The organism is Flavobacterium sp. HSC-32F16, assembly GCF_024171645.1.
Lineage (GTDB): Bacteria > Bacteroidota > Bacteroidia > Flavobacteriales > Flavobacteriaceae > Flavobacterium.
Genome location: NZ_JALKAC010000005.1, coordinates 173015 through 288357 on the forward strand (window position 1 = coordinate 173015; position 115343 = coordinate 288357).

At 33.4% G+C, this 115343-nt stretch carries 109 protein-coding genes (1 of these 109 cut by a window edge); 51 read left to right on the forward strand and 58 right to left on the reverse strand.

Going from position 1 to position 115343, the window contains the following annotated elements; translation table 11 throughout:
* From L1276_RS15870 to L1276_RS15905, 8 genes are all read left to right on the forward strand, one after another.
* A protein-coding gene (locus L1276_RS15870; protein ID WP_253789409.1) for a SusC/RagA family TonB-linked outer membrane protein crosses the window boundary here: on the forward strand, positions 1-1772 show its 3' portion. Its footprint begins 1384 nt before the window's first position; the window shows 1772 of its 3156 coding nt (coding positions 1385-3156); its start codon lies off the left edge, out of view; the stop codon is at positions 1770-1772.
* A gap of 34 nt (positions 1773-1806) precedes the next feature.
* Entirely contained in the window at positions 1807-3336 is a 1530-nt protein-coding gene (locus tag L1276_RS15875) for a SusD/RagB family nutrient-binding outer membrane lipoprotein (protein WP_253789411.1), read from the forward strand.
* Positions 3337-3540: 204 nt separating this feature from the next.
* Positions 3541-4860 carry a GntP family permease gene (locus L1276_RS15880; RefSeq protein ID WP_253789413.1) on the forward strand — a complete coding sequence of 440 codons (1320 nt, stop codon included), beginning with the start codon at positions 3541-3543 and terminating at the stop codon, positions 4858-4860.
* Positions 4861-4864: 4 nt separating this feature from the next.
* The gene (locus L1276_RS15885) at positions 4865-5332 is read left to right on the forward strand and encodes a RidA family protein (protein WP_253789415.1); all 468 of its coding nucleotides are present in this window, start codon (positions 4865-4867) and stop codon (positions 5330-5332) included.
* A gap of 291 nt (positions 5333-5623) precedes the next feature.
* Complete coding sequence (locus L1276_RS15890) at positions 5624-6655, forward strand: sugar kinase (protein WP_253789417.1); 1032 nt, start codon at positions 5624-5626, stop codon at positions 6653-6655.
* 9 nt (positions 6656-6664) lie between these two features.
* Positions 6665-7312 (forward strand): aldolase, encoded by a 648-nt coding sequence (locus L1276_RS15895; protein WP_053473323.1) that lies wholly within the window; start codon positions 6665-6667, stop codon positions 7310-7312.
* A 3-nt stretch (positions 7313-7315) separates the two neighbouring features.
* Complete coding sequence (locus L1276_RS15900) at positions 7316-8431, forward strand: D-TA family PLP-dependent enzyme (protein ID WP_253789419.1); 1116 nt, start codon at positions 7316-7318, stop codon at positions 8429-8431.
* A 17-nt stretch (positions 8432-8448) separates the two neighbouring features.
* Complete coding sequence (locus tag L1276_RS15905; RefSeq protein WP_253789421.1) at positions 8449-9519, forward strand: dipeptidase; 1071 nt, start codon at positions 8449-8451, stop codon at positions 9517-9519.
* On the opposite strand, the gene L1276_RS15910 is transcribed toward L1276_RS15905, so the two are convergent.
* Complete coding sequence (locus tag L1276_RS15910) at positions 9516-10292, reverse strand: DeoR/GlpR family DNA-binding transcription regulator (protein ID WP_253789423.1); 777 nt, start codon at positions 10290-10292, stop codon at positions 9516-9518. The genes L1276_RS15905 and L1276_RS15910 overlap by 4 nt on opposite strands.
* A 187-nt stretch (positions 10293-10479) precedes the next feature.
* Between L1276_RS15910 and L1276_RS15915 the strand changes: the two genes are divergently transcribed.
* A complete protein-coding gene (locus L1276_RS15915) occupies positions 10480-12783 on the forward strand; it encodes a family 20 glycosylhydrolase (RefSeq protein WP_253789425.1) in 2304 nt (767 codons plus the stop codon).
* Positions 12784-12848: 65 nt separating this feature from the next.
* Here the strand turns inward: L1276_RS15915 and L1276_RS15920 are convergent, their stop codons facing one another.
* Genes L1276_RS15920 through L1276_RS15935 form a run of 4 tightly spaced genes read right to left on the reverse strand, consistent with a single transcriptional unit; the run spans position 12849 to position 16715 of the window.
* Positions 12849-13595, reverse strand: a complete 747-nt coding sequence (locus L1276_RS15920) for a succinate dehydrogenase/fumarate reductase iron-sulfur subunit (protein ID WP_253789427.1) — start codon at positions 13593-13595, stop codon at positions 12849-12851.
* Between the two features lie 46 nt (positions 13596-13641).
* Complete coding sequence (locus L1276_RS15925) at positions 13642-14016, reverse strand: four helix bundle protein (RefSeq protein WP_035653142.1); 375 nt, start codon at positions 14014-14016, stop codon at positions 13642-13644.
* Between the two features lie 21 nt (positions 14017-14037).
* Positions 14038-16038 carry a fumarate reductase/succinate dehydrogenase flavoprotein subunit gene (locus L1276_RS15930; RefSeq protein ID WP_253789429.1) on the reverse strand — a complete coding sequence of 667 codons (2001 nt, stop codon included), beginning with the start codon at positions 16036-16038 and terminating at the stop codon, positions 14038-14040.
* 11 nt (positions 16039-16049) lie between these two features.
* The gene (locus tag L1276_RS15935) at positions 16050-16715 is read right to left on the reverse strand and encodes a succinate dehydrogenase cytochrome b subunit (protein WP_253789431.1); all 666 of its coding nucleotides are present in this window, start codon (positions 16713-16715) and stop codon (positions 16050-16052) included.
* A gap of 357 nt (positions 16716-17072) precedes the next feature.
* Between L1276_RS15935 and L1276_RS15940 the strand changes: the two genes are divergently transcribed.
* Complete coding sequence (locus L1276_RS15940) at positions 17073-18434, forward strand: hydroxymethylglutaryl-CoA synthase family protein (RefSeq protein WP_253789433.1); 1362 nt, start codon at positions 17073-17075, stop codon at positions 18432-18434.
* Between the two features lie 514 nt (positions 18435-18948).
* Here the strand turns inward: L1276_RS15940 and L1276_RS15950 are convergent.
* The 4 genes from L1276_RS15950 to L1276_RS15965 all read right to left on the reverse strand — a co-directional run bounded on the left by L1276_RS15950 (position 18949) and on the right by L1276_RS15965 (position 21006).
* Positions 18949-19320, reverse strand: a complete 372-nt coding sequence (locus tag L1276_RS15950; RefSeq protein ID WP_253789436.1) for a hypothetical protein — start codon at positions 19318-19320, stop codon at positions 18949-18951.
* Positions 19321-19356: 36 nt separating this feature from the next.
* Positions 19357-19896 carry a hypothetical protein gene (locus tag L1276_RS15955; RefSeq protein WP_253789438.1) on the reverse strand — a complete coding sequence of 180 codons (540 nt, stop codon included), beginning with the start codon at positions 19894-19896 and terminating at the stop codon, positions 19357-19359.
* A 43-nt stretch (positions 19897-19939) separates the two neighbouring features.
* Positions 19940-20395 (reverse strand): GNAT family N-acetyltransferase, encoded by a 456-nt coding sequence (locus tag L1276_RS15960; RefSeq protein WP_253789439.1) that lies wholly within the window; start codon positions 20393-20395, stop codon positions 19940-19942.
* A gap of 233 nt (positions 20396-20628) precedes the next feature.
* Positions 20629-21006 (reverse strand): nuclear transport factor 2 family protein, encoded by a 378-nt coding sequence (locus tag L1276_RS15965; RefSeq protein WP_253789441.1) that lies wholly within the window; start codon positions 21004-21006, stop codon positions 20629-20631.
* A 181-nt stretch (positions 21007-21187) separates the two neighbouring features.
* Here L1276_RS15965 and L1276_RS15970 point away from each other — a divergent pair, with 181 nt between their 5' ends.
* Positions 21188-21592 carry a helix-turn-helix domain-containing protein gene (locus L1276_RS15970; RefSeq protein ID WP_253789443.1) on the forward strand — a complete coding sequence of 135 codons (405 nt, stop codon included), beginning with the start codon at positions 21188-21190 and terminating at the stop codon, positions 21590-21592.
* A gap of 60 nt (positions 21593-21652) precedes the next feature.
* On the opposite strand, the gene L1276_RS15975 is transcribed toward L1276_RS15970, so the two are convergent.
* From L1276_RS15975 to L1276_RS16000, 6 genes are all read right to left on the reverse strand, one after another.
* On the reverse strand, positions 21653-22084 hold the full coding sequence (locus L1276_RS15975) for a hypothetical protein (protein WP_253789445.1): 432 nt from the start codon (positions 22082-22084) through the stop codon (positions 21653-21655).
* Between the two features lie 28 nt (positions 22085-22112).
* Entirely contained in the window at positions 22113-22265 is a 153-nt protein-coding gene (locus L1276_RS15980) for a hypothetical protein (protein WP_253789447.1), read from the reverse strand.
* A gap of 19 nt (positions 22266-22284) precedes the next feature.
* Positions 22285-22632, reverse strand: a complete 348-nt coding sequence (locus tag L1276_RS15985) for a hypothetical protein (protein ID WP_253789449.1) — start codon at positions 22630-22632, stop codon at positions 22285-22287.
* A gap of 287 nt (positions 22633-22919) precedes the next feature.
* Complete coding sequence (locus L1276_RS15990; RefSeq protein WP_253789451.1) at positions 22920-23375, reverse strand: GNAT family N-acetyltransferase; 456 nt, start codon at positions 23373-23375, stop codon at positions 22920-22922.
* A gap of 7 nt (positions 23376-23382) precedes the next feature.
* The gene (locus tag L1276_RS15995; RefSeq protein ID WP_253789453.1) at positions 23383-24087 is read right to left on the reverse strand and encodes a hypothetical protein; all 705 of its coding nucleotides are present in this window, start codon (positions 24085-24087) and stop codon (positions 23383-23385) included.
* Positions 24088-24167: 80 nt separating this feature from the next.
* On the reverse strand, positions 24168-25538 hold the full coding sequence (locus L1276_RS16000; protein ID WP_253789456.1) for a polymer-forming cytoskeletal protein: 1371 nt from the start codon (positions 25536-25538) through the stop codon (positions 24168-24170).
* Positions 25539-25686: 148 nt separating this feature from the next.
* Here L1276_RS16000 and L1276_RS16005 point away from each other — a divergent pair, with 148 nt between their 5' ends.
* Complete coding sequence (locus L1276_RS16005) at positions 25687-26091, forward strand: helix-turn-helix domain-containing protein (protein ID WP_253789458.1); 405 nt, start codon at positions 25687-25689, stop codon at positions 26089-26091.
* A 102-nt stretch (positions 26092-26193) separates the two neighbouring features.
* Here L1276_RS16005 and L1276_RS16010 read toward each other — a convergent pair whose 3' ends face one another.
* Positions 26194-26925: a hypothetical protein gene (locus tag L1276_RS16010; RefSeq protein ID WP_253789459.1), complete on the reverse strand. Its 732-nt coding sequence runs from the start codon at positions 26923-26925 to the stop codon at positions 26194-26196.
* Positions 26926-27478: 553 nt separating this feature from the next.
* Between L1276_RS16010 and L1276_RS16015 the strand changes: the two genes are divergently transcribed.
* Complete coding sequence (locus L1276_RS16015; RefSeq protein ID WP_253789462.1) at positions 27479-28771, forward strand: aminopeptidase P family protein; 1293 nt, start codon at positions 27479-27481, stop codon at positions 28769-28771.
* A 63-nt stretch (positions 28772-28834) separates the two neighbouring features.
* On the opposite strand, the gene L1276_RS16020 is transcribed toward L1276_RS16015, so the two are convergent.
* Entirely contained in the window at positions 28835-29353 is a 519-nt protein-coding gene (locus L1276_RS16020; protein WP_253789465.1) for a ferritin, read from the reverse strand.
* 89 nt (positions 29354-29442) lie between these two features.
* A complete protein-coding gene (locus L1276_RS16025; protein WP_253789467.1) occupies positions 29443-29799 on the reverse strand; it encodes a hypothetical protein in 357 nt (118 codons plus the stop codon).
* A 339-nt stretch (positions 29800-30138) separates the two neighbouring features.
* Between L1276_RS16025 and L1276_RS16030 the strand changes: the two genes are divergently transcribed.
* Positions 30139-30915 carry an alpha/beta fold hydrolase gene (locus L1276_RS16030; RefSeq protein ID WP_253789469.1) on the forward strand — a complete coding sequence of 259 codons (777 nt, stop codon included), beginning with the start codon at positions 30139-30141 and terminating at the stop codon, positions 30913-30915.
* A gap of 78 nt (positions 30916-30993) precedes the next feature.
* Here the strand turns inward: L1276_RS16030 and L1276_RS16035 are convergent, their stop codons facing one another.
* Both L1276_RS16035 and L1276_RS16040 read right to left on the reverse strand, forming a co-directional pair.
* Complete coding sequence (locus L1276_RS16035) at positions 30994-31368, reverse strand: hypothetical protein (RefSeq protein ID WP_253789471.1); 375 nt, start codon at positions 31366-31368, stop codon at positions 30994-30996.
* A 23-nt stretch (positions 31369-31391) separates the two neighbouring features.
* Positions 31392-31712 (reverse strand): roadblock/LC7 domain-containing protein, encoded by a 321-nt coding sequence (locus L1276_RS16040; protein WP_253789473.1) that lies wholly within the window; start codon positions 31710-31712, stop codon positions 31392-31394.
* Positions 31713-31992: 280 nt separating this feature from the next.
* On the opposite strand from L1276_RS16040, the gene L1276_RS16045 reads away from it, so the two are divergent.
* Positions 31993-32136, forward strand: coding sequence for a hypothetical protein (locus tag L1276_RS16045; RefSeq protein ID WP_253789475.1), 144 nt, complete (start codon positions 31993-31995; stop codon positions 32134-32136).
* A gap of 406 nt (positions 32137-32542) precedes the next feature.
* On the opposite strand, the gene L1276_RS16050 is transcribed toward L1276_RS16045, so the two are convergent.
* The 6 genes from L1276_RS16050 to L1276_RS16075 form a co-directional block, all read right to left on the reverse strand.
* Positions 32543-35305 (reverse strand): PD-(D/E)XK nuclease family protein, encoded by a 2763-nt coding sequence (locus L1276_RS16050; RefSeq protein ID WP_253789477.1) that lies wholly within the window; start codon positions 35303-35305, stop codon positions 32543-32545.
* Between the two features lie 64 nt (positions 35306-35369).
* On the reverse strand, positions 35370-36833 hold the full coding sequence (locus L1276_RS16055) for an OmpA family protein (protein WP_253789479.1): 1464 nt from the start codon (positions 36831-36833) through the stop codon (positions 35370-35372).
* 113 nt (positions 36834-36946) lie between these two features.
* Positions 36947-38140, reverse strand: coding sequence for a glycine C-acetyltransferase (kbl, locus tag L1276_RS16060; protein ID WP_253789481.1), 1194 nt, complete (start codon positions 38138-38140; stop codon positions 36947-36949).
* A gap of 84 nt (positions 38141-38224) precedes the next feature.
* Positions 38225-41383, reverse strand: coding sequence for an exodeoxyribonuclease V subunit beta (locus L1276_RS16065; protein WP_253789483.1), 3159 nt, complete (start codon positions 41381-41383; stop codon positions 38225-38227).
* Positions 41384-41520: 137 nt separating this feature from the next.
* A complete protein-coding gene (locus L1276_RS16070; protein WP_253789485.1) occupies positions 41521-42117 on the reverse strand; it encodes a lipoprotein signal peptidase in 597 nt (198 codons plus the stop codon).
* A gap of 120 nt (positions 42118-42237) precedes the next feature.
* Complete coding sequence (locus L1276_RS16075) at positions 42238-42444, reverse strand: hypothetical protein (RefSeq protein WP_253789488.1); 207 nt, start codon at positions 42442-42444, stop codon at positions 42238-42240.
* Between the two features lie 180 nt (positions 42445-42624).
* On the opposite strand from L1276_RS16075, the gene L1276_RS16080 reads away from it, so the two are divergent.
* Together L1276_RS16080 and L1276_RS16085 are read left to right on the forward strand one after the other, a co-directional pair.
* On the forward strand, positions 42625-42981 hold the full coding sequence (locus L1276_RS16080; protein ID WP_253789490.1) for a roadblock/LC7 domain-containing protein: 357 nt from the start codon (positions 42625-42627) through the stop codon (positions 42979-42981).
* A 35-nt stretch (positions 42982-43016) separates the two neighbouring features.
* The gene (locus L1276_RS16085; protein WP_253789492.1) at positions 43017-43397 is read left to right on the forward strand and encodes a hypothetical protein; all 381 of its coding nucleotides are present in this window, start codon (positions 43017-43019) and stop codon (positions 43395-43397) included.
* Positions 43398-43634: 237 nt separating this feature from the next.
* On the opposite strand, the gene L1276_RS16090 is transcribed toward L1276_RS16085, so the two are convergent.
* From L1276_RS16090 to gdhA, 7 genes are all read right to left on the reverse strand, one after another.
* A complete protein-coding gene (locus L1276_RS16090; protein WP_110307084.1) occupies positions 43635-44015 on the reverse strand; it encodes a TraR/DksA C4-type zinc finger protein in 381 nt (126 codons plus the stop codon).
* Between the two features lie 7 nt (positions 44016-44022).
* The gene (gene ileS, locus L1276_RS16095; protein ID WP_253789494.1) at positions 44023-47424 is read right to left on the reverse strand and encodes an isoleucine--tRNA ligase; all 3402 of its coding nucleotides are present in this window, start codon (positions 47422-47424) and stop codon (positions 44023-44025) included.
* 201 nt (positions 47425-47625) lie between these two features.
* Entirely contained in the window at positions 47626-49545 is a 1920-nt protein-coding gene (locus tag L1276_RS16100) for an Atg14 domain-containing protein (RefSeq protein ID WP_253789496.1), read from the reverse strand.
* Between the two features lie 56 nt (positions 49546-49601).
* Positions 49602-51494 carry a PQQ-binding-like beta-propeller repeat protein gene (locus tag L1276_RS16105; RefSeq protein WP_253789498.1) on the reverse strand — a complete coding sequence of 631 codons (1893 nt, stop codon included), beginning with the start codon at positions 51492-51494 and terminating at the stop codon, positions 49602-49604.
* Positions 51495-51615: 121 nt separating this feature from the next.
* Positions 51616-52329: a DNA repair protein RecO gene (gene recO, locus L1276_RS16110; RefSeq protein WP_253789500.1), complete on the reverse strand. Its 714-nt coding sequence runs from the start codon at positions 52327-52329 to the stop codon at positions 51616-51618.
* 90 nt (positions 52330-52419) lie between these two features.
* Positions 52420-54702, reverse strand: a complete 2283-nt coding sequence (locus L1276_RS16115) for an ABC transporter substrate-binding protein (RefSeq protein WP_253789502.1) — start codon at positions 54700-54702, stop codon at positions 52420-52422.
* A gap of 129 nt (positions 54703-54831) precedes the next feature.
* Positions 54832-56175, reverse strand: coding sequence for an NADP-specific glutamate dehydrogenase (gdhA, locus tag L1276_RS16120; protein WP_253789504.1), 1344 nt, complete (start codon positions 56173-56175; stop codon positions 54832-54834).
* 323 nt (positions 56176-56498) lie between these two features.
* Between gdhA and L1276_RS16125 the strand changes: the two genes are divergently transcribed.
* Positions 56499-57293: a glutamate dehydrogenase gene (locus tag L1276_RS16125; protein ID WP_253789506.1), complete on the forward strand. Its 795-nt coding sequence runs from the start codon at positions 56499-56501 to the stop codon at positions 57291-57293.
* An 82-nt stretch (positions 57294-57375) separates the two neighbouring features.
* Here the strand turns inward: L1276_RS16125 and L1276_RS16130 are convergent, their stop codons facing one another.
* A complete protein-coding gene (locus tag L1276_RS16130) occupies positions 57376-58518 on the reverse strand; it encodes a cystathionine gamma-synthase (RefSeq protein WP_253789508.1) in 1143 nt (380 codons plus the stop codon).
* 104 nt (positions 58519-58622) lie between these two features.
* On the opposite strand from L1276_RS16130, the gene L1276_RS16135 reads away from it, so the two are divergent.
* Positions 58623-59366, forward strand: a complete 744-nt coding sequence (locus L1276_RS16135) for a DUF3298 and DUF4163 domain-containing protein (RefSeq protein WP_253789510.1) — start codon at positions 58623-58625, stop codon at positions 59364-59366.
* A gap of 82 nt (positions 59367-59448) precedes the next feature.
* Here the strand turns inward: L1276_RS16135 and L1276_RS16140 are convergent, their stop codons facing one another.
* The 3 genes from L1276_RS16140 to L1276_RS16150 form a co-directional block, all read right to left on the reverse strand.
* Positions 59449-60588 (reverse strand): ATP-binding protein, encoded by a 1140-nt coding sequence (locus L1276_RS16140; RefSeq protein WP_253789512.1) that lies wholly within the window; start codon positions 60586-60588, stop codon positions 59449-59451.
* Between the two features lie 120 nt (positions 60589-60708).
* Entirely contained in the window at positions 60709-61464 is a 756-nt protein-coding gene (locus L1276_RS16145) for an SDR family NAD(P)-dependent oxidoreductase (RefSeq protein WP_253789514.1), read from the reverse strand.
* A gap of 130 nt (positions 61465-61594) precedes the next feature.
* Positions 61595-62467 carry an aldo/keto reductase family oxidoreductase gene (locus tag L1276_RS16150; protein WP_253789516.1) on the reverse strand — a complete coding sequence of 291 codons (873 nt, stop codon included), beginning with the start codon at positions 62465-62467 and terminating at the stop codon, positions 61595-61597.
* 212 nt (positions 62468-62679) lie between these two features.
* Between L1276_RS16150 and L1276_RS16155 the strand changes: the two genes are divergently transcribed.
* The 9 genes from L1276_RS16155 (at position 62680) to L1276_RS16195 (ending at position 72305) form a co-directional block, all read left to right on the forward strand.
* Entirely contained in the window at positions 62680-63684 is a 1005-nt protein-coding gene (locus L1276_RS16155; protein WP_017497457.1) for a MoxR family ATPase, read from the forward strand.
* Between the two features lie 78 nt (positions 63685-63762).
* Entirely contained in the window at positions 63763-64626 is an 864-nt protein-coding gene (locus L1276_RS16160) for a DUF58 domain-containing protein (RefSeq protein WP_253789518.1), read from the forward strand.
* A gap of 189 nt (positions 64627-64815) precedes the next feature.
* Positions 64816-64905: a hypothetical protein gene (locus tag L1276_RS16165; protein WP_253789701.1), complete on the forward strand. Its 90-nt coding sequence runs from the start codon at positions 64816-64818 to the stop codon at positions 64903-64905.
* Between the two features lie 163 nt (positions 64906-65068).
* Entirely contained in the window at positions 65069-66703 is a 1635-nt protein-coding gene (locus tag L1276_RS16170; protein WP_253789520.1) for a BatD family protein, read from the forward strand.
* A complete protein-coding gene (locus L1276_RS16175; protein ID WP_253789523.1) occupies positions 66703-67707 on the forward strand; it encodes a VWA domain-containing protein in 1005 nt (334 codons plus the stop codon). Before L1276_RS16170 ends, L1276_RS16175 begins: the two co-directional genes overlap by 1 nt.
* Before the next feature lie 51 nt (positions 67708-67758).
* The gene (locus L1276_RS16180; protein ID WP_253789524.1) at positions 67759-68793 is read left to right on the forward strand and encodes a VWA domain-containing protein; all 1035 of its coding nucleotides are present in this window, start codon (positions 67759-67761) and stop codon (positions 68791-68793) included.
* A 41-nt stretch (positions 68794-68834) separates the two neighbouring features.
* Positions 68835-69602, forward strand: coding sequence for a tetratricopeptide repeat protein (locus tag L1276_RS16185; RefSeq protein WP_253789525.1), 768 nt, complete (start codon positions 68835-68837; stop codon positions 69600-69602).
* Positions 69603-69733: 131 nt separating this feature from the next.
* The gene (locus tag L1276_RS16190) at positions 69734-71485 is read left to right on the forward strand and encodes a BatD family protein (protein ID WP_253789526.1); all 1752 of its coding nucleotides are present in this window, start codon (positions 69734-69736) and stop codon (positions 71483-71485) included.
* A 73-nt stretch (positions 71486-71558) separates the two neighbouring features.
* On the forward strand, positions 71559-72305 hold the full coding sequence (locus L1276_RS16195) for a tetratricopeptide repeat protein (RefSeq protein WP_253789527.1): 747 nt from the start codon (positions 71559-71561) through the stop codon (positions 72303-72305).
* Between the two features lie 166 nt (positions 72306-72471).
* Here L1276_RS16195 and L1276_RS16200 read toward each other — a convergent pair whose 3' ends face one another.
* Both L1276_RS16200 and L1276_RS16205 read right to left on the reverse strand, forming a co-directional pair.
* On the reverse strand, positions 72472-73044 hold the full coding sequence (locus tag L1276_RS16200) for a 5-formyltetrahydrofolate cyclo-ligase (protein WP_253789528.1): 573 nt from the start codon (positions 73042-73044) through the stop codon (positions 72472-72474).
* Positions 73031-74011, reverse strand: a complete 981-nt coding sequence (locus L1276_RS16205; protein WP_253789529.1) for a succinylglutamate desuccinylase/aspartoacylase family protein — start codon at positions 74009-74011, stop codon at positions 73031-73033. The genes L1276_RS16200 and L1276_RS16205 overlap by 14 nt, the downstream gene beginning before the upstream one ends.
* Positions 74012-74148: 137 nt before the next feature.
* Here L1276_RS16205 and uvrC point away from each other — a divergent pair, with 137 nt between their 5' ends.
* The 15 genes from uvrC (at position 74149) to L1276_RS16280 (ending at position 92333) form a co-directional block, all read left to right on the forward strand.
* Positions 74149-75948, forward strand: a complete 1800-nt coding sequence (gene uvrC, locus L1276_RS16210; protein WP_253789530.1) for an excinuclease ABC subunit UvrC — start codon at positions 74149-74151, stop codon at positions 75946-75948.
* Positions 75949-75954: 6 nt separating this feature from the next.
* Positions 75955-76491, forward strand: a complete 537-nt coding sequence (locus tag L1276_RS16215; RefSeq protein ID WP_253789532.1) for a hypothetical protein — start codon at positions 75955-75957, stop codon at positions 76489-76491.
* Positions 76492-76553: 62 nt separating this feature from the next.
* Positions 76554-78848, forward strand: a complete 2295-nt coding sequence (locus L1276_RS16220) for a patatin-like phospholipase family protein (protein ID WP_253789534.1) — start codon at positions 76554-76556, stop codon at positions 78846-78848.
* A 257-nt stretch (positions 78849-79105) separates the two neighbouring features.
* Positions 79106-80263, forward strand: a complete 1158-nt coding sequence (locus L1276_RS16225; protein WP_253789537.1) for a homogentisate 1,2-dioxygenase — start codon at positions 79106-79108, stop codon at positions 80261-80263.
* A 155-nt stretch (positions 80264-80418) separates the two neighbouring features.
* Positions 80419-80778 (forward strand): four helix bundle protein, encoded by a 360-nt coding sequence (locus L1276_RS16230; protein ID WP_253789538.1) that lies wholly within the window; start codon positions 80419-80421, stop codon positions 80776-80778.
* A gap of 93 nt (positions 80779-80871) precedes the next feature.
* Complete coding sequence (gene hppD / locus L1276_RS16235; RefSeq protein ID WP_253789540.1) at positions 80872-82032, forward strand: 4-hydroxyphenylpyruvate dioxygenase; 1161 nt, start codon at positions 80872-80874, stop codon at positions 82030-82032.
* Between the two features lie 297 nt (positions 82033-82329).
* Positions 82330-83103, forward strand: coding sequence for a DUF3108 domain-containing protein (locus L1276_RS16240; RefSeq protein ID WP_253789542.1), 774 nt, complete (start codon positions 82330-82332; stop codon positions 83101-83103).
* Complete coding sequence (locus L1276_RS16245; protein WP_253789544.1) at positions 83100-84041, forward strand: tryptophan 2,3-dioxygenase family protein; 942 nt, start codon at positions 83100-83102, stop codon at positions 84039-84041. The genes L1276_RS16240 and L1276_RS16245 overlap by 4 nt, the downstream gene beginning before the upstream one ends.
* 23 nt (positions 84042-84064) lie before the next feature.
* Positions 84065-85285 carry a peptidoglycan DD-metalloendopeptidase family protein gene (locus L1276_RS16250; RefSeq protein WP_253789546.1) on the forward strand — a complete coding sequence of 407 codons (1221 nt, stop codon included), beginning with the start codon at positions 84065-84067 and terminating at the stop codon, positions 85283-85285.
* A gap of 31 nt (positions 85286-85316) precedes the next feature.
* On the forward strand, positions 85317-85937 hold the full coding sequence (locus L1276_RS16255) for a hypothetical protein (RefSeq protein WP_253789547.1): 621 nt from the start codon (positions 85317-85319) through the stop codon (positions 85935-85937).
* Positions 85938-85975: 38 nt separating this feature from the next.
* The gene (locus L1276_RS16260) at positions 85976-86308 is read left to right on the forward strand and encodes a hypothetical protein (protein ID WP_253789549.1); all 333 of its coding nucleotides are present in this window, start codon (positions 85976-85978) and stop codon (positions 86306-86308) included.
* Between the two features lie 118 nt (positions 86309-86426).
* Positions 86427-88070, forward strand: a complete 1644-nt coding sequence (pgi, locus tag L1276_RS16265) for a glucose-6-phosphate isomerase (protein WP_253789551.1) — start codon at positions 86427-86429, stop codon at positions 88068-88070.
* Between the two features lie 324 nt (positions 88071-88394).
* Positions 88395-91223 (forward strand): TonB-dependent receptor domain-containing protein, encoded by a 2829-nt coding sequence (locus L1276_RS16270; RefSeq protein ID WP_253789553.1) that lies wholly within the window; start codon positions 88395-88397, stop codon positions 91221-91223.
* A 106-nt stretch (positions 91224-91329) separates the two neighbouring features.
* On the forward strand, positions 91330-91752 hold the full coding sequence (locus L1276_RS16275) for a hypothetical protein (RefSeq protein ID WP_253789555.1): 423 nt from the start codon (positions 91330-91332) through the stop codon (positions 91750-91752).
* 92 nt (positions 91753-91844) lie between these two features.
* On the forward strand, positions 91845-92333 hold the full coding sequence (locus tag L1276_RS16280; protein WP_256527403.1) for a septal ring lytic transglycosylase RlpA family protein: 489 nt from the start codon (positions 91845-91847) through the stop codon (positions 92331-92333).
* A gap of 38 nt (positions 92334-92371) precedes the next feature.
* On the opposite strand, the gene L1276_RS16285 is transcribed toward L1276_RS16280, so the two are convergent.
* Positions 92372-92827 (reverse strand): DinB family protein, encoded by a 456-nt coding sequence (locus L1276_RS16285; RefSeq protein ID WP_253789557.1) that lies wholly within the window; start codon positions 92825-92827, stop codon positions 92372-92374.
* A gap of 79 nt (positions 92828-92906) precedes the next feature.
* Between L1276_RS16285 and L1276_RS16290 the strand changes: the two genes are divergently transcribed.
* From L1276_RS16290 to nadD, 5 genes are all read left to right on the forward strand, one after another.
* Positions 92907-93254, forward strand: a complete 348-nt coding sequence (locus L1276_RS16290; protein ID WP_253789559.1) for an arsenate reductase family protein — start codon at positions 92907-92909, stop codon at positions 93252-93254.
* Between the two features lie 104 nt (positions 93255-93358).
* On the forward strand, positions 93359-94219 hold the full coding sequence (locus tag L1276_RS16295) for a YicC/YloC family endoribonuclease (RefSeq protein ID WP_253789561.1): 861 nt from the start codon (positions 93359-93361) through the stop codon (positions 94217-94219).
* Between the two features lie 77 nt (positions 94220-94296).
* Positions 94297-94869: a guanylate kinase gene (gene gmk, locus L1276_RS16300; protein ID WP_253789563.1), complete on the forward strand. Its 573-nt coding sequence runs from the start codon at positions 94297-94299 to the stop codon at positions 94867-94869.
* A 58-nt stretch (positions 94870-94927) separates the two neighbouring features.
* Positions 94928-95293, forward strand: a complete 366-nt coding sequence (locus L1276_RS16305) for a four helix bundle protein (RefSeq protein WP_253789565.1) — start codon at positions 94928-94930, stop codon at positions 95291-95293.
* 26 nt (positions 95294-95319) lie between these two features.
* Positions 95320-95901 carry a nicotinate (nicotinamide) nucleotide adenylyltransferase gene (nadD, locus tag L1276_RS16310; RefSeq protein WP_253789567.1) on the forward strand — a complete coding sequence of 194 codons (582 nt, stop codon included), beginning with the start codon at positions 95320-95322 and terminating at the stop codon, positions 95899-95901.
* Positions 95902-95978: 77 nt separating this feature from the next.
* Here the strand turns inward: nadD and L1276_RS16315 are convergent, their stop codons facing one another.
* The 17 genes from L1276_RS16315 to L1276_RS16395 form a co-directional block, all read right to left on the reverse strand.
* On the reverse strand, positions 95979-97448 hold the full coding sequence (locus tag L1276_RS16315) for a nicotinate phosphoribosyltransferase (protein ID WP_253789569.1): 1470 nt from the start codon (positions 97446-97448) through the stop codon (positions 95979-95981).
* A gap of 13 nt (positions 97449-97461) precedes the next feature.
* Positions 97462-97770 carry a hypothetical protein gene (locus L1276_RS16320; protein WP_253789571.1) on the reverse strand — a complete coding sequence of 103 codons (309 nt, stop codon included), beginning with the start codon at positions 97768-97770 and terminating at the stop codon, positions 97462-97464.
* 12 nt (positions 97771-97782) lie between these two features.
* Positions 97783-98727, reverse strand: coding sequence for an ADP-ribosylglycohydrolase family protein (locus tag L1276_RS16325; RefSeq protein ID WP_253789573.1), 945 nt, complete (start codon positions 98725-98727; stop codon positions 97783-97785).
* Positions 98728-98742: 15 nt separating this feature from the next.
* Complete coding sequence (locus L1276_RS16330) at positions 98743-99195, reverse strand: nucleoside 2-deoxyribosyltransferase domain-containing protein (protein WP_253789575.1); 453 nt, start codon at positions 99193-99195, stop codon at positions 98743-98745.
* A 4-nt stretch (positions 99196-99199) separates the two neighbouring features.
* On the reverse strand, positions 99200-99931 hold the full coding sequence (locus L1276_RS16335; RefSeq protein WP_253789576.1) for a metallophosphoesterase family protein: 732 nt from the start codon (positions 99929-99931) through the stop codon (positions 99200-99202).
* 3 nt (positions 99932-99934) lie between these two features.
* Complete coding sequence (locus L1276_RS16340) at positions 99935-100774, reverse strand: ADP-ribosylglycohydrolase family protein (RefSeq protein ID WP_253789578.1); 840 nt, start codon at positions 100772-100774, stop codon at positions 99935-99937.
* 20 nt (positions 100775-100794) lie between these two features.
* Positions 100795-101343 (reverse strand): RNA 2'-phosphotransferase, encoded by a 549-nt coding sequence (locus L1276_RS16345; protein ID WP_253789580.1) that lies wholly within the window; start codon positions 101341-101343, stop codon positions 100795-100797.
* Positions 101344-101389: 46 nt separating this feature from the next.
* Positions 101390-101896 (reverse strand): O-acetyl-ADP-ribose deacetylase, encoded by a 507-nt coding sequence (locus L1276_RS16350; protein ID WP_253789582.1) that lies wholly within the window; start codon positions 101894-101896, stop codon positions 101390-101392.
* A gap of 9 nt (positions 101897-101905) precedes the next feature.
* Positions 101906-102433 (reverse strand): NADAR family protein, encoded by a 528-nt coding sequence (locus tag L1276_RS16355; RefSeq protein WP_253789584.1) that lies wholly within the window; start codon positions 102431-102433, stop codon positions 101906-101908.
* A gap of 9 nt (positions 102434-102442) precedes the next feature.
* The gene (locus L1276_RS16360) at positions 102443-103525 is read right to left on the reverse strand and encodes an adenylosuccinate synthetase (RefSeq protein ID WP_253789586.1); all 1083 of its coding nucleotides are present in this window, start codon (positions 103523-103525) and stop codon (positions 102443-102445) included.
* A gap of 184 nt (positions 103526-103709) precedes the next feature.
* Complete coding sequence (locus tag L1276_RS16365) at positions 103710-104579, reverse strand: hypothetical protein (protein ID WP_253789588.1); 870 nt, start codon at positions 104577-104579, stop codon at positions 103710-103712.
* Between the two features lie 2 nt (positions 104580-104581).
* On the reverse strand, positions 104582-104917 hold the full coding sequence (locus tag L1276_RS16370) for a hypothetical protein (protein WP_012022842.1): 336 nt from the start codon (positions 104915-104917) through the stop codon (positions 104582-104584).
* Positions 104918-105070: 153 nt separating this feature from the next.
* A complete protein-coding gene (locus L1276_RS16375) occupies positions 105071-105889 on the reverse strand; it encodes a TIGR02452 family protein (protein ID WP_253789590.1) in 819 nt (272 codons plus the stop codon).
* Positions 105886-106713: a ribose-phosphate diphosphokinase gene (gene prs, locus L1276_RS16380; protein WP_253789592.1), complete on the reverse strand. Its 828-nt coding sequence runs from the start codon at positions 106711-106713 to the stop codon at positions 105886-105888. The genes L1276_RS16375 and prs overlap by 4 nt, the downstream gene beginning before the upstream one ends.
* Positions 106714-106787: 74 nt before the next feature.
* A complete protein-coding gene (locus tag L1276_RS16385) occupies positions 106788-107480 on the reverse strand; it encodes an NUDIX domain-containing protein (protein ID WP_253789594.1) in 693 nt (230 codons plus the stop codon).
* A 113-nt stretch (positions 107481-107593) separates the two neighbouring features.
* A complete protein-coding gene (locus tag L1276_RS16390; RefSeq protein ID WP_253789596.1) occupies positions 107594-107965 on the reverse strand; it encodes a PKD domain-containing protein in 372 nt (123 codons plus the stop codon).
* A gap of 98 nt (positions 107966-108063) precedes the next feature.
* Positions 108064-108969: a LysR family transcriptional regulator gene (locus L1276_RS16395; RefSeq protein ID WP_253789598.1), complete on the reverse strand. Its 906-nt coding sequence runs from the start codon at positions 108967-108969 to the stop codon at positions 108064-108066.
* A gap of 85 nt (positions 108970-109054) precedes the next feature.
* Here L1276_RS16395 and L1276_RS16400 point away from each other — a divergent pair, with 85 nt between their 5' ends.
* Both L1276_RS16400 and L1276_RS16405 read left to right on the forward strand, forming a co-directional pair.
* Positions 109055-109816, forward strand: a complete 762-nt coding sequence (locus tag L1276_RS16400; RefSeq protein ID WP_253789600.1) for a type 1 glutamine amidotransferase domain-containing protein — start codon at positions 109055-109057, stop codon at positions 109814-109816.
* A gap of 187 nt (positions 109817-110003) precedes the next feature.
* Complete coding sequence (locus L1276_RS16405; protein ID WP_253789601.1) at positions 110004-111161, forward strand: iron-containing alcohol dehydrogenase; 1158 nt, start codon at positions 110004-110006, stop codon at positions 111159-111161.
* A gap of 258 nt (positions 111162-111419) precedes the next feature.
* On the opposite strand, the gene L1276_RS16410 is transcribed toward L1276_RS16405, so the two are convergent.
* Complete coding sequence (locus tag L1276_RS16410) at positions 111420-113843, reverse strand: toxin-antitoxin system YwqK family antitoxin (protein ID WP_253789603.1); 2424 nt, start codon at positions 113841-113843, stop codon at positions 111420-111422.
* A gap of 253 nt (positions 113844-114096) precedes the next feature.
* Between L1276_RS16410 and L1276_RS16415 the strand changes: the two genes are divergently transcribed.
* The gene (locus L1276_RS16415; RefSeq protein WP_253789605.1) at positions 114097-115092 is read left to right on the forward strand and encodes an NAD(P)H-dependent glycerol-3-phosphate dehydrogenase; all 996 of its coding nucleotides are present in this window, start codon (positions 114097-114099) and stop codon (positions 115090-115092) included.
* Positions 115093-115343: the final 251 nt, after the last annotated feature.

Sequence of the window (115343 nt, forward strand, 5' to 3'; positions counted from 1 at the left end):
GGAATCCGGTTGCTGTAGCTACAAATCCTTATTTTGTAGTAAATAAAATTAGAAACAAAGACACTAAAAACCGTTTTATCGGAATGTTGAATGTGAAGTTAAACTTTACTCCTGAGTTATTCCTTCAGGGACGAATTGGCCAGGATTATACTGATTATGATTTCTTCGGATACATCCCAAAAACAACTTTAAACAATCCGGTTGGATACGCACAAGGTTCAAAAGTAAAATTATCGAATTTAAACTCAGAGGCAATTCTTAATTATACGAAGAAAAACATTTATGGCAATTTTTCTTTAAATGCTTTACTTGGGGTTAACTCGCGTACCACTTTAAGAGACGAAACAAGAGTTGAAGGGTCAAATTTTGTATTGGATGATTTTTATGCTTTAAGCAATTTGTCTACGCTTGCCTACACCTATCCCTACGGAAAAACAAAAACAAACTCAGTTTACGGCGCCGTAGATTTAGATTATAAAAATGTTGTTTTCTTAAACTTTACAGGTCGTCAGGATTGGTTTTCTACACTTTCAAAAGAAAATAATACTGTCTTTTATCCTTCTGTGGGAACTAGTATTATTGTATCCGATATTGTAAAAATGCCGGAATTTGTTTCATTTGCCAAACTAAGAACTTCATGGGCGCAGGTTGGAGGCGCAACTCCGGATCCGTATGCATTAAACCAATCGTACACAATGGTTCAGGGCGGACACAACGGACAACAATTGCAAGGTCCAACAAGTACCAGAGTTCCTAATTCAACTTTAAGTCCGCTTACTTCAACCACTTTTGAAGTTGGAACTGATTTAGGATTTTTTAATAATCGTTTAAATGTTGATTTTGCTTATTACAATCGTGCAACAACAAACGATATTGTCGAAACTACAATCTCAAACGCTTCCGGAGCTAATACCGCTTTATTGAATCTTGGAAAAATGAGAAACAAAGGAGTTGAGTTTTTAGTAAGCGGCAAAATCATTAATACAGAAAATTTTTCATGGGATGCCAGTTTCAATGGTTCATATAATGAAAACACAGTTGAAGCACTTACAGATCAGTTGAATTCTATTACGATGGCAACTTCTGTAAATGGATATGTTACGATTACAAGTGATGTTGGACGTCCGTACAGTATCATTAAAGGATATAAACCTCGTAAAGACGCCAACGGAAATACGGTTTATAACGTAAGCGGCGGTTCGGCAACTATAGCTCAAGGTCCGCTGGAAGAATTAGGTCAGGGAGTTCATCCTTGGGGAGCAGGAATCAGCAATGAGTTTAAGTACAAAAACATCTCATTCAGCTTTTTAATCGACGGTAAATTTGGAGGAAGTTTATACTCCGGAACTGATTTATACGGAACTCGTATGGGATTAACTAAACTGACCCTTGAAGGTCGTGAAAGCGGTTTACCAATTAAAGGGGTTGACACTAACGGAAATCCGGTGGATATGGTCATTGCACCAGAAAACTTAAGAACGTATTATGACGGTTTAAGAAATATCTCTTCGACTTTTGTTTATGATGCCAGTTTCATCAAACTAAGACAAATTATTTTAGGTTATCAATTACCAATTGAGAAAATAAAAGGATTATCAAAACTTCAGGGAGCTTCAATTTCATTTGTGGCCAGAAACTTATTTATTCTCTATAAGAAAACACCAAACGTAGATCCGGAATCTGTATTTAGTGCAGGAAATGCTCAGGGTGTAGAACAATTTGGAGTGCCAAAAACCAGAAGTTTCGGTTTAAGTTTAAATGTCAAATTTTAAACTCGCTTTATTTCTAATTTCTAAATTAAAAGACATGAAAAAGTTAACCATATTATATATCGCAGGAATACTTTTAGGAAGTATGGCCTCTTGTACCAATGATTTTGAAGAAACCAACACCAATCCCAACTCTGTTGATAAACCAAATCCGAATTTTGTTTTCAGCAAAGCACAACTCGATGGTTTAAATAACAATTATTTCTTTACCAATATTCTCGAATGCGGCGGTTTACTGCAGCATTATGCAACTTACAAAGAAGCTTCGGGAGTGGGAGATAAATATTTAAGTAATGAAGTTTATTTTTCGGCCTATTTCAATCAGGCCTATCCAACCGGGATAAACGAAACACAAATTGTAATCGATGCTTTAAAAAACAGTCCGGCCGACAGCAACCGATTTAATATTGCCAGAATCTGGAAAGCATATTTGTATCATAAACTAACCGATTTATATGGAGACATTCCATATTCTGAAGCATCGAAAGCCAACAGCGCACAAGTTTTCCTTCCAAAATATGATTCTCAGGAATTTATCTACAAAGATTTATTGAAGGAATTAGACGAAGCTGCTGTCGCATTGGATCCGGCAAAACCAAGTTTCGGCAAATCTGATTTTATTTATGACGGCGATGTCGCAAAATGGAAAAAATTCTCGTATTCTTTAATGCTTCGTTTGGGTTTAAGATTATCGAAAGTTGATCCGGCGTTATCTCAAACTTGGGTAACCAAAGCCATTGCCGGAGGTGTGATTCTTAACACAGCTGATAATGCGATCATGAAATATACTGACGGACCAAATGATTTCAATAGAAATCCCGTTGGTTTTGATGCCAGAAGACAAGATTTTACAGCAGGATCTTTTGGACAGAAAAATGTTGAAGGCGGTAAATTGGCTAAAACATTTATCGATTTATTACAATCCACTGCCGATCCTAGAATCAGCGTTTATGCCGGAGTTTGGCAGGGAAGTTCTCAAAATACAAGTCTTGCTGTTCAAAAAGGTTTTCCTAACGGAATCAAAACAGCTCCAAGTCCTGCAGAACAAGCAGCATATTCTGAACCAAACCAAAGCACCGTTTTTAAATATGATGCACCGCTGGTTTTAATCAGCAATGCTGAAACTCATTTATATCTAGCTGAAGCTGCGGCAAGAGGCTGGTATACTAATGAAACAGATAAAGATTTATATGAAAAAGGCGTAAAAGCCTCTTTCTTAAACATGGGAATTTATGGTGCGGCTTATACTATTCCGGATGCAGCGCCCTACTTAACCGCAAATCCGTACAATGCTGCAGGATCATTTGATGCAAAAATGAACCAGATTCATACACAGATTTACATAGCCTTATTTGTAGACGAACAAGAAATTTATGCCAACTGGAGAAGAACCGGATATCCTGTTTTAACGCCTGTAAATTTCCCCGGAAATGTTACAAACGGCACAATACCAAGACGTTTAAAATACTCAACCAGCGAATATTCAGTGAATTCAACTAACTTAGCTGAAGCGGTTAAACGTCAGGGTGAAGATGCTTTTACAACGAGAATCTGGTGGGATAAATAAAAACAATAACCGTTGACGTAATTAAACACATTTAAAAATAGTTTTTGAAAGTGTTAAGAAAGTCGTTTCAATTGCATTAATAAACATAGTTACTATGTATTAAAAGCTGGCTTTTTTTAAACTCCTAATTCAACTAAAAAAATCTATGCTTCTATGTGCTTAATAAAAAATTACTCTCAACGTAGTTAATAATACAAAAGATAAATGAGCATTTTAATTCTTACGGCATGCATTGCATTTTTAATCATTCAAATAGCTTGGCTTAAAATCAATCCATTTATTGCCTTTATCATAACAGCTTTATTATCAGGCCTGTTTTTAGGCCTGCCAATAAATACTTTATCACAAACAGTTCAAAAAGGACTGGGCGAAATGTTAGGATCTATTACTTTGATTATTGTTTTCGGAACCTGTATTGGTAAACTTACCGTTTCATCAGGCGCCGCCAATGTAATTGCCAAAACTGTTATGGGATGGACGGGCAGAAAATACGTTCGGCTTGGCTTAATGATTACCGGATTTATTGTTGGGATACCTCTATTTTATAGTGTTGGATTTGTTTTGTTAGTACCTCTAATCTTTTCAGTAGCCCACCAATTTAAACTGTCAAAAGTATATCTGGGAATCCCAATGCTGGCTTCGCTTTCAGTAGCACACGGTTTTTTGCCCCCACATCCGTCACCAATGGCTTTGAGCAGTATTTTAAATGCTGATATTGGACTCGTTTTAGTTTACGGAATTATAATTGCAATCCCGACTATTTTTATTGCGGGTTTATTGTTCTCGAATTTGCTTAAAAACATAAAAACCGAATCGGATCATGAAATTTTGAATGTCCAAGAAGTCGTAAACCACGGTAAACTTCCAAGTTTTTCACTTAGTTTATTTTCGGCTTTATTTCCGGTTTTTGGATTAACACTTACATCAATATTGCCCATTTTTATAAAAAATGAAACGGTAGAAAATATTTGCAAAACGCTAGGAGAACCAAGTATGATTATGCTTATTTCTTTACTTATCTGCACGTACACTTTAGGAATTAGAATGAACCGAAGCATCACATCTGTAATGGAAGATTACGCCGCTGCTATAAAAGATGTCGCTTTGATCGTTTTAATTGTGGGCGGTGCCGGAGGTTTGAAAGAAGTGATGATTGTAAGTGGTGTAAACGAAACTATTGTTGCGGCCTTAACACAAATAAACATTCATCCGTATTTATTGGCTTGGATGATGGCAGCGATTATTCGCGTTTGTGTGGGCTCTGCAACCGCAGCCGGATTAATGACTGCAAGTGTTTTATTACCTTTGTTACAAACTACTGGTCTAGATCCCAACCTGTTAGTCTTATCTGTTGGAGCCGGAAGCTTAATGTGCTCACACGTAAACGATCCAAGTTTTTGGATGTTCAAAGAATATTTTAATATCAGCCTTAAAGACACGTTCAAATCATGGACGGTTATGGAATCATTAGTATCTGTTTTAGGAATTGTTTTCGTATTTATTTTAAACTCAATTATACATTAATATCATGAATTTATTACCACAAGAAAAATTTGAAACCCTAGGCTTATCGTTACCGCCAGCGCCTCAACCTCTTGGTATATATAAACCTTATTTAGTCGACGGAAAATACTTGTATCTTTCTGGTCACGGCCCTGTTCGCGACGATAAATCCTTAATCATTGGACGAATTGGCGATGACATGGATATCGAAGAAGGAAAACGGGCTGCAAGACAAGTCGGCTTAACCATGCTTTCGACAATTGTAACCAATTTTGGAAGTCTTAACAAAGTAAAAAGAGTGATAAAAGTTTTAGGAATGGTGAATTGCAACGGCGATTTCCTAAGACATCCATATGTTATAAACGGCTGCAGTGAATTGTTTGCTGAAGTTTGGGGACAGGAAAACGGAATTGGAGTAAGAAGTGCCGTAGGAATGGGGTCTTTACCGGACAATATTCCTGTGGAAGTTGAAGCTGTTTTCGAATTATTCTAAAAAATAGGCCACAGACGATAAAGATTAAAGAGCAATCTGAATTGGTTAAGAAAATACTTTGATTCTAAGTCTGTGGTTATGTAAAAAAATTATTAGGCCACAGATTACACAGATTAAAGGGATTATTTTTTTGGATAATGCTTAAATCTTTTTGCCACGAATTACACGAATTTGCACTAATTTTTATATGCTTGAAGTAAAAAAATTAATTCGTGAAAATTCGTGTAATTCGTGGCAAAAAAATCCTTTTAATCTGTATAATCTGTGGCTTTAAAAAAAATAAAATAAAACATGAATACAATTACCTCACAAACAACAATAGCAGCATTTGGAGAATTATTACTTCGGATGAATGTTGCCAATGGAAACCGGTTTACACAGGCAGATGAAATAAAAATTCATGTAGGCGGTGCCGAAGCCAATGTTTGTGTTTTACTTTCCCAACTCGGAATTCAAACCGATTATATTACACGATTGCCTCAAAATGATTTGGCACAATTGGCTTTAAACGAACTTCAGAAATACAAAGTAAATACCTCAAAATGTGTTTATGGCGGAGAACGTTTGGGCTTATATTTTGTTGAATCCGGAAATCAAATCAGACAATCTCAGGTGATTTACGACCGAAGCAATTCTTCTTTTGCAACCATTCAAAAAGATCAGATTAATTGGGATTTGGCTTTAGCTGATGTTACCCATTTTCATTGGTCGGGAATAAGTCCGGGAGTTTCACATGAAGCTGGCTTAGCTTGTAAAGAAGCTATTTTGACAGCGCATAAAAAAGGCATACCCATTTCTTCTGATTTTAATTACAGATCAAAATTATGGCAGTACGGAAAACATCCATCGGAAATTATGCCTGATTTATTACAATACAGCACAATTACGGTTGCAGATTTAGATGCCATTGAAATTTATTTCGGAATAAAAACCGACAGCAAAGAATCTGATGAAAATCGTTTTCAAAAAACATTCGAATTATTAAAAGCAAAAATGCCTTTTCTAAAAACACTCGCCATGAGTTTTAGAAAATCAGACGGACCGGCACATTTATACAAAGGTTTATTGCTCCATGAAGGTAATTTTTACCAAACACCAGAACACAAAATACATGTTGTAACAGATCAAATTGGTTCCGGAGATGCTTTTAACGCCGGATTACTATACGGATTATCTAACAAATTATCCGGGCAGGAATGTATTGAATGGGCAACAGCCTGCGGCGTAATCAAACAAAGCATTCACGGAGATTTCGCGATAAGCAATCTCAACGAAATAAGTCATTTTATTAAAAACGGCTCAAGTAATAGAATTAATAGATAAATAAAGAATATGTACAGCATTTTAAAAACGCAAGGTGTACTTCCGTTAGTAACCCAAATCAACATTGAAACAGCCCAAATAGTATTGCAATCAGCGGCTGATGCTGGCATAAAAATTATCGAGTTTGCTGCTCGCGCGAATGATGCAAAAGAAGTTTTTACCCAAATGACAGCCTTTAAAAAAGCAAATAATCTGGATGTTAAAATAGCCGTTGGTTCTATTTTGTCTGTTGATGAAGCAGCAATATACCATCAATTAGGAGCAGACTGCATCGTTTGTCCGCATACTGATCCGGAAATTGGAGCGTATTGCCTTAAGAATAATATTTACTGGATTCCCGGGGCTGCTACTTTAAATGAAATATTACACGCCAATAAATTAGGTGCCGAAGTTGTAAAACTTTTTCCGGCTGATAAAATCGGTGGTCCCGGATATGTAAAAGCGATACGAGCGCCTTTCCCAAGTTTAAAAATAATGCCAACCGGAGGCGTAACGCTTGAAGAAAGCAATTTAAAATCGTGGTTTAAATCTGGAGTTGTCTGCGTGGGAATTGGTTCAAATTTATTTTCGAAAGAAATGCTTTTGAATTTAAATTACGAACAGGCATTGCAGGCCTTTCAAAATTTAATTGAAGTTGTAGAAAAAACAAGAAACTAAATTATGCAGGAAAATTGGTGGAAAATTAAATCTGATATCAACATTGATACACCATTTTTAGCCGTTTACGAAGATCGTATCCGGTTTAATCTTGAACGCCTTATTGGTTCAGTAAATGGTGACACACAAAAATTAAGGCCTCATATTAAAACCCATAAAATTAGCGAAATTCTGGAGTTGTTTAAAATTTACAACATCAAAAAAATAAAATGCGCCACAATTGCCGAAGCTGAACTAGGAGCAATACATGAAATTCCGGATGTTCTTCTCGCCTATCAGCCCATTGGAATTAAAAAAGAAAGATGGATTTCGCTGATTCAAAAATATCCGAATACCCGTTTTTCGACAATTACAGACAATCTGGATTCGGCGAAAGCCTTAAATGAAATCGCTAAAGAAAACAATTTAACACTGAACATTTATCTGGATTTAAATACCGGAATGAACAGAACCGGATTTTCGATTTCAGAAGACTGGTCGGCTTTAATCGATAAAATTATTAAATTAAAAAACCTTCATTTTGAGGGTATCCATATTTACGACGGTCATTTAAAAGGCAGTGTCGAAGAACGAACGAACACCGCTTCAAGTTCATTTTCTGAAATAAAAGAAAAAACAGAAGCAATCGAACAAAAATTGGGTTATGAATTAAAAATTGTTGCCGGCGGTTCTAATACTTTTCCCTTTTATGCCACACAGGAAAATGTAGAATGCAGTCCGGGAACATTTGTTTTTTGGGATTCCAATTATCAGATTCATCTGCCCGAACAAAAATTCAAACCTGCTTTGGTTATCGTTGGAACCATAATTTCAAAACCAACAAATGCAACACTTTGTATAGATATTGGCTACAAAGCGGTTGCTTCAGAAAATCCAATTGATAAACGATTAGTGATTTTAAACGATGAAAACCTAATCCCTACAGCACATTCTGAAGAACATTTGATTTTGGAAAACCGAGGAAAAAACGAGTATAAAATTGGTGACACTATTTACGCACTTCCTTATCACGTTTGCCCTACCTGCGCGCTTTATGATACGGTTCAGGTTGTAAATAAAGGACATCAAATTTGTGATCAATGGAAGGTTGCCGCCCGAAGCAGAGAAATTAATATATAAAATTTAAGTCAAAATATATGTTTATAATAGACGCCCATTTAGACCTGAGTATGAATGCGATGGAATGGAACCGTGATTTAAGAAATGATGTTCCTACTCTGCGCAGTTTAGAAAAAGGAATGACCGATAAACCAGATCGTGAACGTGCGACAGTTTCGTTTCCTGATTTGCGACGCGGTAATATCGGAATTGTTGTGGCAACGCAAATTGCAAGATTTGTAAAACCCGGCAGTATTATTCCGGGTTGGAATTCTCCTGAACAAGCCTGGGCACAAACGCAAGGGCAATTGACCTGGTACAAAGCCATGGAAGAAGCGGGAGAAATAACGCCCATTACAGATAAAAAATCGCTCCAGAAACAAATTGATTTATGGAACGACGGAACTCCAAACGATAAAAAACCAATTGGTTATATTTTAAGTTTAGAAGGCGCTGATTCTATAATTGATATTTCTTATTTAGAAAAAGTATACAATTACGGTTTACGTGCGATTGGTCCTGCGCATTACGGCCCCGGACGTTATGCAAACGGAACGGACGCAACGGGAAAAATGAATCAAAACGGTCTTGATTTATTAAAAGAAATGGAACGTTTGAATATTATTCTGGATGCAACGCATTTGTGCGACGATGCTTTTTGGCAGGCTTTAGATCATTATAACGGGCCAGTTTGGGCAAGTCATAACAATTGCAGAAGTCTGGTTGATCACAATCGTCAATACAGCGATGAAATGATAAAAGCTTTAATTTCTAGAGGAGCTGTTATTGGAGGTGCTTTAGATGCGTGGATGCTGGTTCCAAATTGGCAGAGAGGTGTTTCGATGCCTTTGGAAATGAATTGTGATCTGGAAACCGTTTTTAAACACATGGATCATATTTGTCAATTGGCCGGAAACGCAAATCACATTGGTGTAGGTTCAGATTTGGACGGTGCTTTTGGAACAGAACAATCTCCATATGATTTAAATACGATAGCCGATTTACAAAAATTGGTTCTGATTTTTAAAAACAACGGCTATTCTGATGAAGATTTAAATAAAATCTTTCACCAAAACTGGATCAACTTTTTAATGAAGAATTGGGATTAAATAAAAACTAAACTTGGAACTGCCTTCTTATACGATTGTAATTTTTCGTCGCTTGGATCAACTTCCGTCACAACATAATCTACCTCAGATAAGTTGGCAATTTTCATTTTTAGAACCGTATCCAGTTTTTCAGAAATCGTAAGAATAGCTGTTTTTTCTGAAGCCTGAATCATTGCTTTTTTAACCTGAACCGTTTCCCAGTCAGAATCAGAGAAACCGCCTTCAATATCTAAAGCATTGGTTCCTAATATTAATAAATCGACTTTAATATTAGCCAATTGATTATAAACATCGCCGCTCACACACATTTGGCTGTAGGACGAAATACTGCCGCCAATCATGATAACTTTAACGTTGGGTTTATCCAAAAGTTCAACAGCAGATAAAACGGTAACCGTAAAAATAGTCAAACTTAAATCATTAGGAATTAGCCGAATGAATTCTCTAATTGTAGTGCCGCCTCCAATTAGTAAAACCATGCCGTCATGAAGAAGACCTAAAGTTTTTTGCGCGATAATTTGTTTGGATTCGCCCGCATAAGTCTGATTAGAGGAAGAATGGTGATACGCCTTAGTCATAGCACCGCCTTTAACTTTAATCAACAAAGATTCTGACTCAAGTTCATTTATATCACGTCTTACAGTATCTTCAGAAACAAATAATTTACTCGAAAGGGTTTCAAAACTTACACGGGTATGCAAGTTAATCTCTTTTAAAATAAGATTTTTACGTTCTTCTTTAGTGTAATTAACCACTTCATTATCATTATTCATGCGAATTCTTTTTTTTTGAACAAATGTAAACAATAAATGCAATATTCTTGCGAAACAAATTATAACACAACGTAATTATAAAGTTAATTACACTATTTTAAAGACATTTAAACACAAATGTCTTTTGCAAAAAAAATGCAAACTAACTTACAAACCTTAAATTTGTTTAACAAACAAAAAAGTAACCATGCAAAAAAGTATATTTCTCTTTTTGATTTTCTGTTGTTCTTTTGGAAATGCACAAAGCACTTCTGGCAATACTTCTATAATTCCGGCTCCAAATTTTTATAAAACGAACGGAGACAGCATTCGCATAAGCGGAAAAATCAAAATTGTATTCGATAAAAATGAATACAGCACAAAAGAATTGAGAACAGCGCAGATTTTTGAATCGGCTATAAACTCAAATACATCAAATAAAAAAAGCAATATTGAAGTTTTGTTTATTGCCGAAAAACCATCTGAAACTTCAAAAAAAGAAGGGTATAAAATTAATATTTCTTCCAAAAAAATAACCGTAACCGGAAGTGAAGAAGGATTATTTTATGCGGTTCAGAGTTTATTACAGCTTTTGCCGAATCAACCCAAAAATCAGGAAGTAAAATTACCTTGCGTTTCCATCGAAGACCAGCCCAGATACGACTACCGCGGGCTTCACCTTGATGTCTGCCGTCATTTTTTCTCGATTGATGTTATAAAAGATTTTATTGCACAAATGTCTTATTATAAATTAAATAATTTCCATTGGCATTTAACCGATGATCAGGGCTGGAGAATTGAGATAAAAAAATATCCAAAATTAACCGAAGTTGGTTCTAAAAGAGCACAGACTTTAGTGGGCAATAAATTTGAAAGATTTCCCTATTTTTTTGACGGAAATCCGTACGGTGGTTTTTATACTCAGGAAGAAATTAAAGACGTTGTGAAATTTGCCGAAGATCATTATGTGAATATTATTCCCGAAATAGAAATGCCGGGTCACGCAACGGCGGCGGTAACGGCTTACCCAAATTTATCTTGTTTCCCGGATCGAAATTATAAAGTGGTAGAATATTGGGGCGTTTTTGAAGATATTTTTTGTGCCGGAAAAGAAGAAACTTTTACTTTTTTAGAAGATGTTCTAACCGAAGTTATGGCTTTATTTCCGAGTAAATACATTCATATCGGCGGAGACGAATGCCCAAAAACAAGATGGAAAGAATGTCCGAACTGTCAAAAGAGAATTGCGTCCTTAGGTTTAAAAAATGAACATGAATTACAAAGTTACCTCACAACCCGAATCGAGAAATTCTTAAACGCAAACGGAAGACAAATTTTAGGCTGGGACGAAATGCTCGAAGGCGGACTCGCACCAAACGCAGCCGTAATGTCATGGCGAGGTGAATCTGGCGGCATCAGCGCTGCGAAACAAAAGCATTTTGTGATTATGAATCCAGAACAAGTGCTTTATCTGGATTACAATCAAGGTTATTCTCCTCAGGAACCTTTAACGATTGGACGATTAACAACGGTTGAAAAAATCTACAACTACAACCCAACTCCTGTAGACAGCTTAACTGTAGAGCAGCAAAAATATATTATGGGCGTGCAGTCTAATCTTTGGTCAGAATATTTAACAACTCCAGCCAAATTAAATTATATGATTTATCCGCGTGTTTTTGCTTTGGCAGAAATTGCCTGGACTGAACCTAAAAACAAAAATTACAATGGTTTTATTTTGAATCAAATTCCGCATCATCTGGAAAAACTGGAAGCACAAAAAAGAATGTATAAAGTTCCAATTCCTTTTGGTTCTGAAGAAACGGCTTTAATTGCATCAAAATATATTCTGGATTTAAAACCAACAATTAAAAACGGACAGATTTTTTACACTATCGATGGCTACAATCCGGATGAAACGGCAGAACTTTATACTAAACCCGTAACGATAAATATACCAAAAGGAGAATTCCGAATTATAAAAACACTTCAAATCAGCCCGAGCGGCAGAAAAAGCTCAATTAGCAAAATATTGGTTAGAAATCCAGATTTGAAACCAGCTTTATCGGTAAAGCCAACCAAGAAAGGATTAAAATTCGATTATTTTACCGGAACATTGTTTCAGCAGGTTCAGGATTTAGATTTAGGAAAACCTGTGAATTCAGGCATTTTTGAAGGCAGAATAAGTGCTGAAAAATGGAAAACAAAATTAGAGCGTTATATAGGCTTAAAATTTAACGGATATATCTTTATACCCGAAACAGCAAATTATACAATTTCAACCCTTTCTGATGACGGATCGAAGCTTTTTATAGACAATGAATTAGTTGTAAATAATGATGGCATTCATTGGCTTAATGAAGCTTACGGAGTGGTTAAACTCGAAAAAGGATTTCACAAAATCAATATCAGTTATTTTGATCAAATTGGAGGAACTGCTTTAACTTGTTTTATGCAGCAGGAAGGAAAAGAGAAACAGGAAATAAGCGAGTCGCAATTGTATTATGAATAAAAACAAAAAACGCTTCCGTCGTAACGGAAGCGTTTTTCTATATAAACTAAAATTGTACGTTTTAATTATCCTTTTAAACTCGCTGCTAAATACTCACGGTTCATACGTGCGATATTTTCAAGCGAAATTCCTTTAGGACATTCGATTTCACAAGCTCCGGTATTTGTACAGTTACCAAAACCTTCCAAATCCATTTGGTGAACCATGTTTAATACACGGTCAACCGCTTCAATTTTACCTTGCGGTAATAATGCATATTGTGAAACTTTTGCAGAAACGAACAACATTGCCGATGAGTTTTTACAAGTTGCAACACAAGCCCCGCAGCCAATACAAGCTGCAGCATCAAATGATTTATCTGCATCGTGTTTGTTAATTGGAATAGTATTCGCATCAATTGTATTTCCTGAAGTATTTACAGAAATAAATCCTCCCGCGTGCTGGATTCTGTCAAAAGAACTTCTGTCAACAACTAAATCTTTAATTACCGGGAAAGCTTTTGCTCTAAATGGCTCAATAAAAATTGTATCACCATCTTTAAACATACGCATGTGTAACTGACAAGTTGTAACTCCTCTGTCTGGTCCGTGTGCTTCACCGTTGATGAATAAAGAACACATTCCGCAGATTCCTTCACGACAATCGTGGTCAAATGCTACAGGCTCTTCTCCTTTATTGATTAATTGTTCGTTAAGAACATCAAGCATTTCAAGGAAAGACATATCTGGTTCAATTCCATCAATAGGATATTCTACAATCCCTCCTTTATCTTGAGCGTTTTTTTGACGCCATATTTTTAATGTAAGTTTCATAATTTTGTTATGGGTTATAAGTTAAGAGTTAAACGTCATAGGGTTACTACTCCATTTTAGTCCTAGCTAAATAATTTATATATCCATTTAATATTGCTTTGGTTCTTTCGAACCTTTCTCTAAATTTTTGCAACAAATCTTCTTCAATATAATTCTCATCTAAAGCAGTAATTACCTGATTTAAAGATTCGGTTAATGAACCTCGGGCAATTCTGCAGAATTGAATATTTTCTTGATAATGATATCTTCCAAACCCTTCGGCAATATTATCACTAACAGATCTAGAAGATCGTTTAAGCTGACTAGTTAAGGCATATTTTTCGTCAATTGGAAATTTCGAAAGAATATTTTGAGAAACAAAGATTCTTAATTCACGTGCTGCTTTCCAGCACTCTAAATCTTCGAACGACTTTAAACTCACAACCCTTAACTCTTAACTTTTTTATTTATAACTTCTTTGAACTAATTTAATGTTTTCGTAATTAAGAGGTTCTTTGTGTAATACGGCATCACTTGGTTTTCCTTTGTATTCCCAAGCTGCAACGTATGCAAAGTTATCATCATCACGAAGTGCTTCTCCTTCTTCTGTTTGGTATTCCTCACGGAAGTGACCACCACAAGATTCATTACGGTGTAAAGCATCTTTCGCGAACAATTCTCCTAATTCTAAGAAATCGGCAACACGAGTTGCTTTTTCTAATTCCTGATTAAATTCGTAAGCGCTTCCAGGAACTTTTACATCTTTATAAAACTCTTCACGTAAAGCAGCAATTTCTTCGATAGCTTCAGTTAAACCTTTAGCATTACGAGCCATACCTACTTTATCCCACATAATTTTTCCTAATTTTTTGTGGAAATAATCTACAGAATGTTTACCGTTATTATTGATGAATTTATTAATTTGATCAACAACCGCTTTTTCAGCTTCAACGAATTCTGGTAAGTCTGTAGAAATTTCTCCCATCTTAATATCCGGAGCTAAATAATCTCCAATAGTATAAGGAAGTACGAAATATCCATCAGCTAAACCTTGCATTAAAGCAGAAGCTCCAAGTCTGTTTGCTCCGTGATCAGAGAAGTTAGATTCTCCAATTGAGAAACATCCAGGAATTGTAGTCATTAAGTTATAATCAACCCAAGTTCCACCCATTGTATAGTGAACCGCAGGGTAAATCATCATTGGTGTAGTATAAGGATCTTCATCGACGATTTTGTAATACATCTGGAATAAGTTTCCGTATTTACTTTTCACGATTGCCGCTCCTAATTTAGTTACTAAAGCAGCATCTTTATCATCTAAACCTTTTACGTAAGCATCTTCAGTTCCGTAACGTTTAATTGCTGCTGCGAAATCCAAGTAAACTGCTTCACCTGTTTTGTTAACTCCAAAACCAGCATCACATCTTTCTTTTGCCGCACGAGATGCAACGTCACGAGGAACTAAGTTACCAAAAGCTGGATATCTTCTTTCTAAGAAATAATCTCTATCTGCTTCAGATAAATCTGTTGCTTTTTTCTTTCCTTCACGAATTGCCTGAGCATCTTCTAATTTTGCAGGAACCCAAATACGACCATCATTACGTAAAGATTCAGACATCAAAGTCAGTTTTGACTGGTGATCTCCTGAAACCGGAATACATGTTGGGTGAATTTGTGTATAACAAGGATTTGCGAAAAACGCTCCTTTTTTATGAATTTTCCAAGCTGCTGTTGCGTTACTTCCCATAGCATTTGTTGAAAGGAAAAACACGTTTCCGTATCCTCCAGAACCAACTACTACCGCGTGAGCAGAATGTCTTTCTATTTCTCCGGTAATTAAGTTACGAGCGATAATACCTCTCGCTTTTCCGTTCACGATTACAATGTCAAGCATTTCGTGACGGTTGTACATTTTAATTTTTCCACGGCCAATTTGACGGTTCATTGCAGAATATGCTCCTAACAATAATTGTTGTCCTGTTTGCCCTTGTGCATAAAATGTACGAGAAACCAAAGTTCCTCCAAAAGAACGGTTATCTAAAAGTCCGCCATATTCACGAGCCAATGGCACCCCTTGAGCCACACATTGGTCAATAATATTTGCAGAAACTTCAGCCAAACGGTGAACGTTTGCTTCACGTGCACGGTAATCTCCTCCTTTTACAGTATCGTAGAACAATCTGTAAACTGAGTCACCGTCACCTTTATAATTTTTCGCAGCGTTGATTCCCCCTTGTGCCGCAATAGAGTGCGCACGACGTGGAGAATCCTGGAAACAAAATGCTTTTACGTTATATCCTAACTCAGCCAAAGTAGCCGCAGCCGAACCTCCAGCTAAACCTGTACCAACGACAATAATATCTAAATTACGTTTGTTAGCAGGGTTTACTAAATTAATATGATCTTTATAATTTGTCCATTTATCCGCTATAGGACCATTTGGAATTTTTGAATCTAATGCCATTATAATTGATATTAATTATTGAAATGATGAAATAATGCGATAATTACGAAAGCAGCCGGAACCACAACTGCGAAACCGTAACCAACTTTAGCTAAAAATCTAGAATATTTGTTGTGCATCCCTACTGATTGAAGGGAAGATGCAAACCCGTGCCATAAGTGAAATCCTAAAAGGATAAAAGACACACAGTACAATCCTGTACGCACCGGACTATGAAATTTGTGAACTAACTCTCCATAATACCTAGTAGCATTTGGTGTTTCACCTGCTATATATTTATAGCTTACTTCAGGAAACCAGAAATCATAAAAATGCAATCCTAAGAATGCCAAAATAACTAATCCAGAAATAATCATATTTCTAGAACTCCAAGAAGCATTTGCAGCTCCGTTGTATTTTGCATACGCAATTGGTCTTGCTGCGCTGTTTTGAGCTGTAAGTACAAATCCCATTACGAAATGGAAAATTACCCCGAATGCCAAAACTGGCTGCATTACATATTGTATCAGCGGATTGTATCCCATAAAGTGAGAAGCTTCGTTGAAAACGTTTTCACTCAAAATAGAAATAAAATTTAAGGAAACATGCAGCGCTAAAAACGTGATTAAGAATATTCCCGAAAGAGCCATAGCTACTTTCTTTAAGATGGAAGCATTCAATAGTGCAGATTGTGCCATAAGTGTTTAAGTAGTTTGTTTTAAAAAATTAGACAAAAATAACTCAATTACAAAAGAACTACAACCATTTCGCTCTTATTTATAATGATTTTAAAATAGATTAGATATAAGTAGTTTTACGTATAAGTTTGTTTTTAATAATAAATAATTTAGTATAAAAAAATTTAAAAAACTGCTTTAGAGCCATTTCACGCTAATTTCAATACTTACGAGATTACTAAAAATTTATCATATTGTTATTTTATTCAAACTTTTGATTTGATTTCATCAAAAGTGTTACTGCATATAAATTTTGTCTAAGTAAAAAATTGTCATTCCGCAACATAGTTTTACCTTTAGCCGCTCAAAAAAACAAGAATGAAAACAGGAATTGATGCTATTTCTTTCGACGTAGCAAACATACATTTACCCATAAAAACTTTGGCAATTGCCAGAAATATTGAACCAGAAAAATTAGAAAAAGGTCTTGGATTACTAAAAATGACTTTTCCAGACGTTCATCAGGACGCTGTTGTTTTTGGAGCAAACGCTTTAACCAAGCTTATCATCAATAATAAAATTAACTTAAAAGAAATCAGCCGAATTTATGTTGGTACCGAAAGCGGCATCGATAGTTCTAAACCAATTGCTTCTTATTTGATTAGTTTAATGGAGCAGAAATTTGGCGAAGATTCATTGGCAGAATGCGATGTTGTCGATTTTACTTTTGCTTGTATTGGCGGTGTAGATGCAATGCAGAACTGTTTGGATTTTGTAAAACTGAACCCAGCTAAAAAAGCAATTGTTGTTACCACAGATTTTGCAAAATACGATTTAAATTCTGGCGGAGAATATACACAAGGTGCTGGAGCGGTTGCCATGTTAATTTCAGCAGATCCAAAAATCATTGCTCTTGATAACAATTGGGCAACAAGTACAAAAGGTGTTTTCGATTTCTTTAAACCCTATAGAACTATCTCAAAAGAGGAAATTACAAAAAACACCAACAACGATTCTTGGTTTGATAATTTAGAAGTTGAAATCGAAATCCACAAAGACCAGCCGGTTTTTGACGGACAATATTCGAACCAATGTTATATGGACCGTACGCGAAATGCTTACTTTTCATTTAAAAAATTAAAAAACACGACTGAAACTTTATACAACACTTGGCACAGCATCGTAATGCATTTGCCGTATTCTTTTCAAGGAAGAAGAATGTTGTCTGAAATCTACGCTTTAGACAGTGCCGAAAAAATTATTTCCGATGATATTGCACCTGCAGATTATCAAACAAAAATTAAAGAAGTAGCAAAATCTGAAGATTACAGAAGTTTTGTTACCGAGAAATTACAACCTGCTGAATTGGCTTCTTCATTAATTGGAAATCTTTATACAGGTTCTATTTTCATGGGATTGTTATCGACTTTGGCTCATTTTTATGATACAAACGAAGCGATTTCAGGAACTAAATTCGGTTTCTTAGCGTACGGAAGCGGATCGAAATCTAAAGTTTTTGAAGGAACAATTCAACCAGAATGGAAATCGGCTTTAGCAGATGTAAAACTTTTTGAAAATTTAGCTGAAAGCGTTGAAATTGATTTCAATACTTACGAAAGTCTTCATAAAAAAGAACAAAAACAAAGTATAAGAACTCCAAAAAACGAATGGGTTCTTGACCGAATTGAAAAAGAGATTCCTGTTTTGATTGGTGCGAGATATTATAAATGGATTGAATAATAAAATTTCAATAAAGAAATTCCAATAAAAAACCGAAGCAAACGCTTCGGTTTTTTGTTTTTTTATACAGTTTGTCATTTCGACTGAAAGGAGAAATCACACTAGAAACTCTACAAAGATTGGCGATTTTCCATGTCGAATTACTTGTGTGATTTCTCCTTTCAGTCGAAATGACAAGATTATGTGTAAACCTTTGTCAAAGTTTTAAACTTTGACAAAGGTCACAATACAAAGAAATAATTATCAAATTGACTAATTTTCCAATTAAAACCTTAATCCTTTTTATGCTGTTCTGTATAATTCTGATTCCCCTTAATTCGGGTATCTTCCGTATGCATTCCGTTTGCCATACCTAACATAAAAGCAGTTATTATAATTATAAATTTTCTTTTTATCCAATGAAGAAGTGGTCGCTTAGATTGCTCCAAACGAGAATTTTTATTTTGTTTATACATTGTGAAAATGATAAATGATTAGACATTATTATTTCATCTGTGCTTAGAAATAAATTTTCTTAAGCGTTGTATAAACTTTTATAGAAGTGTTTTGAAATGATTATTTCATTTATAAAAACAGATTGATTTATAAATGAAGTTAGATTTTGATAAAGCAGATTTTGAATTTTCAGCAGTTTCTTGATTTGAAAAGTAAAAACATTTTCGGTTTTAAGAAAATTTAGAACAATTGAAAATCTTATTTCATTCCAAGAAACAACTTGACCAAATTTATATAGACGAGAACTTTTAAGATCTATTTCTTTTCTTAAAACTACAAATGAAGATTGATAATATTCTGCCGATTTAGATTGAGAATATAAAGTACCATCGCCCGCAATCACGACAAAAGTCAGAAAGAGTGCAATTAGGTATTTTATATGTTTTTTCAATCTTTAAGTTTTGATTATGGAACGAAAATACAACTTTTATTCGTTCAGTACTTTTTTGGCTTCGTTTTTATAAAGCAATAAACCCAATCCTAAAACAAAAACGGCGCAACTCAAAACCATCAAAATTCCGTTTTTTAAAGCAAAAAAAGAAATCCCGACAGCAACCGAACCTACAATTACCATTAAAGACTTTATGGTTTCTGTTTTTATAAAAGTAAATGCGTGTAAAGCCAGACCAAGAAAAAGTAAAGACGGTCCAACAGCCACAAATGGATAAAAAATCAATGGCGAATTGCTGATATGCTGACTCAACTCGGCTTTTTCGATTTCGTTGTTTCCGTAACTTGACATTATAAAATCGATTGTACAAAGTCCGATATGCGCAATAACACCTAAAGTTGTTAAAATAGAAGCTACTTTATTTGTCTTTGTTTTAGGACATACATCATTAAATGATAACAAAAAACAAGCGCCAATTAAATTAAACCAATGCGCAAAATCTATTGATTCGCTTAAACTTGGTAAAAGACCAGAAAAAAACAAATAACTTACTAGAAAAAATACTAATCCGATCATGCAACGTTGTTTTGTATTCATAGTTTGTTTTAAGATTATCTGTTCAGTTTATAAATTTCATTTCCATAATAGGCATAAAACGTTTTTTTATTGCGGTTTCAAATTCTCCAATTTTCACAAATCCCATTTTAGCGTAAAATTCCTCAGCATTTGGTTCCGAATCTAGCGTTATTTTTTCGATTCCAGTTTCTTTAATTCGGTTTAAGAAATCGAGAAGTAATTGTTTTCCAAATCCTTTACCAATATGTTCTGGCAAAATAAATAAATTATCGAGTTCGATTACTTTTTCATCTTTAAAAACATAAGAATAATATCCAAGAATCAAATCATTATCAACCAATTTAAAAACATTATTTTCTCGGATATAATCTTGCGAAATGGTTAGATTTTTATCCCATTTTTGAATTTGCTCTGCCGAATATCCCCAATATGCTTTTGACTTTTTGGTTATTAAAGTTAAGATTTCGTTGTCGGTTATTTTAGCTTTTTCTATTGTCATTGGTATGAAATAAATCTATCGAATCTTTTTTCAAGATTAAAACTTTGAAAAAAATCACAAAATGAATTAATTGTCTCTAGCTTTAGCTGGAGGTTAAAAAACTTCAAGATAATGGCTTTAGCCTAAAAACTCATTTTGGCTAAAGCCGATTAACTGTGTAAATATTTACCCGCAGTTAAAACTGGGGGCTATTGAAATATATCTTTATTTATAATCGTAAACTTATTATGACTCTAACTAATGTCCGTCAGCTTTACAATCTTATTATCTGAAAATTCAAAAACAGATTTTCCTTTTAAATTGAGTTCTTGACCAGCTTTTAGTCCGTTTGGAAAATCTATTGCTAAAACTGCATAATAATCGATTTCAATTGTTACAGCATTTGAATCGTGATTGAATGATTGAATCGTTTGTTTTCTTTCTGAAAAATATTCTTTGGCTTTTTCGGCTTGAGTTTTAAACTCATCTATTCCATTCAAAGTCATGTTAATTTCGCCATTTTGAACATTCTCAAAAATGATCGATTCATTAAAATCGGCAGTCATTTTATTGATATCAAATTGATTATAAGATTCAATGTAATTTTGGATTATTTTTTCTTTGTTGGTCATATAATTTTCTATTAAAAGATTGCTTCATCAAGATTACACAATTCTAAATTCAAAACCAATTCGATAGTCAGAAAAATTGTATTTTTATCCGCGAAAAGATTTACAATTTGTATCGCACAAATACAATCTTGTTTTCTACATAAACCAAAAAAGGTAAAAGAATTTTAAATATCTTTGAATCATGAGCACAGTAAAACCAAAACATATCGGTAGAAACATTAGCCGAATTAGAGAACTGAGAGATATGAAGCAGGAAGCGCTTGCTATTGCAATTGGCACAAACCAACAATCTATCTCTATTATTGAAGGAAGCGAAAGTGTTGATGAAGAAAAACTAAAGAAAATTGCTGAGGCATTAGGAGTTACACCTGAAGTAATTAAAAACTTTTCTGAAGATGCAGTTTTTAATATGATTGGAAATACATATAATGACAATGCTTCTTCTGCAATTAATTTAGGTTGTACTTTTAATCCGATTGATAAACTTATTGAATCGTATGAAGAGAATAAAAAACTTTACCAACAGTTAATTCAAGCTGAAAAAGAGAAAGTGGCACTTTTGGAGAAGTTGCTTGATAAGAAATAGAAATTTATTTTTATAAAAGAAAAAATGAAAATCTACAACATTGAAAATTTCATTTTTAAACTATCCTTTAATTTGTTCTCGAAATGTTTTACCAATCTCTATAATTAATTCATCATATCTCTCTTTGGTCATTCTATTTGAATTTATCGTTTCTTCTGCTTGGCGACTTGAAATTTCAGTTGTATTATGATCTGAATCTCCTCTCACATCAACTAATTTAACTTTACCAAACTCAAATTGTTCAAATTGCTTAATTAGTTCCATCAACTTTTCGTAATGCTTTTCTTCTATAAGCAATAAATCATTATTAATTGCATTTTTCGTAAGTTTAATCTGTTCACTAAATGATGGCAATTTTTCAGGATTCGCATCCTCCCAAAGTTCATCTGCCTGAACCTTAGTATAAAGCAAAACTCGCCATAAAGAATTATAAAGATCAAACTGCTTTTCAGAATATCTTAAAAATTGAGATTTAGCTTTTTCTAATTCCATTTTTGTTCCTTCAAGCTCTTTACTATATTTATTTTTTTATACCTTCAAGATCATTTTCATGTTTATTCTTATAGTTATCAAGAAGACGTTTAGATATAAAATCTCCAAACCATTTTGCTAAACCTAAAATTATCACTGTTGCACCGCCTACAGAAACAAGAGTTGCAGCAATAAATTTCATTATTTCAGTCCAAGTCATATTAATAAACTAAATTATTCTTACGCATTAAATCATTAAGAGCATCTGGATCAATCGAAGTCCCTGATAGATATTTGTTTTTTGTCAAAAAACCATGTTTTTTTCCCCTAATGTAAATCGTTGGAGGAGTACTTGTATATTGATTAAATGGGCTTAATGAAGAATATGGGCTCCCGTATTGAGAATATTGATTTTTAATAGACGTTGATGAATATTGACTACCAAAAGAGCCATAGCTATTTGAAATAGATTCACTATCGTATTGATTCAAACTTAATTTACCCAAAAATTGACCATCATTGGCTACTAAAAAAGATTGTCCTTGTTCCGCTCGTTGAAGTATATTCATTTTAATCTAATTTATTAGACATGCAATTTACAAATAAATGAACACCATAAAGTTTTAGGCTTTAGTGAGTTTTCAACAATTTAATATTTCATCTATTTTAATAGCTTTTTATACATTTAAAAAGAGATTAAGTACGATTTCGCGTGAGGGATAGAGGCGGTATCCTTTTATGCAGTGGAGCGGAATAAAAGATATAGCCGAAAGCCCGCCCCGGAGGGACACGCCCAAATTAAGATTCTGAGATTTTTTCCAATCTTTGCCGAGTTTCTAGTGTGATTCTTCGTTCCTCAGAATGACAGACTGGTAATCGTAAACTTATTATGACTTAAACTAAAACCTAGATTCTCATAAATCGCCACATTTTCTACTCTTTTTTTATTGGTCGTAACTTCAATACTTTTTAAATTATGCTCTTCTGCAAAATTCAAAATCTCATTTATTAACACTCTTCCAACGCCTTGACCGCGATATTTTTGATGAATAAAAAATTCCTGAATTTCTCCAACCAATCCGCAATGATGTAGTAAATTTTGAGTATGAAAACTAATAAATCCTAAACCTTCATTTTCATTTTCGTTTTCGGCAATTAAATATAGATTTTTTGGGTTTGAAATGTTTTCATTGAATATCATTTCGAAAACTTTAAAATCTAAAACTTCATTTTCGAGTTCGCAGATTGCTTTGTAGACGAAGTCTAGGTCCTCGTTTTGGATTTTTCTGATTTTGATTTTATCATCTACCATATCAAAATTAAACTTTAGTTTTCTTCAAATTAAGTAGCTTAAGCAAATTATTCCAACCATTCCATTTACACGTTTCATCATAAAATTCCTTTTGTTCGTTTCCAGATTTGACAATGTAATGATCTGATGTTGTACAGCCACCATATTTTATGAGATCTAATTCGCATTCCAGTTTAATTATGGCGTCCAATTCTTTTCTATTTAAATTTCGAGATTTACCGTTACTCTCAACGTAATATTTTTTGCCTTTTTTAGAAATAATTAAACTTTCTTTTGCAGAATGAAAACAGCCTACACTTTCAAAATAGAACTCTACTTTATGATTTTCTTCCAAGTTTCGAACAAACGATTTGCTAATTAAAGTTCTATAATCTGAATAATCAGCAAATATCGAAACCTCGTAAAATTTGTTTTCTTCTATTTGGACTGTTTTCTGCAAAGTTTGATTAATCAAATTCTCATACACAATTTTATAACTTCCGTTTGCCAAACTGTCTAAAGTAATTTCCTTTTGTATATACGGTTTTTCAAATGCCCCAAATTTCTTAACTATTTTTCCGTCTTTATAAACTTGAATACCATAAATTTTGGAAAGATCTTGATTCAATTTATTTTCAAATTCTATTTTTATTTTTATTGATGCAAAAGAATCTTTTTTGCAACTCACAAAAATTATTAAAATCAATAAAAGTAGGGCAGTTTTAAATTTCATCTTTTTAATTAAAAAATATTATTAACTAATCACTTAATTTTCATTCGTTCTTATTCCTTTGCTTTCAATTACTAGCTCTTTCATTTCTCAATTCGTTCAAATTTCTGTTTATATTTTTGAACATATTTATTCCAATCTTCGTCGTTTTTATAAACCGAAAAAGCATAATCAACAGTTTCTTTGCTGAAATGATTTCCAAAAATATTATCCAAATATTCAATTCCAGAATCGATTACTTGTTTTAAAATATGCAATTTATCAATTCCGTTTTCTTTGCAGGCTTTATCCAGCCATAGGCCTTTTCCAATTTTTACATATTCTACAAGAAGATTTTCTGTTATAAATGCAGAAGGAACATCGTTAATATCCGGCTGATGTTTTCCGTTTTTGAAAACCAATAATATCAATTCTTCTGAATAATATGCTGACGGAATTAATCTTAACATTGTACCACTTTCTGCTGCTTTAAAACAAAGTTCTTTCGTTATAAATTCATCTGGAATTACCTGAATTGCAAAACCTTCTTTGCTGACTAATTTTTCGCAGAGTTGAGAAGTTATTAAATCCTGATCGATAAACGGCAAAGCATGAAAAGTTTTATTTAATGCCAGATTACAAAGTTCTTCGGTTTTAAATTCATTCGGAACCAGCTTAAGATCTCTGTAGTTTACCAAAACGCGCTCGCGCCAATATTCATAAGTTTTAGACGGCGGATTATTTTGTTTTAAAACTAATTCGCCTCTTGCCAAATCTCGTTCTAATTCTTCAAAAGTTTCAATTAACGGATTATCGAGTAATTTTCGGAGTTCGTTTGAGATAATTTCATCGCCCGTTTCATCGTCATATTCGCATTCATTTTTCGAATCAATTTCATCTCTATCATTATAATAAAATAAATCATTTTTTCTTTCGGCAAATGCCGTATTGTGATCTGTTACAATAAAAACCGGAGAATTTATAGAACCCGAACAATTGAAATTTCCATGATTGTAATACGTCATCACAACTTCTTTTGCTGTAACATTTCCTTTTATTTCAACATTTGCACCACCAAGCAAAAGACTTTGGCAGTTTACGCTTCCGCTAATGAAAATATAGGGACCATAATCGCCTTCCGCATTAATAATAGAACCGCTAACAGAGAAATCTCCATTTACAAAAATGCCTTCAATTCTTATTTCTTCGATCTTTTTATCTGGAAGATTTAGCAATTTGGCAAGCCATTTTTTCTCTTTATCTTCATAAAGGTCTAGATAAAAAATTCCTTCAAAATTCACATCTTCGTCTGCCGTTAGAAAAAAATCTTCGTCTTGCCATTCATCAAAATAATCAAACTTTTCATCTTCACTTAAAAAAGGATATTTAGTTTTGATTTCGGCTATTGTTGTTAATTTAAAATTGGAATTCTGCATTTTATTGGTATTGATCGAAGTGATTTTTTTGAATATCAAGATTACGTAATTCTAAATTCAAAATCAAACGATAGTCAGAAAAGTTGTATTTTTACACACGAAAAGATTTACAATTTGTATCTCACAAATACAATCTTGTTTTCTACATAGACCAAAAATGTATAAGAATTTTGAATATCTTTGAATCATGAGCACAGTAAAACCAAAACATATCGGCAGAAACATTAGCCGAATTAGAGAACTGAGAGATATGAAGCAGGAAGCGCTTGCTATTGCAATTGGCACAAACCAACAATCGATCTCGATTATTGAAGGAAGCGAAAGTGTTGATGAAGAAAAACTAAAGAAAATTGCACAAGCTTTAGGAGTTCCTGTTGAAGTAATTAGAAACTTTTCTGAAGAAGCTGTTTTTAATATTATGGGAAATAGTTATGATAATGGATCTTCATCAATAAATCATAATAATTGTACATTTAATCCACTTGATAAACTTTTGGAAGTTATTGAAAAGAATGAAAAACTTTATGAGCGTTTGGTTGAAAGTGAAAAAGAGAAAGTTGCGCTTTTGGAGAAGTTACTTGATAAGAAATAAAATTTTGTTTTTATAAAAGAAAAACCGAAGTTTTCAAATTGAAGGCTTCGGTTTTTTCTTTTATATTTTTCTGATATATTTTAAAACATATGTTCTATCAAGCTATCTATCAGTTAATTCCGAAACTATCTTAAAACATCCATTTAAAGCATTCTCTAACAATGAAAGAACAGGCTCATTAATATCTGTAAATTCAAATGATACCCAAATTATAATTTCATTAGTCCCATTAATTATTACTGGTGGGCTTTCCAAGCTAAAACTTTGTCCTCCTCTTATAGTTGCGTTTCCCATTTTTAAAGTCACCCCTTCCGGTAAAATAATTGATTGATTAGGAGAAACCTTAAGAGTTACTGCCCCATCCTTAGATTTCACATTGAGCTCTTTTGTTTCTTTACGTGTTTGAGGAGTTAATCTTTGATGTTTATTTTCATTATTAAGTTCCATAAACTTTGGCAACCAATAATTTTCGGCTCTGGAAAAATACTGATAAGATTCAATTTCAGCAGCTATATCTGGTCGATTTACGATAAGACCAGGAATTCTATTTTGAATCAAATTTTTTCTTCTAAATTCATCTAAAGTCAATCCTGTCCAAGCATAAGGAAAATAGACATTATTATTTCCTGCTACTGCAACACCGTATTTATCAAACAAATGATGAGCAGTAAAGTCCAAAGCGGACCTTAGATTTTCCATGAAATTTTTAATTTTAATCAATAATTTGGGTTTAATCTCATGTTCATGCAAAGATTCCTCATAAGCTTTCTTAATCTCTACAAATATTTCTTTAGATTCTGTAATTAATGCAATTGCATCTTCTTTATAAGCCATAATTTAAATTTTACGTATAAGCAATTCAAATTTTATAATTCTACATCAAAGGACAATTTTGAGATAATTTAGCAAATCAAATATACTTATTTTCTAATCTAATTTTATACTTAATAATAATGTTCGCGATTTTCTTTTCATCAAAATAACAATATTGATGATTTTCTTTACAGAACTACCTCTGCGATTTCTCGTTCTTCGAAATGACAAGATTGTATAAAAGCTTTGCGCTTTAGCGACTTTGCGAGATTATTTCATTACAATTTAAAGAGATACTTTGCGCAGATCCTTCGACTTCGCTCAGGAGGACAAAACAAAACTTATACTTTGTGTTCTTTGTAACAAAAAAACTTTGCGTCTTCGCGTCTTTGCGAGCAAAAATCTCCTGCGTGCTTTGCGTAAACCTTAGCGCCCTTTGCGGTTAAAAAAACTTTGCGCTTAGCGCCTTCGCAGCAAAACTCAAAACAAATAAGAAAACTTTAATAAATCTATTATACGCCACTTATTCAAAAATTAGTAATTTTGAAATTCGAAGTTCAAAAACGAAATAATTATGAAATATCATCAAATAAACAGCGCACTTTTTGTAAAAAACCGCAGAAAGTTCATGGCTGAAATGAAACCTAACTCTGTTGCAGTATTCAACTCAAATGACATTTACCCAATTAGTGCCGACAGTACTTTGCCGTTTGCACAACATAGAGATATTTTTTATCTAAGCGGTGTAGATCAGGAAGAAAGTGTTTTGCTTTTGTTTCCGGATGCGCCGTATGAAAGCCAGAGAGAAATTCTTTTTTTGAGAGAAACCAACGATCATATTGCAGTTTGGGAAGGTGAAAAACTGACTAAAGAACGTGCTTTTCAGGTTTCTGGAATTAGAACGGTTTATTGGTTACAGGATTTTCATAAAGTTTTGAACGAAATGATGACGTATGCCGATACGATGTACATTAATACCAACGAACATTACCGCGCTTCGGTTGAAACTGAAACTCGCGAAGCTCGTTTTGTAAAATGGTGGAAAGAGCGTTATCCTGCTCACAACGTAGCGAAAAGCAATCCAATTTTGCAAAGAATTCGTTCTGTAAAAGAAAGCGAAGAAATCGATTTGATTCAGCACGCTTGCGATATTACTGAAAAAGGTTTCCGCAGATTATTAGGATTCGTAAAACCAAATGTTACTGAATATGAAATCGAAGCCGAATTAGCACACGAATTTATTCGTAATCGTTCTAAAGGTTTTGCTTACACGCCAATTATTGCTTCTGGAAACAATGCGAATGTTTTACATTATATCGAAAACAATCAGCAATGTAAAGACGGAGATTTGATTCTGTTAGACGTTGCTGCAGAATATGCTAATTATTCTAGCGACATGACGAGAACAATTCCAGTTTCGGGACGTTTTTCTGAGCGTCAAAAAGCGGTTTACAAAGCGGTTTTGAATGTTAAAAATGAAGCTACAAAAATGCTTACGCCAGGAACACTTTGGAAACAATATCATATTGAAGTGGGTAAAATCATGACTTCTGAATTGCTTGGTTTAGGTTTATTAGACAAAGCCGATGTTCAGAACGAAAATCCGGAATGGCCTGCTTACAAAAAATATTTCATGCACGGAACTTCTCACCACATGGGATTGGACACGCACGATTACGGATTGCTTCACGAACCAATGAAAGCGAATATGGTTTTCACAGTTGAACCGGGAATTTATATTCCGGCAGAAAAATTCGGAATTCGTTTGGAAGACAATGTTGTGGTTCAGGAAAAAGGCGAACCTTTTAACTTAATGAGAAATATTCCAGTTGAAGTAGACGAAATCGAAACTTTGATGAATGAATAGATAAAAATAAAGCCCTTAATAATTTAGATTATTAAGGGCTTTTTAAATTTTACAAATCGGTTATTATCCGATTTTAGCTATTTGCACATCTAATTGGAATTTTCCATCAGCTGCGTTTTCGTTGATCAACTCAAAAAGCTCTAAAGCTCTTCTTGCGTTTTTCTCTTCTTCTCTTTGCTCAGCTACATACCACATCATAAAGTCTTCTGTAGCATAATCATTCTCAGCTCTACATTTTGCGATTACTTTATTGATTGCCTGAGTAACTGCAATTTCGTTTTGCAAAGCAATTTCAAACACTTCTCTAAAAGAAGCAAATTCCTGCTGCACTTCTGGAACAGATGGCGTAACTGCAATCCCTCCCATGTCTGTAATATATTTGAAAACTTTTAGAAAATGCTCTCTTTCTTCTTCGGCTTGCTTGTACAAATAAGATGCTGTATGTGCATATCCGTTTCTATCCAACCATGCAGCCATAGCTAAATATTTGTTAGAAGCATCACTTTCTAATTTTGCCTGTAAGTTCAATATATTTTCGATTCCTTCAACTAATGAAGTACGTGTTCTTAGTAAATCTTTCATAAACTTTAATTTTTAGATGTGTAAAATTACAAAAATTAAAGAAGGCAGCTCTAAATGCTTGAAAATTTGGATTTAATCTAAGTAAGAATCTAAATAAGCTCTACATTAACCATATTGCAAAGCATAGAATGTAAGTTGAGGGTGAATTTTGTTCCGTTTAATAAATCTCTTAACTGCACTATTTCGCAGATCGTAAGATTTCTGGAAAAATTTCTTTTGGTAGTTTCAATTAACTGTGCGTCTGAATGATCAGACAAGTCGTAAAGCATGTTAAGAATGTCAACGCTGTTAACCTTTCTTTGAAAAATCAAAAAATCATGAATCTTATAACTTGACACGGTATCAACAAAATTGATGATTATACTATTCGTCAAATCACATTGATAACTATATCCTTTTTCGGTTTCAAATAATACTTTGGTGGTCAAATCACTAACTAATGCCATTCTGATAAAATATAATAACGATGCAAAAATATAGAATTTAAAGCAATAAAAAACATAATTAAGACTAATTTAAAATAACAAAATCATTTAATGTTCTTAAAAACAGCCTAAGTACAGTAAAGACCGTTGCATTCTACAATATTATTAATCTAATTTTAGAAACAAAAATTTAGAAATTATGCCCGTGCACGAGATAGGTTATCCGATTTTTGAAGAAAAACATCACTTTGCAATAAATAAATTTATAACTGTTTTAAAGATTTACCAATTAAATTAAGACATCACGGTATTTTACGTCAGCTTTCATAACTTTGTGCTTCACAACAAAAAATCTTCAGTTTGAAAACGCTTTTATATAAAAATACTAAAATATCATATTCAGATTCTGGAACTGGAAACGCAATTGTTTTACTTCACGGCTTTCTGGAAAACAAAAAAATGTGGAAAGAGTATGTTGATTTATTCTCAGAAAAAAATCGTGTCATTACTATCGATTTATTAGGTCACGGAGAATCTGATTCTTTGGGATACGTTCACGAAATGGAAGAAAATGCAAATGTTGTTAATGAAGTTTTGGAGCATTTAAAAATCGAAAAAGCGACGGTTTTAGGACATTCAATGGGCGGTTATGTTGGTTTGGCTTTCGCCGAATTGTACCCGCAGAAAATTCAAAAATTAGTTTTACAGAATTCAACTTCCAAAGAAGACAGTGCAGAGAAAAAATTAAATAGAACCCGCGCCATAAAAGCAGTAAAACAAAACTATGTAAATTTTATAAGCCTGGCAATTGCCAATTTATTCAGCGAGAATAATAGAACCCGTTTTGCCGGCGAAATAGAAAAAGCGAAAGAGCAAGCTTTAAAAACATCTTTACAGGGAATTGTGGCGTCGCTTGAAGGAATGAAAATACGAAAAGACCGAGAATGGCTTTTACAGGAAAATCGTTTTCCAGTTTTACTGATTCTCGGAAAAAAAGATCCTGTTCTAAATTACGAGGAAAGCCTTGCACAAATTGAAGATACAACCGTAGAGTTAGTTTCTTTTGAAGATGGACACATGAGTCACATTGAAAACAAAGACGAATTAAAAGCTATTTTATTAGAGTTTTTCAACTAAATAAAAAGTCATTAAAAGCAGAAAAGGCCATTTCGAAATACTCTCGAAACAGCCTTTCCTTCATTTTGGGGGCAAAAATTATAATTTTGTAATAATGTCTTTTTTGAATTTTGCCAAAGTCGCTCTTGTTAATCCAAGATTCGCTTTTTTAGCATCGACAGCTAAGTAAATAAAATACTGGCCGTCTTCAGAAACATCTATAATATGTATTTGATCCGTCAATGTAATTAAAATATCGTTGATTTTTTGTTCTAATCCAAGAGCTTTAATAGCGTTTAATTTTGCTTTTACTACTTCTAAATTATAAGCAGATGCTAATTCCGGATCAAAGTCTGGGTTTACAGAAAGTGAACAGTAAGACATTCCTGTCTCAACTTCAGTAACTGAAACTGCAATAAATCCGCTAACATTCTCTCTTAAATCATTTTGAAAATTCTGTAAAAAATCTGACATGTTTATATATATATTGGTTTAAATTAATTATTGAAAACAGTATCCATTTTTCTAAGCAGCAGACCCATTTTACTTATATCTTTAGAAAGTAATGCTACACAATTATCGTCCTGGCTTTTGTTAGCAACTACAATCCCGTCATTATTCTTAATCATCACCTGTTTTAAATCTCCATTGTTAACATCTTCGGACATTTCCAAACACATTTTCAAAATCATTCCAATCATTGCGGCTACATTTCCATCATATTCCAGATTAACAGATTCTAATAAAATTCCGTCGATATTAAAAGTAATTCCAGACTCTGCCCCAGTTTCTTCTACAAGTGTATTTAAATCAATCATATAACATTAATTTTTAAGAAGGTCAAAGTTATTTTTAATAAAGAGATTTTTTTGATAAACACTTGTTAAAAAAACAACCGCGCCCAACTATCTGAATCACTTTTGTTTATCCGATAATTAAACACAATTTTTAAAAGAAAATCATTAAAAAAATTTAACAGAAAAAAGAGATTTATTCAAAATTCAAACATTTTGATTCATAAAACTCAAAATGAAATTATCCTACCCTCACAAACTCAGTATACTAGAAGTTTTTCGTAAATTTGCAAAAAATTATCCAATGAAAACAGTTGACGAATTACGCTTTGACTTAAATGTAAAACTGATGAAGTTTAGAAGATTTCGTTTTGAAAACGGACCTATAAACAGCAGTAATTCACAAGAACCTTCAAAGAAAGGTTTCTTTAAAAAAATATTTAGTTAAAAACTACTTACAAAAAGGCGCAATAATTATTGAATAATTATTGCGCCTTTTTCCTTTATGATGTGAACCTTATCTTTTTATAAATTAATCCCATTATTAAAATATTGGATTACATTTTTAATTTCATTATTTCACAAGCATTTTTCTTCTTCTTCAAATTTCGTAATGTCTTTTTATTTGCAAATTGTCTTTTTAAAATCAATATTTGTTTCACGAATAATCAACGAAAAACAATTTCTGCAAAAATCAAAAACGATCATTTCCCGTTACTTTTACAGCACTTTTAGTCTATTTGCAATTTATACATTTTTTCGAGGCAGACTAAAAAAACAGGCAAACGTTAAAATTGCCTCTATTTTGTTTATCGACCGTCTTATTAAATCGCTTATTAAATAAATATTCTGAACTATACTTTTTCAGCAAAAGGAATGTTGACATCAAAGATTTCATTTAACAGCAAAACCATTTCTTCAATATAATTATTCAAAACGGCTTTATTAACGATACTATCCAAATCTTTCTCTTCTTTAAATCCAAAAGGCAAAAAACCAGACTTCAGATTTTTAAACGAAATGATTCCAACTTCAATTGGAGTTTCTCCCGCTTCTTTCTCGTACATAAAAGCATAAGCCAAAACCTGAATGATTTTGTCGTTTTTAAGCTCTTCTGTTAATCCATTCCATGATTTCAGTACTACATTTGCTTTTTCGACTTTTCCGGTCTTATAATCAACGATTCTTATTTTTCCGTTCCGAAGTTCAATTCTATCAACATTTCCTTTAATTAAAACCGGAAATGGCAAAGCAGGATGATGTAATTCACGTTCAAAAGTTTTTTCTAATGCAATAATCTGAATTGCATCGCCATTCTTGATCGATTCTAATTCTATTTTTAAAAAATTAGAAACATTTCTTTTTGCAACTTCAAAAGCCAGAAGGTTTCTTCCTTTTTTAATTTCTCCTTCTTTATAAACTACTTTAAACTGTTTCAAAACTTCTTCGTCTAACAATTTAAAACAATTTAAAATATCAGATTCCGATATAAACTTTCCAATAAATGGTTCATACAAAGCTTTTAATGTTTCGTGAATTATGGTTCCCAGAGTATTCAGCGCAATATTTTCTTCCACCTCTTCGACTTCACGAATCCGAAGGATTTTTTGAAAGTAAAACTCAATAGGATTCCGAATATAACTTGTTAATGCCGATGGCGAAAATCCTGTTGTCGCAATTTCTTTCAATCGTTCCATAATAGCGTCTGATTTAGAAATTACCATTGGCTGGTATGCCGTACTAGGCAATACAGGATTGTAAATATCAAAAGTCAAATTATGTTTTGATTTTTTTTCAACTTCAAGCTGTGTTATAAAACGGCTTCGTTCTCCGGCATCTAATCCTTCATTTTCGGTATTATAAATCAGATAAATATTTTTTGCCCGCTGTAGTAAATGATAGAAGTGATAGGTATAAATAGCATCTTTTTCTTTAAAAGTAGGCAGGCCCAGTTCTTTTTTAACATCATAAGGAATAAACGAATTTTGAGATTTTCCCGCAGGAAATTTTCCTTCATTCATTGAAGTTACAATTACCGTATCAAAATCAAGAACACGACTTTCCAAAACTCCCATAATTTGAAGTCCGCGCAAAGGTTCTCCTTCAAAAGAAACTTCGGCAACATCAATTATTTGTTTATAAATAGCATGAAGCGTGTCAATATTGTCGATATGTTTATGCTGGGAATAATAATTAATAAGCTTATTGATTACCTTAAAAACGGCATAAACAAAAGTTTTGGCAATTTTTTCTTCTTCATTATCATTACTAAAGTTCTGTTTAATTAGAAGTAAAATGGCCGAGATATTTTCAAGAACAGCTATAGATCCGTTCTCCCATTTCTGAAACAATAAAGAAAATAGTTTAGACTGATTTGAATTGAGTTCTAAAATTTTATTCAGAGTAATAAACGTATAATTATTCTCTTTTATAATTCGCACCAAATGATTGGCTCCTGCGTATGGCTCAACTAACGGATGAGTCAGAATATCAAGTACATCTTTGTAGTAAAAAACATAACTGCCTCCTGAACGAGAAAGCGCATTTGTATGCATTTTAAAAAACTTAGCAACCAATATCTGCGATGGATTATTTTTTCCTGAATATCCCATAGTAATATTCAAAGCCCCAACTGATGATGGAAGTGAATATAATACTGGAATTAATAGATTTTCTTCGCCCAAAACCACTGCAACTTTATCAAGAGATGCTGCTGGATTTTCATTAATTAAATCCTCAATAATACTTCCTGCAATTTTTGCCTGTCCAATAGTTTTTGGAGTACCAATAACTTTAATATTTTTAGATTGAGAAAAATCGTCTACAATCCATTCGAAGGGATGAAATTTGTAATGCTTCCAACTCTCTTTAAAACGACGTACAAAAAGTCCCGCATCGTGAAAGGGATCATTCAAAAATGCCTGATCCACGTCCCAGTAAATTTTAGCCTGATCTAAAGCTAAAAGATGCTGCACTATTTTTTCTTCGGCAGCATTTAAGGCATTAAATCCTGCAAATATAAAATTGCGATTTGAAATTGTATTCGAAAAGTGATTTAGATTATTTACTGCTTCCCTGTAAATCAAGCCCTGATAACCAATAGCTTTATTCAAAAGATGATTATAAAGCGAATCGTAATAAAGCGGGAGCAATTTCCAAAAGTCAATATAATTCTCTAGAAGTTTTGTTTTATTTTCTACCTCAATTCCCCATTTCTTGATATCTTCAATATCTTTCAAATAAGACAATACATGATAGGGGTCTAAAAGATAACGATCGATTTCATTAAAGTCCTGCAAAAGGGTTTTTGCCCAATTGGCAAATAACTCAAAAGACTGCTGATTTTGTTTTTCTGTAACAGACAAATACACTTCGTAGAACTCAAACAAAAGCTCAATAGAGTCAATAGCCCTAATTGAAGCCACATCCTGTACAAAATCTTCAATACTGATAATTTCAGGAGAAAGAATGGTTTTCTCGGTTTCCTTTTTCAAAGCTTCAATTAAGAAAACCTTTGCCCTTTTGTTTGGCAAAATGATCGTAGTTTCAGTAAGTTTATTTGAGTAATTCTGAATTACAACCGCTGCTATTTTTTCTAAAAAAGAAGTATTTATCATTTGATAAAAATAAAAAAAGCCATTCAATTAAGAATGGCTTTTAGTATTTATTTACAAAAGTAAATTATAGTTTACCTTGGTATTTAGAACCTACGTGTTTAATTTCAGTTCTTCTGTTTTGAGCTTTACCTGCAGCAGTTTTGTTACTAGCAACTGGTTGAGAAGATCCAAATCCTTTAGCTTCTAAGTTATCAGCGCTAACACCTCTTTCAACTAAAGCGTTTAATACCGCATTAGCTCTGTCTTGAGATAATTTATCGTTTACTTTAGCAGAACCTGTACTATCTGTGTGTCCTTCAATAGAGAATTTCGCGTTTGGATAGTTTTTAAGGATTTCTTTAATAGCGTCTAATCTAGCTGGAGTTTCTTTGTCACCAGTTTTGAATGTAGCTTTACCAGAGTTAAAGTAGATTGCTCTAGCTTGAACTTTAAGATCCTCTAAAGCTTGAGAGCTTACTTCAGGACATCCTCTGTTACTAGCTGGACCAGGAACTGTAGGACAATCGTCATCTTTATCTAAAACACCATCTTTATCAGCGTCTAAGAATGGACAACCACCATTTTCTTTAGGACCAGCAACTGTAGGACATTTATCATCTTTATCAGCGATACCGTCACCGTCAGTGTCAGGACAACCTTTTAAAGCAGCTAAACCAGCAACATCTGGACAAGCGTCATCTTTATCAGCAACACCGTCTCCGTCTCTATCAGGACATCCGTTTAATGCAGCTAAACCAAATTCAGTTGGACAAGCGTCAGAAGCATCAACAATTCCGTCTCCGTCAGTATCAGGACATCCGTTGAATTGTTTTAAACCAGCAACATCTGGACAAGCATCATCTTTGTCGTAGATTCCGTCTCCGTCAGTATCTTTACCTCCGAATTTGAAAACTAAACCAGCAGTGTGCTGGAAGTGAGATGGAGCATCTGGAGCTCCAGAAGCATCTTGTCTATCTCCACTAACAGACCATTTGTATCTTGTAGCTAATTCAAGACCAATAGCATCAGTAAACCAGAAAGTAACACCAGCACCTGGGTTAACAGTTCCGTAGCTGCTATCTCCGAAGAAAGTATAACCTCCACCAACAGATAACGAAGGATCAACCACTTTAGATTTGATTAATTCTTGGAAGCTGTATTTGATAGTAGCATCAATTCCGTAGTACATTAAGTCACCAGGATTAGTAACAACATTTCCTCTTGAATCATGCCCTGGAGCAGTTGGAGCGAAAGTTACATATTTATCAATTTTGTTTACAGATCCTTGTAAACCAACTGAGAAACCACTACCTACATATCTTGACACACCAATGTAAGATAAAGAAGGAAGAATATTCCAGTTGTCTTTTACAGCGAATGGCTGAGAAAAGTGCTGATCAAAAAACCCATGACCAGCACCAGAACTAGTCCTAGTGTCTACGGCATTAACTCCAAAAGAGATAGCCCATGGATTGTTACTGTCTTGTGCGTGAGAACTTAAACCCATCACCATCATCACAGCAACTAAAAGTTTGTTAAGATGTTTCATACTTAATTTTTTTAATTACAATTTAGTTAATTACAAGCAAAAGTAACACCAAATTTTTTAAATACAAAATCAAATGTTAAAAAAAACCTACAAAAATTCACCAAATATGGTAATTATATAACTTTTAACATTTTACCTGTTAATTTAAACGCCTCTATAGCTTTGTCCAGGTGCTCTTTGGTGTGTGCTGCCGATAGCTGAACTCTTATTCTCGCTTTGTCTTTTGGCACTACAGGAAAGAAGAATCCAATTACATAAATCCCTTCTTTTAAAAGTTCATTTGCCATTGTCTGCGATAATTTTGCATCGTAAAGCATAACAGGAACAATTGCCGAATCACCATCAATTATATCAAATCCGGCTTTTTTCATCCCTTCTTTAAAATAATTCGTATTCCACTCCAGCTTATCTCTAAGGGTAGTATCTTTTTCTAATAATTCAAACACTTTTATTGAAGCCCCTACAATTGACGGCGCAAGTGAATTTGAGAACAAATAAGGCCTTGATCGCTGACGCAGAATTTCGATTATTTCTTTCTTAGCCGTAGTATATCCTCCCATTGCCCCTCCCAGTGCTTTACCAAGAGTTCCGGTAATAATATCAACACGCCCCATTACTCCTTTTGCTTCAAGTGTACCTTTTCCTGTTGCCCCAATAAATCCGGCAGCATGGCATTCATCAACCATAACCATTGCGTCATACTTATCAGCAAGATCACAAATTTTATCTAACGGAGCAACTAAACCATCCATAGAAAAAACACCATCGGTAACAATTAATTTAAAACGAGTTCCAGCTTCCGTCGCTTTAATTAACTGCTGCTCCAAATCTTCCATATTGCTGTTTTCGTAACGATAACGAGCCGCTTTACACAAACGAACTCCATCAATAATAGAAGCATGATTTAAACTATCAGAAATAATAGCATCGTTTTCTCCTAACAAAGGTTCAAAAACACCTCCATTTGCATCAAATGCAGCGGCGTATAAAATGGTATCTTCTGTACCATAAAAGTCAGCTATTTTTTTCTCTAGTGTTTTATGAATATCCTGAGTACCGCAAATAAAACGAACTGATGACATTCCGAAACCATGCGTATCCATTGCGTCTTTTGCCGCCTGAACAACTTCTGGATGCGACGAAAGCCCTAAATAATTATTGGCACAAAAGTTTAAAACTTTTTCTCCTGTCGAAATAGTAATTTCAGCTCCTTGAGCAGATGTTATGATTCGCTCCTTTTTAAAAATCCCATTTTCTTCGATTGTCTGCAGCTCACTTTGCAGATGTTCTTTAATTTTACCGTACATTTTTTATATTTATTTAAAACGTTAAAAATTAACAAGTTAAGCCTAAAAAAGCCGCATTATTTCTTTAACATCTGATTAATTTTTTCACAAATTTACTACTTCAATTTCCGACCCTATATATATCAAAGCCTTTTTTAACACTTTGTATCCTAAATCTTCAATAGCATCTTGATATTCTTGAATTTGCTGTTGATATTTTGAATTAATTGCACCAGTTTTATAATCCAAAAGATAAGCTTCCTGATTATTTGTCAACACTACTCGATCGGGTTTTAAAATCTTGCCTGCTTTTTGCACAATCGTTTGTTCATTTAAAACTTTGTAATTTCCATCAAAACAAACAATTAATTCAGGATGATTGACAATTTCACTTAGGGTTCTCAAAACCATTTCTGACTGATCCATTGTTATCAATCCGTTTTCGAGTGCTTTTGTAACTGCAAGATCAATATCTGATTTATCTTTAACGAAAGCCAAAATTTCGTGTACAATATTTCCATACGAAATTGCTTCTTGCTGATGCGTTCCCCACATTAACGCCTCGCGCTGCGCAATTTTAATATTTTTTGGATTCAAAACTTCCTTTACAATCGGAATCGTTTTTACCAAATCAACTGTTTTTTCAGATTTAGAAAGTCTTGTTTTGTTTCCGAATTCATATTCTAATTTTTCAGAATCATAAACACCTTCGTGCATTAGATACTTAATAAAATAAGAAGCCATATTATTTGGCAGTTCGCCGTCTTTTCTTTCTTTCAAAGATTGAGAAATAACATACAATTGTTCTTCAGCACGTGTCAGCGCTACATAAAGAACATTAATATTATCCAGTAGTTCTTCTTGTTTTTTTAAATTAAAAACTACCGAAGCACTTTCACCAAAACCTTCCACAGCACTGCTGTTATCAATTAAAGCTTTTGGAACTCCCAAATCTGTTTCTTCGGTATCCAGCCATAATTTATCTTTTGGTTTTCGATTGTAATCTTCTTCGGCGAAAGGCATAATTACAACTGGAAATTCTAAACCTTTAGATTTATGAATCGTCATAATCCGCACGGCATTATTCCCTTCGGGAGAAGGAATACTGAATTTCGATGAATTTTTATCCCAAAAACCTAAAAAGTCAGCAACTCCGGCTTGATTTCTAATATCCCTTTCCAAAACAATATCTAGAAAAAACTGCACATAAGCATTTCCTTCTGAAGGAAGAATGAATTTCGAAATGATTATTTCAACAGCTTCGTAAAGCGATTTTTTTCGGACATTTTCAAAAGAAAGCGAAACATCAAAAGTCAGAAGCCATTTTTCAAAATCTTCTTCAAATTTCTGTGCCATTCCTTTCGCAATAAAATCATGAACAGGCATTTCAATTTCTTTGTTCTCTGCCAGGAAATGAAGAAAATGAGCTTTAGATTCTAGATCAGCACTATTGTTCAAATACCTTAACAGATTAACAATCAACCTCACTTCTGTCGCATTTTGAATCATTAATGTTTCCGATGATAACAGCGGGATATTTTGCTCTGTAAGATAGTTGGCAACTGCAATTCCCTGATCTCTTTTTCGAGTCAAAATCACAATATCTTTGTACTCAAAACCATCACGAACTACTTTCTGAATTGTATTTAAAGTCGCCAGAACATACAAATCTGATTTTTCAACTACTTCTTCTTCATCTGCAAAATCATTTTTTTCAATTATCGGAAGAAAAGAAATATTCACATAACCTCCTTTTTTTGAATTTGTATTTTGAAAACTGTGATTCTCATACAAATCTTTATAATCTTCATTTGAAAATTCAGTAGAAATCAATTTAAAAAAAGCATTATTAAAGTTAATTACCTCGCTGTAACTTCGGTAATTTGTATTTAAATGCTTGATTGCTTTATCCGGATTATTGAAAGGATTCACATCTTTGCTTAACTCAATAAACTGTTCGGCTTTCCCGCCTCTCCAACGATAAATGGATTGTTTTGGATCACCAACAATCATTAAAGTTCCCTTGTTTCCTAAATCATCTAAACCAGAAAGTGAGTTATCAATAAGCGGAATCAAATTCTGCCATTGCATTTCAGATGTATCCTGAAATTCATCAATAAAAAAATGTCGATATTTTTCTCCTAAACGTTCATAAATAAAAGGCGCCGGCTGATTTTGAATTTCACGATGAATGATGGCATTAAATTCTGAAATAGATAAAACATTTTGTTCTGATTGAATTTTCGCCAATTCATTACTTACAGTATTTAGCAGCGAAAGCGGGGTTATATTCTTTAAGAAGGCTTTGTAGAAATCTCTTTTTTCAAAATTTTTATAAATCTTAACTAAGATCTGAAGCAGATCTGGAATTATACTTTCAATTAAAGTTTTGTCTTTTGCTGTTTTATTAATCGCAATATCATCAAACTCATGAAAAGTTTTATTTCGCGGATTAAATTTTCCGTCACGAATACTTTCAAGATGATTTGGAAATGTTCCTCTTGAAAAAGATTTCAGATCGATTCCGTTATTATCAATTAAGCCAAGCGCTTCTATTGCAAATTGTTCATTTTCCGATTCCAATTCTTTGCACAAAGCCAGCATTTTCTTTTTAATCTCAACAAACTCTTCGATTGTTTTATCATTAAAATGCAGAATTTCATTTCGATTGTTTTCGTTTAAAACCAAACGGCCTGTTTCCAGAATCTCACGCGAGATATCCCAGCTCTTATCGTCATCGGTTTTTTCCATTGTAAAATCGATCAGCAGTTTAGTCAGCGTTTCGTCCTGACCTGCCTGTGCGATAATCGCATCTACAGCTTCAACCAATAAATTCTCAGTATCCAGAGTGACTTCAAAAGTCATGGGAAGATTTAAATCATGAGCAAAAGCCCGAATTACTTTATGAGTAAATTTATCAATAGTAGAAATATCAAAAGCTGCATAATTATGAATTAAATGCTTGATGATACTTTGAGATTTTATTTTTATCTGAATAATTGAAAGCCCGGTTTCCCGAGATAAATCTTCCATTAAATCTACTGCTTTTGCAGAAGGTTCTTCTTTCGCAAATTCAGACAAACTCCCCACAATACGGCTTTTCATTTCGTGAACCGCTTTGTTAGTGAAGGTTATGGCCAAAATATTACGATAAGCATCATTTTTGGGAGAAGAAAGAATGATTTTGAGATATTCTTTAACCAAAGTATAGGTCTTTCCTGATCCTGCAGAAGCATCATAAATGGAAAAAGACGGACTTTGCATAATTCTGATTTTTTGTATGGTAAAAATAGAACAATAATATCAAACCCCAATAATGAAAAATCCCAAATTCCAATATCTGCGCGCAATGAATGCCTCAAATAGCTGGAATTTGGGATTTGATATTTTAAACTAATTTATCAGTTTTTTGGAAATGCTCTTTTGTTAAAAACCAACAATATCCCGACTCCGGTTGAAATCGCCATATCGGCAACATTAAAAATAGCATTGAAGAACATAAAATGTTTACCCCCGAATAATGGAAGCCAAGATGGAAGCTCACCCTCCCAAATAGGGAAATAAAACATATCTACCACCAAACCATGAAACCAAGTTCCATAGGGCTGCTGCGAAAAAATGGTCGCCAAATTATGCGTGCTGTCGTCAAAAATTACTCCATAAAAAACAGAGTCAATAATATTACCGGCTGCTCCTGCAAAAATTAAAGCAATAGAAACTATCAAATAAGTAGAATGACGTTTTCTAACAGAATCGGCTAACCAATATCCAATTCCAAATACTGCAAAAATCCTGAACACAGTCAAAATTAATTTACCGTATTCTCCAGGTATTTTAGTTCCCCAAGCCATTCCTTCATTTTCAATAAAATGAATTCTGAACCAATCTAAAATTACGACTTCTTCACCTAAAACAAAATTTGTTTTGACATAGATTTTAGAAAGCTGATCAACAATTAAAACTAAAAATATAAGGAAATACGCTTTTCGTAATGACATTTTATGAATTTTTGATGCGCAAAAGTAATAATTAAATCAAAAAAAACGCTCCATAAGGAACGTTAATTGTTTTGTAATAAAACTAAATACAAGCATCTCACTATGCATTTACAATTAAATCTATTTTTTTGCAGCGGTATTTGCCGGGCTGTCTGTAAAGAAATCTGATATGGATTTAAAAATACCTTTACTTGGTTTTCCGGCTGCAGCCCTCTTCGCTTCTGCCTTTTTAACCTCGGCTTTAAATTTAACACGTAATTTTTCGAATTCCTTTAATCTGTGCTCGACGTCAGAATTCACATCTTTGAATTTCAATACTTTAGCCATTGTGTAAGTTTTTTAAGTAAAAAAATAAAATATTTAACGATTTGGTTTTACAATAATACATAATTTAATTTATATTTGTTAATAAAAATTAACACTTGTTTAGGACAAATCACAACTACGACCTATAATACATTGCCAAAAACGAACTAATTTTAACATTTCCCCAAACCTTACAAAAGTATGAATGAAATAACTACTATTCTAAACAAATTCTTGGTCGACACTAAAGCCAGCGCAGCTTTAATTTTAAATGGAAAAGGAAAACTAATCACTTCCTTAAACCTGGACTACGGCGACAGTATTGCCGCAATGAGCGCAGCTATTTTATCAATGAGCGAGAAATTTTTACTTGATCTGGAAAAAGGCTCTTTAAAACAACTTTACTTAAAAAGTTCCGATGGGGTTGTCGTCGGAAATAAAATAAGCGGTTCTAACTTCGTAATTGTTTTTTCAAAAGAAGGAAGCAACCTTGGCTTATTAATGCACTCTACCGATGAATTATCTGCAGAGCTTAGCAAAAATTCCCTATTAAAATAACATACATCTATTAACCACACAAAACCCCAAGAACTATGAGTAACGATTTTTTAAACGTGTTTTTAAATGAAATGAAAACTAACGTAAACGGCTTTATTGCTGTTGCTGTAACAGAAATTGAATCAGGATTAAGCTTTGGCAACATAACAATTGACCCGGCTTTTGACCCTGAACTTGCCGCTGCTTATAATCTGGAAGTAGTAAAAGCAAAATTAAATGCGGTAAAAGCTTTGAATTTAAATCAGGACATCGAAGATATTTTGATTACACTTTCAAACCAAATTCACATTATTGACATTTCGCCAAACAAAAAATTCATGATTTATCTTGCTGCAGATGCAAGCAAGGCAAATCTTGGAATGACAAGAGCAGTTTTAAGAAAACACAAAGCTGATTTAGAAAAAAATCTTGCTTAATTTTCATTTTAATTAGAACTGTCCATAATAAGACAGTTCTAATTAAAATATTTTTTTCACTTTGCATTTCGACCATTTATCTCTTCTTACAAAAAGCACCTCTGCTTTTTGTACTTACCTTTTATTGTTTATAGCTGATTTCTTTCAAAAAAGCAAAATCATACTTCATGCGAAAACATTAAAAATATTAAACAAAAAACGCCCCTAAAAGGAGCGTTTGTTTCAAATACTATTTTATTATCTCTGCAAATTTTTAGCTTCAATACTCATTGTTGCATGAGGAACGATTTTAAGCCTTTCTTTGCCGATCAATTTACCTGTTACTTTGCAAATACCGTACGTTTTATTTTCTACACGGAAAAGCGCGTTTTTTAAATCACGGATAAACTTTTCTTGTCTGATAGCCAACTGAGAGTTTGCTTCTTTAGACATTGTTTCACTTCCTTCTTCAAAAGCTTTGAAAGTTGGAGATGTATCATCTGTTCCGTTATTTAAATCATTCATATACGCACTCTTGATTAAATCAAGATCCTCTTGCGCTTTTTTTATTTTTGCCTGGATTATCTCTTTGAACTCTGCTAAATCTGCGTCAGAGTATCTTGTAATTTCATCTATCATTTTATAATTATTTTGAAATTAATATCATTGTTTTAATATCATCAAACTCAATTTCTGTGCCGTTTTCTAAAGCGTCTACAAAAACCAAGTCGTCTGTCAGCGTTTCAGACTTAATATAGTCTTCATTTTTCGAAATGGCTTCTTCTAAATTACCATGTCTTTTTATTTGAACTTTAATTTTATCAGTAACTTCAAATCCTGAATCTTTACGGATATTCTGAATTCTGTTTACTAACTCTCTCGCAATTCCTTCATTTTTTAATTCTTCAGATATTGTAATGTCAAGCGCGACCGTAATTCCGTTTGAATTTGCAACCAGCCATCCTTCAATATCCTGTGATGTTATTTCGACGTCTTCTAGTGATAAAGTTACATTATTTCCAGAAATAACAATATCTAACGTCCCCTGCTTATCCAACTGATTAATCTGATCCGCAGAAAAACCTTGTATTTCCCTAGAAATCAAGCCCATATCTTTTCCAAAACGAGGTCCAAGAGCTTTAAAATTAGGCTTAATCTGCTTCACTAAAATACCAGAAGCATCATCTAAAAGTTCAATTTCCTTCACGTTTACTTCGGCTTTTACCAAGTCAGAAATCGCTTCAATTTCTGCTCTTTCATTCTCGTCAAGTACCGGAATCATTACCTTTTGCAAAGGTTGACGTACTTTTATTTTTTCTTTTGCACGAAGCGATAACACCAAAGACGAGATCGTCTGCGCCTTCTGCATTTTGCTTTCCAACGTTTTATTAACAAAGTTTTCGACAAATTTTGGAAATTCTGCCAAGTGAACACTAGCAAAATCCTCGGTTCCCGTAGAAGCTGTTAAATCTCTGTACAATTTATCCATGAAAAAAGGAGCAACTGGAGCGCTTAATTTGCTGATTGTTAACAAGCAAGTATAAAGCGTTTGGTAAGCTGCGATTTTATCTTTGGCATATTCTCCTTTCCAGAAACGACGACGGCACAAACGAACGTACCAATTACTTAAGTTTTCCTGAACAAATTCAGAAATAGCTCTTGTCGCTTTTGTTGGCTCATAATCTTCATAACATTCGTCAACAAACTTTACTAAAGTATTCAACTCAGAAATAATCCACTGATCGATTTCCGGCCTTTCGTTTAACGGAATTTCAGCTTCAGCATATTTAAATCCGTCGATGTTTGCATATAACGAGAAGAAAGAATACGTATTGTAAAGCGTTCCGAAGAATTTACGACGAACCTCAGCAATTCCTTCAAGGTCAAACTTTAAGTTATCCCAAGGATTTGCATTCATAATCATATACCAGCGTGTGGCATCAGGACCAAATTCTGCAATGGTTTTAAACGGGTCTATCGTATTTCCTTTACTCTTAGACATTTTAATTCCATTTTTATCTAAAACCAAACCGTTTGAAACTACGTTTTTATACGCTACTTTATCAAAAACCAAAGTTCCGATAGCATGTAAAGTATAAAACCATCCACGAGTTTGATCTACTCCTTCTGCAATGAAATTTGCAGGGAAGTCTTTATTCCCGTCAATTTTATCTTGGTTTTCAAAAGGATAATGCCATTGTGCATACGGCATTGCTCCAGAATCGAACCAAACATCAATTAAATCACTTTCGCGTTTCATTGGCTGGCCTGAAGCCGAAACTAAAGTAATTTGATCAACTACATTCTTGTGTAAATCAATTAAATCATAATTTGATTCAGACATGTTTCCAATTTCGAAACCTTTAAATGGGTTTTCTTTTTGAAAACCAGCTTCGATAGATTTCTCGATCGCATTGTATAATTCTTCAACAGAACCAATCAGAACTTCTTCTTTTTTGTCTTCAGTTCTCCAAATTGGCAACGGAATTCCCCAATATCTAGAACGAGATAAGTTCCAGTCGTTGGCATTTTTAAGCCAATTTCCAAAACGTCCTTCACCAGTAGATTTAGGTTTCCAATTGATAGTTTCGTTCAGGTCGAACATTCTATCTTTTACATCGGTTACTTTGATGAACCATGAATCTAGGGGATAGTATAATAACGGCTCGTCGGTTCTCCAGCTATGTGGATAACTGTGCACGTATTTTTCAACTTTAAAAGCTTTATTTTCTTCTTTAAGACGAATAGCGATTTCAACATCCACAGATTTCTCTGGCGCTTGTCCTGCATCGTAATATTCGTTTTTAACATATTTACCAGCCAAATCACCTACATGAGAAGTGAATTTTCCTTGTAAATCTACTAATGGAACTGCATTTCCTTCTTCATCCAATACTAACATTGGCGGAACTTCTGGTTTTGCTTCTTTTGCTACTTTAGCATCATCTGCACCAAAAGTTGGGGCTGTATGTACGATTCCTGTTCCGTCTTCTGTGGTAACGAAATCTCCAGCGATTACTCTAAATGCATTTTCTGCATTTTGATATGGCAATACATATGGCAATAATTGTTCGTAACGGATTTCTACTAAATCTGCTCCTTTTGCTTCGGTTAAGATTTTGTATGGAAGTTTCTTGTCGCCGTTTTTCACATTGTCAAAATCAGCGTCATCTTCGCTTAAGAAAAATCCTTTTCCGAATTGTTTTCCAACTAAGTTTTTAGCCAAAACAACATTGATTGGCTCAAAAGTATACTGATTGAATGTTTTTACTAAAACATAATCGATTTTTGGTCCAACTGTCAAAGCGGTATTCGATGGAAGCGTCCAAGGCGTTGTCGTCCAAGCTAAAATGTGAATATCTCCAAAACCTTGTAAAAAGCTCGGAAGCGTTTCTGGTAAAGTCTTGAATTGCGCTACAATTGTAGTATCTGTAACATCACGATAAGCTCCAGGCTGATTTACTTCGTGAGAAGATAATCCTGTTCCTGCTTTTGGAGAATACGGCTGAATCGTGTAACCTTTGTACAACAAACCTTTATCATAGATTTGTTTCAAAAGCCACCAGACCGATTCCATGTATTTTGGTTTATAAGTTACATATGGATCTTCCATATCTACCCAATATCCCATTTTTTCGGTCAAATCATTCCACACGTCGGTATAACGCATAACGGTTTTTTTACACGCTTCGTTATATTCTTCGATAGAAATCGTTTTGCCAATATCTTCTTTTGTAATTCCTAATTCTTTTTCAGTACCCAATTCTACAGGTAAACCGTGAGTATCCCAACCGGCTTTTCTTTTTACCTGAAAACCTTTTTGAGTTTTATATCTGCAAAAAATATCTTTAATTGCACGCGCCATTACGTGGTGAATTCCTGGTAATCCGTTTGCTGAAGGCGGACCTTCAAAAAATACGAAAGGCTCAGCACCTTCGCGAGTTGTTACACTCTTTTCAAATATATTTTCTTTCTTCCAAAAATCAAGAACTTCAGCAGCTACAGTTGGCAAGTCAAGTCCTTTGTATTCAGTAAATTTTGTACTCATTTTATCCTTTTCTTAAACGAGGTGCGAAAGTAAGGAATTTTGAACTATTGTCCACGAATTTCTTTAAATTTCACAAACTTTTGTTGAGATAATAGATACAAAAACAGAAGAATTGGTTACTTTCTGATATTATTCTCATTTTCTGAGTTCATAAATCAAAAAGCAGCCAATTCTAAAAATAGCGTATTATAAAGCTTTGTTCTATTTAAATCCGCCGAAATAAACTTCTTTCATGAAAATTCTATTTCCAAAAACAGGGTTTACTTCTATCTTCTCTCGGTTTTCCTGATAAAGGGTTTCGCCGTTAAAATCTTCAATTTCATAATTAATTTTATGCGGAATTTTTCCAGAATTTAATGCCGCAACCGGACGATAATCTCCAAAAAGTTTTCTTTCGAAAAAACTCTTATTTCCATTATCAAATTCTGTTTTCTCGGTAGAAACTATATTATAATTTTCTTTGTCGATAAAAACATGATAATCCGTTTTAGGAATAGTTCTGTTTCCTGAACTCAATGTTTTTTCGAAATAATTCAAATGATAACACAATCTTCCTTCGTACATTTCATCTTGTAAAACTTCAAGATTATTCCATAAATCCAGCCTTAAATCTGTAAGAAAGTTTATTAAATCAACATTCTTCGATAAATTACTATGGTCATATGCTGACAGTTTATTCCATTTTGCCGTTACACCTGTTTCGCGGTCATCATGACTCCATGCTTCTGCTCCGTTTATAATTTCATAATAAGCTTCGGGCATTTTTTTCTTTAGAAGATAATTAGATGGTGTTGCCCATTTTTCTTCTGTTTGAGGAATATTAGTTCCTTCGATAGAAAGTTTAGATAAAAGATGTGCTTTTTCAATTTTTTTCAAAGCCTGGCTTCCTCCTAAATTATCTACAACTTTTGCCAGCAAATTGGCATTTAACTGATACGGAATAGAATCCAGCAAATTAAATCTTTGTGTTTTGGCTTTTTCTAAATAAGTTTCACGACGTAATTTTTCGCTTTCCCATTCAGCATCCTGTTGTTGAATTTTTTCAAAAAAAGCTAATCTCTTTTCTTCTTTTTCTTCTGCAATTTTAAGACCTAATTTTTGAAGATCAGCAAAACGTGTGGTATGGCTTCTTATTTTTTTATCGACAAAAAAACCATTATTTACTTTTTTAACGATCGAAGATCCTCTTGAATCCTGCTTATCATTCTCAATAAGCAAATTAGCATATAATAAGGCTTTTTCTTTATTTTCAAGTAAAAAATAAGTTTCTGCTAAATTATTTGTTACTATGAATCGGATGTTTTCGTTTGCAGGAGAAGGCGGGTATTTTACCAATAAACTTTCCAAATACTGTAAATGCGGCGTTAATGTCTTTTCGTCTAAACCTTTTTCAAGAGTAACTTTTTCCATCTGAGCCGTAATTTCGTTCTCAAATGCCAGCATCTGATTGTATTCAGAATGTCCTTTTGTAGTTACAAATTCAAACTTTATTTTAGATTCGTCTATAGTATATTTTAATTTATAATTAAGATAGTTTTGTATAGCATGAACAGAACTATAAATTACTGCATCTAATCCCAGCTCAGCAACTGTAAAGTTACCATCTCTCTCTGCTTCTGCAATTTTTTTATTATTGATATCTATCGCAGCTTTCATATTGTCCTTTTGATAACCGCCAGCGATTAAAAATGATTCTACGGTATTGAAATCTTTAGATAACAAAAGCTTATCTGCACACTTCGCTTCCATTTTTATCTTTACACTATAATTAGAAAACGCCTGAAACTTCCAGCCATTTTTCTTTTTATCGAATACACTATCAATTTTAGTTGCTTGATACTGCGGCAACTCGATGGTCAAATAAATTTTAAGCTTTCCGTTTGCAGGATCTTTAATAAATCCTTCTATATTAAAATAATTTTTCTTCAATATAGGTTCTTCTTGTATTAATTGCTTATCCATTTGATAAAAAGTGGTCTGCGTTAATACATTATCAAGAACCGGAAATTCTGAATAGTTAATTACAGGAATGTAAAATTTCTTTTTCCTGGAGCTTATTTTTTCTTGTGCCTGAATTGAACCAATTACAAGCAAAGCTATTAAGAGTAATGTTTTTTTCATAGGCAAAAAAAAAGCCATCAGAAACAAATCCTGATGGCTTTATGTTTTTAGTTATCTTATTTTTTATTAAAAATCTGAATAGATTTATCAGACACATAAAAAATGTTTTGTGTAGCTGGATCTATTTCATAAACTGGGTGATTATTATTGAAAATAATTTTATCTAATTCAACTCCATCAGCTTTGTTTACTTTTACAAGTATTTTTTCTCCTGTATCTGCTTTAGCAAAAATATAAGAATAATCTTTGTTTTGTTTCATTGCATTAAATCGGGAACCAAACTTAGCCGCAACCATATCTAATGCAGCTGATCCTGCTGCATAGTTACCAGCTTGTTTAAAATTGTGTCCGTCAGCAGCAAAGTTAGGCCCAACTTTCATATTTCCGTCAGAATCACGATATGACATTGTAGTTGTAATACCTTTTACATCACTAACCGCAGAACCAACACCTAAACCGATACTTCCAACAATTGCAGCACTTTTAAGAAGGCGTCTTGTTCCTTCTCCTGGCTGCGTATAAATATGATGGTATTTTATTGTTCCGTCCATATTAACTCCCATTACCTCAACTGGTCCAGAAAGCACAACTCCCCATGGAAATAATTCTATGCTGTTAAGTTCTTTTTCTTTTTTGATGTTTACTTTTGCAAATGGCTCTGGCTTATCGTTGATACTTGGATCAAATTTGTATAATTTTTCATCATTATAAACTAAGTAAGAGTTTGTTGCTTCGTCGTAAGTTGGCAATACAGGACGGTTTTTATCAAAATTGATATTACGTTTCCAAAGTTTAACTCCTGATTTGTAATCAACCATGTTTCCGTAAGTTCCAGTAAGGTACATAACTTTTTCTCCTACTTTTCCTAAGTAATAAATTGGGTCTTCTTTGTCATCAGATATTTCGATGAATTTTTTCCAAAGTTTTTCTCCGTCTTTATTGATTAACATCATTTCGTTTTCAGCTACGTATAAGAAATCCTTATCGATTGGAATAACTCTTTTCAATCCGTCTCCACGAGCATCTTTTTTCCAGATTTTTTCTCCAGAAGTCAAATCATAAAAATTAAAACCGCTATAGTGAGCTACTAATAATTTTGTTCCCCAGTCTTCCAGATAAACAACTCTTTTAGTTTTAATAGATTCTTTCCAGATACTTTTTCCTGTTTCAGTGTTCAATACATTTAAATATTGTTTTGAAGAAAAAGTTCCAGCGTTATTTACTACAACAATATTTTTGTCGTTTTGAGTTAAGAAGAATTTTGAGTAATCTTCTTCACCTTTCCAGTTTAATTTTCCTGAATTTCTGTCAAATGAATATAATTTACCATACAATAAATAGTAAATCACTGATCCATGTACTGTAGCAGTATTTGTGTTTGCCGATTCTTTGAAAGAAAAGCTAAACAATGATTTTGCTTTATCTACCGTTGTATTCCATTTCAATTCCCCTGTTTTCATGTCCAACAAAGCAATTGCCATATCACCATCTTTTTTCAAAGTAAGTAAATATTCATCTGTTTCAGGAATAAAGTCAGATTGTGTTACCCAGAAAGATTCTTTTGATGAATTGTAAACTATTTTTCCACTATCTGTATTAATGATAATGTATTTGCTGTTGATATAAGCCTCAACATAAGGGCTTCCAGGAACTGTGGTTAAAGCACTTTTCTCTTTAAAAACTTTTCCAAAATCAGGATCACTTAAAATATCTCCTGCAGATATAGCTCCAAAATCATCTTTAGTTAAAGTCCATACAATTTTTTTTGTTTCTGGATCTAAACCTTTAATTGTTCCGCCTTCTTTAAAGACAACAATTCCAGTAAGGCCATTTTGGACCAAATCCTGGACAGCATTTTCTGTGGTAACGATTTCATCATATTTCCTTTGGGAAACTGCCGAAATGGTAACCGCCAGAAGTAAAATAATCGAAAAAGTAATTTTCTTCATGGTCGTTTTTTTAATTGGGTTATGTGTATAAATGAGAATTTCATTTTTTATTTAAAACGATAAAAAGCTATCTGTTTTAGTAAAAATTTACTGAGCAAATATATAAAAATAGAAGTCTGATTTACGAAAAAATTTCTTTGAGGATGTCTAATGATTTAGGCCTCTTAAAACCTTCTAAATGAGCACTATAAAAGTCAATCATTATTCTAAGAAGTATTTGTCTTTCAACAACATGAAAAATTTTATCGTTATTATCTAATCGCAGGTCAATCAGTTTTTTAAACAAATTAGTTTCATGCTCAGAAAGAGCTGTGGAAGTATGAAACGGCGTAAAAATCCCTTCCTTCATTTCGAAATAAGGTAAATCTATTTCGGAAACATCGGGATAAAAACCAAGATATTTTGTAATTTCTAAAAGTAAGATCAAATGAAAGTTGGAAATTTCATCATGATGATCCAGCCATGTTAATGCCGTTTCTAAAAAAACAAAAAGCGGTTCGTTTTTTTCTTCTTCCTGAATTGAATAATGAAGCATTTCTGAAAGAAACATTACAATGGTGCTTTTAAATATATCAGTATGAATAGTCTGAAAAGGAACTGCTGTTTTTATTTCTTTGAAGTTTTCTAAAGTTCCTTTGTTTTTATGAACGGCTTCTATTTCTAAAATAGACAATGGTTGAAAATAAGCAATTTTCTGACTCGCTTTTCTACTCGAGAAAGCATCTCGTACAAAATAAGATTTTAAGCCGTTTGAAAGCGTAAAACATTTTACAATCAGGCTTTTTTCCTGAAATTTTAAAGATGAAATTACTATGGCTTTGGTTTTGACTTGCAAAATTTAATTTTAGATTTTAAATTTTAGATTTTAGATTTTTTTTTAACCCAAAACTAAAAACTGACTGAGACCGAAAACTGAGATTAAAAATTATCGAATTATCATAACCTTCTTGACCTTTGTTTCGCCGCCGTCTTGTGCCGAAATAAAAATCATGTAAACCCCTGATGCAACTTTATACCTTCCAAAGGCAGTTGTGTCCCATTCGATTGTTCCGCCTTCAGAAGTTGTTTCATGAACTAAATTGCCCTCGATATCTGTAATTTTGATATTAGCCTTATCAATCAAACCTGCAATTTTTACAGTTCCTGAATAGGTTGGTCTAACCGGATTTGGATATACATATACATTACTCAAATCTTCATTAGCTCCAGTTGCTATTCCTTTAAATGAAATCATTCCTTTATTAGTAACAATAAAAACTTCTCCTGAAACGCTGTTAATTTTTATATCGTTTATCGTATTACTTGGTAAAGGTGAATTATTAATCGTAAAATGATATTTCGTTTCCTGGCCATTTGGAGAAACCATAAATATTCCCGAATCTGCAGTACCAATCCATTTATTATTGGCTCCATCGACAACAATAGAAGTGATGAACTGTTCGTACATTAGTTCCTGCGCCAGATTATCATCCATTATAATAATTGGATTTGCTTTTAGCTGACTATCCGATTGAAAGCTGCTTACATTTGACAAAACTCTTAAACCTTTTGTAGTTCCAATCCAAAGTTGATTTTTAGTATCAATCGCAACAGATCTAACATCTGCCGTTGGCAGATTTCCATTATCGGTTCCCATTGTTATTTTCTTAAAAACATTTCCGTTTTCACTAAAAGCAATTACTCCGTCTTTATAAGTAGATATCCATTTTATATTATTTTTATCGATAACAATGTTGGCGTAGTTATCACTTTCGGCATCATTTAAAATTGTACTTGTTGCATAACTCAGCCAATCTCCGTTTGTTTTTAAAACTTTCAAACCGTTTTTGACTCTACTGTTTGTAATCCAGAGATTCCCTGATTTATCAAAAGCAGTTCCGTTTACACGAACATCAATATAATTTGGCCCTTCAAAAGTGATGGACTCTAAACTACTGTTCTTTTCATTAAACAAATAATTAGGAACATCATTTTCTATTCGCAGTAATCCAGAGAAAAAAGAGCTTGCATAAACCTGCTTTTCATTATTTGGGTTAACAATAATACGGGAAATCGACTTTGCATCATAAACTTCTGAATATGCAACATTTAACCATCTTGAGTTACTAAGTTTACTTATACCATAACTATCCAAGGGATAAGGATTATAATAAAGATCATAATCTCCATAGACTGCCCAGAGTGAATTTGAAGCAACATCAATTGAAAAAATATTATTACGTAATGGTCCATCCGGAGTACTATTTTCAAATGTACTTACTCCCGAAAGTGCGGAAGAAAACAAACCTTTTTCTTTAGTGCCGATAAAAATTATATCACCTACTGCCGAAGCGCAAGAAAAAGTCAAATTTGCCTCAGGAATCTGCGTGTTTACAATCTGACGGTTTAAAACCATTTGATTGTTATAAATATAAACGGTGTTGGAAGTCGTAACAAACAAATTATGATTAACCACACGCATATCAACAGAAGCTTGCGGTAATTGCAAAAATCCAACAAAACTATTTGAATTATAACGGTGAATATTACCGCTTGAGTTTATTGCAATCAATTCTGTATCTAAAGCACTAATATTAAACCAATCTCCTGAATTCACAACTGCCCACTGACTAAAGTCAATTAAATTTGGATTTGTAATACTGGCTCTTCGAATACCGCTTGAAGTCGCAGCAAAAATAAATCCGTTAAAAAAAGCAGTTTGTTTTACACTAATTTCTGCTCCATTATCGCCAATAAAATAAGTGTCGCCAAATTGTAATGTAGATAAATTAAACTGTACAATTCCAAAATCACAAGAAACATACAATAAACCATTTTGCTCTAATAAGTGATTTATCTTTTTAATGCTTGCCGGTAATTGTTTATTAATGATGTCGACTTTTTTTATTACACTGCCATCTGTTTCATTAATTACAATCAACAGACCGTTTTCATAACCTACAATCGTTTTCTTAAAAGTCTCACTATAATAAACTGCGGATATTGTCTGTCCCGAAAGTCCGTTAACCGTTGTAGTTGTTTTTAAAACATTTGTTGAAGCATTTTTAGAAAACAACGCATTTTCTGAAGCTGCAAAAACGGCTGTTGGAGATTCTGAAATATCTTTTATTTCGTTAAACGAAAAATAACCCTGCCATGACAATTGACTTTGGGCAAAGCCAAATTGAAACAAAAAGAAAAATAAAATGTATAGATATCTTCTCACCATTTTTAATTTATTCAGATGAACAAATATAGTACAAACGGAAGTATTTGTTTTTTGTTCTTCCATAAATAAAAAAAATGCTCTCGATTTATCACTAAGACAAATGAGAGCATTTTTCAATTGTAATTAATCTTATACTACACCTTGTGCAAGCATAGCATCGGCAACTTTAACAAATCCGGCAATGTTTGCTCCTTTTACGTAGTTTACATAACCGTCTTCTTCTGCACCGTATTTTTTACATTGGTTGTGAATTCCAACCATGATGTCTTTTAATCTTAAATCTACTTCTTCACTCGTCCAGTTTAAACGAATAGAATTTTGAGTCATCTCTAATCCAGAAGCGGCAACACCACCAGCATTTGCTGCTTTTCCCGGAGCAAAAAGTACTTTATTATCTAAGAAAAGTTTTATTGCATCTAATGTTGAAGGCATATTTGCAGCTTCAGTAACACATAAAACTCCGTTATCGATTAATTTTTTTGCATCATCTCCGTTCAGCTCATTTTGAGTCGCACATGGAATAGCAATATCAACTTTTACTTCCCAAGGGCTTTTTCCTTTATGGAAAATCGCATTTGGATATTTCTCTAAATATCTCTCCGCTCTGTTATCGCCAGTCGCTCTCATTTCGACCATATGATCAATTTTTTCTCCAGAGATACCTTCTTCATCATAAATGTAACCATCAGGTCCAGAAATCGTAACTACTTTTCCTCCTAGTTCATTTACTTTTAATGCTACACCCCAAGCTACGTTTCCGAATCCTGAAATAGCAACTCTTTTGCCTTTAATTTCGTGACCAATTGTACGAAGCATTTGGTCTGTAAAATATACCACTCCATAACCTGTAGCTTCTGGTCTGATTAATGAACCGCCGTAAGCCAAACCTTTTCCAGTTAAAACTCCGGTAAATTCATTTCTAATTCTTTTGTATTGACCAAACAAATAACCAATTTCTCTGGCACCAACACCAATATCTCCCGCAGGAACGTCAAGATCCGGACCAATATGACGGCATAATTCCGTCATAAATGATTGACAGAAACGCATGATTTCTCCATCCGATTTTCCTTCTGGATCAAAATCTGAACCTCCTTTACCTCCGCCCATTGGAAGAGTTGTCAAACTATTTTTGAAAACCTGTTCGAAAGCCAGGAATTTTAAAACAGATAAGTTTACAGTATGATGAAATCTGATACCGCCTTTATATGGACCAATCGCTGAGTTCATCTGGATTCTGAAACCTCTGTTTACAATTATTTCTCCATTATCGTCCACCCATGGAACTCTAAAAATTATAGATCTCTCTGGTTCAGCAATTCTTAAAAGTAAATTTTTTCCATCGTATTTTTTTCTTTCAGCAATAAATGGAATTACTGTTTCAGCAAATTCTCTAACCGCCTGAAGAAACTCTGGCTCATTTGGATTTTTAGACTCAACAAGAGCCATAAATTCATTTATTTTTTGTTCCATTTTTAAATAAATTATTCAAATAATAGTTTTAAACTTAATCAATTAAATAAGAAAATACGTTTTAAGAAAACGTTTTCGTTACAACAGGCAAAGATATATCAAATTGATCATTATTTGTTATTTTTTTTCGCTTTTAGAGGAGAATTGTGTAATTTTTAAACAATCCTAAAAATACAATTTTACACTTCCGAATTTACATCAAATCATTAGAGTTAAAGTCAGAAAATTAAGTGTTTTGTTACTAATTGTTTAATAGAAGTATTTTATATTTTGTTTGGAAAACCTTTTTTATATATTTGCCAATATTTTGAAAGCCCTAGAAAATGTCTAAACACCTATATTTCACAATTTTCGCCTTATTTAGTTTCTCAACAATTGCCACGGCGCAGTTAGATCTTGCTCATGAAATCGGAATTTTCGCAGGTCCCGTAACTTTGCAGTCAGATTTTGGAGAAAGACATAATGCTGACACCAATGTTGGAAACACTGGTTTCGGGATTGGTTTAGCTCATTGGCTGAACTTTTCTGCCAATAATAATCGAGAAAGTTTTTTTACAGAACACTTTAAAGTTAGATCTGAATTATCTTTCAGCCGCACTAATCTTAAACATTTTGGACAATGGGTTGAACGCAAACCTAATGCCCTGTTTGCGCAGCAATTAAAGAATATGCAGTCTACATCGACTATATTAGGATTAGGATCTCAATTAGAGTTCTCTCCTTTTATGAAAATACATGATTTCGAAAATACGCTTGGAGGCTTTAGTCCTTATATGAGTGTCGGGTTTATGGTTAGCTACTATTCTACAAGTGTTAATTCAAAATTAGGAGATATAAATCTTCCTGCTGTAACGCCAGGAAAATATCTAATGCCTTCAGACGGACGCGCTCATGGTTTTTCCAGCGAGAACGGCATAGCACTATCTGCAACTGCAGCTCTTGGAGTACATTATAAAATATCTACAATGAGTGATATAATGTTTGAAACACGTTTTCAAATGTACAGTTCTGACTGGATCGACGGGTTAAACCCTAATAAAGATGTTTACAAAGAAAACAAATCTAACGATTGGCAGGTTTGGTTTAACTTTGGATATATTTATTACTTAGAATTCTAAAAAAAAAATCCCAAAATAAAAAAATCCCAAATTCCAAAATATTAAAAATTGGAGTTTGGGATTTTTTGTTTTATTTTAATTTTTAAGATAAGGCTTGTTCTAAATCTGCAATTAAATCGTCAGCATCTTCAATACCAACACTTAATCTCACTAAATCGTCAGTAATACCAACTTCAGCCCTTTTATCTGCCGGAATCGATGCGTGTGTCATTAAAGCAGGATGATTAGCCAATGATTCAACTCCTCCTAAAGATTCTGCCAAAGTAAATACTTTTAACTTCTCTAAAAATGCAATAGAATCTTCTTTTTTGCCTGATTTAAAGGTAAAAGAAACCATTCCTCCAAAAGCTTTCATTTGCTTCTTAGCGATTTCGTGAAATGGGTGATTTTTTAATCCAGGATAATAAACCGTATTTATTTTTGGATGTTTAGTCAAGTACTCTACTACTTTTTCTCCATTTTCGCAATGTCTCTGAACTCTTAGTGCCAAAGTTTTAATTCCTCTTAAAACCAAAAAACTATCCATTGGCCCTAAAGTGGCTCCAGTTGCAAATTGCTGAAAGTGCAATTGCTCACCTAAAGCTTCATCTTTTACAATTAAAGCTCCCGCAATTACATCAGAATGTCCTCCTAAATATTTAGTAGCTGAGTGCATTACAATATCTGCCCCTAAATCTAACGGTTTTTGTAAATATGGAGTTGCAAAAGTATTATCTACCGCAAACCAAATTTTATGTTCTTTAGTTATTTTTGCCACTTCGGCAATATCCGCTAATTTCATTAATGGATTTGTCGGCGTCTCTACCCAAACCAATTTTGTATTTTCATTGATTAATGATTTCAATTTTACAATATCGGTCATATCAACAAAATGAAATTTAATTCCAGAATCCTTGTAAATTCTTGAAAACATACGGTAAGTTCCACCGTATAAATCATCCATTGCAATAACTTCATCACCAGCTTTAAATGATCTCAAAACACAATCGGTAGCTGCTAAACCCGAAGAAAAAGCTAATCCGCGTGTACCATTTTCAATACTTGCCAAAGCCTCTTCAAGAGCTGTACGAGTTGGGTTTGAAGCTCTACTGTATTCATAATCTGCCAATGGTTTTCCCGGGCTTGTTTGAATAAAAGTTGAAGTTTGATATACCGGAGGCATAACAGCTCCTGTACTCGGATCATGATGCTGGCCACCATGTATTACTTTTGTATTGAATTTCATATAGTTATAAATTTTAAATCCATAATTGTAGTACAAATTTACCGCTTAATTTATTTTATCGGGGCACAACTTCTTACCTTTGTATATAATTAACACTTTTTGATATGAAACATTATACATTTTTAGTCTTTCTGTGTTTGATTTTTACGAGTTGCAGCAAAGAGCTTTCATTTGAAAATGAAACGTTTGAAGAAAAATCAACGATTCCGTGCGAAAGCGATTGTCCAAAAATAACATTAGATATTCCAATTGCCAAAAATATACCTGTTGTGTCTGACAGTATCAATAAAAAAGTTTTCAATGTGATAAAAGAAATAATTTATTTCGGCGAAGACTCAACAAAAGTCAACGATTATCAATCTTTGTCAAAATCTTTTATTGCATCTTATGAGGAAATGCATAAAAAATTCCCACATGATACTTTTGGCTGGGAAGGAAAAATAACAGGCAATGTCGAATTTGAATCTGAACAGATTTTAAACATCAAAATAGATCATTATACTTTTACAGGCGGTGCACATGGCTATCAAGGTTATCGCTCTCTATTATTTAATATAAAAACCGGCAAATTCATTTTTAACGAAGATTTATTTAAAAATGAAAAAGAGTTTAAGGCTTTCGCCGAAAAAGAATTCAGAGCCAAATACCACATTCCCGAAAAAGCAAATATAAATGCAACTGGACTGATGTTTGAAAATGACAAATTTCAATTACCTCAGAATATTTTCTATACTTCTCAAGGTTTACTTCTTTATTACAATTCATACGAAGCGGCATCTTATGCGGACGGCCCGAAAGAAATTGTATTTCCGTATGATAAAGTGAGTAAATATTTGAAGTTTCAATAAAATCATAATTTGTTAAATATACAGCAGTGCGCCTAACATATTATCTGTATAAAACTTCAGAACCTTAGCAAATTACAACCTTTTACTGAACATCATATTTCATTTTCCTCAAAACCCTCAAAGCTTCTTTAAAAGATAAGTAAGCCTGACCAAAAGGTTTTAAAAGTAATTTGGCATCTATTAATTTTTGTTTAGCATCATCAAAGCCATTCAAATAACAAATCATGAAAGTCGAAGGAAGATTTTCCAGATCCTTCAATTCACGTTCCGACAAGGAAATACCTTTTTGTAGTTTTTGAAGCAGCGCCATGTTAGAATTATAAATATGGAACAGCATCTTTCTATTAAATTCAGGCGGTTGAAAAAGTATTTGACGGTCAATTTTATAATAACCATTATCAAAGAAATGAATGGTTTGTTCTTCGAGCGGATAATAACTCGTTTTGTCATTTAAACCAAGCGGCACATATTCGGTAATGGTAAAGGTATCGTCATCATAAAAAATAGTAACCACATCCTGCGCCGAATAAAAAAGTTTTACCTGTTCGTTAATCAGCTCAATATCTACACGAGATAAAAAGGTCTTATCTCTGGATTTTTTTGGAACTCCTGCCCAGCAAATCACAAACAATTCCTTAAAAACATAATATTTTGGCGACATATCCTTATGCCTGAAATTCATAAAGTCGATTACCCCATCCAGCGTATACTGAATGCTGTTTCGGGAACTATTTTCAATTCCAATAACCGTTTCGGTATTCTGGTAATTTTTTTCAACTTCTCCTTCAATCGGAATAGAATTACTGCCTCTTCTCACAAAGACACTGTTAGCAGTTATGGTGTGAATTCCTTTTTTAAAGTAAGAAACCTGACTTTTGGGCTTTATAGTAACCAAACCTATTACTTTGTCTTTTGGAAGATTTGGAAAAGGGACATTTTCGTATTGAATTTTTGGAGGATTTTCTAAAAAGGCATTCACAAGATTCTGAATTCGGCTGTCATCGAAGAAATCGTCGCCTACAATTTCGTTGTCCTGATCTTCTACTCCAACAACGATATAAGAATTATTTGCCGGATTGGAGTTTGAAAGTGCGCAGATATGTTTTAAAAACTTTCCTTTTCCTTCTCTCGAATGTAGATTCAACTGCCTTTTTTTATCATAAAAACTGCTCTCGTCATTGTGAGCAAGTAAATTCTTTATCAAAAGGCGTTTATTAATCATAGTCTAAGTTTTTTTGCCACTAATTGCACTAATTAAAACTTGTAATCACTTTATTTTCAATTCTATTCCTTTAAAACCTAAAAAAGACGCACTGCTGTGCGTCTCTACAATAAAATCTTATCAAATATTTTTCTTGACGATCGTTGATGATGCCTGCGCAGTACTCATAACAACCAAATCGGCGATATTTACATGATATGGTCTTGAAACTACAAAATGAATAATGTCAGCAATATCATCGGCCTGAAGCGGATCAAATCCTTTATAAACATTTGAAGCTCTTTCGAGATCACCTTTAAAACGCACTTCGCTGAATTCTGTTGCCACCATTCCGGGATGAATTGCACCAACTCTAATTCCAAATGGATTTAAATCAATTCGCATTCCTGCTGTAATGGCATCAACGGCATGTTTGGTTCCGCAGTATACATTTCCGTTTGGATATACTTCTTTAGCAGCAGTTGAACCAATATTAATAATATGTCCGGAATTTTTTGCTGTCATTTTCGGAATTACCGCTTTTGAAACATACAAAAGTCCTTTTACATTAATATCAATCATAGCGTCCCAATCATCTAAATCTCCCGTTTGAATCGGATCTAAACCATGCGCATTTCCGGCATTATTGATTAAAACATCAATGTCAGAAAATGCATCCGGAAGATTCTCAATTTTCTCAAGAACATCATTCTTATCTCGAACATCAAAAGAAAGCGAATGCACTTCTGTAAAAACCGAAAGCTCTTTTTCTAATTCCTCTAAACGATCTTTACGTCTTCCGCAGAGAACAACTTTAAAATTGTTTTTAGCTAGAATTTGAGCGGCTGCTTTTCCAATTCCGCTTGTAGCACCAGTAATTAAAACTGTTTTTTTCATTCTATCTTTTTTGTTTTTTTTACCACAGATTAAAATGATTTCAATGATTTTTAATCTGTAGTAATCCTTTTAATCTGTGGCAAAATATTTTAGTTAACTGAACACTTAGAACTGAATACTGTAAACTATTTTAAGCCACATCGTCACCCATACTTTCTGTCCAGATTGCAAACCAGTCTTCTTTGTCCATCTCTAATTCTGCAGCTTTTACTAAAGACTGGATTCTGGCAACGTTAACAGTCCCGGCAATTGGAATAACTGCAGCCGGATGTTTTAAAACCCAGGCAAGTAAAAGCGTATCTGCTCCCAAGTGATATTTTTCAAGTAAAGTCGAGAATAACTTTTTCAAACGTCGTGTTTTTTTGGTGTCTTCTCTAAAAACTGTTCCAAGCGGATTCCATGATAACGGACGAATTCCGTTTGTCTGCATATAATCTAAACTTCCGTCGATCATTGGCTCATAATGAGTTGCAGAGAACTGAACCTGATTATAGCTTACTTCAGTTTTCTGACGTATTAACTCCGTTTGAGAACTTGTAAAATTCGAAAGACCAAAATCTAAAATTTTTCCTTCCGCTTTTAATTTTTCAACCGCTTCTGCAATTTCATCAGCCTGCATTAACGGACTTGGTCTGTGCAGTAAAAACAAATCAACATAATCAGTTTTCAGTTTCTTTAAAGATTCTTCAACAGACCAAATAATGTAATCTTTAGAATAATCATAATGCTTAATTTTGTTATTACGGCTTTCTGTTACAAGCTGAATACCGCATTTTGTAATTAATTGTAATTTTTCACGCGAAATCTTACTGGCTTTAAATGCCTTACCAAAATCGGCTTCGGTGGTATAATCACCGTAAATATCGGCGTGATCAAAAGTTGTAATTTTGTTTTCGATACAAATCTGTATCATATTTTCCATTTCTTTTGATGTAAGGTTTTTATCCCAAACACCCCAATTCATAGTGCCCGAAATTATAGGCGATAATGCTGTTTTGCTCATGGTTATATTGAGTTATTTTTGCTAATAAATATGCTTTTTGCAAACATATTCACCAAAGTTCTTAAAAATATAAAAATAGATTCACAATTCGTCCTTAAAATTAGGTGATTGGTCGAAGTTTTAACCATTCTTTAACATCTTACTTCTCAAAAAATAGTCAATTTGCACTCTCAAAAATTAGGCGTAAAAATCAAGGTTTTAAAAATATTTATATGGAAGAAAATACAACGACTTTAGACATTAGAGCGATAAATGAAAAAATTGAGAGAGAAAGTGCTTTTATAGACCTTCTTACAATGGAAATGAACAAAGTTATTGTGGGCCAGAAACATATGGTCGAGCGTCTGTTAATTGGTCTTTTGGGTCAGGGACATATTTTACTTGAAGGAGTTCCCGGTTTAGCAAAAACTTTGGCCATTAATACTTTGTCACAAGCGGTTCAGGGTTCTTTCAGCCGTATCCAGTTTACGCCGGACTTACTTCCTGCCGATGTTATCGGAACCATGATCTACAACATTAAAGCAAACGAATTCTCTATTAAAAAAGGGCCGATTTTTGCCAACTTCGTACTTGCCGATGAGATTAACCGTGCTCCGGCAAAGGTTCAGTCTGCACTTTTAGAGGCAATGCAGGAAAAACAAGTTACAATTGGTGATACCACTTTCAAACTAGATCGTCCGTTTTTAGTTTTAGCAACTCAAAACCCGGTTGAACAAGAAGGAACATACCAGCTTCCTGAAGCTCAGGTTGACCGTTTCATGTTGAAAACAGTAATTGATTATCCAAAAATTGATGAAGAACGTTTTGTAATTCGTCAAAACTTAAAAGGAAGCTACGAAAAAGTAAATCCTGTAGTTTCTGTAGAACAAATTTTACGTGCGCAAGAAGCGGTTCGTGAGGTTTATATGGATGAAAAAATCGAAAAATACATTCTGGATATCATTTTTGCTACACGTTATCCTGAAAAATACAAATTAGCCGACTTAAAACCACTTATCAGTTTTGGAGCATCTCCGCGTGGAAGTATCAACTTAGCAAACGCTGCTAAATGTTACGCTTTCATCAAACGTCGTGGTTATGTAATTCCAGAAGATGTTCGTGCTGTTGTGCATGATGTATTACGTCACAGAGTTGGAATCACTTATGAGGCTGAAGCCGAAAATATTACTTCTGTAGACATTATCAACAAAATCGTAAACGAGATTGAAGTACCTTAAAAGTTGATGGTTGATAGTTTTTTGTTGATGGTAATTATGCCATCCACCAACAACCACAAACCATAAACCAAACAAAAAATGGATACAAAAGAGCTTTTAAAAAAAGTACGGAAAATAGAAATCAAAACCAAAAGACTGAGCAATCATATCTTTTCGGGAGAATACCATTCTTCATTTAAAGGGCGCGGGATGACTTTCAGCGAGGTGCGCCAATACCAATATGGCGATGATATTCGTAACATCGATTGGAATGTAACCGCACGCTACAATGAAGCCCACGTAAAAGTTTTCGAAGAAGAAAGAGAATTAACCATGGTTTTAATGGTTGATATTTCGGGTTCTGAAGGTTTTGGCTCAAAAAGTCAGTTTAAAAAAGACATCGTAACAGAAATTGCTGCAACGATGGCTTTTTCGGCTACACAAAACAATGATAAGATTGGACTGATCTTATTTTCTGATAATGTCGAATTGTACATTCCGCCAAAAAAAGGCCGTTCACACGTTTTGAGAATCATTCGTGAATTAATCGAATTTGAACCAAAAAGTCAAAAAACAGATGTTGCTCAGGCTTTAAAATTCTTATCAGGAACTCAAAAAAAGAAAGCAATTGTTTTTATGATTTCAGATTTTATGTCTGAAGATTATGAGCAGACTTTAAAAATTGCTTCAAAAAAACATGACCTTACAGGCATTCGCGTGTACGATATTCGCGAAGAAAAAATCCCGAATTTAGGAATGGTAACGATGCTGGATGCCGAAACCGGAAAAACACAATTAGTCGATACGGGCTCAAAAACCGTGCGAATGAATTACGAAAAACATTATCAGGAAAGAGTAAATTATTTCAAAGATACATTTCGTAAATCTGGTGCAGGACTTGTTCATACCAGAGTCGACGAAAATTATGTAACCAAATTATTAGGTTATTTCAAATCAAGGTAAAGATTTTTGATATTTGATTAACGATTTTTGATTTATGATGGATATGATTTATGGTTAAAGGAAGAATTAAAAAATGACTAAACAAGAATTAGAAAACAGATTGATTGATTTTGCTGCAAGCATAATATTATTACATCACCTGCATTAAATTATGGCGAAGCGCAAAGTGCAGAAAGTAAAAAAGATTTTATCCATAAAATGGGAATTTGCCTGAAAGAATTAAGAGAAACATTTGTTTGCTTAAAAATAATAGAAAAAGCAAACCTTTCGACAGATTAGGAAAGTTTAATACGAGCAAAAACAGAGGCCAATCAATTAATCTCAATTTTTGTCTCAAGTATTAAACATCAAAAAAGAATTCATAAAAAAGAACAAAGATTAACATTTAAGTTTCGTGAAAAATCTGAAATCAAAAATCGTTAATCTTCAATCGTTAATCATAATGAAATTAAAGTTTTACATATTTTTATTTTTGCTTTCATCGGTTGTATTTGCTCAGCAAAAACAAGTTGAAACCAGCATTGATACCACAAAAAATAAAATTGGTGCCGAATTTAAGCTGACTCTTAAAACGGTTGTAAATGCTAATTCAAAAGTTGTTTTTCCAAAAGACAAAAGATTTGGAGCGCTGGAAGTCATTCAGTCTTATCCAGTGGATACCGTTAAAAAAGACGGCAATTATGAATTAATCAAAAAATATGGATTAACACAATTCGATTCAGGAAAATATGTAATTCCGAGTATAAAGATTCTTATTGATAAAAAACCGTATTTCTCAGATTCTATTCGTGTAGAAGTAGCCAATGTAAAAGTGGATACTTTACAGCAAAAAATGTATGACATTAAAGACATTACCGCAGCAGAAGATGGTATTGGCGACTGGTGGAAATACGTTTTGGCATTAGTTATAATTCTTGCAATTGGTGCTGGAATTTATTGGTATGTTAAAAAACATCAGAAAAAGAAAATCGAAGAGGAAGTTTATAAAACGCCAATTGAAAAAGCAACTAGTTTATTAAACAATTTGGAGCAGAAAGAATTGGTTCAAAAAGGAGAAATTAAAGAATATTATAGCGAACTAACAGATATTGCCCGTAATTATATTGAAGAAGCGATACATATTCCGGCAATGGAAAGTACAACTTCTGAATTAATCGAGGCAATAAGAACCGCTTCGACTAAAAAGAAAATGACTTTAACACCGGAAACGGTCGAGAATTTGGAGCGTGTTTTACGTCAGGCCGATTTAGTAAAATTCGCCAAATCGAAACCACTTGATTTTGAAATTACTGACGATAGAAATAAAATTCAGAAAGTAATTTTAACGCTTGATAATGCAATTCCAACAGAAGTTCCGGTTGAAGAAGAAGATCAATTATTAAACGAAGCTCAAAAGCAAAGACAAATTCAGCTTCAATTAAAGAAACAAAGAAACAAGCGCATTGCAATTGCAGTGGGTTCAGTTGTCTTTTTATTATTAGCAACAACAACTTTCTTCATTGCTACAAAAGGCTTTGCATACGTAAAAGACAATCTTATTGGTCATCCGTCTAAAGAATTATTAGAAGGAGAATGGGTAAAAAGTGAATACGGAAATCCAGGCGTAATTATTGAAACTCCAAAGGTTTTACAACGTACAGATGCCTTAAAAGCACTTCCAAAAGAAACAATGGCTTTAATTAAAGAAATGCAGCTTTTTGTATACGGAAGTATGATTGATAATTTTTATGTAGCCGTTTCAACTACTAAATTCAAAAACCCAACTGACATCGATTTATCAAAAGCTTTAGAGGGAAGTTTAAAAGTAATTGAACTTCAAGGAGGACAAAATATTATTGTAAAGCAAGAAGATTTCCAGACCAATCAAGGAATTCAGGGAGTAAAAGGCTACGGAACAATGAGTATTTTAAACCCAGCAACTAAAACAAGTACAAAAGCATATTATGAAATCCTGCTTTTTAAACAAGATCAGGGATTACAGCAAATTGTCATTTTACATGAAGAAGCCGATACATATGCTAACGATATTACAACCCGAATTTTAAATTCTGTTGAACTTAAAAAAGCAAGTAACTAATGAATAATAAGATCACTTTTTTAAATCCGGAATTCTTTTGGTTGTTTCTATTAATTCCTATCGCGATCGCTTGGTTTTTCTGGAAAAGAAACCAGCAGTCGGCTACATTAAAAATGAGTTCGACGGCAGGTTTTAAAAACAGCGAATCATTATTAACCAAATTAAAACCTTGTTTATATGTTTTTAGAATTATAGCTTTAAGTTCTTTAATCATAGCTTTAGCAAGACCAAGAACAGTCGACATCAGCAATCAGACTAAAACAACAAAAGGAATTGATATTGTAATGGCAATTGACGTTTCTGGAAGTATGCTGGCAAAAGATTTAAAGCCAAACCGTATGGAAGCTTTAAAAAGAGTAGCTGCAGATTTCGTTGAAGAAAGACCAAATGATAGAATTGGTTTAGTTTTATACGCTTCGGAGGCTTATACAAAAACGCCTGTTACAAGCGATAAACCTATTATTCTGGAAGCCATAAAAGGAATTAGATACGATACTGTTTTACAAGATGGAACAGGAATTGGAATGGGACTTGCAACGGCAGTAAACCGTTTAAAAGACAGTAAAGCAAAAAGCCGTGTTATCATTTTATTGACAGATGGTGTAAACAATGCTGGTTTTATTGAACCCGAAACTGCTGCAGATATTGCCAAACAATACGGAATTAAAGTCTACACAATTGGTCTGGGTACAAATGGAATGGCAGAATCTCCATACGCATACGCACCAAATGGAGGTTTCTTGTTTAAAATGCAGAAAGTTGAAATCGACGAAAGATTAATGAAAAGCATAGCTCAAAAAACAGACGGAACGTACTTTAGAGCAACAAGCAATGATAAATTAGCCGAAATATACAGCTCGATTAACAAATTAGAAACAACAGAAATACAAGAATTGAAATTCTACGATTATGACGAAAAATACAGACTTTTTGTTTTAATCGCCGCATTTTTACTATTGTTAGAAGTTGGTTTAAGAAATACAGTTTACAGAAGCTTCATTTAATTTTGGATTTAAAAAAATCTAAAATCTAAATTCAGAAATCTAAAATTTAAAATGGAATTAGACGAAAAAAAATATTTATATCTCTTACTATTACTCCCTATAGTGGTGTGTGTTTTCTTTTTCAATTTATATTGGAAAAGAAAAAAACAACGTGAATTTGGTGATATCGAAATGGTAAAAAAACTGAGTCCGGAAACATCTGTTTTCAAACCAGTATTAAAATTATCGATTTTGCTTTTGGCATTGGCTTGTCTGATTATCGGTTTGGTAAATCCAAAAATTGGAACTAAAATGGAAACAGTAAAACGTGAAGGTATTGATATCGTTTTTGCTGTTGACGTTTCTAAAAGTATGCTTGCCGAAGACGTGGCACCAAGTCGTTTAGACAAAAGTAAACAACTGGTTTCGCAAATTATCAATTCATTAGGAAATGACAGAATTGGAATCGTTGCTTATGCAGGAAGTGCTTTCCCGGTTTTGCCAATTACATCAGATTACAGTGTTGCCAAAATGTTCCTTCAAAGCATGAGTCCGGATATGGTATCTTCTCAAGGAACTTCTCTAGATGAAGCGATTAGATTATCAGCTACTTATTTTGATGAAAAAAGTAAAACAAGCAAACTTTTAATTTTAATTTCTGATGGAGAAGACCATTCTGAAGGCGCTTCTATTGCAGCTGAAGAAGCCAACAAAATTGGAATGAAAATCATTACTGTTGGTGTTGGAACTGAAAAAGGAGGAACTATTCCACTGAAAGAAAATGGTGTTGTAAAAAATTACCAGAAAGATCAAAACGGACAAACGGTTATAACAAAACTAAATCAGGAAGGTTTAAAAACTATTGCAAAAGCCACAAAAGGCGGTTATGTTTACGGCGGTAATACAAAAGAGGTTTTAGAGTATATTAAAAATGCTTTGAACAACATTCAGAAAACCGAATTTGAATCAACACAAATGGCCGATTTTCAATCGCAGTTTCAATGGTTTATAGGCTTTGGGTTGTTATTGTTATTTGTAGATATTTTTCTTTTAGAAAGAAAAACAAACTGGATTAAAGAGTTGAATTTATTCAACGAAAAGAAATAAAGATTCCGGTCAAAATCGGAACAAAAAATAAAAAAATTAGAATGAAAAATTTACTTCTTTATATTTTACTAACGCTTCCTTTTGCATCTTCTGCGCAGGAAAAAGACAAGACATTGCCTGATGCCAATGAAGAATATAAGCAGAATAAATTTACTGAAGCCGAGGCTAATTATAGAATTTCGGCATCAAAATTTTCAAAACGCGCTGCAGGATCTTATAATTTAGGGAACTCGATTTACAGGCAAAATCAACCTTCTGAAGCAAAATACGCTTATGCGAATGCGATCAAAAAAGCCAAAACAAGACCTGAAAAGCACAAAGCTTATCATAATCTTGGAAACGTTTTTATGAAAGAGAAAGATTATTCGCAGGCAGTTGAAGCTTACAAAGAAGCACTTCGTAACGATCCTAACGACGACGAAACCCGTTACAACTATGCGTATGCAAAACAAAAACTAAAAGAAAATCCTCCTAAAAACGATAACAAAGACAAAAATAAGGATAAGGACAAAGACAAGGATAAAAACAAAGATAAAGACAAGGACAAAAATAAGGATAAGGATAAAGACAAGGACAAGAAAGACGATAAAGGCGACAAGGACAAAGATAAAAAGGATGGCAAAAATGATCCTAAGAAAGATGATAAGTCTGATAACAAAGGAGAACCTAAACCCCAGCCTGGAGGAATTTCAAAAGAACGAGTTCAGAACTTGTTAGATGCCGTAAACAACGAAGAAAAGAAAATTCAAGATAAAGTAAACGCACAAAAAGTAAAAGGAAGTCCTAAAAAACCAGAGAAAGACTGGTAGGATTTTGAGTTAATCGTTTATTTGTTGATGTGTTTATTGGGCCAAACTGTAACAATTAAACAGTTAAACAAATAAACGATTAAACAATAAAAAAACAATTAAACAGTTAAACAAAAACTGATAAACATTTAATGAAAAGATATTTAATTCTATTACTACTCGCTTTTCAAGGGCTTATGGCTCAAGTTCAATTTGAAGCCAAAGTAAGCAAAAACACGCTTGGACTTAACGAAAGACTACGCATTGATTTCATTATGAATGTTGATGGAGATAATTTTGACCAGCCTGCATTTGAAGGTTTTAAACTTGTAGCCGGACCAAGCCAGCAAATCAGCCAGTCCTGGATTAACGGCCGAAGTTCTTTTCAAAAAGTTTACTCTTATATTTTACAACCTGAGAAAAAAGGAACTGTTATTATAAAACAAGCTGCCATAGAATATAACGGCCAGATTTATAAAACGTCTCCAATAAAAGTTACCGTTACCAATGCCGTTGCACAGGAACGAGATCCTAATGATTATAGACAACAAGGCGGTTCAGGAAACGAGTTATTACAATTAGTTGCAGAGGTTTCTAAAACAACTCCTTATGTAAATGAACCTATAACTGTCGTTTACAAACTGTATTTTAACGAAATTGGTGTTACCGGATTTAGAGAAATTGCTAAACCAAAATACAACGATTTTTGGAATCAGAATATTGATGTTAAGCAATTGGTAATGGAAGAAGGAACTTACCAAGGGCAAAGATGTCATTATGTTGTGTTGAAAAAAGCAATTTTATATCCCCAAAAATCAGGAAGATTAACTATCGAACCGTTTTCATTAGACATTGGGGTTCAATTACCAACAAATCGCCGCGATATGTTTGGCCAGATGATTATTGCTGAAGATAATAAAGTCGTAACAACAGGTGCCAGATCTATAAGCGTTCGGCCGCTTCCTGAAGCTGGTAAACCGGAAGGATTTACTGGAGCAGTTGGTAAATTTAATTTTACAGTTACGCCATCCAGAACAACTTTAAAAAGTGGTGAAGGTCTGGATTTAATTGTAAGCGCATCCGGAACAGGAAACATGAAATTGTTTACCCTGCCAAAACCTGTTGTACCTAATGCTTTAGAAATTTATGATCCGGTTCACGATGAAAAAGTAACCACTTCATTGTCTGGAATGTCTGGAAAAATTACTGACAAATACACTATTATTCCGCAGTATAAAGGAAAATATGCGATCAAACCAATGACTTTCTCTTATTTCGATTTGAGTTCGGGTTCATATAAAACAATAAATTCTCCTGAAATCATGGTGGATGTTTTAGACGGACCAACTTTGGCGGAAGCAAACCCTTCTACAGCATCTAAAAACGTAATTACAAAAACGGAACAATTTAAATATATTAAATCAAAAACAACTTTAGTTAATATTGCTAAAGATGATTTTTATGGTTCCGATTTGTATTATGCCTTATTATTTTTCCCATTTGCTATTATTCCGATTATCATTTTAGCTAAGAAGAAAAAAGAAGCAATTGACAGTGATGTTACTGGAAACAGAATCAGAATGAATAATAAACTTGCGAAAAAATATTTATCGCAGGCCAAAAAACAACTTAACAACAAGGAAGCGTTTTATATCGCTCTGGAAAAAGCAATGCACAATTTCCTAAAAGCAAAACTGCATATTGAGACTTCAGAAATGAGTAAAGACAATATTCAGGAATTGCTTTTATCTAGAAATGCAAATCCGGAAACGGTTCGAAATTTCATTAATTTGACTGAGAACTGTGAATTTGCGCGTTATGCACCAGCATCAAGTGCTTCGATTCAACAGGATTATGATAAAGCGGTTTTAATTATTTCAGAATTAGAAAAGCAAATCGTTTAGTTTTAACTTAAAAATCAAACGCGACAGCCCCGAAGTCCCGGGATAAATAACTGTCGGGTTTAACAAGACACTAATGAAAAATATATTATATCTCTTTTTATTAATCTCGCAGGTTTTCTTTGCTCAAAGCAGCTTTGAAAAAGGAAATGCTTTGTACCAAAAGGGACAATATCAGGAAGCTGTTCAGGTTTATGAAGATATTATTAAAGAAAACAAACAGCAATCGGCAGAGTTGTATTTCAATCTGGCAAATAGTTATTACAAACTAAATAAGGTTGCTCCTTCTATCTATAATTATGAAAAAGCATTGGTATTACAGCCAAATGATCCTGAGACTTTAAACAACCTGAAATTTGCCAAAAAACTAACAATCGACGAGATTAAAGAAGTTCCAAAAGTAGGTTTTGCAAAATTGATTCAAAATTTTACAGGTATTTTTGATTACAATCAATGGGCAAAAATTTCTGCTGCCATTGCCTTTCTATTTTTGTTGAGTTTTATTGGGTATTATTTTTCTCAGCTTACCCTTACCAAAAGAATCTATTTCATCGGAATGTTTATCTTTTTGGTTGCTTTAGTATTAAGCGTTTCAGCCGGAATGTCTGAAAAAAATCATTTTGACAATGATCGTCCGGCGATTGTTTTTTCAGAACTGAGCGAAGTAAGAAGCGAACCGCAAAAAGCCGGTGCTGCTATATTTTTACTTCATGAAGGAGCAAAAGTGTATGTAATGCAAACTGTTGGAAAATGGAAAAAAATTGAATTAACAGACGGGACTGAAGGCTGGATTGATGCTTCGACGATTAAAGAAGTAAAATAGGGCTTTTAAAAAATCAAATAAAATCCTAAATTCCAATATAAAAATTGGAGTTTGGGATTTTCTATATTTGAAATTTAACTTATCAAAATTCTAAACCGACAAACGTTGCGTACACACACTGCTGTTCGCCTCTACGATTTTGATTGTGAAAGATATATTGGAAAATTTATTGAAAATTGTAAACCTTCTCGGGCGTAACGCAATAATTCAATTTTATGTCAGATTCAAAAACGTCATCTATCTGATCAACCGATTCGAAGAACGAAAGACCAATTTTTATAGTTTCCGGTTTACAGCCGGCTAGAAATTTATCGTAAAAACCTTTTCCATAACCAATACGGTTTCCAAAAATATCAAAAGCTAAAAGCGGTACAAAAACAACCTCAATATTTTGAGTTGGAACGGAAAGTCCATTTACCGGTTCGGGAATGTTATATTCATTTTTTTTGATTTTAGTATTATCCGTCAATAAAAAATGAGTCATCTCTCTAGTTTCAAAATCACTTTTTGAGACCACTATTTCTTTATCTTTTCCCGAAAGTAAATGAAGGATAAACTCCGTATCTACTTCTTTCAATTCAACTATTGGAAGAAAAACATGATAATAGGTTTTATCCCAAATTGGCATCTGAATTAAATTATTGGCTATAGCCAGGCTTTTTTCTTCAATATCACTTTCAGAAAGTGCTGCCCGAAGATTTTTATAATTAAGGCGTAATTCTTTTTTACTCGTCGGCATTTACAGGAGAATTTTTAGAGATATGATAAATAGCATCGCCTTCATACACAATAGGCGAATGATTGGCATTAATAACATATCCGTCGTGCGGTGCTTTTACTTTCTGCTCAAACTTTCCAAACGGATCTGTAATTATGGCTAAGATAGTTCCTTTGGTTACAAATTTTCCAACCATATTATAATCATGCAGCAAACCAGAACATTTGGCGCGCATCCAAACCGAATATTTTATATAAATAGAAGATTCTAAAGCAGGTTCAACAATATGTTTTGGATCCAGCATATTCAAATAATCCAATAATCGCTTCACTCCTTTCACTCCTTCATTAGCCACAGCATCATTTATATCAAGCGACTTTCCGCCTTCAAAAAGCAGCATTTTTACATTCGCTTTTTCGCAGGTGTTTCTAAAAGAACCGCCAATATTTCTGGAATATAAAGTAAACGGGGCACTAAAAATATCAGCCAATAATTTCAGTTCCATATTATTTTCGGTAATTCGAATCTGCGGCACGTTAAAACGGCTGGCGCCTCCGGCATGAAAATCGACAGCATAATCTATAATTGGTAAAATCTGCTCTACAATATGATAAGCAAATCTGCTTGCCAAAGAACCTTTTTTACTTCCCGGAAAAACCCGATTTAAGTCCCGACCGTCAGGAAACTCGCGAGATTTATTCACAAAACCATACATATTGATAATCGGAATACAGATAATAGTTCCTCTTTCGGGGCGGTTTATTTTTTTACTTATGATTTGTCGAACAACTTCTACACCATTAATTTCGTCGCCGTGAATTCCTGCCGAAAATAAAACAACCGGACCTTCAAGCTTTGAGCGACGGACAATTACAGGAATATTCAGTTTTGTTGTGGTATGTAATCGCGCTATTTCGACGTTTATGGTTTTATGTTCTCCCGGCAAAATCGATTCGCCAAAAATAACAAGGGGCTTACTATTTCTCATGTAGAATTATAAAATCTAAATATAGAAATTATTCTTTTGATTTCGTAAATTTGAAACTAAATCACTGTTAAGCTTTTTTCCAGAAATCGGAATGGTTTTTGAAAGCGCTTAACTCCTATCTTCAGAAATAAAACAGAATGTCAAAACCGTCCTTAGATCTTCAAATTCTCACCTTGCCGGATAATCCCGGCGTGTATCAATATTATGATAAAGACGGAAAAATTCTATATGTAGGCAAGGCTAAAAATTTAAAAAAAAGAGTTTCCTCCTATTTCAATAAAATTCACGATACAGCCAAAACAAATGTTTTGGTTCGAAAAATTGTGACTATAAAACACATTGTGGTTCCCACAGAAACCGATGCGCTTTTATTAGAAAACAATTTAATCAAATCTTTACAGCCAAGATATAACGTTTTGCTGCGTGATGATAAAAGTTACCCATGGATCTGCATTAAAAAAGAACCTTTTTCGAGAATATTTTTAACCCGAAGAATGGTAAAAGACGGATCTGAATATTTTGGTCCGTACACTAATTTCAAGATGGTTTATACCATTTTGGATTTAATTAAAGAATTGTATCCGTTAAGAACCTGCAATTACGATTTAAGTAAATCTAATATTGATTCGGGCAAATTCAAAGTTTGTCTGGAATATCATATTGGCAACTGCAAAGGTCCTTGTGAAGGTTTAGAACCTCTCGAAGAATATCAAAGACAAGTCAATGCAATTCGCGAAATTCTTAAAGGAAATTTCAAAGAAAGTTTAAAGGATTTTAAAAAACTGATGAACAATTATGCGCAGAATTTACAATTTGAAGAAGCGCAGAAAATCAAAGAAAAAATAGAAGTTCTCGAAAATTACCAGTCAAGATCGACAATTGTAAATCCGAAAATTACCAATATCGACGTATTTTCGATTGTATCTGACGAAAGTGCTGCTTATGTCAACTTTTTACAAATTTCTCATGGCTCAATTATTCGTTCGCACACTTTAGAAATGAAGAAAAAACTGGACGAAAGCGACGAAGAACTATTAGAACTCGCGATTATCGAACTTCGGGAACGTTTCCAATTAATGTCAAAAGAAATAATTGTTCCGTTTGATATTGATTTGGGCGAAAACATTAAAACAACCGTTCCTCAGCTTGGCGATAAAAAACAGATTCTGGATTTATCGATTCGAAATGCAAAATTCTACCGAATTGAACAATTGAAACAATTGCAAATTATAGATCCAGATCGTCACGTTAATAGAATTATGGCGCAGATGCAGAAAGATTTACGTCTTCCGTCTGAGCCTCGTCATATAGAATGTTTTGATAACTCAAATATTCAGGGAACAAATCCTGTTGCGGCCTGCGTAGTTTTTAAAGATGGAAAAGCGAGCAAAAAAGATTACCGGCATTTTAATGTAAAAACCGTTGAAGGCCCTGATGATTTTGCTTCGATGACTGAGATTGTATACCGCCGTTACAAAAGATTATTAGATGAAAACCAACCTTTACCGCAATTAATTATTATTGACGGAGGAAAAGGACAATTATCTGCTGCTTTAAAAAGCATCGACGAATTAGGTCTTCGAGGAAAAGTAGCCATTATTGGAATCGCAAAACGTCTCGAAGAACTTTTTTATCCAGGCGATTCTATTCCGCTTTATTTAGATAAAAAATCAGAAACCTTAAAAGTAATTCAGCAGTTACGAAACGAAGCGCATAGATTTGGAATCACCTTTCACCGTGACAAACGAAGCAAGGCCGCGCTTAATTCATCGGTAGAAAGTATTCCGGGAATCGGCGAAAAAACTATGCTGACATTAATACAACATTTCAAAAGTGTTAAAAGATTGAAATTAGCGACAGAAAAAGATATATCTGCCGTTGTAGGAGCATCAAAAGCCAAAAAAATTGTCGAATTTTATCATCCAAAAGAAAATTAATTCGTTTTGAAAAAATACTTTTTACATATTAGCTTACTTTTCTTTTTTTGTATTTCTTATAGTCAAAACGATATTTCTTTTGTACAAAAAGACAAAAGCAAAATTGAAATTAGCTTTAAAAATAAGATTGGAAATAGCGATGATGAATATGAGCAAGCAGTCGAAATAAAAAATACACAAACCGGAAAAACTCAAATTATAAATAAAATTGGAGTTTCGATTACAGGAAAACCTTCACGTTTAGAAATAAACGATTATAATTTTGATGGCTATACCGATTTTGCTAGTTTTCGTACAGATGACGGAATGGGAGTTTACACGATTTATGAGATTTTTATTTTTAATCCAAAAACTAAAACTTTTGAAAGTTTAAAATTTCCAACCAATTTTAATCCTAAATGTGATATGTTTTGCGATGTGAAAGTTGATAAAATAAAAAAGACACTTACATCAAGCTGCAGAGGCGGAGCGAGAAATCATTCGGATGTTTGGAAATACGATAAAAACAAAAAATTAATACTTTCAAAAACACAATCATATTAAGATAAATCTAATGTAAAGCCAAAAAAATTACCGACTTTTACAAAACCAATCACTTATTTTTTATGCGCCTCAACAAGCTGTTAATTTCAAAAACTCAGTCAATACGATTTTCTCCCGTTCCGAGAGTTATCGGAACCATTTGGGGTGCGGCATTGTTGTTTTTTACATTTATATTTCTTCCTGAAAATTCCTTTTCGCAAGAGGTAAAAAAAGACAGCATAAAAAGACCCAAAATTGGTTTGGTTTTAAGTGGCGGCGGAGCCAAAGGTTTTGCCCATATTGGAGTTTTAAAAGTTCTCGAAGAAGCCGGAATTAAAATCGATTATATTGGAGGAACCAGTATGGGATCTGTCATTGGTGGATTATATGCTTCTGGTTACAACGCTTCTCAAATCGATTCTATTTTCAAAAAAACCAATTTCGACGATTTGATAAACGATTATATTCCGCGTTCATCAAAAAATTTTTACGGCAAAAAAAATGATGAATTATATGCCATTGTTTTACCATTTAGTAAATTCAGAGTCGGCATTCCTGAAGCACTTTCAAAAGGAATGTACAATTACAATTTACTAAGCAGCTTAACGAGAAACGTTCGTCATGTTCGTGATTTCAATAAATTACCAACTCCGTTTTTATGTATCGGAACTAATATTGAAACCGGTGAAGAAGTTTTACTTAACAAAGGTAATCTCGTTCAGGCCATGATGGCAAGTGCCGCTTTTCCATCTTTATTTACTCCGGTAGAAATTGATGGAAATTTATTAGTCGACGGTGGTGTTGTAAATAATTATCCCATAAAAGAAGTTCGTAATCTTGGTGCAGACATCATTATTGGCGTTGACGTTCAGGATGATTTAATGAAACGAAAAAATCTGAAAAACGCTACCAGAATCTTAGTTCAGATTACCAATCTGCAATCTATTGATAAAATGAAAAACAAAATAAAAGATACGGATGTTTACATAAAACCGGACATTCGTGATTATGGCGTAATTTCATTTGACAAAGGCGAAGAAATCATTCGAAAAGGTGAAGAAGCCGCTTTTGCTGTTTACGAAAAAATCAAATCATTGGTAAATGAAGACAACTTCTACAAGAAACCAAAATTAAAAGTCGCTTCAGACACACTTGAAATTGAAAAAATAAACTCCGATTTATTAGATAATTATACAAGAGAATACATTCGCGGAAAACTTCGCTTTAAACCCGGAAGTACGATTACGTATGATGATCTAAAAACCGGAATTAACAATTTAAATGCAACGCAAAACTTCAGCACTATTTCATATTGTCTTCAGCCAGACGGCGACAAAGATGATTTGGATCTGGTCTTAAAGGAAAATCCTACACAGACTTTTTTAAAACTTGGACTTCATTATGACGGACTTTATAAAAGTGCTGTTTTATTGAATCTTACGCACAAAAAGACATTTTTAAAAAATGACGTGACTTCGCTGGACATTATTTTAGGAGATAATTTTAGATATGATTTAAATTATTATGTCGAAAATGGTTTTAATATCAGTTTTGGTTTCCGTTCCAGATTAAATCAGTTTAACAGAAATGTTACAACAAGTTTGAGCGGTTTACTTTCTGAAAATCAGAATTTAAATTTGATCAATGTCGATTTTATGGACTTGAACAATCAGGCTTATTTTCAAACTATTTTTGTACAAAAGTTTCTTATGGGCGGTGGTTTAGAATATAAATACCTGAAAATAAATTCACCAACACTTTCCAATGCCGAAAATATTATTGATAAAAGTAATTATTTCAGTGCTTTTGCTTATTTAAAGTATGACTCGTTTGACGATAAATATTACCCAAGTTCAGGATTATATTTTTCTACCGATTTACAGACTTACATGGCATCTTCTGACTATACGCACAAATTCAAACCTTTCTCAATTGCAAAGGCAGAAATTTCGTTTGTTCGAACATTATTTAACAAAGCGACGATCAAAATTGGAGCTGATGCCGGATTTAATATCGGCAGCGACAGTGTTCCTTATTTCGATTTTATATTTGGAGGTTATGGTTATAACAAAATCAATAACTTTAATTATTTCTACGGTTATGATTTTTTAAGTATTGCCGGAAATAGTTTTATAAAATCTGATATTACTTTAGATTATGAAATTTTAAAAAAGAACCACATTAATATTTCGGCCAATTTCGCCAACCTGGGTGATGATATTTTTAGTTCAGTCGACTGGGTTTCAATGCCTAAATATTCTGGTTATGCGTTAGGTTACGGATTAGAAACCATAATTGGCCCTATTGAAATTAAACAATCGTGGTCGCCGGAAACATCCAAAAGCTTTACGTGGTTTAGCATAGGTTTTATGTTTTAAACTGGCTTTTTGCAAATATTTTATGTTATAAATAATATAATATGTAATTTTGATCAATAAAAATTACGACATTTGTCATAATGAAAACAAATTGGACAGGTTTATTAGAGTATCTTCAATTTCTCATTAAGAGAAATCCGGAATAATGCTTCTATCGAATTGAGATAATTAGTCGATTGAAAAATTGAACTGGTTATCTATTCTTCAATTCAAATTTTCGAATTATCTAATTTACAAATTATCTAATTGAAAAAGCCATGCCACTATATCATAAACTTGGGGACTTCCCTCAAAAAAGACACACCCAATTCGAAAAACCAAACGGCGGATTTTATTACGAGCAGCTGTTTGGAACAGAAGGTTTTCATGGGCATTCGTCTCTATCGTATCATGTTCACAGACCAACACAGGTTAAAGAAATTTTAAACTCATATTCGGTTGAACCCAAAATTGCAATCGGAAAAAATATAAAATCACTTCTATTTAAAGGTTTCGAATTGAAACCCGAAAATGATTTTCTTGACAGCCGAAAAGCTATGTTAGTCAACAAAGACTGTATCATTGGTCTGGCTGCGCCAAAAGAATCGCTTCGAAATTATTTCTACAAAAATGCCGATGCCGATGAAATGCTTTTCATCCACAGAGGAAAAGGAAAATTAAGAACCATGTTAGGGAATATTCCTTTTGAATATGGCGATTACTTAATTATTCCAAGAGGTATTATTTACCAAATAGAATTCGAAACAGAAGATAACCGCCTATTTTATGTAGAATCTTATTCTCCATTTTATACTCCAAAACGATATAAAAACCAATCTGGCCAGCATTTAGAACATTCTCCATTTTGCGAGCGTGATTTTATTTTGCCAAATGAATTGGAAACACACGATGAAAAAGGTGATTTTTTAATTAAAATCAAAAAAGAAGGCATGATTCACGAAGTGGTTTATGCAACACATCCTTTTGACGTTGTGGGCTGGGACGGATATAATTTCCCATACGGATTTTCAATTCACAATTTTGAACCTATAACAGGACGCGTTCACCAACCGCCTCCGGTACACCAAACTTTTGAAACGGCCACTTTTGTCGTTTGTTCATTCTGCCCAAGACTTTACGATTATCATCCGAAAGCAATTCCGGCGCCATACAATCACAGCAATATCGATTCTGATGAAGTGCTGTATTATGTAGATGGCGATTTTATGAGTCGTAATAATATTGAGCAGGGTCATATCACTTTACACCCAAAAGGGATTCCACACGGACCAGCGCCAGGCGCAATGGAACGCAGTATTGGTCATAAAGAAACTCAGGAATTAGCCGTAATGGTTGATACTTTCAGACCGCTTATGGTTACGGAAGAAGCAATGGGATTAGATGATGGTCAGTACTATAAATCCTGGACGGAATAATTAGTCAATGTGCCAATTTGATAATTAGATAATTTCTTTAATTAGAAAATGTGATAATTCGAAAATGAGAAAATTCAAACAAGCAATTTGTAATTTTAAACCTACAAAGTAAAATTATCTAATTATCACACTTTCTAATTATCAAATTAAACAAAATGACTTTCAACGAGAAGTATAAAGACAATGCTCTTTTAATAAAAACATTCAATTTTGCATTAAATATAATTGACTACACAACCGAACTTCAAGATCAAAAGAAATTCGTAATTGCAAATCAGTTATTAAAAAGTGGAACATCAATTGGAGCTAATTCAAAAGAGTCACAAAATGCAGAAAGTAAAGCAGATTTTATTCATAAATTAAAAATTGCAATTAAAGAGGCAGATGAAACGGAATATTGGTTGTTTATATGTGACGCTCACAAAGCCTATCCAGATTGTAAATACTTATTAAATGAATTATCGGAAATTTTAAAAATTTTAAATAAAATAATATCAACATCAAAAATGAAATAATGAAATAATTTGTCAATGTGCCAATTAGATAATTTTTATCGGAACGCACATTATCTAATTTTCTAATTAACTCATTTTCTAATTAAAAATATCATGTCAAAAGAAGTAAAATCAGTAGAATACGGATTAGAAAAAATCTTTGAAGGAGCACAAGATTTCCTTCCATTATTAGGAACAGATTATGTAGAATTTTATGTAGGGAATGCAAAACAATCTGCACATTATTATAAAACTGCTTTCGGATATCAGTCATTGGCTTATGCAGGATTAGAAACCGGAGTAAAAGACAAAGCGTCTTATGTTCTGAAACAAGACAAAATCAGAATTGTTTTGACAACGCCTTTAACGGCAGATTCTCCAATAAATGAACATTTAAAAAAACATGGTGATGGAGTAAAAGTTGCGGCACTTTGGGTTGAAGATGCCACAAAATCTTACGAAGAAACCATAAAACGCGGCGCACGTTCTTTCATGGAACCAACGGTTGAAGAAGATGAATTTGGCCAAGTTATTCGTTCTGGAATTTATACGTACGGAGAAACGGTTCACATTTTTGTAGAAAGAAAAAACTACAATGGTATTTTCCTTCCTGGTTACAAAGAATGGAAATCAGATTACAATCCGGAACCAACGGGATTAAAATATATTGATCACATGGTTGGAAACGTAGGCTGGAATGAAATGAATACATGGGTAAAATTTTACGAAGATGTAATGGGATTTGTAAATTTCCTTTCTTTTGATGACAAACAAATTACTACAGAATATTCTGCATTGATGAGTAAAGTGATGTCAAATGGCAACGGAAGAATTAAATTCCCTATCAACGAACCAGCCGAAGGAAAGAAAAAATCGCAGATTGAAGAATATTTGGATTTCTACAGCGGGCCTGGAATTCAGCATATCGCCATTGCTACAGATGATATTATTAAAACAGTATCGCAGCTAAGAGCACGCGGTGTTGAATTTTTATCTGCTCTTCCTCATACCTATTACCAGGCAATTCCTGAAAGATTGGGGGTACATATGGATATGATGAAGGAAGACATTAATGAAATTGAGAAATTAGCTATCATGGTTGATGCCGATGAAGATGGTTACCTTTTACAAATATTTACGAAGCCAGTTCAGGACCGACCTACCCTTTTCTTCGAAATTATTCAACGAATGGGTGCAAAAGGGTTTGGCGCAGGAAACTTTAAAGCTCTTTTTGAGTCAATTGAGAGAGAACAAGAATTGAGAGGAACTTTGTAAAAATGCATTATTTTTACATTATGCAGAAAAAATCTCTGTAAAATGATGATTTTTATGCAAATGTTATGTTAAACTTACTATTTGCTATTTTTTTTAAAGACTTTGTATCTATCTTTGCACTCGCAAATCAAGAAGGGGTGGTTTCCTTCTGAATTGATATAAATTTCATAATTTATAGTTTTTTGGTTAGTTAATAGCATAAAAACTCAGTCTTCTTGACTGAGTTTTTTTGTTTTAGTACATTTGGAATAGAATTTGCATTTATTTATCTTTATAATGAAATGTAAAAATTGTACTATGAAAAAGTTCATCCTCACTATATTAATTCTCTCCACATTAAGTTTTGACACTCAAAAAGAAGACGCTTTTGCAACAGGAGAATATTTCAAATTTAGAATTCATTACGGAATTGTAAATGCCGGCTATGCCACACTGGAAATTAAAGACGCCACGATAAACAACAAAAAAGTGCATCATGCTGTTGGTAAAGGATATACCACCGGAATGTCAAAATTTTTCTTTAAGGTCGAAGACCTTTACGAAAGCTATTTTGACAAAGAAAATGGTAATCCGTACAGATTCGTCAGAAAAATTAACGAAGGCGGTTATACCAAAAATCAGGAAGGTTTTTTTAACCAAAATGAAAACAGGGTTTTAGTAAAAGATTATAAAAGAAAAACCGAAAAAACGATTGTTGTCACTGATAATGTTCAGGATATTATCTCCTCTTTTTACTACCTGAGAAATCATCCTAATATTGACAAACTGAAATCTGGCGATGCAATTACGATTGATATGTTTTTTGATGAAGAAATCACAAAATTTAAGTTAAAATATATAGGTCGTCAAGATATTACGACTAAATTTGGAACTGTTTCTACAATGGTCTTCAAACCATTAGTGCAAACAGGAAGAGTTTTTAAAGAAAAAGAAAGCGTAACGCTTTGGATAACAGACGACGACAACAAAGTTCCGGTTAGAATTAAAGCAGATCTTGCTGTTGGATCTCTAAAAGCAGATCTCGATGAATATAAAGGATTGAAAAGTCCGCTTAAAGTTAAAAAGAAATGAACCTAACTGATAATTCAGAATCAATTTTAAAAGAAATTGATCTTAAATTTCAAGCCATAAACCAAAAAACTGATGTTCAGTTAGAAGGATTACTTTGGTCTAAACCAATCACTTACTGGGATTACATCCAAACAGACGCTCTTCTGAATTTACAGATACAACGCACCACACTTCCTGACGAAATGGTTTTCATCATGTATCATCAGGTAAACGAATTAATCTTTAAAATGATTTTGTGGGAAATTGATCAAATCGCCGATGAACAAAATATTCAGGTTGCTTTTTTCAGCGAAAGACTTTCAAGAATTACGCGCTATTTTGATATGCTTACTAATTCGTTCAGTATTATGGAAAGCGGAATGGAAGTAGATCAATACATGAAGTTTAGAAATACACTTACTCCCGCAAGCGGATTTCAGAGTGCACAATATAGAATGATCGAATTTGCTTCTACCGATGTTATCAATTTAACCGATCGCAGATACAAAGCAAATTTCGACGAAAATACAGATCTTGAAACAAGTTTCGAACATTTATATTGGCAGGCAGCAGGAAAAGATTATCACACCGGCGAAAAATCGTACTTACTTAACGAGTTTGAAAAAAAATATAAAGATCAGTTTTTAAGACAAATCACTACTTTCAAAACAAGGAACATTTGGCAGAAATTTACTCAGTTACCAATTGAAGATCAGCAGAATCCCGAATTGATCAAAGCAATGCGTCATTACGACCATACAGTAAATATTACCTGGGTTATGCAGCATTTAAACACTGCCAGAAAATATATTTTAGAAAGTGGAAAAGGCAACGGCGAAGCGACCGGAGGAAGTGACTGGCAAAAATATATGCATCCAAAATACCAAAGACGCATCTTTTTTCCTAAATTGTGGACCGAAGAAGAATTGTCCAATTGGGGAAATGAAAATCCACTATAGTTTCCTCCAAAAAAATTAAGAGTTTGAAAAAAGCATTCGTAATTATAATAGTATTATTTTCAATATTTTCATGTAAAAAAACAGAAGAAAAAGTTGAAATTAAAATTACAAAACCAAAGATTAAAAAAGTAGAATTTGGTTTTAATTACGCTGATTTTAATGTCGTTAATGATACTATATCCAAAGGAGATTCCTTCGGTTCTATACTGCAAAGTCAAAATATTGGCGATAAAAAAGTACACGATATTGTAGAACAGGTAAAAGATTCGTTTAATGTTAGATCTATTCGATATAACAAACCTTTTGTATTACTGCGTTCAAAAAACAAAACAAACAATCTTCAGGTTTTTATTTATCAGCCAGATGCATTAACTTATTATGTTATCGATTTACGAGACAGTATTGCAAAAGCTTATAAAAAAATAAAACCGGTTACTTTAAAACGAAAAATTATTGGCGGTGTTTTAAAAAGCTCTTTATCTGAAACTTTAGGAAACGAAAGTGTTGAAACAGCTCTTGCCAGCAGAATCACAAAAGTATTTTCTTGGTCAATTGACTTCTTCAAACTTAAAAAAGGCGATCGCTACGGTTTAATTTTTACAGAACGTTTCATTAATGGAAAAACTTACGATGGCGTTGAGGATCTTGAAGCTGCCTTTTTTGAATATAAAGGCAAAATCGTATATGCCTTTCCTTTTGAAAAAGATACACTTTCTGGAAAAGTTGAATATTATGATGATGAAGGAAAAACATTGAAGAATTTTTTCTTAAAAACACCAATTAAGTTTAGCCGAATCACTTCAAGATTCACCATGAACAGATTTCATCCTGTACAACATACCTGGAAAGCACATAAAGGAACTGATTATGCGGCTCCAACCGGAACACCAATTTCAACAACTGCATCCGGGGTTGTAGAAGCAACCGGATATACAGCAGGAAACGGAAACTTTGTAAAAGTAAAACACAACGGAACTTACTCTACTCAATATTTACATATGTCCCGAATTTTAGTAAAACGCGGACAAAGAGTTACCCAAGGACAAACTATTGGCTTAGTGGGAAGCACCGGTTTAGCTTCTGGCCCTCACGTTTGTTATCGTTTCTGGAAAAATGGCGTTCAGGTAGATGCACTTCGATTAAATCTACCAACCGGAGAATCTTTAACCGGAAATGACAAAACCCGTTTCTTTAAACAAATCGAACCTTTGAAAAGAGAATTGGACAGTATTGGAAATTTGTAGAGTTTTAAATATTCACTTAAAATAGAAAAAAATGAAAAACGCTCGGCTTAAAGCGATTTACAATGAAACTTTTTCAAATTTAAAACTATTTTACAGAGACACTACTTTACCGGAAAATTTAATTTCAAATTATAAAGTTGGACAAATCATTCAGGAAAAAGGTTTTACTGATATGACTTCTATTGGCGGCGGACTTTCGGGAAATTTCAGGTATTTAATTGCAAGTGCACACGCAAAAGATTTATCGAAATTCAATCCTGATTCAGCAAAAACAGGTCACTTTCTGTTAGACACGATTGCCTATTTTAAAGTATTGGACATTTATAGAATTGGCGATAAAACACAGGTTTTTCTTTTAAACATTCCAGACAATTCACTTTCTCTTTTTAAAAATTCATCTTCAAATCTGGAAGAAGAAATTACAGAAAAAGCTCGAAAAAAATTCAATGATAAAAACAGTTCATCTTTGGTTTTGGAATTACAAACTGAAAACTGGAAAGAAAGAACTCAATCTCCTATTGGAATGAACAACAATGGCGAATTCTTTTTTGACCATTCTAAGATTAAAACCGAACCTCTAAAAAGGATAGAAATAAATACTGCCGAGAAAACTATAAAAATTAACAAAAAGCCTTGGTGGAAGATTTGGTAAAATCTTTTACTAAACAATTTCTAAATTCTAATTCATTTATGAAAAAGGCTTCACTCATAATTATCTCTACAATAATAATTGGATGTTCAAATCCACGTGTTTTTATTCTAGATGACACAAAGGAAAACAAATATTTTGTATCCGAATTTATAAATAATGCTTTTGAAGAAAATCAGATTGATAAATCTCCTTTAATTGTAATAAATGGAAAACCTTTTAGATACAACAAAAACCAGGACACCATTTTATTACCTCTGAAAAAATCTAACATCAAAAGTTTAGAATTCCTGAACCAAAACAGCAGTCGTATAATTTATAATGAAAAAGAAAATGATGGCACTATTATAATAACCACAAGAATACAAGACTAATAACATCATAAAACGTTTTCGTAACTAATTGTTATATAATCCCTATCCGTTATCCTTTTAAAAGTTATTTCAGTATTTTTGTGTTTCTAAAAAAACAAAATCTTCAATAAAAATACAAATGGCTTTAAACACAACAAACCCAACAGGGACTGAAGCGTGGAAAAATCTGCAAAACCACTATAATGCAATTCACGAAACCACAATTCAAGAATTGTTTCAACAAGATAAAACTCGTGCTGAAAAATTCAACTTACAATGGAATGACTTTTTAGTAGATTATTCTAAAAATAACATCAGTCAGGAAACAATTTCTCTTTTATTAGAATTAGCAAATTCTATTGGATTAAAAGATGCGGTTGCTCAATATTTTGGAGGCGCATTAATTAATCAAACTGAAAATCGTGCTGTTCTTCATACCGCATTACGCGCACCAGAATCATCAGTAATTAATGTTGATGGCGAAAACGTAATTCCAGAGGTTTATGAGGTAAAAAACAAAATCAAAAATTTTACAAACGAAGTTATTTCGGGAGAAAGAAAAGGTTTTACAGGTAAAGCTTTTACTGACATTGTAAATATTGGAATTGGAGGTTCAGATCTTGGGCCGGTTATGGCCGTTGAAGCTTTACAATTTTACAAAAATCACCTAAACACACATTTCGTTTCAAATGTTGATGGTGATCATGTAAACGAAATAATCAAAAAATTAAATCCTGAAACAACTCTTTTCTTAATCGTTTCTAAGACTTTTACAACACAGGAAACTTTATCAAACTCAGAAACTATTAAAGAATGGTTTTTGAAATCAGGTTCGCAGGAAGATATTGCAAAACACTTTGTGGCGGTTTCTACAAACATTCAAAAAGTAACAGAATTTGGAATTAATCCTGACAATGTTTTCCCGATGTGGGACTGGGTTGGAGGAAGATTTTCTCTATGGAGCGCTGTTGGATTAAGTATTGCTTTGGCAATTGGTTTCGACAATTACAATCAATTATTAGTGGGAGCTAAAGAAATGGATGAACATTTCAAATCGGCAGAATTTAACGAAAACATTCCGGTAATTTTAGCTTTGTTAAGTGTCTGGTACAATAATTTCTTTGGTGCCGAAAGTGAAGCTTTGATTCCATATACTCAATACTTATCAAAATTAGCTCCTTATTTGCAGCAAGCAACTATGGAAAGTAATGGTAAAAGTGTGGGTCGCGACGGAAAACCAGTTGATTACCAAACCGGAACTATTATTTGGGGAGAGCCCGGGACTAATTCACAACACGCCTTTTTCCAATTGATTCACCAGGGAACAAAATTAATCCCAACAGATTTTATTGGATTTGTAAAACCATTATATGGGAACGAAGATCATCATAATAAATTGATGTCGAACTTTTTTGCTCAGACTGAAGCTTTATTAAACGGAAAAACTCCGGCACAAGTTCAGGCAGAATTTGACAAACAAAATTTATCTGCTGAAAAAGCTTCTTATTTATTACCATTTAAAGTTTTTACCGGAAACAAACCAACAAATACAATTTTGATTCAAAAACTTACTCCAAAAAGTTTAGGATCATTAATTGCATTATATGAGCACAAAATTTTTGTTCAGGGCGTTATCTGGAACATTTTTAGTTTTGATCAATGGGGAGTTGAATTAGGAAAACAACTAGCAAACTCAATTTTAGACGAAATAAATTCTAAAACGGTTAAGGATCATGACAGTTCTACTTCATTTTTATTAAATCACTTTTTAAAGAACAAATAAATTTAACTAAAAGTTCAATTTTATAAAACACTGAAACGCCTTGATTTAACAAAATTTAAGGCGTTTTTTCGTATATAACTATGTGTAAAACATTATATTTTAACATATTTTGAAAGTTTATCGCTACAGTACTATTTAAAATATTGCTGTTTTAACAAAATAACCTACTTCTAATTCAACAAACCATCATTTTATTTAAAGAAAAAAGAAAAATTCATTTTAATACGCAATACAAACTATAAAAGTTAACTTTCTTAACATTTTGATAACATTATCTGATTTTAATGTTATAATTTTGCCAAAAACAATAAACTTAATAATAACATGAAGAAAATGAAAAATTGGTTACTTACTGGACTATTTTTTATGATAGTTTCAACCGTATTTTCACAAGGAAAGGTTACTGGTACTATTACCGACGGTACAGGTTCATTACCAGGAGCAAACGTACAGATCAAAGGATCTTCTACGGCGACTTCAACAGATTTTGATGGTAAATTTACCCTTAATTCAACGACATCTACAGGAGAAATTGTTATTTCTTACTTAGGTTACGAAAACAAAACTGTAAAATTTACAGTAAATGGTGGTACTGCAAACGTAGGAACTATCGCTTTATCATCTAATTCTAACGAATTAAGTGAGATTGTAGTAAAAAGTACAGTAGTGGATATTGCAAAAGACAGAAAAACTCCGGTTGCTGTTTCTACAATTAAAGCTGCAGAAATTAGAGAAAAATTAGGAACTCAGGAATTCCCGGAGATTTTAAGAAATACACCTTCTGTGTATGTTACTAAATCAGGTGGTGGTTTTGGAGACTCAAGAATTAACATTCGTGGTTTTAACCAAAACAACATTGCTGTTATGATTAACGGTATGCCGGTTAATGACATGGAAAACGGTTCTGTTTACTGGAGTAACTGGGCTGGTTTATCAGATGTTACATCTGCTATGCAGGTTCAAAGAGGTTTAGGTTCTTCTAAATTGGCTACACCTTCTGTAGGAGGTACAATCAACATTGTTACTAAATCTTCTGACATGAAAGAAGGAGGATCTTTTTCTTCTGGATTTGGAAATGGAAGAAACTTCAAAATTCAAGGATCTTATAACACAGGAAAATTAGACAACGGTCTTTCTGCTTCTGTTTTATTATCTCAAACAATGGGAGACGGTTACATCCCAGGAACTCAATTTGAAGGTTCTAACTACTATATCGCTTTAGGATATACTACTAAAAACGACAAACATGATTTCCAAGTTACTGTAACTGGAGCGCCGCAATGGCATAACCAAAGATCTACAGCTTCTACAATTGCAACTTACCAAAAATATGGTTCTCTTGCTGAGCCAAATATCAGATACAATCCTGATACAGGTTATTTAAATGGTGAACAATACAACATCAGAAAAAACTACTACCACAAACCAATTGCTTCTTTCAACTGGGATTATAAAATCAACGAAACTACAAAACTTTCTTCTGTTCTTTACGCCTCTATGGGTCGTGGAGCTGGTGCAAGTGCTACTGGTGGTGTAGGAGGAAACGTTTACAATAGTTCAGTTTTCTTATTACCAAACGGTATGGTTGATTATGACAAAATCCAAGCATGGAACAATGGTACAGGAACTGTTTTCTTTAACGGAGCAAACAGATCTAGATCAGAAATTGGTGGTGCTCACCAAAATAGTTCTTCAACAGGTAGAACTGGAGCTGGAAATGCTACAGATCCTTATGTTTACAACACTACATCAGGTATTACTCAAACTTCATCTATCAACTCTCATGACTGGTTTGGAGCTGTAATCAACTTGAACAAAAAATTATCTGAAACCTTAACATTAGATTTTGGTGTTGATGCAAGAACTTATACAGGATACCACTTTACAGTAGTTAATGATTTATTAGGTGGTGATGAATTTTTTGACAACAACATTGCAAGTTTAAAGCCAACTGGAAGAAAACTTACATCAACTTACGCTACAAACGTTCAATGGAATGTTTTCGATAAGAGAAATTATGACAAAATCTCATTTAACAGTACTGGAAAAGTAAGATGGTATGGTGCATTTACTCAATTAGAGTACTCTAAAGATAATTTAACTGCATTTGTTCAGGGAGCAATTTCTCAACAAGGATTTAAAAGAGAGGATAATTTCGTATACTTACCAACTGATCCATTAGCATCTACAGATTACGAAAATATCTTAGGTGGAAATGCAAAAGCTGGAGCGAACTACAACATCAACGAAAAACATAATGTTTACGTTAATGCTGGATACTACTCAAGACAACCATTCTTTAACTCAGTTTATCCAAATAACAGATCTACAGTAAACCCTAACCTTACTAATGAGAAAATTACTGGATTTGAAGCTGGATATGGTTTCCGTTCAAGATTCTTTAATGCGACTGTAAATCTTTACAACACGACTTGGAACGACAGATACTTAAAAGGTAATGCTCTTCCTGCTGGTGGAGGAATTGCTGCAAACACAACTTATACTGAATTTACAGGTCTTAATGAGGTTCACTCTGGAGTTGAATTTGAAGGATCTTCTAACATTACAGACAAATTCAAAGTTAATGCAATGTTCTCTTACGGGATCTGGGAATACAAAGGAAATGCAAGTGTAAACGCTTACTATCAAGCAGATAACACTCCTGTTGCTGGATATACTGCAGCTACAGTATACATGGATAAAGTAAAAGTAGGTGACGCTGCACAAATGACAGCTTCATTAGGAGCTTCTTACGAAGTTTTAACAAGAGTAACACTTGATGCAAATTATAATTTTAATGATAAATTATACGCTGGATTAAGCCCTACTACATTTACAAGTGCTGATAACAAAGGAGCTTTAGAATTACCTTCTTACGGTTTATTCGACGCAGGTTTCTCATACAAAATGTTAACTGGTAAAAACAAAGACAAATCATTAAATTTCAGATTAAACGTAAACAACTTATTCGACAAAATTTACATTGCTGAGTCTAGAACAAACATTTTTGCTGATGACAACGTAAGTTCTACAAATGCTGCTGCAGGAACTTATGTTTCTAACAACAGATTGTACAGAGGTTTAGCTGATGGTAACCAGGTATTCTTTGGTTTCGGAAGAACTTGGAACTTTACACTACGTTACGATTTCTAAAATTTAGAATCTAAATAAATAATAAAACGGCATTGACTTTTAAGTTCAATGCCGTTTTTTTATGGTCATTTTTGTTATATTTGTTTTTAACAAAAAAACACAGTTTATGTATAATTTTATAAAACAGTTTCACTCTGGCTGGGCTTATTTGGCATTATTGCTATTAGCATTTGCCGTTATAAATGCCATCATAGGTTTTACCTCTAAAAAAGAGTTTACAGCAAAAGATCGCAAAATTTCTTTGTTTGCATTAATTGGAACCCATACTCAGTTATTAATCGGTTTAATATTATATTTTGTTTCTTCAAAAGGCCTTGCTGTTTTAGGACAAATGTCTAATCCTGAACTACGATTAACATCATTAGAGCATCCTCTAATTAATATTATTGCAATCGTTCTAATTACTATTGGATGGTCAAAACATAAAAAACTAATCAACAGCGAAGCTAAATTTAAAACTTTCGCCGTTTTTTACGGATTAGGATTGATACTTATTTTAAGTAGAATTCCGTGGAACCTATGGTTCTAAAAAATACCAATTAAAAGCCCTGGAAACATGGGCTTTTTTTATCTCGGCATATTATTTGTACAAACTCCCCCAAGTCTGAAAAAAAATAAATCATGAGTAAAAAGAACATTATTCTTACCACATTAACAATAACTTTTTTAAGTTGTTATACCTACGTTATAAGCCAGACCAAACCAGTAATTGAGCCAAAAACACCTCAAGATACAGTAAAAAATATCAGGCCAAACATTATTGCACTTCCAACTGATTCTGTTTTTACAGATAAAGGTTTAAAATTAAAGGCATATAAAAAAAATGCTCACGCATCTTATTATTCGGATCGCTTTAATGGAAGAAAAACAGCTAACGGAAGCCGATTTAGCAATAGCAAATACACTGCAGCACACAAAAAACTTCCCTTTGGAACCAGAGTTAAAGTTACCAACGAAGCCAACGGAAAGTTTGTGATTGTAAAAATCACTGATCGAGGTCCATTTGTAAAAACCCGTGAAATAGATCTTTCTAAACGTGCTTTTATGGAAATCACCAAGCATAAAGGCGCAGGTGCCATGAAAGTAACTATTGAAAGAATTATAGAATAAAAAAATCCCGTCTTGAAATTTCAGGACGGGATTTTTGTTTAAACCAATTTTCTAAGGCTCATTGCAATTCCGGTATGAACTCCTTCATGATAATTATTAAAATCTAAAGCTCCATGAATGTTTTTAAGCGTATAACCTAAGCTTGTTGTATATTCATGATAATCTACAAAAAGACCACTTTCAAAATCATTTTCTGTTTTTTCTAGTGTAGACGAAAGCAATTTTTTAATTTCATCAACTTCTTCCTGAGAAACATCTCCTTCTGGTTTTGTTCCTTTTCGGTATTTCAATATAAAATCTTCAGAAACCATGGCAGGCAATCCCGATAATTTATAAACTAAAGTCTGCTGCGCTGCAACACAATGCCCCACATTCCAAATTATATTATTACTAAATCCTGACGGAATCCTATTTAATTGTTCTAATGAATGATTGTCCAATATCTTCAAAAGAATTTCTCTAATGGTTTTCTGCACATCAAAAACTGAATTCATAATTTTATTTTTTTTCTAAAATTAGACAATTTTCAGTTTCAAATGAATTTTCTTTGTACTCTAACAAATAGTAAAAAAAATGAACAAAATATATTACTTAGCATCTTGCGACACTTGCCGAAAAATCATAAAAAGTCTTCCTGAAAACAATTTAGTTTTTCAAGACATTAGACAAGATCCAATTACAGAAGCTCAATTGGAAGAAATGTATAAACTTTCCGGAAGCTATGAAGCTTTATTTAGCAAAAAAGCACAATTATACAAATCAATGGGTTTAAAAGATAAAGCATTGACAGAAGCTGATTTTAAAAAATATATTCTAGAACATTACACTTTCTTAAGCCGTCCGGTTTTTATTATTGATGGCAGAATTTACATCGGCAACAGCCAAAAAAATGTAGCAGAAGTGATTAATGCATTGAGCTAAAAAGCAAATATTTTTTCTGTTAAACTGAAAACTGCGACTGAACACTAATTTCCAACTGAATAGAGCAAACTTTTATTTATCTTTGCGCCTTTATACTCAATTATATGATACAATCTATGACAGGGTTTGGCAAAGCTTCTTTGCAATTGCCTACAAAAAAAATCACAGTCGAAGTAAAATCCTTAAACAGTAAAGGTTTAGATTTAAACGTAAGAATGCCATCGGTTTACCGCGAAATGGAATTAGGTTTAAGAACCCAAATCTCAACAAGACTAGAAAGAGGAAAAATTGATTTTGCAATTTACATTGAAAGTACTGCAGAACAAACGTCGACAAAAGTAAATGTGCCTGTTGTGAAAAATTATATAGCACAATTGAGAGAAGTTTATGCTGATGCTGACGAAACGGAATTAATGAAAATGGCCGTTCGCATGCCAGATACATTGAAAACAGAACGCGAGGAAATCGACGAAAATGACTGGGAACAGATTCAGGTTATCATTAATGAAGCTTTACAAAACATTTTAAGTTTTAGAAAAGACGAAGGCGAATCTCTTGAAAAGGAATTTAATCTTCGAATCGGAAATATCCGTCAATATATGAATGACGCTTTGGCTCTTGATCCGGAACGCGTTCAGGCGATTAAAGACCGTTTACAAACTGCAATTTCAGAATTACAAGTTAATGTTGATGAAAACCGCTTTGAGCAGGAACTGATCTATTATCTTGAAAAATTAGATATTACTGAAGAAAAAGTTAGATTAACCAATCATTTAGATTATTTTATTGAAACTTTGGGTGGAAGCGAAGCAAACGGACGTAAATTGGGTTTTATTACTCAGGAAATGGGCCGTGAAATCAACACTATGGGTTCAAAATCAAATCATGCTCAAATGCAGAAATTGGTTGTGATGATGAAAGATGAATTGGAAAAGATTAAAGAACAGGTTTTGAATGTGCTTTAAAGCTATAAGCTAAAACGACATCAAATTAAAGCTTAAGGCTTAGTGCCTAAAGCTTAAAGCATAATAAGCATACACTAATGAACAAAGGAAAATTAATTGTTTTCTCGGCACCTTCAGGATCAGGAAAAACAACTATCGTAAAACATTTACTAGGACAGGAAGATTTAAACCTGGAATTTTCAATCTCAGCAGCTTCTCGCGAACCTCGCGGAGAAGAACAACACGGAAAAGATTATTATTTTATTTCGTTAGAAGAATTCAAAAAACACATTAAGGCAGAAGATTTCCTGGAATGGGAAGAAGTATATCGTGATAACTTTTACGGTACTTTAAAATCTGAAATCGAACGAATCTGGGCTTTAGGAAAAAACGTGATTTTTGACATTGATGTTGCAGGCGGATTACGAATTAAACATAAATTCCCAGAACAGACTTTGGCTGTTTTCGTAAAACCGCCGAGTGTCGACGAACTTAAAAGAAGATTAAAAGAACGTTCTACAGAGAGTGAAGATAAAATCAATATGCGTATTGCAAAAGCATCTGTAGAATTGGCAACGGCTCCGCAATTTGATGTAATTATCAAAAACTATGACTTACCAGTAGCTTTGGAAGAAGCGCATCAATTGGTTAAGGATTTTGTCTCTAAATAGTTATTTAGTCATTAGTTGTTAGTCCTTAGTCTGAAACACATCAAGCTAAAAATTTTACATGAGCGGTATTAAATCTTACAAAGAGTTATTCATTTGGCAAAAAGGAATTAAACTAGTAGTTCTTGTTTATAAACTCACTAAGAGCTTTCCTAAAGAAGAAATATATGCTTTGACAAGTCAATTAAAAAGAGCCAGTGTATCTATTCCATCCAATATTGCGGAAGGTTTTGGACGCCAAACTGACAAATCATTTAATCATTTTTTGAATATTTCCAGAGGTTCTTTAAATGAGATAGAAACACAATTAATTATAGCAAAAGAGTTAGAATTTATTTCTGACGAAGACCTATTTAATGAAATTATGTTTTTAATTGAAGAAGAAAGCAAAATGATAAGTGCTTTTGCTAAAAATCTAAAAGACTAAGCACTAAGAACTAAGTACTATAATAAATGAAAATAGGTCTTTATTTCGGAACATACAATCCCATTCATGTTGGTCATTTGATCATTGCCAATCATATGGCGGAGTTTGCAGATTTAGATCAGATTTGGATGGTTGTTACGCCTCATAATCCGTTGAAGAAAAAGGCAGCTTTATTAGACGATCAACAGCGCCTTCAAATGGTTTTTCTGGCAACAGAAGATTATCCGAAGATAAAACCGTCGGATATTGAGTTTAAATTACCTCAACCGAGTTATACCGTAATTACTCTGGAACATTTAAAGGAAAAATATCCAAATCATGAATTTTCTTTAATTATGGGTGAGGACAATTTGAAAACGCTTCATAAATGGAGAAACTATGAAGTAATTCTGGAAAACCATGATATTTATGTTTATCCGAGAATTTCTGATGAACCTGAAAATGTTGAACTAAAATCGCATCCAAAAATTCATGTTATTGATGCGCCGATCGTAGAGATTTCTTCGACTTTTATTCGAAACAGCATTAAAGAAGGTAAAAATATTCAGCCTTTATTACCGCCGAAGGTCTGGGAATATATTGATCATAATAATTTTTATAAGAAGTAAGATTTTAAAAATAAGTTCTGAGTAACAATTCATATTGCAGCAAAAAAGCCTGAACTTACATTCAGGCTTTCTTATTTTTATGCTTCAACATTTATCTCGCTTTTTACTCGAGTTCGAATCTCACTTAACGATTGATCAATTAAAAGTTTTCCATCTCTAAAAACTTCTTTCAATTCACCTTTTTTTTCTTCTTCCCAAGAAACATTATCACTTAAATGATACTTCCCGTCGATTAAATCGATTTTCATCAATCCTTTAGCTGATTTTTTAGTTCCGTCATCTGTAATCGGATCTTTGAAGATCGCTCTTCCCTCTCCGTTTACTTCTCCATAAGTCGCTTTCATAGCAAATCCGAAAGTATCTCTGGTGTTGTATTGATACGTAAAAGAACCAATTCCCAGAACAACATTGGTAGACGCAAAACCCTTTTCTTTTAATCTTTCGCAGATTTGAGTTGCTCTCGCAACTGTAATACTATCTCCGTAAATAGCACCAATTTGAGGCACTAATTCTTTGAAACCTTTATCATTTGTTGTACCGCCAAAAACATCCCAAAGTAATTCGATGACACCTTTTTTCTCTTGTTCGGTTTTTCCATCTGGATTACCGCAGATTATTAAAATCGGATCACCGCTGTCAGGACGAATTACGACTTTACCTTCTCTTGAAACAATATCTTCTCTCAATCTTGGTAAATAATCCGTTAAAACCTTCCATAAATCCCAAGTATCCGAAACGATAGAAACGATTCCTTTTGGATATACTTCTGTAATCAATCTTTTGAAAGTTTCATACTCGCCTTCTGTAGTTCCCATGCACATAACAGAATGTTCTGTCGCCGCAACTGAACCAGCAATTAATTCTGAATCGGAATTGGCTTTGTAATAATCTTCAAAGAAATCAATTACCGGAATCGTATCAGATCCTGTAAAACTCAATAAATGTCCAGCCGCAGAAGTCAGCGCTGCTTCGATGCCGCCCATTCCTCTCATAGAGAAATCGTGCGCCTGCCAGTCTACAAATTCTGGAACAGAAGAAGTCGCTGCAGCATATTTGTCCAATACTTTTCGGTATTCTTTTGCAATTGTCGCTGAGTTACAAGGTAACCAAACTACTGCAGAAAGCAAGGTTTCGAAATAATTGGTCAGCCAGAAAAACTCTGGAATTGTATTGTACATCGTAAACATCGGAACTCTCAACGGAACGCTTGCACCTTCTGGCAAGGCTTTAAAAACCATCGGAATATATCCTAAATCGTGTAAATCCTCGATGTGTTTGATGCCAACTAAATTTTCACCTAAATAATTATTGATTCTTCGGGCGTATTTTTTAATTACTTCTTCTTTTGGTTTTTTGAAGAAAGATTCTTCAAAGTCATGAATAATATATTTTTTGATGAAATACTGCAATCCGAAAAAGATTACCTCATCAATTTCTTCTATACGTGATTTTCTTGGTGTCCAGTTAGAATATACCAATGTTGTTCCGTCTGGGTATTGTCTTCGGTGGTCAACTTTGTAACCGTCGGTTAATAATAGTGGGTTCATATATGTTTATGTATTATTTTAAATTTTCGTACAAAGTATCAAATTTCAAAGACAAATTCAAATATTCTTGAATCCAGTCGTTTTGCATTGCTATTTCCTGCATAGTACCAGTTGGTGCAAACCAATAACTTAGAAATTGTAACCCTTTTTTATCGCGATCAGCAAGCAGCTTATCAATTACATCTATCTCGGATCTTAGTTCTTGAACTGAATTATAATTGGTCCATAACAAATCTGTTTCTTCTGTAATTTTAGACTTAAAGGTTTCAAGCAATGCTATTACATCAATCCAGTTAGCTTGTATGTCCTGATTATCATTCATTAATCTTATTAATTAATTGGTCATTAACTTTTTTGATAAACGTTCTGCCAAATCTTTTATATCATTTACTCTGGCTAAATTATCAATCCATTTCTGAGGAATATCATCAAGTCCAAAATAAATTCCTGCCAATCCTCCTGCAATTGCCCCAGTTGTATCTGTGTCTCCACCAAGATTAACTGCTTTTAAAACCGTTTCTTCATAAGAATCGGATTTTAGAAAACACCAAAAACTCGCTTCTAAACTATGCAGCACATAACCCGAAGATTGAATTTCGATTTCATCATATTTTGAAATATCATTTTTCAAAATTCTATCAAACAATCCAATTTCTACAGGATTAAAACTTTTATCTTCCAGAAATTTAGAAAGAACAAGTCTCATGTCTTTATAAGCTTCGAATTTATCTTTATCTTTTAGAATTTCCAAACAATATACAACGTAAATAAAACAGGCAAATCCAGAACGGAAATGCGCATGCGTTATCGAGGACACCGCTTTGACTTTTTGGTAGATGACTTCAATATTTTTTTCATTTTGAAGATAAAAAACCAAAGGCAAAATACGCATTAATGAACCATTTCCGTTATCCTCATCAAAAAAATTACCAGAGAAAGCAGCCGATTCTCCTTTTACTACACGAAGCAGGGAATGTTTCGTTGTTCCTCCTATGTCAAATACTTTGTTATGAGCTCCCCAATAACCTTCCAGCATCCATTTTACAAAAGTTTGAGCCATATCTTCTATGTCAAAACTTTTACATAAACTTTCTGCGGTACAAAAAGCAAGCGAACTATCGTCACTCCAAGTTCCAGAAGGCTGGTTCCAGCACATAAAACCCATCATATCTGTAACTGGATTTTCTTTTAAGTAACTTCTAGTTTTAAATTCGACAGGAACTCCTAAAGCGTCACCAACAGCAACACCGTATAAACCAGATTTTATTGTATTTTTCATGATTTCTTTTCTTTTTCAGCCAAGCAGATTTTGTATTAACTCGTCTAAAGTTTGAAACTGTTCTACTCCATATCTTTCACAGACAATATCAACATTCCCTTTTCGCCAAAAGTTTTCTTCTACAACCACTTTCATTTTATGAGATTGTGCGTAAAGTCCAAACTCCAATAACGATATGGGTGACATAGTATTGGCAGCAAAATACATGATAATTATATCTGACTTTTCTAATGCATTAAGTTCCCAATTGACCTGCTCTTTAAAATGAGCATTTTCTATCATCTGCGACCAGCTGCTATCCCACTCGTTTCTCCTTGGATTAAAAATAACAAACTTATCTTGAAGCAATTCTTCGCAATGTTTTTGCCAGTTTACAGCTTTATCCATTTCTATTGAACCAGCCAAAAAAATAGTTTCAGCATCAATTTCTAAAGAAATCTCTTCTGGTGCTTTATAAATCCTTTTCATGATTTTATTTATTTCTTCCTTTTTCGTTAAGATAAAATGTTTGCACAGCATCACTTTGCCAAAAAGCTTTTGTCTCAATATCCAAACAAGTTAATTTTCCGTAAAAACCTGCTCCCGTATCAATATTCCAGACATTGCATCCCTGCATCGGAATTTCCACATTATAATGAAGTGTTGGCGTGTGGCCGATATAAATTTCATTATATAGTAATAATCTTTTTGGGTACAAAAATGAATCTTTTTGTATTCGTTTGTCCATCGTTAAAGCCATTTCCCAAAGCGTTCTGTCCCACGAATAATTGGTTTTGTAATGTTCCTTTTCTGGACCGTGCATCGATGAAAAACCGGCGTGAATAAATAAATTGTTGTTTTCATCTACAAAGTAATCTTTCATATTCCTGAAAAATTGACGATGCTTTTCTTTTTCTGAAAAATCTATATCAGCATAACTTTCAATCGTCGATTTTCCTCCATGCAAAAACCAAATATCGTTTATGGTATCATTCTCTAACCATTCCTGACACCACGCATCATGATTTCCTTTGATAAAAATGCATTCTTGTTTTTGAGATAATTCAATAAGAAAATCAATCAATTTTTTCGATTCGCTCCAGCCGTCGACATAATCACCAAGAAAAATAAATCGGTCATTTTCTGAATAATCCATTTTTTCCAGCAATTGAATTAACGCTTTTAATCCGCCGTGAATATCTCCAAAAACTAAGGTTCTTTTCATGATTTAATTAAACTTGTTATCAAGAGCGGTATCCAATTTTATTAGAAAATCCTTTCCGAATTTATCATTTTCCAACTCATCATATAAAAACAAAGGCAGTATTTTTTCACAATTTTGTTTCTGACTTAAAATCGCCATACATAACGCTGCAACTGTATCGGTATCTCCGCCATAATCAATACCCGTTTTTAAACAGTCTTTCATAGAAGTGGCTTCTGAAACCATTTTAATAACGGCTTGCGTTGTTGGATAACCGTGCATATCAATTGGAGAAGTGATTCTATAGTTTTCATTTTCTTTTAAAGTTTCATTTAAAAAAGCTGTGAGAGTTGATCCGTCTCCAAGATTATATTTAAAATAATGAACCGCCAATGCAATACGTTTTGCACAGCTTATTCCTTCAGCTGTATAATGTGACGTTTTTGCCTCAATTTCGCAAAATTCCACTATCTGCTTCACATCTTTTAAATAGCCAATTGAATACGCTCTCATAGCAGATCCGTTTCCGCTGCTGCCATTGTCGATAATTTTGATAAAATCAGAACCATTTTTACTGGCATCTAGAGCATTATAAACTCGGTCTGAATAACCGCGTCTTTTATCTCTGTGAAAAACCTCTACAAACTTATCTGCCACTTTTATTTCGTTCCAATTATCATCTTCAAGCAGCAATTCTGAAATTGCAATTGCCATTTGAGTATCATCGGTATATCTTTTATAAATCTCGGTGTACATTCCGTGTCTATGATACTGAGTTAAATCGTTGTTTTGAGAAATAAAATCTAAATCCCTAAACTCAAAACCTGCACCATATGCGTCTCCTATAGCTGCTTCTAAAATCATACGTTTTTTATTTGATTGTTTTAAGATTTAAATTCGATATACTTTGACGGAACTTCATCTGTAAGCCAGACGTTATTTTCAGACAAATAAAATTTAAATCCGTCTCTAAACATGGCACCGCTTCTAACGGTTAAAATCTGAGGAACTCCTCTTCTGCTTCCTACTTTTACTGCGGTTTCTTTGTCTTTGGAAAGATGCACATGCTGACGGCTCATTTTTTTCAAACCTTCTTTCTGAATACTTTCCATAAACTTTGCAACAGTTCCGTGATACAGATATTCTGAAGGTTCTGTTTCTGCTAGATTTAATTCAACCGAAATGGAATGTCCCTGACTTGCACGGATTTTGGTTTTATCTTCGTTATAAGCGAAACGCTTTTTATCATTATTTTCTACAACGTAATCTAAAAGTTCTGCATCTAGACGTTGTCCTTTTTTATTACATTTTATAATTAATTCTTCAACATCTGCCCAACCGTTTTCGTCTAATTTTAATCCGATTTTTTCTGGCGAATGTCTTAACACTAAGCTTAGAAATTTACTTACTGTTTTTGCTGTATTTTCATTCATTTTATTTTATATTTTTTTCTACCGATGAAATGTTCCGATGGAACATTTACAAAAGGTTTTTGTAAATCTTATAGTTTTCATCATCAAAACAGACAAATACTACTTTTTCTATTTCAACTGATCTTTCAAAATCTTTTACTGTTTTTACTGCTATTTCTGCTGCTTTATCTTTTGGGAAATGATATATTCCTGTACTTATATTTGGAAAAGCAACAGATTTTATTCCATTTTGAATCGCCAGATTCAAACTATTTTTATAACAGTCAGCTAATAATTTCGATTTTTCTTCTTTATCGCCATTCCAAACTGGACCTACAGTATGAATAACATATTTTGACGGCAAATTTCCCGCAGTTGTAATGACCGCTTCACCTGTTTTGCATCCACCTTGTTTATTTCGAATCTTGATACATTCCTCTAAAATTGCTTTTCCTCCTTTTCTGTGAATAGCACCATCAACTCCGCCGCCACCTAACAAAGAAGTATTAGCTGCATTTACAATCGCATCAACATTAATCTCTGTTATATCTGCTTTTAGAAGTTCTATTTTCATAATTTCTAATTATCTCAATTCATCCCTAACCTCCATCAAAGCAAAACCTAAAAGATTCAAGCCTTTCCACTTTTCAGGATTTAAAGCATCTGTATGATCGCTTGCCATTCCAATTCCCCAGATTGGATCAACGGGACTTGCTTCTACAATAATTCTGTCGTATGTGTTTAGAAGAAAAGTTTTCAAATCTGGATTTTGACTGAATTTATGGTGGTTTCCTTCTTTTACAATTTCGTATCGGTTTTCCAACCAGATTTTGTCATCATAATTTCTCACTTTGCGACCTAAATTTTTAGCTTCAGCAGGTGAATTGCATTTTATGATTTTTTGTAAAATTTCCTGATCTTTGAATAATTCGGCTTTTTTCGCCATCATCCAATGTTCAGCGGTTTTATATGTTATTCCGTTAACTTCGAATGAACTCAACCACCATTGACTGAAGCAGGTTTTGGTAATCGTTCCGTCTTTACTTGGCTGATGTCCCCAGAAAAATAAAAATTTACTTTCTGGAGCTATAGTATCTATATTGTATTTCATTTTTTTCTGTTATTGAAACAAAGAAGTGATGTCTTTAAAATCTTTAGAATCGGGTGAAAATGATCCGTAAATGATATTAAAATCTGTCGTTAGCTTTTCAAATTCATAATCCTTTTCTAACTGATCCATACACGTTACCACCAAATTTCTTTTTGCCATTGGACTGTAAGCGGCGTCTAGTTTTAAAGCATAATTCAACAAATCGTAATCCAGATCCCCAAATCTGAGTTGTTTTTGATATTCGTTGAAAACACAGGTTTCTTCTTCGTTGTTTTTTAATTGTATTTCTCTTTCATTCGGCATCCAGCCGTGGCCGTGCCTTGTAGTGTAACTTCTGGTTGCATAATAAATTTCTACCTCTTCAATCTTCAGTTTATTGCAGATTTCAATTGCGTTTTTTGAAGTGGTATTGGCATAGGTAACATTCGGAAAAACGCCGTGATCCATGTCGAGAAGAATTCCCTGGCTTCCTTCAAAAATTAAATTATTATACTTTGAAAGGAAACTGTAATCGATAATATTCCATTTTATTTTATCAACTGCTTCAAGATAAGCCTCAACTTCCTGATCAATATCGGGTTCATTTAAAAAGCCGTAATAATAAGCAATTTGGTTTAACTTTTCCAAAAGCATTTCGCGAGGCGCAATCAAGTCAATTGCAAATAATTTGTATGGCCCTTCGTTTCTTTTCATGGTTGATCCAATGCCTTTTCCGCAGGTTCCGTGATCTCTATTTCTGGTGTTTCCTCTGTTGTGCCAAACATCAAACGGAGTTGTGACTTTTGCTAATGGATGGATATACAGATCCAGATTAGCGTTTTTTTCTTTTAATTCTTCTCTTTCGTTGTATAAAAAGAGCGGATGAATCGTACAGTGTTCGCTGTAATAAGACGGAAGACCGCGAAGCGCACCGCTGGCAAAGCTGGAATGGACGTGTTTTTTATCGCCAATCATAACTGTATGCGCGGCCTGCTGTCCTCCTGAAAACCGAATAACTATAGATTCAGGATTTTGTTTCGCCAGAAAATCTGTTGTTATTCCTTTTCCTTCATCACCAAATCCTAAACCTATAACTATTTGTGCTGTTTTCATTTTGTTATTATTATTAATCTCGCAAAGTCGCTAAATCGCAAAGTTTTTTTGTCAGCAACTCTTTTTAAGCTCTATTTTAAACTTTATCATTTGGTAAAAAATCTTTGCGCCTCCGCGTTTGCGAGCAAATTTCTCGTCGTTGAGAAAAAAAATTCTATTTTAATCTGGCGAAGTCCCAAAACTTTTAAAGCATTTCTATATTATCTAAACCTGTACTTGTTGTATCAGAAACTGTTATTGTTCCTGAGCCAGAACTTTTGTGTTTATCGCAGATTATTTTCTTGATTACATTTGGAATTTCTCTATGATCTTCAATTGAAAGACAATTTTGTCCTAACAATTCTTTCCATTCTACATCTGCATTTACAGCTTGTCCAGAATGCAATACACTAATATGATATACATCGTATCTTTTTTGGGCTTCAGCCAATAATTCAAGATGCGTATAAGTCTGCTGTCCCTGACCCATAATTTCTTTTATTGCCGATGCCGGGAGTTTTTTTAAACCTGGCTCATCTCCTACAGTAAACAACAAACCTTTTTGTCCTCTTTTTTCGAAGGCATCTGTTTTGGTATGAAACGCTGCGAAATACCACGCTAGAAGATAACTTTCGCCAGCGTTTCCTCCGCCTCCACCTTCAATGTAAGTTCTCGTTAACCACATATCCAATTCTTCATCACCGGATTCAAATTGTCCAACCTGAAGCGGATATCTATCGCATTCGTGATCTCCGATTCCTAAAAATAAAAGTGCCGGATCCGGAACACCTCCCTGAATAATTCCTCCCATTAATTTTGGAAGACCTTCTTTTATCAGTTCGTGCGGGATATGTCCCATACTTCCTGTAACATCCAATCCTAAAATAATTGGAACTGTGTTTGGATGAACTTCTGAATCTCTAGCTTCTCTAAACACTACTCCGTTCGGATTCATTGATTCATGCGCCATTCTTAACGCATTCTGTGTAAATATCTCACCAGCTGATTTGCTGGCATATCCTACTTTTTTTGCTCTGTCTTCACGAGCGCCGAAATCATATCTTGTACCTCCCATGACTAAAATGTTTTACCAAATAAATACTCAAATCTCTTTTTTGTTACTTCAAACTGGATATTCAAATTTCTGATGGTCAGCGAAAGTTCCATGTCTTTTTGTACAAAAGCTTCCGGCTGAAAATCGGCAAAGGTTAAACTGTTTTTATCCAGCGGACTGATATCGATCAATCCTTCTTGTTCTCTTTCGAGTCTTTTTATTTTTAATTCGATGTCTTCGACTCTTCTTCTGTATATTAATTCAGAATCCTCGCCAATTGTTTTGGCTCTGTCTTCTCTAATCTGATCATTGTTTCTTCTTAAAGATTCAATAAATCTTGGTTTTAAATCATCACTCATAACTTTGGTTGTTTTTGTTTCAGGTTTAAAGTTTCAGGTTAAGCGCTTAACTTGAATTTGGTTTTAAACTTAAAACGGTTAATAGGATTTCTTTTGTTTCAATTTTCACGTTCCAAAAAGCATCTTGAAACCTGAAACTTGAAACTTTTCAAACTAATTTAACACTTCTTCAAACTGCTTAAAATTTGTTTTTTTATCAGAATTGTCAAATACTGCAAAAACTATTTTCTTAAAAGCGCCTGAATATTTTTCTGCAATAATTTCTTTGAACAATTGCGCTACCTCTTTGGGTTCGTTTCTAAAAACACCGCAGCCCCAAGCTCCTAAAATCAATGTATCGCTTTTTTGTTGTAAAGCAATTGCAAATACTTTATCCATTCTTTTCTTTAAGATGTCTAATGTTGCTGCAATTTCTTCTTTTCTATTATGCTGTAACATTGCCCCTTTGTTTGGAGCCGGTGCTGTAAGTACGTCTACAGCGAATGGTTTTTCTAAATAATCTCCATTATCATCGTTCCAAAACAAAACATTCGGACTATAAATCATGTAATCTGAATATAAAAACGAGGACTGATTTCTATTAAAGTCATACATCGTTTTATCTTTAATCTGTGTTTCATAAAGGCTTGAAGATCTTGCGAGACTCTCTTCCTGAGCAGAAGCTCCTCCTAAAAAACCACCACCCGGATTTTTTGCCGAAGCGAAATTCAAAACACAGATTTTACCATTTTCTTCCTCAACAATTGCTTCAATTGTAGAACAATTTTTGGTGATTATTTCGGTTTCAAACTTATTTTCAATCGGCGTTTTTAAAATTGCGTCCCAATCTTTTGGTGCAATTGTAAATGTATTTTTTATCGACTCTTCGAGTTCATTTTTTATGTCAATCTTTTTTCCTTTATATTCATAAAAACCATTCTTTATGATTTCTAAGGTTTTATTTGCTATTTCTACTCTATAATTTTTATTCATAATTCAAATTTTACCACCTCAACCCTTTCGTCATCGAAATCTTTAAAAGAATTTGTAGTAAATATTTTGTCGAAACAATCTAAAACATCAAAACCTTTATTAAAAATTCCGTGGCTTACGGCTAAGTATAATTTCCCGGCATTTTTCTTTTTTAATTCTTCGGCTAAACCAACAAAAGTGCCGCCACCATCGCAGATATCATCTACAATTAAACAATCCATTCCGTTTAAATCGTCTTCGTACACTTTAAATCCAGATAATTTTCCGGTTTTTACATCTCGGCTTTTACTGCATTCCACAACCTCAACACCTCCTAAAAATTCAGAAACTTTGTAGATTTTTTTCAAAGCACCTCCATCTGGAGAAATCAATTTTACGTTTTGACCAATTTTATTCAACACTTCTTTGATAAAAGCATAGTTCGGAATTACTGTACTGTTATTTAACAAAGCCGGAGTCACTTCAGAATGCGCATCAAAAACAAAGACTTTGTTTAGTTGCATGGCATTTATAATATCCGCGTACACTTTTACAGAAAGCGGTTCGCCCGGAATCATAACACGATCTTGTCTTGCGGCCGGGAAATACGGAATAAAAAGATCGATGATTTTAACATCCATTCTGCGTAACGCATCAACTGTAACACACAATAAACCTAAATCATTGAAAGAGTTTAGTCGATGTGTGATTGTTACTTTTCTGTTTACATCAAAATCTGGAGCGATTTTAATATGCGGTTCTCCGCCAGAAAATGTAAAACTTTGAAATTTGATTTCTTCCTGATTTTGAAAAGGAGCGAATTTTGGGTCGAGATTTAGTATCATAGTTTTTTAGTTTGCGTTAATTATACGCAAATGTAGAATTAAATTTTAAATAAACAATTTATTTTGTGTAAAAATTACGCAAACTTTATTTCGAAGTGAAAACCGTTTTCAGTTAACTCACTATATTTCAATTTATTGAATCTAAAAAGTTTTGCCGGGCGACCGGTTTTTATGGGTGAAAATTTTTCAGTTTCTTCTAAAATACCGTAGCTGAGTATTTTTTTTCTAAAGTTTCGACGGTCAATTTCTTTTTCTAAAATGGTGCAATACAAGTTTTCAAGATCTGAAAATAAGAATTCTTCGGGAAGTAAATCGAAGCCAATTGGTTCATAAGTCAATTTTGACTTTAGCCTGTCAATCGCTTTTTGAAGTATTACATTATGATCGAAAGCCAAAGCAGGGATTTCATCTATTTTACACCATTGTACTTTTTCGGCATCAGTACTGGCTTTGATGTCTAAATTTGAAGCATCGACCAAAGCATAATATGCCACTGAAATTACACGGTTTCTTGAATCTCTGTAAATATCATCTCCAAAAGTGTATAATTGTTCCATAAAAGTCAGCTGGACGTTTGTTTCTTCATGTAATTCACGAATTACCGCATCGCTCAGCGATTCATCATTTTTGACTAAACCGCCCGGTAAAGCCCAGTATTTTTCTGAAGTGCCAAACTGCTGTTCAATCAATAATACATACAGATCATTGTTTTTGTATCCAAAAACAATCGCATCGACAGCAATTCTAATATTTTGTAATTTTTCCATAATCCTAAATCCTATCAAACAAATATAACGAATGAGAGTCAATTTTATAATCTAATGCAGGAGCATAAATTATAAAACTGACTCTCTATAAATATCTTTTCTTTTTGACCTGTCTAATTCACAGTTACACTTTTTTTGGGACTTACTGTACAGCTGCCTCCATCTTTTGAAAGTGTCACTTCAGCTTTGACTTCAACAGTTCCTGCGGTAGTATATGTGTGAGAAACTGCACCCGAGGCACTATTTACTGTTTGCGCAGGAGTTCCATCGCCAAAAGTCCATTTTACTGAAGTTACGGTATTGCTTCCGCCATATTGAATGGAGTAATTGATCACTTTAGGATTAGTTCCATCTGCTGAATGTTTTAATTCGGTCAAAATAGAATCACCAAAACAATCAATTATTGCATCATCATCGCTCTTACTGCAGGAATTTGTCATAAAAAACACTGTAGTAAACATTAAAATTGCCATTATTTTTTTCATAATAGGTTTGTTTTAGGAATTAACTTACCAAAGTTATTGTTTTTCAATCAAAAACAGAAGTGAATTACTCCTTTTCAAACAAATAAGGCTTTATGTCCTTATAACCTATTACCAAAAAACAGTTTCAATTCTTTAGAAATAATATCAAAAAACGATTTTAAATTATTGTTTTTTGGAACTAATAAATACACAAACTCTTCAGGAACATGAAAACTGTTCCATACTAACTGCAGTTTGTTTTCTTTAATATAATTTCTGGCATTACAATTCCAGGTTACGGCTACTCCTTCATTTTTAGATAGAAGTCTAAGCATTTCAGATTCGGAAGGAATAATATAATTTGGAACCATAGACGGTCTTTTTTTATTAAAAGCATGCAGCCAGAATACTTTTATATGCGGAATCCGCGCATCATGACTGTACCATTTTTGCCCATTAAGCCACTGCTCAATTTCGGTATAATTGTCTGCTTTTAGTTTCTGACGGAAATCGGTTATATCTAAACTCGCTGGCGCAACCATTATAAGTTTGATTTTTCCAACTATTTCATAAGTAGTATCAAAAGTGTCAAACCTTTTAGTAGTAATAGCAAAATCCAGTTTTTTTGAATCTACGAGAGCAAAAAGTTCGTCGTTTTCTGCAAAAGTAAAATCTATTAAATCAAACTTTGAAATTAAGAGATTTCCAACGCAGTCAAAAAGATGTTTTGAAATCCCTACCGAAATTAATCGGTTTGCATCTTCTGCCTTTGCACGAAAACCTGTCTCGACACTTTCGAGACGATCAAGTGCATCTATTATCAAATTATTCAATAACTTAGCATATTCGGTGGGCTCTACTCCTTTTGATTTCCGATTAAATAATTTATTTCCAACGTGAGCCTCAAGCATAGAAATTTGCTGACTAACCGCAGGCTGGCTCATAAATAACTCTTTTGCGGCGACCGAAAAATTACCATTTTTATATACAGCCTTAAAAGTTCTGTACCATTCTAGATTTACCATGACATAAATTTACTTATAACAAACATAGTTTATTTTATTTTTACTAATATCACTTATGGTGTAAATTTGTTAAAAATTTAAAATCATGAAAAAAATAGCATTACTCACAATAATTGCATTTACCGCGGTAAGCACAACTGCTGTAGCTCAAAAATCAAATAAAAAAGGGATGAAAAAAGTATTATTTGTTGTAACCAGTAACGATAAACTGGGCAACACAGGAGAAAAAACAGGATTCTGGTCAGAAGAATTTGCTGCGCCATATTATGAATTATTAGATCAGGGAGTTGAAATTACAATTGCTTCTCCGCTTGGAGGACAACCTCCAATTGATCCTAAAAGTGCTGATCCGGCATCGGCAACAGAAGACACCAAACGTTTTGACGCTGATAAGGTTTTACAGGAAAAACTAAAAAACACTTTAAAATTATCAACGGTAAATCAAAAAGATTACGACGCTGTATTTTATCCAGGTGGTCATGGTCCGCTTTGGGATTTAGTTGAAGACAGAAGTTCTATCGCTTTAATTGAAGCTTTTTATACTAACAAAAAACCGGTAGCATTTGTTTGTCATGCTCCTGCTGTTTTGAAAAACGTAAAAGTAAAAGGGGAATATTTAGTAAAGGGTAAAAAAGTAACCGGTTTTACTAATGAAGAAGAGGAAGCGGTTGGTTTAACTAAAGTAGTTCCGTTTTTATTAGAAGATGCTTTATCATCAAACGGAGGAATTTTTTCTAAAGGTCCAAACTGGCAGCCTTATGCTGTTCAAGACGGTTTATTAATTACAGGTCAAAACCCTGCATCGTCTAAATTGGTAGCTGGAAAATTGCTGCAAGAGTTAAAATAAAAGGTCTAAGGGACTGAGGCTCTAAGATTCTAAGGTTTTCTTTTAGAAATCTAAAAACTCAATCTCTTATTCACTAAATGGGAAAATAAAAATTAATAAATCACAATGTTAAGTTTCTGAGAATTTATGTTCTAAAGCAAAAAACTTAGAACCTCAGAAACTTAGCATCTTAGAAACTCAAAAAAAAATGCTCAACTTTGAATTATATAATCCGACAAATTTAATTTTCGGAAAAGGACAAATTGAAAAACTTTCGACTTTGGTTCCAAAAAATGCTAAAATTCTTTTGGCATATGGCGGCGGAAGTATTTTTAAAAACGGAATTTACGATCAGGTAATCGCAAACTTAAAAGGTTTTGAAATAGTAGAATTTGGCGGTATTGAACCCAACCCAAGATTTGAAACTTTGATGAAAGCAGTTGATGTTATTAAAGCAGAAAAAATTGACTTTATTCTCGCTGTCGGCGGCGGATCTGTAATTGATGGCGTGAAATTTATTTCGGCTGCCGTTCATTTTGAAGGAAATCCGATTGATATTTTACAGAAACGTATTTTGATTAAAGAAAATGCAATGCCTTTTGGAACTGTTTTGACGCTTCCAGCAACAGGAAGTGAAATGAATTCAGGCTATGTGGTAACGATTGAAGCGACTCAGGAAAAATTATCTTCTGGAGGAAGTGCTTTGTTTCCGCAATTCTCTATTTGTGACCCGGCAGTTATTGACTCTTTACCAAAAAGACAGCTTGAAAATGGTGTTGTAGATGCTTACACACATGTTATGGAACAATATTTAACGTATCCAACTGATGCTTTTTTACAAGATAGGATTGCAGAAGGAATTCTACAGACTTTAATTGAAGTTGGTCCTGGAGTTGTTAAAAATCCAACCGATTATACTTTGGCTTCAAATTTTATGTGGAGCTGTACAATGGCTTTAAACGGTTTAATCCAAAAAGGTGTTCCAAGCGATTGGGCAACTCACATGATTGGTCACGAATTAACGGCTTTATATGAAATTGATCATGCCAGAACTTTGGCAATTATTGGTCCGAGTTTGTATACCGTAATGTTCGAAACTAAAAAAGGAAAATTAGCGCAATACGGAAGACGTATTTTCAACTTAACTGGTTCTGACGAAGAAGTGGCAAAAGAAGCGATCAACAAAACAGTTGAGTTTTTCCATACCATGGGAATGGAAACGAAACTTTCTCAATATACCAAAGACTACAGTAATACAGCAGATTTTATCGTAAATCGTTTCGACGAAAGAGGCTGGAAAGGTTTAGGTGAAAATCAATTAGTGACTTTAGATAAAGTAAAATCTATTGTGGAACTTTCTTATTAGTCACAGAATTCAGTTTCAGTTTACAGTTTTAGCATATCACTAAAAACTGTTGACTGTTACTGCAAACTCAAAAAAGGCGTTCTTATATAAAATAGGAACGCCTTTTTAAAATACTAAAACAAAACTAACTAACTCAAATCTTTGTAAATTCATTAAAATTCTAATTTATAAAGACTTACAACGTTAGGTTTTGTATTTTATTGTATCGCAAAGTATAAAATGTTATAAAAAATTAAATTGGTCATGACAGCAGGCTGTTTATTTAAATTTTTCATTCATTTTGTTTTCCAATATTTTAGTCAGATTTTCAACTTCTGCTCTAATATTCTTGAAATCAACATTCTTTTTTTCTCCTAAAACTTTTCCTTCCAGAAAAGATTTCAGATCATACATTTCGCTTTTGCTCTTCACTATTAGAATTCCCGTATCCGGTTTTTTTTCTTTATTAAACCTTAAACTGGCTAATATTCCTGCTTCCTCTCTGCTGAGTAAAGCTTCCAGACTTTTTTTTGTCGAAAATTCTTCTGCTATTGTATTGAAGTTGGCTTCAATTGTTTCATTATCGTTAATATTTGAAATAAATAAATTAGTAATAATCCTAAATTCCTGACTATGTTGTTCTTCTGAATTGCTGTTATCTTGCTTTTCGAAATGTATCATTTTTGCCAAAACCTCATCATTTGATTCATAATACAATATATTTTCTGCCAGATTAGGTAATATCGTATTTTCTAATTCTAGTGACGATTTAGACAATAGGGTTTTCTTTCCAATAATCAGTTTACTGCTATTTTTACCACCCTGTTTTTCAATAACAATTTCAGCCTTTTTTTTGCTGTTAGATATTGTAATTTCAATACCCTTATCTTTTAATTCGAAATGAAAACGATTAAAATAATGCATGGCAAACAAATCAAGATCATAGCTTGTCAAAACTCCATTTTTCCAATATTTAGAAATAAATTGGCGATCCAATTTTATATATTCCGGACCGTCCACTATTTTTCCGTCTTTATAAGTCGATTTTATATCATAATTTGGATATTGATACTTTTCGAGATTTTCTAAATAATTGTTCGAATATTGATATTTAATAATGCCGTTTTCATAATAATCAACATGATTAAATTCATTTGACTCTGTAGCAAAATATCCAGAAAAGGGTGTGTCATTTCTATAAATTCCAACATAAGAATCTTGTCTGTCTGAAGTAATCAAAAAAGATTGATTGACGATTTTGGTTCTTTTTCCGTTCTCAAAATAAATTGTTTTCACAATATTATTTTCGTCTTTTTTATCGTATTCACTTCTATAATAAATCTCTTCGGTTATTGCTCCTTTTTTATAGATGGTGCTTTTTTGAGCTTCAACTAACTTTCCTTCAAAAGGCAAATCATTTTTATATTCCAGTCTTCCTGTTATTTCCCGATTGTCATAAAAAACAGTTTCTCCATTTTTAATATCATTTATAACCGTATAAGTTTTAACAGGATCATCGAGATAATAATTAAAGATTTTCTGTACGCCGTTTTTCTTATATCCGGAAACATTTATTAATTCGTTTTGATCATTTTGGTTTTTAATAACAAATGTTCCGTTAAAAGGTTTTTCATCTTTATAAACACCTTTTGCCACAACACTTCCCGACTCATCTTTTACAATCGCTTCGCCTTCTTTTAAACCTTTGCTGTAGTTTTGATTAATAGATAAATCACTTGCAAACTTTTCATCAAAGTTACCCTCAAATGGCTGACCGTTTTTATAAATACGTTTTGCTTTTATCGTTCCGTCAGGATTATATTCTATTTGATCGCCCTGTTCTTCTCCTTCAGAATATTTTACAATTTTTAAAACTTTTCCATTTGGATAATATTGAGTTGCCTCGCCATTTTTCTGTCCGTTTTTATAATTTATTTCAGATTTAACTGCGATCGCAAATTTATTCTGAGAGTAATAATCATAAACAATTCCGTTTGCAATATCACGTCCGTATTTCTCGAAATCTTTTTCGTTAATGGTCTGTAAAATTTTTCCCGACTTATCATAATTAATCTGTTTAAACGGTTCTGTATTACTGCTTGTAATATCGTACCAGATTTCCTGAGCAAGCTGTTTGGAGTTGAGCCAAAATATTTTCTTTTTTATGACTTCTCTCTTTTTCCCACTGCCATTTTTATCACGAATAATCATACCTTCAGTCATTCGAATTGGTTCTTCTCTGTCCGCTTCATTATCCGATTTGTTTAATCGGTAATTATCCCAGTTTATAACTTCTTCAAAATCGCCGTTTACAGGTCTTCCGCCTTCATATTTCCCTTTCATTAATACTGTGCCATCTTCATGGTAAACAATAGTTTCTCCGTCTTTTCTTCCGTTTTTATACTGGACCGTTTTAAACTTTTTACCACTTGGATAATAATAAACCAAATTAGAAACTGCAGAAAAGTTATAAAATTGATAAAAGGAAGAATCGAAACCATTTTTATCCAGCCAAAGTACATCACCCACATAATTATCTTCATTATCCTGAAAAGAATATCCTTGAAACTGCGGCGTTTTGTTGATATAGAAATCTTCGACCAAAACCAGATTTCCTGATTTTTTTGAAGGCTGGATTCTATAAAAAGAAGCATTTTCTTTGGTTGTAGTTTTCCAATTGGCATCGAAATAAAGTGGTTCCATATTTTGGGAGAAAGAAAATAGTGTTGTGAAAACAAAAATAAGGGTCAAAAATTTATGCGTCATAATTGAAAGAAATTTCTCAAAAATAACATTTTTTAACTAACTTTAGTTTTTAAAAGCTAAAATATATTCTGAAATTCAGCTGCTTTTAAATTAAAAGAAAACGAACCTGAAGCTGTTTAGCAAATTTCTTAAATTAGACTTTGCTTTATTAGCACATTATTAAGTACTTTTGTTTCAAATTAATAAAATAATGAGCGAAAAGTTAAAATTTGCAGTAATTGGAGGAGGAAGCTGGGCTACGGCAATTGCAAAAATGTTATGCGTTAATCTTTCAGAAATTGCGTGGTATATGCGTAATGAATCTGCAATCGAACATATCCAGAAATACAAACACAATCCAAATTATTTAAGTTCAGTTGAATTCGACACCAGCAAACTTAAATTAACCAGCAATATAAACGAGGCAATCGAATATGCAGATTATATCATTTTTGCAATTCCATCTGCTTTCCTTGATGCCGAATTGAAAAACATGACGGTTTCTTTATCAGATAAAATTATTTTTTCGGCTATTAAAGGTATTGTTCCCGAAACTAGTTTAATTGTTGGTGAACATTTTCACATTCAATACGATATTCCTTATTACAACATTGGTGTTATTACAGGTCCTTGTCACGCCGAGGAAGTAGCACTTGAAAGGCTTTCGTATTTAACCATTGCCTGCGGTGATCCGGAAAAAGCTTCGATTGTAGCAAAATCACTTTCAGGGAATTATATTAAAGCCAAAATCTCTGATGATATTATTGGTACTGAATATGCGGCAATGCTTAAAAATATTTACGCAATCGCTGCCGGAATTGCCCACGGATTAGGTTATGGAGATAACTTCCAATCGGTAATGATGAGTAACGGAATCCGCGAGATGAAAAAGTTCATTCGTAAAGTGCATAAAATGAAACGTAATATTAATGATTCGGCTTATTTGGGCGATTTATTAGTTACAGGATATTCGGTTTTCTCAAGAAACAGAATGTTTGGAAATATGATTGGTAAAGGTTACACTGTAAAAAGTGCCATGATGGAAATGAGCATGGTTGCTGAAGGCTATTATGCCACAAAAAGTGCTTATAAACTAAATCAGGGTTACGGAGCAAAAACACCAATTATTAATGCCGTTTATGCGGTTTTATATGAAGGTAAAGATGCAAAATCTGTATTTAAAAAATTAACTGAATCGTTGGATTAATATTTTTGTACAGAATATTAGAACAAAGAAAAATTAGATAAAACTTAATATAGCAAAGAGCTGAAAAATTATTTCAGCTCTTTTTTTATTGATAAGAAATCTCAAAAAATAAAACTGAGCGAATAAAAACTGCTCAATTAACAAGAAATACTTTCTTTGAGAATACATCAAACCTACATCTTACATAAAAAAAGTTAAGTTACTACTCTTACAAAAAGCATTCAATATTATTTTACTGTTTATCAACAATT

Coding starts and splice junctions, on each gene's coding strand:
- L1276_RS15875 (WP_253789411.1), top strand. CDS start 1,807: ATGAAAAAGTTAACCATATTATATATCGCAGGAATACTTTTAGGAAGT.
- L1276_RS15880 (WP_253789413.1), top strand. CDS start 3,541: ATGAGCATTTTAATTCTTACGGCATGCATTGCATTTTTAATCATTCAA.
- L1276_RS15885 (WP_253789415.1), top strand. CDS start 4,865: ATGAATTTATTACCACAAGAAAAATTTGAAACCCTAGGCTTATCGTTA.
- L1276_RS15890 (WP_253789417.1), top strand. CDS start 5,624: ATGAATACAATTACCTCACAAACAACAATAGCAGCATTTGGAGAATTA.
- L1276_RS15895 (WP_053473323.1), top strand. CDS start 6,665: ATGTACAGCATTTTAAAAACGCAAGGTGTACTTCCGTTAGTAACCCAA.
- L1276_RS15900 (WP_253789419.1), top strand. CDS start 7,316: ATGCAGGAAAATTGGTGGAAAATTAAATCTGATATCAACATTGATACA.
- L1276_RS15905 (WP_253789421.1), top strand. CDS start 8,449: ATGTTTATAATAGACGCCCATTTAGACCTGAGTATGAATGCGATGGAA.
- L1276_RS15910 (WP_253789423.1), bottom strand. CDS start 10,292: ATGAATAATGATAATGAAGTGGTTAATTACACTAAAGAAGAACGTAAA.
- L1276_RS15915 (WP_253789425.1), top strand. CDS start 10,480: ATGCAAAAAAGTATATTTCTCTTTTTGATTTTCTGTTGTTCTTTTGGA.
- L1276_RS15920 (WP_253789427.1), bottom strand. CDS start 13,595: ATGAAACTTACATTAAAAATATGGCGTCAAAAAAACGCTCAAGATAAA.
- L1276_RS15930 (WP_253789429.1), bottom strand. CDS start 16,038: ATGGCATTAGATTCAAAAATTCCAAATGGTCCTATAGCGGATAAATGG.
- L1276_RS15935 (WP_253789431.1), bottom strand. CDS start 16,715: ATGGCACAATCTGCACTATTGAATGCTTCCATCTTAAAGAAAGTAGCT.
- L1276_RS15940 (WP_253789433.1), top strand. CDS start 17,073: ATGAAAACAGGAATTGATGCTATTTCTTTCGACGTAGCAAACATACAT.
- L1276_RS15955 (WP_253789438.1), bottom strand. CDS start 19,896: ATGATCGGATTAGTATTTTTTCTAGTAAGTTATTTGTTTTTTTCTGGT.
- L1276_RS15960 (WP_253789439.1), bottom strand. CDS start 20,395: ATGACAATAGAAAAAGCTAAAATAACCGACAACGAAATCTTAACTTTA.
- L1276_RS15965 (WP_253789441.1), bottom strand. CDS start 21,006: ATGACCAACAAAGAAAAAATAATCCAAAATTACATTGAATCTTATAAT.
- L1276_RS15970 (WP_253789443.1), top strand. CDS start 21,188: ATGAGCACAGTAAAACCAAAACATATCGGTAGAAACATTAGCCGAATT.
- L1276_RS15975 (WP_253789445.1), bottom strand. CDS start 22,084: ATGGAATTAGAAAAAGCTAAATCTCAATTTTTAAGATATTCTGAAAAG.
- L1276_RS15980 (WP_253789447.1), bottom strand. CDS start 22,265: ATGAAATTTATTGCTGCAACTCTTGTTTCTGTAGGCGGTGCAACAGTG.
- L1276_RS15985 (WP_253789449.1), bottom strand. CDS start 22,632: ATGAATATACTTCAACGAGCGGAACAAGGACAATCTTTTTTAGTAGCC.
- L1276_RS15990 (WP_253789451.1), bottom strand. CDS start 23,375: ATGGTAGATGATAAAATCAAAATCAGAAAAATCCAAAACGAGGACCTA.
- L1276_RS15995 (WP_253789453.1), bottom strand. CDS start 24,087: ATGAAATTTAAAACTGCCCTACTTTTATTGATTTTAATAATTTTTGTG.
- L1276_RS16005 (WP_253789458.1), top strand. CDS start 25,687: ATGAGCACAGTAAAACCAAAACATATCGGCAGAAACATTAGCCGAATT.
- L1276_RS16010 (WP_253789459.1), bottom strand. CDS start 26,925: ATGGCTTATAAAGAAGATGCAATTGCATTAATTACAGAATCTAAAGAA.
- L1276_RS16015 (WP_253789462.1), top strand. CDS start 27,479: ATGAAATATCATCAAATAAACAGCGCACTTTTTGTAAAAAACCGCAGA.
- L1276_RS16020 (WP_253789465.1), bottom strand. CDS start 29,353: ATGAAAGATTTACTAAGAACACGTACTTCATTAGTTGAAGGAATCGAA.
- L1276_RS16025 (WP_253789467.1), bottom strand. CDS start 29,799: ATGGCATTAGTTAGTGATTTGACCACCAAAGTATTATTTGAAACCGAA.
- L1276_RS16035 (WP_253789471.1), bottom strand. CDS start 31,368: ATGTCAGATTTTTTACAGAATTTTCAAAATGATTTAAGAGAGAATGTT.
- L1276_RS16040 (WP_253789473.1), bottom strand. CDS start 31,712: ATGATTGATTTAAATACACTTGTAGAAGAAACTGGGGCAGAGTCTGGA.
- L1276_RS16045 (WP_253789475.1), top strand. CDS start 31,993: ATGAAAACAGTTGACGAATTACGCTTTGACTTAAATGTAAAACTGATG.
- L1276_RS16050 (WP_253789477.1), bottom strand. CDS start 35,305: ATGATAAATACTTCTTTTTTAGAAAAAATAGCAGCGGTTGTAATTCAG.
- L1276_RS16055 (WP_253789479.1), bottom strand. CDS start 36,833: ATGAAACATCTTAACAAACTTTTAGTTGCTGTGATGATGGTGATGGGT.
- kbl (WP_253789481.1), bottom strand. CDS start 38,140: ATGTACGGTAAAATTAAAGAACATCTGCAAAGTGAGCTGCAGACAATC.
- L1276_RS16065 (WP_253789483.1), bottom strand. CDS start 41,383: ATGCAAAGTCCGTCTTTTTCCATTTATGATGCTTCTGCAGGATCAGGA.
- L1276_RS16070 (WP_253789485.1), bottom strand. CDS start 42,117: ATGTCATTACGAAAAGCGTATTTCCTTATATTTTTAGTTTTAATTGTT.
- L1276_RS16075 (WP_253789488.1), bottom strand. CDS start 42,444: ATGGCTAAAGTATTGAAATTCAAAGATGTGAATTCTGACGTCGAGCAC.
- L1276_RS16080 (WP_253789490.1), top strand. CDS start 42,625: ATGAATGAAATAACTACTATTCTAAACAAATTCTTGGTCGACACTAAA.
- L1276_RS16085 (WP_253789492.1), top strand. CDS start 43,017: ATGAGTAACGATTTTTTAAACGTGTTTTTAAATGAAATGAAAACTAAC.
- L1276_RS16090 (WP_110307084.1), bottom strand. CDS start 44,015: ATGATAGATGAAATTACAAGATACTCTGACGCAGATTTAGCAGAGTTC.
- ileS (WP_253789494.1), bottom strand. CDS start 47,424: ATGAGTACAAAATTTACTGAATACAAAGGACTTGACTTGCCAACTGTA.
- L1276_RS16100 (WP_253789496.1), bottom strand. CDS start 49,545: ATGAAAAAAACATTACTCTTAATAGCTTTGCTTGTAATTGGTTCAATT.
- L1276_RS16105 (WP_253789498.1), bottom strand. CDS start 51,494: ATGAAGAAAATTACTTTTTCGATTATTTTACTTCTGGCGGTTACCATT.
- L1276_RS16115 (WP_253789502.1), bottom strand. CDS start 54,702: ATGGTGAGAAGATATCTATACATTTTATTTTTCTTTTTGTTTCAATTT.
- gdhA (WP_253789504.1), bottom strand. CDS start 56,175: ATGGAACAAAAAATAAATGAATTTATGGCTCTTGTTGAGTCTAAAAAT.
- L1276_RS16125 (WP_253789506.1), top strand. CDS start 56,499: ATGTCTAAACACCTATATTTCACAATTTTCGCCTTATTTAGTTTCTCA.
- L1276_RS16130 (WP_253789508.1), bottom strand. CDS start 58,518: ATGAAATTCAATACAAAAGTAATACATGGTGGCCAGCATCATGATCCG.
- L1276_RS16135 (WP_253789510.1), top strand. CDS start 58,623: ATGAAACATTATACATTTTTAGTCTTTCTGTGTTTGATTTTTACGAGT.
- L1276_RS16140 (WP_253789512.1), bottom strand. CDS start 60,588: ATGATTAATAAACGCCTTTTGATAAAGAATTTACTTGCTCACAATGAC.
- L1276_RS16145 (WP_253789514.1), bottom strand. CDS start 61,464: ATGAAAAAAACAGTTTTAATTACTGGTGCTACAAGCGGAATTGGAAAA.
- L1276_RS16150 (WP_253789516.1), bottom strand. CDS start 62,467: ATGAGCAAAACAGCATTATCGCCTATAATTTCGGGCACTATGAATTGG.
- L1276_RS16155 (WP_017497457.1), top strand. CDS start 62,680: ATGGAAGAAAATACAACGACTTTAGACATTAGAGCGATAAATGAAAAA.
- L1276_RS16160 (WP_253789518.1), top strand. CDS start 63,763: ATGGATACAAAAGAGCTTTTAAAAAAAGTACGGAAAATAGAAATCAAA.
- L1276_RS16170 (WP_253789520.1), top strand. CDS start 65,069: ATGAAATTAAAGTTTTACATATTTTTATTTTTGCTTTCATCGGTTGTA.
- L1276_RS16175 (WP_253789523.1), top strand. CDS start 66,703: ATGAATAATAAGATCACTTTTTTAAATCCGGAATTCTTTTGGTTGTTT.
- L1276_RS16180 (WP_253789524.1), top strand. CDS start 67,759: ATGGAATTAGACGAAAAAAAATATTTATATCTCTTACTATTACTCCCT.
- L1276_RS16185 (WP_253789525.1), top strand. CDS start 68,835: ATGAAAAATTTACTTCTTTATATTTTACTAACGCTTCCTTTTGCATCT.
- L1276_RS16190 (WP_253789526.1), top strand. CDS start 69,734: ATGAAAAGATATTTAATTCTATTACTACTCGCTTTTCAAGGGCTTATG.
- L1276_RS16195 (WP_253789527.1), top strand. CDS start 71,559: ATGAAAAATATATTATATCTCTTTTTATTAATCTCGCAGGTTTTCTTT.
- L1276_RS16200 (WP_253789528.1), bottom strand. CDS start 73,044: ATGCCGACGAGTAAAAAAGAATTACGCCTTAATTATAAAAATCTTCGG.
- L1276_RS16205 (WP_253789529.1), bottom strand. CDS start 74,011: ATGAGAAATAGTAAGCCCCTTGTTATTTTTGGCGAATCGATTTTGCCG.
- uvrC (WP_253789530.1), top strand. CDS start 74,149: ATGTCAAAACCGTCCTTAGATCTTCAAATTCTCACCTTGCCGGATAAT.
- L1276_RS16220 (WP_253789534.1), top strand. CDS start 76,554: ATGCGCCTCAACAAGCTGTTAATTTCAAAAACTCAGTCAATACGATTT.
- L1276_RS16225 (WP_253789537.1), top strand. CDS start 79,106: ATGCCACTATATCATAAACTTGGGGACTTCCCTCAAAAAAGACACACC.
- L1276_RS16230 (WP_253789538.1), top strand. CDS start 80,419: ATGACTTTCAACGAGAAGTATAAAGACAATGCTCTTTTAATAAAAACA.
- hppD (WP_253789540.1), top strand. CDS start 80,872: ATGTCAAAAGAAGTAAAATCAGTAGAATACGGATTAGAAAAAATCTTT.
- L1276_RS16240 (WP_253789542.1), top strand. CDS start 82,330: ATGAAAAAGTTCATCCTCACTATATTAATTCTCTCCACATTAAGTTTT.
- L1276_RS16245 (WP_253789544.1), top strand. CDS start 83,100: ATGAACCTAACTGATAATTCAGAATCAATTTTAAAAGAAATTGATCTT.
- L1276_RS16255 (WP_253789547.1), top strand. CDS start 85,317: ATGAAAAACGCTCGGCTTAAAGCGATTTACAATGAAACTTTTTCAAAT.
- L1276_RS16260 (WP_253789549.1), top strand. CDS start 85,976: ATGAAAAAGGCTTCACTCATAATTATCTCTACAATAATAATTGGATGT.
- pgi (WP_253789551.1), top strand. CDS start 86,427: ATGGCTTTAAACACAACAAACCCAACAGGGACTGAAGCGTGGAAAAAT.
- L1276_RS16270 (WP_253789553.1), top strand. CDS start 88,395: ATGAAGAAAATGAAAAATTGGTTACTTACTGGACTATTTTTTATGATA.
- L1276_RS16275 (WP_253789555.1), top strand. CDS start 91,330: ATGTATAATTTTATAAAACAGTTTCACTCTGGCTGGGCTTATTTGGCA.
- L1276_RS16280 (WP_256527403.1), top strand. CDS start 91,845: ATGAGTAAAAAGAACATTATTCTTACCACATTAACAATAACTTTTTTA.
- L1276_RS16285 (WP_253789557.1), bottom strand. CDS start 92,827: ATGAATTCAGTTTTTGATGTGCAGAAAACCATTAGAGAAATTCTTTTG.
- L1276_RS16290 (WP_253789559.1), top strand. CDS start 92,907: ATGAACAAAATATATTACTTAGCATCTTGCGACACTTGCCGAAAAATC.
- L1276_RS16295 (WP_253789561.1), top strand. CDS start 93,359: ATGATACAATCTATGACAGGGTTTGGCAAAGCTTCTTTGCAATTGCCT.
- gmk (WP_253789563.1), top strand. CDS start 94,297: ATGAACAAAGGAAAATTAATTGTTTTCTCGGCACCTTCAGGATCAGGA.
- L1276_RS16305 (WP_253789565.1), top strand. CDS start 94,928: ATGAGCGGTATTAAATCTTACAAAGAGTTATTCATTTGGCAAAAAGGA.
- nadD (WP_253789567.1), top strand. CDS start 95,320: ATGAAAATAGGTCTTTATTTCGGAACATACAATCCCATTCATGTTGGT.
- L1276_RS16315 (WP_253789569.1), bottom strand. CDS start 97,448: ATGAACCCACTATTATTAACCGACGGTTACAAAGTTGACCACCGAAGA.
- L1276_RS16320 (WP_253789571.1), bottom strand. CDS start 97,770: ATGAATGATAATCAGGACATACAAGCTAACTGGATTGATGTAATAGCA.
- L1276_RS16325 (WP_253789573.1), bottom strand. CDS start 98,727: ATGAAAAATACAATAAAATCTGGTTTATACGGTGTTGCTGTTGGTGAC.
- L1276_RS16330 (WP_253789575.1), bottom strand. CDS start 99,195: ATGAAAAGGATTTATAAAGCACCAGAAGAGATTTCTTTAGAAATTGAT.
- L1276_RS16335 (WP_253789576.1), bottom strand. CDS start 99,931: ATGAAAAGAACCTTAGTTTTTGGAGATATTCACGGCGGATTAAAAGCG.
- L1276_RS16340 (WP_253789578.1), bottom strand. CDS start 100,774: ATGATTTTAGAAGCAGCTATAGGAGACGCATATGGTGCAGGTTTTGAG.
- L1276_RS16345 (WP_253789580.1), bottom strand. CDS start 101,343: ATGAATGAAAATACAGCAAAAACAGTAAGTAAATTTCTAAGCTTAGTG.
- L1276_RS16350 (WP_253789582.1), bottom strand. CDS start 101,896: ATGAAAATAGAACTTCTAAAAGCAGATATAACAGAGATTAATGTTGAT.
- L1276_RS16355 (WP_253789584.1), bottom strand. CDS start 102,433: ATGAAATACAATATAGATACTATAGCTCCAGAAAGTAAATTTTTATTT.
- L1276_RS16360 (WP_253789586.1), bottom strand. CDS start 103,525: ATGAAAACAGCACAAATAGTTATAGGTTTAGGATTTGGTGATGAAGGA.
- L1276_RS16365 (WP_253789588.1), bottom strand. CDS start 104,579: ATGGGAGGTACAAGATATGATTTCGGCGCTCGTGAAGACAGAGCAAAA.
- L1276_RS16370 (WP_012022842.1), bottom strand. CDS start 104,917: ATGAGTGATGATTTAAAACCAAGATTTATTGAATCTTTAAGAAGAAAC.
- L1276_RS16375 (WP_253789590.1), bottom strand. CDS start 105,889: ATGAATAAAAATTATAGAGTAGAAATAGCAAATAAAACCTTAGAAATC.
- prs (WP_253789592.1), bottom strand. CDS start 106,713: ATGATACTAAATCTCGACCCAAAATTCGCTCCTTTTCAAAATCAGGAA.
- L1276_RS16385 (WP_253789594.1), bottom strand. CDS start 107,480: ATGGAAAAATTACAAAATATTAGAATTGCTGTCGATGCGATTGTTTTT.
- L1276_RS16390 (WP_253789596.1), bottom strand. CDS start 107,965: ATGAAAAAAATAATGGCAATTTTAATGTTTACTACAGTGTTTTTTATG.
- L1276_RS16395 (WP_253789598.1), bottom strand. CDS start 108,969: ATGGTAAATCTAGAATGGTACAGAACTTTTAAGGCTGTATATAAAAAT.
- L1276_RS16400 (WP_253789600.1), top strand. CDS start 109,055: ATGAAAAAAATAGCATTACTCACAATAATTGCATTTACCGCGGTAAGC.
- L1276_RS16405 (WP_253789601.1), top strand. CDS start 110,004: ATGCTCAACTTTGAATTATATAATCCGACAAATTTAATTTTCGGAAAA.
- L1276_RS16410 (WP_253789603.1), bottom strand. CDS start 113,843: ATGGAACCACTTTATTTCGATGCCAATTGGAAAACTACAACCAAAGAA.
- L1276_RS16415 (WP_253789605.1), top strand. CDS start 114,097: ATGAGCGAAAAGTTAAAATTTGCAGTAATTGGAGGAGGAAGCTGGGCT.